This window comes from Pseudoclavibacter sp. RFBI5, assembly GCF_002931395.1.
Taxonomy (GTDB): Bacteria; Actinomycetota; Actinomycetes; order Actinomycetales; family Microbacteriaceae; genus Pseudoclavibacter.
In genome coordinates this window covers 1-99,931 of sequence record NZ_PSYA01000012.1, presented here as the reverse complement: position 1 = coordinate 99,931, position 99,931 = coordinate 1, and the positions used below count along the sequence as shown (strand labels likewise).

Annotated in this window: 89 protein-coding genes, 1 tRNA gene and 1 pseudogene; 49 read left to right on the top strand and 42 right to left on the bottom strand. The window is 68.5% G+C overall.

What is annotated here, in order from left to right:
* The first annotated feature begins 816 nt into the window (after nucleotides 1-816).
* The 8 genes from C5E06_RS15515 to rbsK all read left to right on the top strand — a co-directional run bounded on the left by C5E06_RS15515 (nucleotide 817) and on the right by rbsK (nucleotide 9,502).
* Nucleotides 817-2,535 (top strand): AMP-binding protein, encoded by a 1,719-nt coding sequence (locus tag C5E06_RS15515; protein WP_104307504.1) that lies wholly within the window; start codon nucleotides 817-819, stop codon nucleotides 2,533-2,535.
* A 256-nt stretch (nucleotides 2,536-2,791) separates the two neighbouring features.
* Nucleotides 2,792-3,079 (top strand): HU family DNA-binding protein, encoded by a 288-nt coding sequence (locus C5E06_RS15510; protein ID WP_068483913.1) that lies wholly within the window; start codon nucleotides 2,792-2,794, stop codon nucleotides 3,077-3,079.
* A 125-nt stretch (nucleotides 3,080-3,204) separates the two neighbouring features.
* Nucleotides 3,205-5,358 carry a cytochrome c oxidase assembly protein gene (locus C5E06_RS15505; protein WP_228496663.1) on the top strand — a complete coding sequence of 718 codons (2,154 nt, stop codon included), beginning with the start codon at nucleotides 3,205-3,207 and terminating at the stop codon, nucleotides 5,356-5,358.
* Nucleotides 5,355-6,644: an ATP-dependent RecD-like DNA helicase gene (locus C5E06_RS15500; RefSeq protein WP_104243800.1), complete on the top strand. Its 1,290-nt coding sequence runs from the start codon at nucleotides 5,355-5,357 to the stop codon at nucleotides 6,642-6,644. Before C5E06_RS15505 ends, C5E06_RS15500 begins: the two co-directional genes overlap by 4 nt.
* 166 nt (nucleotides 6,645-6,810) lie before the next feature.
* Nucleotides 6,811-7,368: a YceI family protein gene (locus C5E06_RS15495; RefSeq protein WP_104243798.1), complete on the top strand. Its 558-nt coding sequence runs from the start codon at nucleotides 6,811-6,813 to the stop codon at nucleotides 7,366-7,368.
* Between the two features lie 189 nt (nucleotides 7,369-7,557).
* Complete coding sequence (locus C5E06_RS15490) at nucleotides 7,558-8,118, top strand: AAA family ATPase (protein WP_104307500.1); 561 nt, start codon at nucleotides 7,558-7,560, stop codon at nucleotides 8,116-8,118.
* A 47-nt stretch (nucleotides 8,119-8,165) separates the two neighbouring features.
* Nucleotides 8,166-8,576, top strand: coding sequence for a DUF6157 family protein (locus C5E06_RS15485; protein ID WP_104243794.1), 411 nt, complete (start codon nucleotides 8,166-8,168; stop codon nucleotides 8,574-8,576).
* Nucleotides 8,573-9,502, top strand: coding sequence for a ribokinase (rbsK, locus tag C5E06_RS15480; RefSeq protein WP_104307499.1), 930 nt, complete (start codon nucleotides 8,573-8,575; stop codon nucleotides 9,500-9,502). Before C5E06_RS15485 ends, rbsK begins: the two co-directional genes overlap by 4 nt.
* A gap of 245 nt (nucleotides 9,503-9,747) precedes the next feature.
* Here rbsK and C5E06_RS15475 read toward each other — a convergent pair whose 3' ends face one another.
* From C5E06_RS15475 to C5E06_RS15465, 3 genes are all read right to left on the bottom strand, one after another.
* The gene (locus C5E06_RS15475; protein ID WP_104243791.1) at nucleotides 9,748-10,986 is read right to left on the bottom strand and encodes a saccharopine dehydrogenase family protein; all 1,239 of its coding nucleotides are present in this window, start codon (nucleotides 10,984-10,986) and stop codon (nucleotides 9,748-9,750) included.
* Nucleotides 10,987-11,112: 126 nt separating this feature from the next.
* A complete protein-coding gene (locus C5E06_RS15470; protein ID WP_104243789.1) occupies nucleotides 11,113-12,636 on the bottom strand; it encodes an APC family permease in 1,524 nt (507 codons plus the stop codon).
* Between the two features lie 181 nt (nucleotides 12,637-12,817).
* Nucleotides 12,818-13,360: a TetR/AcrR family transcriptional regulator gene (locus C5E06_RS15465; protein WP_104243787.1), complete on the bottom strand. Its 543-nt coding sequence runs from the start codon at nucleotides 13,358-13,360 to the stop codon at nucleotides 12,818-12,820.
* A gap of 53 nt (nucleotides 13,361-13,413) precedes the next feature.
* Here C5E06_RS15465 and C5E06_RS15460 point away from each other — a divergent pair, with 53 nt between their 5' ends.
* The gene (locus tag C5E06_RS15460; RefSeq protein WP_104307498.1) at nucleotides 13,414-14,589 is read left to right on the top strand and encodes an FAD-dependent oxidoreductase; all 1,176 of its coding nucleotides are present in this window, start codon (nucleotides 13,414-13,416) and stop codon (nucleotides 14,587-14,589) included.
* A 198-nt stretch (nucleotides 14,590-14,787) separates the two neighbouring features.
* Here the strand turns inward: C5E06_RS15460 and C5E06_RS15455 are convergent, their stop codons facing one another.
* A complete protein-coding gene (locus C5E06_RS15455; protein ID WP_104243783.1) occupies nucleotides 14,788-15,645 on the bottom strand; it encodes an SDR family oxidoreductase in 858 nt (285 codons plus the stop codon).
* Nucleotides 15,646-15,903: 258 nt separating this feature from the next.
* Here C5E06_RS15455 and fdhA point away from each other — a divergent pair, with 258 nt between their 5' ends.
* Nucleotides 15,904-17,118, top strand: coding sequence for a formaldehyde dehydrogenase, glutathione-independent (fdhA, locus tag C5E06_RS15450; protein WP_104243781.1), 1,215 nt, complete (start codon nucleotides 15,904-15,906; stop codon nucleotides 17,116-17,118).
* A 119-nt stretch (nucleotides 17,119-17,237) separates the two neighbouring features.
* Here fdhA and C5E06_RS15445 read toward each other — a convergent pair whose 3' ends face one another.
* The 5 genes from C5E06_RS15445 to C5E06_RS15425 all read right to left on the bottom strand — a co-directional run bounded on the left by C5E06_RS15445 (nucleotide 17,238) and on the right by C5E06_RS15425 (nucleotide 21,584).
* Nucleotides 17,238-18,005 carry an SDR family oxidoreductase gene (locus tag C5E06_RS15445; protein ID WP_104243779.1) on the bottom strand — a complete coding sequence of 256 codons (768 nt, stop codon included), beginning with the start codon at nucleotides 18,003-18,005 and terminating at the stop codon, nucleotides 17,238-17,240.
* Nucleotides 18,002-18,736, bottom strand: coding sequence for a triose-phosphate isomerase (locus C5E06_RS15440; protein ID WP_104307497.1), 735 nt, complete (start codon nucleotides 18,734-18,736; stop codon nucleotides 18,002-18,004). Before C5E06_RS15440 ends, C5E06_RS15445 begins: the two co-directional genes overlap by 4 nt.
* Nucleotides 18,733-19,539: a sugar phosphate isomerase/epimerase gene (locus C5E06_RS15435; RefSeq protein ID WP_104307496.1), complete on the bottom strand. Its 807-nt coding sequence runs from the start codon at nucleotides 19,537-19,539 to the stop codon at nucleotides 18,733-18,735. The genes C5E06_RS15440 and C5E06_RS15435 overlap by 4 nt, the downstream gene beginning before the upstream one ends.
* A gap of 69 nt (nucleotides 19,540-19,608) precedes the next feature.
* Entirely contained in the window at nucleotides 19,609-21,090 is a 1,482-nt protein-coding gene (locus tag C5E06_RS15430; protein ID WP_104307495.1) for an L-fuculokinase, read from the bottom strand.
* Nucleotides 21,087-21,584, bottom strand: coding sequence for a YjbQ family protein (locus C5E06_RS15425; RefSeq protein WP_104307494.1), 498 nt, complete (start codon nucleotides 21,582-21,584; stop codon nucleotides 21,087-21,089). Before C5E06_RS15425 ends, C5E06_RS15430 begins: the two co-directional genes overlap by 4 nt.
* A gap of 121 nt (nucleotides 21,585-21,705) precedes the next feature.
* On the opposite strand from C5E06_RS15425, the gene C5E06_RS15420 reads away from it, so the two are divergent.
* From C5E06_RS15420 to C5E06_RS15395, 6 genes are all read left to right on the top strand, one after another.
* A complete protein-coding gene (locus tag C5E06_RS15420; RefSeq protein ID WP_104300139.1) occupies nucleotides 21,706-22,614 on the top strand; it encodes a LysR family transcriptional regulator in 909 nt (302 codons plus the stop codon).
* A gap of 118 nt (nucleotides 22,615-22,732) precedes the next feature.
* Nucleotides 22,733-24,265, top strand: a complete 1,533-nt coding sequence (locus C5E06_RS15415) for an APC family permease (RefSeq protein ID WP_219819530.1) — start codon at nucleotides 22,733-22,735, stop codon at nucleotides 24,263-24,265.
* Between the two features lie 109 nt (nucleotides 24,266-24,374).
* Nucleotides 24,375-25,196 (top strand): alpha/beta fold hydrolase, encoded by an 822-nt coding sequence (locus C5E06_RS15410; protein WP_104307493.1) that lies wholly within the window; start codon nucleotides 24,375-24,377, stop codon nucleotides 25,194-25,196.
* Entirely contained in the window at nucleotides 25,193-25,453 is a 261-nt protein-coding gene (locus C5E06_RS15405) for a DUF3253 domain-containing protein (RefSeq protein ID WP_104243765.1), read from the top strand. Before C5E06_RS15410 ends, C5E06_RS15405 begins: the two co-directional genes overlap by 4 nt.
* A 396-nt stretch (nucleotides 25,454-25,849) precedes the next feature.
* Nucleotides 25,850-26,245, top strand: coding sequence for a hypothetical protein (locus C5E06_RS15400; RefSeq protein WP_104307492.1), 396 nt, complete (start codon nucleotides 25,850-25,852; stop codon nucleotides 26,243-26,245).
* A gap of 281 nt (nucleotides 26,246-26,526) precedes the next feature.
* Complete coding sequence (locus C5E06_RS15395; protein ID WP_146081402.1) at nucleotides 26,527-27,498, top strand: helix-turn-helix domain-containing protein; 972 nt, start codon at nucleotides 26,527-26,529, stop codon at nucleotides 27,496-27,498.
* Between the two features lie 12 nt (nucleotides 27,499-27,510).
* Here the strand turns inward: C5E06_RS15395 and C5E06_RS15390 are convergent, their stop codons facing one another.
* A complete protein-coding gene (locus C5E06_RS15390; RefSeq protein WP_104307503.1) occupies nucleotides 27,511-29,793 on the bottom strand; it encodes an FdhF/YdeP family oxidoreductase in 2,283 nt (760 codons plus the stop codon).
* A gap of 187 nt (nucleotides 29,794-29,980) precedes the next feature.
* Between C5E06_RS15390 and C5E06_RS15385 the strand changes: the two genes are divergently transcribed.
* From C5E06_RS15385 to C5E06_RS15355, 7 genes are all read left to right on the top strand, one after another.
* The gene (locus C5E06_RS15385) at nucleotides 29,981-30,427 is read left to right on the top strand and encodes a MarR family winged helix-turn-helix transcriptional regulator (RefSeq protein ID WP_104307490.1); all 447 of its coding nucleotides are present in this window, start codon (nucleotides 29,981-29,983) and stop codon (nucleotides 30,425-30,427) included.
* Between the two features lie 88 nt (nucleotides 30,428-30,515).
* Nucleotides 30,516-31,988, top strand: a complete 1,473-nt coding sequence (locus C5E06_RS15380) for an MATE family efflux transporter (RefSeq protein WP_104307489.1) — start codon at nucleotides 30,516-30,518, stop codon at nucleotides 31,986-31,988.
* A 116-nt stretch (nucleotides 31,989-32,104) separates the two neighbouring features.
* Nucleotides 32,105-32,974 carry a MerR family transcriptional regulator gene (locus C5E06_RS15375; protein WP_104307488.1) on the top strand — a complete coding sequence of 290 codons (870 nt, stop codon included), beginning with the start codon at nucleotides 32,105-32,107 and terminating at the stop codon, nucleotides 32,972-32,974.
* A 58-nt stretch (nucleotides 32,975-33,032) separates the two neighbouring features.
* Complete coding sequence (locus C5E06_RS15370; RefSeq protein ID WP_104307487.1) at nucleotides 33,033-33,740, top strand: FadR/GntR family transcriptional regulator; 708 nt, start codon at nucleotides 33,033-33,035, stop codon at nucleotides 33,738-33,740.
* 100 nt (nucleotides 33,741-33,840) lie between these two features.
* Nucleotides 33,841-35,319 (top strand): four-carbon acid sugar kinase family protein, encoded by a 1,479-nt coding sequence (locus C5E06_RS15365; RefSeq protein ID WP_104307502.1) that lies wholly within the window; start codon nucleotides 33,841-33,843, stop codon nucleotides 35,317-35,319.
* 47 nt (nucleotides 35,320-35,366) lie between these two features.
* On the top strand, nucleotides 35,367-36,269 hold the full coding sequence (locus C5E06_RS15360; RefSeq protein ID WP_104243750.1) for an NAD(P)-dependent oxidoreductase: 903 nt from the start codon (nucleotides 35,367-35,369) through the stop codon (nucleotides 36,267-36,269).
* A gap of 87 nt (nucleotides 36,270-36,356) precedes the next feature.
* Complete coding sequence (locus C5E06_RS15355; RefSeq protein ID WP_104307486.1) at nucleotides 36,357-37,838, top strand: GntP family transporter; 1,482 nt, start codon at nucleotides 36,357-36,359, stop codon at nucleotides 37,836-37,838.
* Between the two features lie 114 nt (nucleotides 37,839-37,952).
* Here C5E06_RS15355 and C5E06_RS15350 read toward each other — a convergent pair whose 3' ends face one another.
* From C5E06_RS15350 to C5E06_RS15340, 3 genes are all read right to left on the bottom strand, one after another.
* Nucleotides 37,953-38,159: a hypothetical protein gene (locus C5E06_RS15350; protein ID WP_104307485.1), complete on the bottom strand. Its 207-nt coding sequence runs from the start codon at nucleotides 38,157-38,159 to the stop codon at nucleotides 37,953-37,955.
* A gap of 263 nt (nucleotides 38,160-38,422) precedes the next feature.
* The gene (locus tag C5E06_RS15345; RefSeq protein WP_104307484.1) at nucleotides 38,423-39,619 is read right to left on the bottom strand and encodes an MFS transporter; all 1,197 of its coding nucleotides are present in this window, start codon (nucleotides 39,617-39,619) and stop codon (nucleotides 38,423-38,425) included.
* Between the two features lie 200 nt (nucleotides 39,620-39,819).
* Entirely contained in the window at nucleotides 39,820-40,539 is a 720-nt protein-coding gene (locus C5E06_RS15340) for a DedA family protein (protein WP_104243742.1), read from the bottom strand.
* Between the two features lie 369 nt (nucleotides 40,540-40,908).
* Between C5E06_RS15340 and C5E06_RS15335 the strand changes: the two genes are divergently transcribed.
* Both C5E06_RS15335 and C5E06_RS15330 read left to right on the top strand, forming a co-directional pair.
* Entirely contained in the window at nucleotides 40,909-42,450 is a 1,542-nt protein-coding gene (locus tag C5E06_RS15335; protein ID WP_181063003.1) for an HNH endonuclease signature motif containing protein, read from the top strand.
* Nucleotides 42,447-43,121 (top strand): hypothetical protein, encoded by a 675-nt coding sequence (locus C5E06_RS15330; protein ID WP_104243739.1) that lies wholly within the window; start codon nucleotides 42,447-42,449, stop codon nucleotides 43,119-43,121. Before C5E06_RS15335 ends, C5E06_RS15330 begins: the two co-directional genes overlap by 4 nt.
* Here C5E06_RS15330 and C5E06_RS15325 read toward each other — a convergent pair.
* Together C5E06_RS15325 and C5E06_RS15320 are read right to left on the bottom strand one after the other, a co-directional pair.
* On the bottom strand, nucleotides 43,118-44,809 hold the full coding sequence (locus tag C5E06_RS15325) for an MDR family MFS transporter (RefSeq protein ID WP_104307482.1): 1,692 nt from the start codon (nucleotides 44,807-44,809) through the stop codon (nucleotides 43,118-43,120). The two genes, C5E06_RS15330 and C5E06_RS15325, sit on opposite strands and share 4 nt — an antisense overlap.
* Before the next feature lie 121 nt (nucleotides 44,810-44,930).
* Nucleotides 44,931-45,518, bottom strand: a complete 588-nt coding sequence (locus tag C5E06_RS15320) for a TetR/AcrR family transcriptional regulator (RefSeq protein WP_104300111.1) — start codon at nucleotides 45,516-45,518, stop codon at nucleotides 44,931-44,933.
* 150 nt (nucleotides 45,519-45,668) lie between these two features.
* Here C5E06_RS15320 and cls point away from each other — a divergent pair, with 150 nt between their 5' ends.
* From cls to C5E06_RS15305, 3 genes are all read left to right on the top strand, one after another.
* Nucleotides 45,669-47,147: a cardiolipin synthase gene (cls, locus tag C5E06_RS15315; RefSeq protein WP_104243733.1), complete on the top strand. Its 1,479-nt coding sequence runs from the start codon at nucleotides 45,669-45,671 to the stop codon at nucleotides 47,145-47,147.
* A 125-nt stretch (nucleotides 47,148-47,272) separates the two neighbouring features.
* A complete protein-coding gene (locus tag C5E06_RS15310) occupies nucleotides 47,273-48,190 on the top strand; it encodes a VOC family protein (RefSeq protein ID WP_104244151.1) in 918 nt (305 codons plus the stop codon).
* Nucleotides 48,191-48,288: 98 nt separating this feature from the next.
* Complete coding sequence (locus tag C5E06_RS15305) at nucleotides 48,289-48,525, top strand: DUF3072 domain-containing protein (RefSeq protein ID WP_104243732.1); 237 nt, start codon at nucleotides 48,289-48,291, stop codon at nucleotides 48,523-48,525.
* A gap of 59 nt (nucleotides 48,526-48,584) precedes the next feature.
* On the opposite strand, the gene C5E06_RS15300 is transcribed toward C5E06_RS15305, so the two are convergent.
* Nucleotides 48,585-48,658 (bottom strand) — tRNA-Gly (locus C5E06_RS15300).
* Nucleotides 48,659-48,871: 213 nt separating this feature from the next.
* Here C5E06_RS15300 and C5E06_RS15295 point away from each other — a divergent pair.
* Complete coding sequence (locus C5E06_RS15295) at nucleotides 48,872-49,585, top strand: hypothetical protein (RefSeq protein WP_146081401.1); 714 nt, start codon at nucleotides 48,872-48,874, stop codon at nucleotides 49,583-49,585.
* 68 nt (nucleotides 49,586-49,653) lie between these two features.
* On the opposite strand, the gene C5E06_RS19400 is transcribed toward C5E06_RS15295, so the two are convergent.
* Nucleotides 49,654-49,827 (bottom strand): hypothetical protein, encoded by a 174-nt coding sequence (locus C5E06_RS19400; protein WP_181058052.1) that lies wholly within the window; start codon nucleotides 49,825-49,827, stop codon nucleotides 49,654-49,656.
* A gap of 47 nt (nucleotides 49,828-49,874) precedes the next feature.
* Between C5E06_RS19400 and dcd the strand changes: the two genes are divergently transcribed.
* The 3 genes from dcd to C5E06_RS15280 all read left to right on the top strand — a co-directional run bounded on the left by dcd (nucleotide 49,875) and on the right by C5E06_RS15280 (nucleotide 52,321).
* Nucleotides 49,875-50,480 carry a dCTP deaminase gene (dcd, locus tag C5E06_RS15290; RefSeq protein ID WP_104300105.1) on the top strand — a complete coding sequence of 202 codons (606 nt, stop codon included), beginning with the start codon at nucleotides 49,875-49,877 and terminating at the stop codon, nucleotides 50,478-50,480.
* A gap of 156 nt (nucleotides 50,481-50,636) precedes the next feature.
* Nucleotides 50,637-51,767, top strand: a complete 1,131-nt coding sequence (locus C5E06_RS15285) for a VIT1/CCC1 transporter family protein (RefSeq protein ID WP_104243708.1) — start codon at nucleotides 50,637-50,639, stop codon at nucleotides 51,765-51,767.
* Between the two features lie 5 nt (nucleotides 51,768-51,772).
* Nucleotides 51,773-52,321 (top strand): NUDIX domain-containing protein, encoded by a 549-nt coding sequence (locus C5E06_RS15280; protein ID WP_104307481.1) that lies wholly within the window; start codon nucleotides 51,773-51,775, stop codon nucleotides 52,319-52,321.
* 84 nt (nucleotides 52,322-52,405) lie between these two features.
* Here C5E06_RS15280 and C5E06_RS15275 read toward each other — a convergent pair whose 3' ends face one another.
* The 3 genes from C5E06_RS15275 to C5E06_RS15265 are packed head-to-tail and all read right to left on the bottom strand — an operon-like array spanning nucleotide 52,406 to nucleotide 55,422.
* Entirely contained in the window at nucleotides 52,406-53,386 is a 981-nt protein-coding gene (locus tag C5E06_RS15275; RefSeq protein WP_104307480.1) for a DUF4333 domain-containing protein, read from the bottom strand.
* Nucleotides 53,387-53,434: 48 nt separating this feature from the next.
* Nucleotides 53,435-54,340 (bottom strand): hypothetical protein, encoded by a 906-nt coding sequence (locus C5E06_RS15270; RefSeq protein ID WP_104300098.1) that lies wholly within the window; start codon nucleotides 54,338-54,340, stop codon nucleotides 53,435-53,437.
* Nucleotides 54,340-55,422 (bottom strand): serine protease, encoded by a 1,083-nt coding sequence (locus C5E06_RS15265; RefSeq protein ID WP_104243700.1) that lies wholly within the window; start codon nucleotides 55,420-55,422, stop codon nucleotides 54,340-54,342. Before C5E06_RS15265 ends, C5E06_RS15270 begins: the two co-directional genes overlap by 1 nt.
* 166 nt (nucleotides 55,423-55,588) lie before the next feature.
* Here C5E06_RS15265 and C5E06_RS15260 point away from each other — a divergent pair, with 166 nt between their 5' ends.
* Together C5E06_RS15260 and C5E06_RS15255 are read left to right on the top strand one after the other, a co-directional pair.
* Nucleotides 55,589-56,653: an LLM class flavin-dependent oxidoreductase gene (locus C5E06_RS15260; protein ID WP_104307501.1), complete on the top strand. Its 1,065-nt coding sequence runs from the start codon at nucleotides 55,589-55,591 to the stop codon at nucleotides 56,651-56,653.
* A gap of 3 nt (nucleotides 56,654-56,656) precedes the next feature.
* Nucleotides 56,657-58,336: a methyltransferase gene (locus tag C5E06_RS15255; protein ID WP_104307479.1), complete on the top strand. Its 1,680-nt coding sequence runs from the start codon at nucleotides 56,657-56,659 to the stop codon at nucleotides 58,334-58,336.
* 45 nt (nucleotides 58,337-58,381) lie between these two features.
* Here C5E06_RS15255 and C5E06_RS15250 read toward each other — a convergent pair whose 3' ends face one another.
* Nucleotides 58,382-59,323: a 2-hydroxyacid dehydrogenase gene (locus C5E06_RS15250; protein WP_104307478.1), complete on the bottom strand. Its 942-nt coding sequence runs from the start codon at nucleotides 59,321-59,323 to the stop codon at nucleotides 58,382-58,384.
* Between the two features lie 130 nt (nucleotides 59,324-59,453).
* Between C5E06_RS15250 and C5E06_RS15245 the strand changes: the two genes are divergently transcribed.
* From C5E06_RS15245 to C5E06_RS15235, 3 genes are read left to right on the top strand one after another with little or no spacing between them, the layout of a single operon-like run.
* Nucleotides 59,454-60,902, top strand: a complete 1,449-nt coding sequence (locus C5E06_RS15245) for a GntP family permease (RefSeq protein ID WP_104300092.1) — start codon at nucleotides 59,454-59,456, stop codon at nucleotides 60,900-60,902.
* 39 nt (nucleotides 60,903-60,941) lie between these two features.
* Nucleotides 60,942-62,192, top strand: coding sequence for a CaiB/BaiF CoA-transferase family protein (locus C5E06_RS15240; protein WP_104307477.1), 1,251 nt, complete (start codon nucleotides 60,942-60,944; stop codon nucleotides 62,190-62,192).
* A complete protein-coding gene (locus tag C5E06_RS15235) occupies nucleotides 62,189-63,121 on the top strand; it encodes a hydroxymethylglutaryl-CoA lyase (protein WP_104307476.1) in 933 nt (310 codons plus the stop codon). The genes C5E06_RS15240 and C5E06_RS15235 overlap by 4 nt, the downstream gene beginning before the upstream one ends.
* A 9-nt stretch (nucleotides 63,122-63,130) precedes the next feature.
* Here the strand turns inward: C5E06_RS15235 and C5E06_RS15230 are convergent, their stop codons facing one another.
* From C5E06_RS15230 to C5E06_RS15175, 12 genes are all read right to left on the bottom strand, one after another.
* Complete coding sequence (locus C5E06_RS15230; RefSeq protein ID WP_104307475.1) at nucleotides 63,131-63,934, bottom strand: IclR family transcriptional regulator; 804 nt, start codon at nucleotides 63,932-63,934, stop codon at nucleotides 63,131-63,133.
* 49 nt (nucleotides 63,935-63,983) lie between these two features.
* A complete protein-coding gene (locus tag C5E06_RS15225) occupies nucleotides 63,984-64,511 on the bottom strand; it encodes a hypothetical protein (protein WP_258067689.1) in 528 nt (175 codons plus the stop codon).
* A gap of 21 nt (nucleotides 64,512-64,532) precedes the next feature.
* Entirely contained in the window at nucleotides 64,533-65,519 is a 987-nt protein-coding gene (locus tag C5E06_RS15220; protein ID WP_104307473.1) for a CPBP family intramembrane glutamic endopeptidase, read from the bottom strand.
* A 152-nt stretch (nucleotides 65,520-65,671) separates the two neighbouring features.
* Entirely contained in the window at nucleotides 65,672-66,715 is a 1,044-nt protein-coding gene (locus C5E06_RS15215; protein ID WP_104243684.1) for a hemolysin family protein, read from the bottom strand.
* Entirely contained in the window at nucleotides 66,708-68,087 is a 1,380-nt protein-coding gene (locus tag C5E06_RS15210; protein ID WP_104307472.1) for a hemolysin family protein, read from the bottom strand. Before C5E06_RS15210 ends, C5E06_RS15215 begins: the two co-directional genes overlap by 8 nt.
* A gap of 144 nt (nucleotides 68,088-68,231) precedes the next feature.
* Complete coding sequence (locus C5E06_RS15205) at nucleotides 68,232-69,284, bottom strand: aldo/keto reductase (protein WP_104307471.1); 1,053 nt, start codon at nucleotides 69,282-69,284, stop codon at nucleotides 68,232-68,234.
* Between the two features lie 77 nt (nucleotides 69,285-69,361).
* Complete coding sequence (locus C5E06_RS15200) at nucleotides 69,362-69,922, bottom strand: histidine phosphatase family protein (protein ID WP_104243678.1); 561 nt, start codon at nucleotides 69,920-69,922, stop codon at nucleotides 69,362-69,364.
* Nucleotides 69,919-71,022 (bottom strand): ABC transporter ATP-binding protein, encoded by a 1,104-nt coding sequence (locus tag C5E06_RS15195; RefSeq protein WP_104307470.1) that lies wholly within the window; start codon nucleotides 71,020-71,022, stop codon nucleotides 69,919-69,921. The genes C5E06_RS15200 and C5E06_RS15195 overlap by 4 nt, the downstream gene beginning before the upstream one ends.
* On the bottom strand, nucleotides 71,019-72,797 hold the full coding sequence (locus tag C5E06_RS15190) for an iron ABC transporter permease (RefSeq protein WP_104307469.1): 1,779 nt from the start codon (nucleotides 72,795-72,797) through the stop codon (nucleotides 71,019-71,021). The genes C5E06_RS15195 and C5E06_RS15190 overlap by 4 nt, the downstream gene beginning before the upstream one ends.
* On the bottom strand, nucleotides 72,794-73,960 hold the full coding sequence (locus tag C5E06_RS15185; protein WP_104307468.1) for an ABC transporter substrate-binding protein: 1,167 nt from the start codon (nucleotides 73,958-73,960) through the stop codon (nucleotides 72,794-72,796). The genes C5E06_RS15190 and C5E06_RS15185 overlap by 4 nt, the downstream gene beginning before the upstream one ends.
* A gap of 94 nt (nucleotides 73,961-74,054) precedes the next feature.
* Nucleotides 74,055-74,885 carry a MurR/RpiR family transcriptional regulator gene (locus C5E06_RS15180; RefSeq protein WP_181063002.1) on the bottom strand — a complete coding sequence of 277 codons (831 nt, stop codon included), beginning with the start codon at nucleotides 74,883-74,885 and terminating at the stop codon, nucleotides 74,055-74,057.
* 124 nt (nucleotides 74,886-75,009) lie between these two features.
* Nucleotides 75,010-76,464: an MFS transporter gene (locus C5E06_RS15175; RefSeq protein WP_104307466.1), complete on the bottom strand. Its 1,455-nt coding sequence runs from the start codon at nucleotides 76,462-76,464 to the stop codon at nucleotides 75,010-75,012.
* A 314-nt stretch (nucleotides 76,465-76,778) separates the two neighbouring features.
* On the opposite strand from C5E06_RS15175, the gene C5E06_RS15170 reads away from it, so the two are divergent.
* The 5 genes from C5E06_RS15170 (at nucleotide 76,779) to C5E06_RS15150 (ending at nucleotide 82,221) form a co-directional block, all read left to right on the top strand.
* Nucleotides 76,779-77,642 (top strand): hypothetical protein, encoded by an 864-nt coding sequence (locus C5E06_RS15170; protein WP_146081400.1) that lies wholly within the window; start codon nucleotides 76,779-76,781, stop codon nucleotides 77,640-77,642.
* Between the two features lie 316 nt (nucleotides 77,643-77,958).
* The gene (gene dnaK / locus C5E06_RS15165) at nucleotides 77,959-79,824 is read left to right on the top strand and encodes a molecular chaperone DnaK (RefSeq protein ID WP_104307464.1); all 1,866 of its coding nucleotides are present in this window, start codon (nucleotides 77,959-77,961) and stop codon (nucleotides 79,822-79,824) included.
* Between the two features lie 2 nt (nucleotides 79,825-79,826).
* Nucleotides 79,827-80,537, top strand: a complete 711-nt coding sequence (locus C5E06_RS15160; RefSeq protein WP_104300062.1) for a nucleotide exchange factor GrpE — start codon at nucleotides 79,827-79,829, stop codon at nucleotides 80,535-80,537.
* A gap of 115 nt (nucleotides 80,538-80,652) precedes the next feature.
* Entirely contained in the window at nucleotides 80,653-81,663 is a 1,011-nt protein-coding gene (locus C5E06_RS15155) for a DnaJ C-terminal domain-containing protein (RefSeq protein WP_104243659.1), read from the top strand.
* A 9-nt stretch (nucleotides 81,664-81,672) separates the two neighbouring features.
* The gene (locus C5E06_RS15150; RefSeq protein ID WP_104307463.1) at nucleotides 81,673-82,221 is read left to right on the top strand and encodes a heat shock protein transcriptional repressor HspR; all 549 of its coding nucleotides are present in this window, start codon (nucleotides 81,673-81,675) and stop codon (nucleotides 82,219-82,221) included.
* 173 nt (nucleotides 82,222-82,394) lie between these two features.
* Here C5E06_RS15150 and C5E06_RS15145 read toward each other — a convergent pair whose 3' ends face one another.
* From C5E06_RS15145 to C5E06_RS15135, 3 genes are all read right to left on the bottom strand, one after another.
* The gene (locus C5E06_RS15145; RefSeq protein ID WP_104300058.1) at nucleotides 82,395-83,165 is read right to left on the bottom strand and encodes an SDR family NAD(P)-dependent oxidoreductase; all 771 of its coding nucleotides are present in this window, start codon (nucleotides 83,163-83,165) and stop codon (nucleotides 82,395-82,397) included.
* 384 nt (nucleotides 83,166-83,549) lie between these two features.
* On the bottom strand, nucleotides 83,550-84,395 hold the full coding sequence (locus C5E06_RS15140; RefSeq protein WP_104307462.1) for a helix-turn-helix transcriptional regulator: 846 nt from the start codon (nucleotides 84,393-84,395) through the stop codon (nucleotides 83,550-83,552).
* 9 nt (nucleotides 84,396-84,404) lie between these two features.
* Nucleotides 84,405-85,340 (bottom strand): SDR family oxidoreductase, encoded by a 936-nt coding sequence (locus tag C5E06_RS15135; RefSeq protein ID WP_104307461.1) that lies wholly within the window; start codon nucleotides 85,338-85,340, stop codon nucleotides 84,405-84,407.
* Between the two features lie 239 nt (nucleotides 85,341-85,579).
* On the opposite strand from C5E06_RS15135, the gene C5E06_RS15130 reads away from it, so the two are divergent.
* Together C5E06_RS15130 and C5E06_RS15125 are read left to right on the top strand one after the other, a co-directional pair.
* Nucleotides 85,580-86,575, top strand: coding sequence for an NADP-dependent oxidoreductase (locus C5E06_RS15130; RefSeq protein ID WP_104307460.1), 996 nt, complete (start codon nucleotides 85,580-85,582; stop codon nucleotides 86,573-86,575).
* A 52-nt stretch (nucleotides 86,576-86,627) separates the two neighbouring features.
* A complete protein-coding gene (locus tag C5E06_RS15125; RefSeq protein WP_104307459.1) occupies nucleotides 86,628-87,488 on the top strand; it encodes an alpha/beta fold hydrolase in 861 nt (286 codons plus the stop codon).
* Nucleotides 87,489-87,910: 422 nt separating this feature from the next.
* On the opposite strand, the gene C5E06_RS15120 is transcribed toward C5E06_RS15125, so the two are convergent.
* Complete coding sequence (locus C5E06_RS15120) at nucleotides 87,911-88,570, bottom strand: hypothetical protein (protein WP_146081399.1); 660 nt, start codon at nucleotides 88,568-88,570, stop codon at nucleotides 87,911-87,913.
* A gap of 534 nt (nucleotides 88,571-89,104) precedes the next feature.
* Here C5E06_RS15120 and C5E06_RS15115 point away from each other — a divergent pair.
* Nucleotides 89,105-89,974 (top strand): helix-turn-helix domain-containing protein, encoded by an 870-nt coding sequence (locus C5E06_RS15115; RefSeq protein ID WP_146081104.1) that lies wholly within the window; start codon nucleotides 89,105-89,107, stop codon nucleotides 89,972-89,974.
* A 146-nt stretch (nucleotides 89,975-90,120) separates the two neighbouring features.
* On the opposite strand, the gene C5E06_RS15110 is transcribed toward C5E06_RS15115, so the two are convergent.
* A complete protein-coding gene (locus C5E06_RS15110; protein ID WP_104307456.1) occupies nucleotides 90,121-90,834 on the bottom strand; it encodes an SDR family oxidoreductase in 714 nt (237 codons plus the stop codon).
* Between the two features lie 156 nt (nucleotides 90,835-90,990).
* Here C5E06_RS15110 and C5E06_RS15105 point away from each other — a divergent pair, with 156 nt between their 5' ends.
* Nucleotides 90,991-91,593 (top strand): TetR/AcrR family transcriptional regulator, encoded by a 603-nt coding sequence (locus tag C5E06_RS15105; RefSeq protein ID WP_104307455.1) that lies wholly within the window; start codon nucleotides 90,991-90,993, stop codon nucleotides 91,591-91,593.
* Between the two features lie 70 nt (nucleotides 91,594-91,663).
* Here C5E06_RS15105 and C5E06_RS15100 read toward each other — a convergent pair whose 3' ends face one another.
* Both C5E06_RS15100 and C5E06_RS15095 read right to left on the bottom strand, forming a co-directional pair.
* A complete protein-coding gene (locus tag C5E06_RS15100; protein ID WP_104307454.1) occupies nucleotides 91,664-93,901 on the bottom strand; it encodes a beta-glucosidase in 2,238 nt (745 codons plus the stop codon).
* 47 nt (nucleotides 93,902-93,948) lie between these two features.
* Nucleotides 93,949-95,388 (bottom strand): helix-turn-helix domain-containing protein, encoded by a 1,440-nt coding sequence (locus C5E06_RS15095; protein WP_104300036.1) that lies wholly within the window; start codon nucleotides 95,386-95,388, stop codon nucleotides 93,949-93,951.
* Between the two features lie 124 nt (nucleotides 95,389-95,512).
* Between C5E06_RS15095 and ppsA the strand changes: the two genes are divergently transcribed.
* From ppsA to C5E06_RS15080, 3 genes are all read left to right on the top strand, one after another.
* The gene (gene ppsA, locus C5E06_RS15090) at nucleotides 95,513-97,930 is read left to right on the top strand and encodes a phosphoenolpyruvate synthase (RefSeq protein ID WP_104307453.1); all 2,418 of its coding nucleotides are present in this window, start codon (nucleotides 95,513-95,515) and stop codon (nucleotides 97,928-97,930) included.
* An 86-nt stretch (nucleotides 97,931-98,016) separates the two neighbouring features.
* Nucleotides 98,017-98,850 carry an alpha/beta fold hydrolase gene (locus tag C5E06_RS15085; protein ID WP_104307452.1) on the top strand — a complete coding sequence of 278 codons (834 nt, stop codon included), beginning with the start codon at nucleotides 98,017-98,019 and terminating at the stop codon, nucleotides 98,848-98,850.
* Nucleotides 98,851-98,980: 130 nt separating this feature from the next.
* Complete coding sequence (locus C5E06_RS15080; RefSeq protein WP_104300030.1) at nucleotides 98,981-99,253, top strand: hypothetical protein; 273 nt, start codon at nucleotides 98,981-98,983, stop codon at nucleotides 99,251-99,253.
* A gap of 67 nt (nucleotides 99,254-99,320) precedes the next feature.
* On the opposite strand, the gene C5E06_RS15075 is transcribed toward C5E06_RS15080, so the two are convergent.
* The gene (locus C5E06_RS15075; RefSeq protein ID WP_104243312.1) at nucleotides 99,321-99,494 is read right to left on the bottom strand and encodes a CsbD family protein; all 174 of its coding nucleotides are present in this window, start codon (nucleotides 99,492-99,494) and stop codon (nucleotides 99,321-99,323) included.
* A 64-nt stretch (nucleotides 99,495-99,558) separates the two neighbouring features.
* A pseudogene (locus C5E06_RS19395) lies at nucleotides 99,559-99,931 on the bottom strand (hypothetical protein); the annotation flags it as partial.

Below are 99,931 nucleotides of genomic sequence, written 5' to 3'. Positions count from 1 at the left end.
ATCACGGACCGGGCGGGGTAGGACGGGCCGGAATAGGGCAGCTTCACCCCATCCCCGCGCCCGAAACGGGAGGAAACTGCCCTACCTGCGGACCGCCGGTCCGCCGGTCCGCAGGTAGGGCAGTTTCCTCTCGTTTCGGGCGCGGGGATGGGGTGAAGCTGCCCTATTCCGGCCCGTCCTACCCCGCCCGGTCCGTGATTGGGGCAGTTTCCTCCAGTCGCGGTGTCATGGATGGGGGGGAGCTGCCCTATCCCGCGCCGCGCCGCGCCGCGCCGCGCCTCCCGCCGTCCGGCCCCGCGCCGGTCCGCGGGTCGTCGGGTCCGCGAATGGGGCAGTTTCCTCCCGTTTCGGGCGCGGGGATGGGATGAAGCTGCCCTATTCCGGCCCGTCCTACCCCGCCCGGTCCGTGATTAGGGCAGTTTCCTCCAGCCGCGGTGTCATGGATGGGGGGTGGAGCTGCCCGGCCCCGCGCCGCGCCGCGCCTCCCGCCGTCCGGCCCCGCGCCGCGCCGGTCCGCGGGTCGTCGGGTCCGCGAATGGGGCAGTTTCCTCCCGTTTCGGGCGCGGGGATGGGGCGAAGTTGCCCTATCCCGCCCCGTCCTGCCCCGCCCGGTCCGTGAGTAGGGCGGTTTCCTCCCGTCCTGGGGGCGTGGGTGGGAGGAAGCTGCCCTATCCGCGCCCCGCCCCGCCCCGCCGCGCCCCGCCCCGCCCGGTCCGCGAATGGGGCAGTTTCCTCCCGTTTCGGCCGCGGGGATGGGAGAAAACTGCCCTATCGCGGCGAAGGTCTTTGTCGGCGGGGTGCGTGAGAATGGCACGCATGTCAGAAGTTCGAGGCGCAGACGCCTTCCGCAGCGCACGTGACCAGCTGCTCGCCCTCCGCACAGACGCTGGGCGCGCGAGCCGGGAGTTCGAATGGCCCGAAGTCGGAGACAGCTTCAACTGGGCGCTCGACTGGTTCGACCAGATCGCCGAGGGCAACGACCGCACCGCGCTCTGGATCGTGGAGGACGACGGCAGCGAGGCGAAGTACAGCTTCGACGACCTGCGCCGGCGATCCAACCGGGTCGCGAACTGGCTCGAGGCGCAGGGCATCCGCCGCGGTGACGTCGTCATGCTCATGCTCGGCAATCGCCGCGAGCTCTGGGAGGCGATGCTCGGCGCGCTCAAACTCGGCGCCGTCATTCTCCCCACGTCCGTGGTGCTCGGCCCGCACGACCTGGACGATCGCGTCGAACGTGCCAGGGTGCGTCTCGTCATCGCCGAGGAGGCCGACGCGGTGAAGTTCGACAACGTCCTCGGCAGCTACCGCATCGCGCAGGTGGGTGCTGGCCTCGAGGGGGCCGCGCGGGAGGCGTGGCTCGACTTCAACGACATCTACGACACGTCGGATGCGCCGATCGAGAAGCGGACGGCAAGCGACGACGCCGCCCTCATCTACTTCACCTCCGGTACGACGAGCCACCCGAAGATCGTGGTCCATTCGCACCGCTCCTACCCCGTCGGGCACCTCTCGACGATGTACTGGATCGGCGTCGAGCCGGGCGGCGTGCACCTCGCGATCAGCGCGGCGGGCTGGGGCAAGCACGCATGGAGCAGCTTCTTCGCGCCCTGGAACGCCGAGGCGACGGTCTTCGTCGTCAACTACCAGCGCTTCGACGCGGCCCTCCTGCTCGACCAGCTCGACAAGGCGGGCGCGACCTCGTTCTGTGCCCCGCCGACGGTGTGGCGCATCCTGGTGCAGCACGGCAGGTCAGCGAAGCCCCGGGCGATGCGGGAGCTGCTCTCAGCCGGTGAGCCACTGAACCCCGAGGTCATCGCGCGCATCCACGCCTGGTGGGGGCTCGAGATCCGCGACGGCTACGGCCAGACCGAGACGACCGCCCTCATCGCGAATGCGCCGGGCGATGTCATCAAGCCGGGTGCCATGGGGCATCCGCTGCCTGGCATGAACGTGGTGCTCCTCGACCCGGTGACAGGCCTCGAAGGCGACGAGGGGGAGATCTGCCTCGACATGCGTGGTGAGCGCCCCGTGAACCTCATGACCGAGTACCTCGGCTCACCCGCGGCGACCGACAACGCGGTGCGCGACGGCTTCTTCCACACCGGTGATGTCGCGGTGCGCGATGAGAACGGATGCATCACCTTCGTCGGGCGCACCGACGACGTGTTCAAGTCGTCCGACTTCAAGGTGTCGCCGTTCGAGGTCGAGAGCCTCCTCCTGGAGCACGATGCCGTCGCGGAGGCGGGTGTCGTCGGGGCGCCGGACGCGACGAAGCTCAACATCACGAAGGCCTACGTGACGCTCGCGGCTGGCTGGGAGTCGAACCGGCAGACCGCGCTCGAGGTGCTCCGGCACGCCCGCGCGGTCATGCCGCCGTACATGCGGGTTCGGCGTCTCGAGTTCTTCGAGCTGCCGAAGACGGCGTCCGGCAAGATCCGTCGCGTCGAACTCCGCAATCGCGAGATCGAGGCCGATGGCACCCGCCTCGCCGACGAGTGGCGCGACGACGACTTCCCGGAGATCAAGCGGCGCTGAGTGGTCTCCGTCGCTGCTGGGGCAACGCCACCGCTTGGGCCCATCAAGCGCCGATACGGGCATCGATCCGGTCCAGAACGGCCACGAACCGGTGAATTCCGTGGCAAGACGCGGCGTGTCAGGCGAATCTGCAAGCGAGAGGCCCTGGTTTTGGTAGGTTGACGAAGGTCCTGCCGCGGAATCCCGCGGAACTGCAGGACTTCTGAACCCAACATGCTGCACTCGCAAGGGCGGGGCTGCGTCCTAAGGAGGACATATGGCAGACAAGACTGTGAACAAGACCGAACTCGTTGCCGCGATCGCGACCGAGACCGGCCAGAGCCAGGCTGTTGTTGGAAGCGTCCTCGACGCACTCTTCAGCGAACTCGCCTCGAACGTTGCCAAGGGCACGAAGGTCACGATCCCGGGCTGGCTCTCCGTTGAGCAGACCGCTCGTGCCGCGCGCACCGGCCGCAACCCTCAGACGGGTGAAGCCATCCAGATCGCCGCCTCGAAGGGCGTCAAGATCTCGGCTGGCTCGAAGCTCAAGGCCGCAGCTAAGTAGTCTTCGCGCCTGAATGCACGCGGGGTCGCTTCCACTCGGAAGCGGCCCCGCGTTCTTGTCCCAGCCGGTCGCTTCCCCTGTGGATGACAAGCCCGAGCGCCAGCGACGATCTACACTTGATGATCATGCCTACGCCCCTCGATTCCGGTTCCACGATCGAGGCGGCGGCAACTGCGGATAGGGGCGGCAGCAAGGCCGAGCGCAATCGCGCGAGCGCCGACTCCTGGTCGCTGCACACGAAGCGCATGATCGTGCTCGGGCCGGCGATCTTCCTCCTCGCGGCCCTCGTGGCGGTCATCTGGGGGCTCGCCTACGGTGGCGGAGCGACCCCGCTCATCGTCTCCGACCCTGGACCCATCGTCATGTGGGGTGTGCCGGTCGCGCGTCTCGCGCTGAACCTGTCGGCCTCGGTCACAATCGGCGCCCTGGTGCTGGCGGCGTGGGCGGCGAGTCGCAAGCAGCCCGAGTTCGAGCGGGCCATGACGATCGCCTCGTCCGGTGCCGCGGCCTGGGTGGTGTCCACGGCGGCTGCGGCCTTCCTCACCTACCTGCAGATCTCCAACGCCGCGTTCTCGCTCGACGCCGCCTTCGGGCAGGGACTCCTCTTCTTCTTCACCTCGCTCGAGCTCGGCCAGGCGTGGGTGCTGGCGCTCGGCATGGTGCTGCTGCTGTCGGTTGTGGTGTTCGCGAGCCGCAGCCCGTGGATGGTCGGGCTCTCGGCCGCGTTCTCGCTCTTCTGCCTGTGGCCGCTCGGGGCGCAGGGCCACGCCGCGGGCGCCGCGAACCACGAGACCGTCGTGGGTGGCATCACCCTGCACTACATGGGCGCCGCGCTCTGGCTCGGTGGCCTCCTCGTCGTCGCGATCCTCGCGCCGCGCATGCCGGACGTCCGCCGCCTCGCAGTGATCGAGCGCTACTCGTCGCTCGCCCTCGTCGCGTTCATCGTGGTCGCCGCATCCGGTGTCGTCGCGAGCGTCGCCAACATCGGCTCGTTCGCCGAGCTCGCCTCGCCATACGGGGTCATCGTCATCGTGAAGGCGGTTGTGCTCGTGGTGCTCGGCTTCATCGGCTGGGCGCAGCGGCGGGGACTCATCAACCGGATGCGCGCTGCCGTCGAGCAGGGAGCATCCACTCGCAAGCCCATGGTGTGGCTCATCTCGCTCGAACTCGCCTTCATGGGCATCGCGTCCGGTGCCGCCGCGGCGCTCGGTCGCACCCCGTCGCCCGTCACGGAGGTCACGGCCGACCAGCTCGCGGCCCCGACGCCGGCGCAGCTGCTCACGGGCGAGCTGCTGCCTCCTGAGTTCGAGCCGTTCCGTCTGCTCACCGAGTGGCGTCTCGACCCGATGTGGACAACGCTGTGCCTCTTCGGCCTGTTCTTCTACATCGCCGGGGTCCTGCGCCTGCGTCGCCGCGGCGACGAGTGGCCGCTTGGTCGCACGATCTCGTTTGTCCTCGGCATCGTGATTCTGCTCTACCTCGTCAACGGCTCGCTCATCGTCTACGGAAAGTTCGTCTTCAGCTTCCACATGACGCAGCACATGTTCCTCACCATGCTGGTTCCGATCATGTTCGTGCTGTCGGCCCCCATGACGCTCCTCCTGCGCAGCGTGCACGCGCGCCACGACGGCAGCCTCGGCACGCGCGAGTGGGCGCTCAAGTTCGTGCACTCGAGGTGGGCGAAGTTCTTCTCGCACCCCATCGTGTCCGCCGTCGTCTTCGCGGGCTCGCTGCTCGTCTTCTACTACACGCCGCTGTTCCGCTGGGCGGTGACCGACCACGTCGGGCACATGTGGATGATCGCCGACTTCCTCATCGTCGGCTACCTCTTCGCCAACGCGCTCATCGGCATCGACCCGATCGGCACGCGCGCCCCCTACCCGATGCGCCTCATCGCCCTCGTGCTGGTCATGACGTTCCACGCCTTCTTCGGCCTCAGCATCATGAGTGGCACGGGCCTGCTGCTCGCCGACTGGTATGGCGCGATGGGCAGGCCGTGGGGAGCGGATGCCATCACCGACCAGCAGATCGGCGGTGCCATAGCCTGGGGTGTCGGCGAGGTGCCGACGGTGCTCCTCGCGATGCTCGTCGCCTACTCGTGGTCCCGGTCCGACGACCGGGAGGCGAAGCGGCGCGACCGGAAGGCCGACCGTGACGGCGACGCGGAGCTCGAGGCGTACAACGCGCAGCTCAAGGTGATGGCCGACCGCACGGAGGCGCTGGAGAAGCGCAAGCAGGAGCGGCTCCAGCGCGAGCAGCAGCAGGAGTCCACCAAGTGACGATCGTCCTCACCCCGGAGCAGCAGGGTGTGTTCGACGCCATCGAGCACACGCGCGAGCACCTGTTCGTGACGGGGCGCGCCGGCACGGGCAAGTCGACGCTCCTCAACCACCTCGCGTGGCACACGTCGAAGCAGCTCGTCATCGCGGCACCTACGGGAGTCGCGGCCCTCAACGTGGGCGGGCAGACCATCCACTCGCTCTTCAAGCTGCCGATCGGCGTCATCGGGGATGCGCCCATCGAGCAGAACGGGGATGTGCGGAAGCTGCTCAACAAGATCGACACGCTCGTCATCGACGAGGTGTCGATGGTGAGCGCCGACCTCATGGACGCCATCGACCGCTCGCTGCGGCAGGCGCGCCAGCGGAAGAACGAGGCGTTCGGCGGCGTGCAGCTCGTCATGTTCGGCGACCCATTCCAGCTGGCGCCGGTGCCGCCGTCGGACCCCGATGAGCGCGCGTACTTCCGCGACCACTACCGTTCGCTGTGGTTCTTCGACGCGAGGGTGTGGCAGGAGGCGGAGCTGCGCATCCACGCCCTGCGCGAGATCCACCGGCAGCACGAGGACGAGTTCAAGAACATCCTCACGGCCGTCAGGTACGGGCAGGTCACGGCCGACATGGCGAACCGCCTCAATACGGTGGGCGCGAGGCCCGCCCCGGCCGACGGCACGATCACGCTCGCGTCGCGCAACGCGCAGGTGTCTCGCATCAACGCGCAGAACCTCGAGCGCCTGCCCGGGGCGTCGATGACCGCGAACGCCGACATCTCGGGGGAGTTCGGCGGCCGCAACTTCCCCGCGGATGAGCGCCTCGATCTGAAGGTCGGCGCGCAGGTCATGTTCCTGCGCAACGACTCTGACGGGCGCTGGGTGAACGGCTCGATCGGCGAGGTCACGCGCATCGACAAGACCGTCTACGTCGAGATCGATGGCGACGAGCACGAGGTGGAGCCCCTCGTGTGGGAGAAGCTGAAGTACTCGTACTCGCCGGATACGCGGGAGCTGTCGCGCGACGTGGTGGGGGAGTTCACGCAGTTCCCGCTGCGGCTCGCGTGGGCGGTGACCATCCACAAGTCGCAGGGGAAGACCTACGATCGCGCCGTCGTCGACCTCGGGGCGAGGGCCTTCTCGCCCGGGCAGACCTACGTGGCCCTGTCGCGCATCCGGGCGCTCGATGGGCTGCATCTGTCGCGGCCGCTGCAGCCGAACGACATCTTCGTGGATGACAATGTGCTGCGGTTCATGAAGTCGGTCAGCGACGCCGCGAAGCAGCAGCAGGGCTAGCTCGGACGGCTGGCCGCCGAGGCTATCGTCTCGTTTCCCAAAGATTTCCCTGGGCGTCGGAATACCGTCACAGTTCTATGCGTTTGAATAACTTGTATCCGCAACAATGTGTTACGTTGTCCAGGACTTGACCGAGACAGCACCCAACGACCCTTCAGGAGAAGACATGAGCATCAGCGCAGCAGACATCAACGGCTGGACCGCCGGCACCTGGAACATCGACCCCACGCACACCGAGGTCGGCTTCGTCGTTCGCCACCTCGCGATCAGCAAGGTCCGTGGCGGCTTCGAGACCTTCTCGGGCACCATCACGACGGGTGAGACGATCGAGGAGTCCACGGTCAACGCCGAGGTCGAGGTCGCATCGGTCAACACGAAGCAGCCTGCTCGTGACCAGCACCTCGCGACCTCCGACTTCTTCCTTGCCGAGGAGTTCCCGACCTTCACGTTCGCCTCCTCCGCCACGCGCGTCGAGGGCGACTCGGTCAAGGTCGACGGCGAGCTCACGCTCCGCGGCGTCACCAAGCCCGTCACGTTCGATGTCGAGTTCGGTGGCATCACGACCGACGGCTACGGCCAGAAGAAGCTCGGCTTCGAGGCTGTCACGAAGATCAACCGCAAGGACTTCGGCGTCAACTGGAACGCACCGACCGAGGCCGGCGGCCTCACGCTCGGTGACACCGTCACGATCAACCTCGACGTGCAGGCGACGCTCGCCGTCTAATGACGAACCAGGTCGCTTCGGCGGCCGAGGCGCGATCCCCCGATCGTGCTGCGCGTCTCCCCTGAGCGCGCACAAGATGGCCGGACACCCTGTGTCCGGCCATCTTCGTGTCTCCGCCGCCGACCGCCCCGGGCGAGCTCGAGCGGCACCCGGCCAGCGAGTGCCGGAAGGCGACCGTAGGGTTGCAGAGTGTCAGCTCCTGCAGGATCCCCGGAATCCGCCCCTCGGCGTGTGCTGATCGCGGGTGCCGCCGGCGTCGGGAAGACGGCGGTTGCGCGCCGGGTGGAGCGCACGGCGAACCTCCCGCACACGGAGATCGACGCCCTGTTCCATGGCCCGGGATGGACGGTGCAGCGCGGGTTCCTCGAGTCCGTCGACGCGTTCACCAGCGAGGAGCGCTGGGTCACGGAGTGGCAGTACGCGACTCAGCTCGGTGACCTGCTCACGAGCCGGGCTGACACGCTCGTATTCCTCGACTACTCGGTCTGGACGCACATGTCGCGGCTCGTGCGGCGCACGCTCCGCAGAAGGCTGCGGCGCGTCGAACTGTGGAACGGCAACGTCGAGCCTCCCCTGCACACGATCCTCGTCGATCCGGAGCACATCGTCCGGTGGGGGTGGAAGGGGCGCGCCAAGATTCGCCGGAGAGTGGACTCGGCCGAGCGGGCCCGGCCGAACCTCCGCGTGGTCCGTCTCCGGTCGCAGGCCGAGGCCGACGACTGGCTTCGGAGCCTGCGCCCGCATCGCTGACGTGACGAGCCCCGCGTGTTGCGATGCACGCCCCGTAGGCTCTGCCCATGGGAACGACGAACTACGCGAGCACGTTCATCCAGATCGCCGACGACTGCCCCGTCGACGAGGCTGAGGCGCCGCCCGAGTCGGCGAAGGGGCCGACCATCGCGAGCCTCCAGCACGCCCTCATCGCCGCGCACCCGTATGAGTACACGTCCGACGATGTGCTCTTCGAGACCTACGCCGTGCGCAACGCGGTACCGGCTGAGGAGCGGGACGCGGCCAGGGCCGCCTTCTTCGCCAAGGACCAGGCGTGCCTTCGCGCGTCTCCCCTCGGGAAGCGCTGGGGGTGGGGCATCCACTCCGACGATGAGGCGCGAGTCGCGCTCGTGCCGCTCGGCTCGGACGAGTACGAGGAGAAGGCGGGCGACGCGTCGCTCACGCAGCTCAAGGCGATGCGCTCGAAGCGCGCATGAGCGGCACGAACCGAAGCGGCGTGCTTGTCGTCGGGAGCGTCTCCGCCGACCTCACCGCCTTCTCCGCCCGGCCGCCGGAACCCGGCGAGACGCTGCGGGGCGACAGCTTCAGCCTGGCCCTCGGGGGGAAAGGGGCGAACCAGGCCGTCGCGGCCGCCCGCGCTGGCGCATCCACCTCGTTCATCGCGTGCGTCGGCGACGACACGTTCGGCACGATGGTCACGCGCGAGCTCGTCGACGCCGGCGTGGGTGTCGACAGGCTGCGGACGGTGTCAGGGGAGACGGGTATCGCGCACATCCGCGTGGATGCGAGCGGCGAGAACTCCATCGTCATCGTGCCGGGAGCGAACGACGCGCTCGATGAGGCGACCGTCGTGCAGGGCATCCGCGACTCCGCGGCCACGAGCTCGGTGCTGCTCACCCAGCTCGAGACGCCCGCGCGGCTGACCGCGAGCATCCTGCGCACGGCACGGGATGCCGGGATCACGACGATCCTCGACCCGGCGCCCGCCGCACCTCTCGACGAGGAGGTGTGGGGCCTCGTCGACCTCGTCACCCCCAACGAAACGGAGGCGCGGATGCTCACGGGCATCGTCGTCGACTCGGAGGCGAGCGCCGTCGAGGCCGGACGGTGGTTCCTCGACCGCGGCGTCGGGGCGGTGCTCGTCACGCGCGGCGGTGACGGGACGACGCTCGTGACGCCCGAACGCGCGGAGACGTTCCCCGTGATCGAGGTCGAGGCCGTCGATACGACGGCGGCCGGCGACGCCTTCGCCGGTGCGCTCGGGGCTGCGCTCGCTGGCGGGCGATCGCTGGAAGCGTCGATCCGGTTCGGGGCGGCCGCTGGTGCTCTCGCCGTCTCGAAGCGCGGGGCCTCGCCGAGCATCCCGACGGCCGCCGAGATCGAGGAGTTGCTCGCCAGCTGATGCGGCCAACTTGCGTGATGGATCGGCGCTCGCCGCGTTGAGAGTAGCGTCTTGGCCTCGTTGATCACGGAATTTGGCCGCCGGGCGGCGGGCGCGGCAGGGTGTGGAGCGGAGCCCACCGGCTGCCGTCGAGCGCCCCGGCTGCGCAGTCGCTGTCCAACTTCAGTGCAATATCGGGCCGAGCGGCGTCAAAACAGCGCTTTCGGCCCGAAATCGCACTGAAGTTGGTCAGCGGACCCCTGCGCTTACGCGGACAGCGCCGCGCTGCGGTCCTGCACGTGCCACGGCGAACCGTAGCCGGCGGGCTCCGCCGAGCCGAGCAGCTCCAGGAACGGCTTCGCGTCGAACGCCTCGGGCGCGAGCACGCCGGCACCAGACCAGACGCCCGTCGCGAGCAGCTCGAGGGCGATGACCGGGTTGATAGCGGTCTGCCAGACGACGGCCTGCGAATTGTCCTTCGCCATCGTCTGCTCGTTGTCGGCCACGTGGTACAGGTACACCTGCTTCGGCTCGCCGTCCTTGCCCTTGCCGGTCACGAGGAGGCCCGCGCAGGTCTTGCCGCGCATCCGGTCGCCCAGCTTCGCGGGGTCCGGCAGCACCGCGGCGACGACATCGCGAGGCGACACCTGCTGGCCCTTGACGCTGACCGGGTCGGTGCTGTCGAGGCCGAGCATGTGCAGCGTCTTGAGCACGTCGATGAACTCCTGGCCGAGTCCGTACTTGAACGTGACGCGCTTCGCGTCGGTCCACCGCGGCATGAGGAGCACCTCCTCGTGCTCGACGTTGACGCACTCGACGGGGCCGATGCCCTCGGGGAAGTCGAACACCTCAGCTTCGCTGAAGGGCGGCGTCGTGTACCAGCCGCGCTCGCGCTCGAAGATGACGGGCGGGTTGAGGCATTCCTCGATGGTCGTCCAGATCGAGAAGGACGGGGCGAAGTCGTAGCCCTCGACGGTGAGGTTGGCGCCGTCGCGCACGCCGAGCTCGTCGATCTCCGAGAACAGCTCATCTTCCGCATAGCGGGCGAACACGTCCGAGAGGCCTGGCTCGACGCCGATGCCGCACAGCGCCAGGACGCCGCGCTCCTTCAGTGCCGCATCGTGCTCGAACTGCTCGTCGCCGAGCTTCACGCCGGTCTGCTCGTGCGGATGCTCGGGGTGCGGCTTCGAGAGGCTCATCGCCATGTCGAGGTAGGTCGCGCCGGCACCGGTGACGCCGGTGAAGATGGGCATCACGAAGCGGGGGTCGACGGCGTTGAGGACGTGGGTGATGCCGTTGTCGCGCACGAGCGCCTCGACGGCACCGGGGTCGGACGCATCCACCTGGGCCGCGCGGAATCGGTCGTCGCCGAGTTCGGCGACGAGATCCTGCGGGCGGGAGGGGTCGTAGTCGGCGATGAGGCAGGAGTCGAAGAAGCTGCGTCGCTTCGCGATGCGGGCAGCGGCTGCGCCGACGCCTCCGGCACCGATGATGAGGATATGCACGAAAGGCCTTTCTCTGATCACGTGCGGTGGATGTGCTGCCCGGTCCACGGTGTGAACCTTGCGGTTGGTAGGTCATGCGGTGCGGCTCGAGTGCCCAGCCGAGAGGCGGGACGCCCTGGCCGCGGGTCAGTCTTCCGGGGCGAGGATCGCCGAGTGGCGGTTGATGGTGCGCTTCTCGAAGTAGTCCTTCGAGCCGGGCATTGCGGCCCAGACGAACATGAGGATGAAGCCGATGACAAACGAGCCGATGCCGATGACGAACGCGCTGCCGAGGCCGAAGAAGGTCGTGTATCCGTATTCGGGGTTGGCCATGTCGATCGCCGACTGGAAGAACGCCCACACCATGAACACGCCGCCGAGCAGCGGGAACAGGAACCGGTAGAGGAAGTTGCGGGTCGACGTGAAGAGGCTCGTGCGGAAGTACCAGATGCAGGCGAAGCTCGCGATGCCGTAGAAGAACGCGATGGCGAGGCCGATCGAGAGGATCGAGTCCTGCAGCACGCTGTTCGACACGAAGCTCATGCCGACGTAGTAGACGATCGCGACGATGCCCATGAGGAGCGTCGAGAACGTCGGGGTCTTCGACTTCTCGCTCACCACGGCGAAGCGCTTCGGGAGCGCCTTGTACACGCCCATCGCGAAGGTGCCGCGGGCGGTGGGCAGGATCGTGGTCTGCGATGACGACAGCGAAGAGACGGCGACGGCGAGCACGAGGAACCAGCCCCACGGGCCCATCGCGAGGTCGGTGAGCACCGAGAAGACGTCGTCCGCGTTCTCCTCGTTGGCGAGGCCCGTGCCGGTCTCGCCGAGGCCGGCGTACATCATGACGACGATCGTGATGCCGACGTACGTGATGAGCAGCAGCACGGTCGAGAGCACGGCTGCGCGGCCCGGGGTCTTCTTCGGGTCCTTCGTCTCCTCGGTCAGGGCGAGGCAGGTGTCCCAGCCCCAGTAGATGAAGAGAGCGAGGATGATCGCCTGCACCATGCCGGTGCCGTCCGCGAGGAACGGGTTGAACCAGTCGATGCTGACGGGCGTCGGGTCGGGCGCCGTGCCGTTGAAGTAGCCGACGAGGCAGCCGACGACAAACGCCGCCATGGCCGCGTACTGGATGACGAGCAGGACGACCTGCATCTTCTCGCCCAGCTCGATGCCGCGCATGGAGATCCACGTCATGACGGCGATGATGACGGCGCCGAAGAGCGTCACGACGACCCGGTTCTCGGCGAGCGATCCGTCTCCGACGAGCAGCAGGATGTAGACGGAGGCGATCTCCGCGAGGTTCGCCATGACCAGGATCCCGGCGACCGCGAGGGCCCAGCCCGACATCCAGCCGGTGCGAGGGCCGAAGGCCTTGGCCGCCCAGGTGAAGACGGTGCCGCAGTCGTTGAGCTCGTTGTTGAGCTCGCGGTACGCGAAGGCCGTGAACATCATCGGGATGAACGCGAGGATGAACGCGATGGGAGCCTGCTCGCCGACGGCGATCACGACGAAGCCGAGGGTCGCGGCGAGGGAGAAGAGGGGCGCCGTCGAGGCGAGGCCGATGACAGTCGACCCCCAGATGCCGAGTCGTGCTGGGGCGAGCCCCTTGCCGATGGGCGTCTGGGTGGCGAGGGCCTCGGTAATGGGGCCAGGCTGTGCGTTGGTCATCGTTGTCTCCCGCATCAAAGGGCCTGCCGCGTTCGCGGAGTGAGCACGAACTTACCATTTGGTCGGTGATGCGCCGAGAGTTTTCCCGCATCCCGTCGTAACGGTTGTGTTTCCGCGCAGGCGCTGCAGTCGGCGTGAGCGAGGGACCCGACCCGCCCCGCAGGCTGCGCTGCTGCTGGCCCTAGGCGCGCAGCTGCGCGATCGCGTCCATGATCTCGGCTGTCGACTCCGCGTTGATGAACTTCTCGTTCTCCGAGCCCACGCTGAGCAGCGCGTTGTGGTTCATGCCGTCACCGACGAACAGCACGAGCCGAGCGACCGAGGCGTCGCCGATAGCCCGAACCAGGGCGTCGAACCAGCCCGCGCGGCACTGGCGGAGCACGTCGAGCGCGTCCTTGTCACCGGTCTGCGCGAGGCGGTACACCGCTTCCACGAGCCGTTCGAGGAGGCTGTCCCGATCCTGCGACGAGACGATGTAGTACGAGACGGCGTTGTCGAGGTCGGCGAGCATGTTGTCGGCGTCGACGCGTGCCTGCCCCCGCAGCTCTTCGAGGAGCGCATCCCCGAGCGCCTGCTTCGACGAGAAATGGTGCAGCACCCCGGCCTTGGAGAGCTTGCAGGTGGTGCCAACGGCCTCGAGAGTCGTCCCGCGCACGCCGGAGTCGACGAGCAGGTTCATATACGCGGTGAGGATCTTCTCCCGCTGACCGGAGACGGTGAGCATTCCGCCATGGTACCGAGGAAAGCGCCCGAGTTGAGTGCGGGTAGCGTGGGGTCATGACTGACGTTGACGTGCTCATCATCGGCGGCGGCGCGATGGGCCTGTCGACCGCGTGGCAGCTGGCGAGGCGCGGCAGGCGCGTGCGCCTACTCGAGCAGTTCCAGCCCGGTCACCACATGGGCGCATCCCACGGGGCGACCCGCAACTTCAACACGTCGTACACGCAGCCGGATCTCGTCGCGATGCTGCACGAGTCTCGGGCGCTGTGGGGCGAGCTCGGGCTCGACTCGGGCCGCCAGATCCTCGACCTCGTTGGTCTCGTGAACCACGGACCGGGGGCGGCGAGCCCCGAGGTGCACGGCGCGATCTCCGCGAGCGGCGAACCGGCCGAGCTGCTCTCGACGCAGGATGCGGGCGAACGGTGGCCTGGCATCCGCTTCGACACCGAGGTGCTGCACCTCCCGAGGGCGGGACGCGTGCGGGCAGCGGATGCGCTCACGAGCATGGCCGAGCTGGCCGCTGCGAGCGGCGCGGAGCTGAGCTGGGGCATGCGAGCAGTGAACGTCGTCGAGCAGGCCGAACACGTGGTCGTCGAGGCGCACTCCTGGGGTGAGGAGGCAGAGCATCGCGGTCACGCGCGCGAGACGATCACGGCGAAGGTCGTCGTCTCTGCGGTGAACGCGTGGACCCGCACGCTGCTCGGCGGGGCCGTCGAGCTGCCGCGCCTGCGCGTCACGCAGGAGGCGCCCGTGCACTTCCGCGAGTTCAACGGGTACGTCGACTGGCCGAGCTTCAACCACCTGCCGGCGCTCGGGAGGCCCGGCTACGAGGGGTGGCTCTCGCCCGTGTACGGGATGCTCACCCCCGGCGAGGGGATCAAGGCGGGATGGCACGGGGTCGGGCCCGTCGTCGATCCGGACTCGCGGGACTTCCTGCCGGTGTCCGCGCAGCTCGACGGCATCAGGCAGTACGCGCGGGACTGGCTGCCCGGCGTCGACGCGGACAGCGCCGACCCGATCAGCTGCACCTACACGACGACCGACGACGCCAGGTTCGTGATCGACCGGGTCGGCCGCATCGTGGTGCTCGCTGGCTTCGCGGGGGAGGGGTTCAAGTTCGTTCCCTCGATCGGCCGCCTCGGGGCCGACCTCGCCGAGAACGGTGCCGGTGCAGCTCCCGAGCTGTTCTCGATCAGCCGACCGCGCTCGCTCGCCCCGCAGCCGCTCCGGTAGCAACCGCGCGCATCCGTCGCGGGGCCGTCGGACCCGCAACCCATGACCGTCTCCGGGTGGGTTTCGGGCCTGCGGATGCTCTGCAAGCCATCCGCAGGCGCGAAACCCATCCCGAAAGCGAGGGTCGTCGTGGCGTGAGCCGGACCGTCGGTCAGACCGTCGGCCATGCCGCGGGTGAAGCTGCTCAGGTGGCGCCGCCTACGCGGTGAGGGTGCGGAGCGTCTCGGCGAGCGTCGTCGTGGGGCGTCCGGAAACTCGGGAGAGGTCGCCGGTGGTCAGGGCCAGCCCTCCGTCGCGGATGTTCGCGTCGAGGCCCGTGATGAAGCCGATGGTGCCTTCGTCGAGCCCGTTCGAGGTGAGGGCGGCCTTGTGCTCCTCCGTGGTGAGGGCGCGGTACTCGACGTCGCGGCCGATCGCGTCGGCGAGGGTCTTCGCGAACTCCTCGAAGTCCCAGGCCTTGTCGCCGGAGAACTCGTAGACCTTGCCTTCGTGGCCGTCTTCGAGGGCGATCGCGGCGATGCCGGCGGCGTAGTCGGCGCGGGAGGCGCTGGCGACGCGGCCCTTGCCTGCGCTGTTGACGATGACCCCCGTCGTCTCGCCCTGGGCGATGTCGGCGACGTAGTTCTCCGTGTACCAGCCGTTGCGCGCGATGGTGGAGGGAAGGCCGGATTCGCGGATGAGCGACTCGGTCGCGACGTGCTCCGGCGCGAGGATGAGGGCATCCGGGTCGCCGCCGAGGACGCTCGTGTAGACGATGCGGGCCGCGCCCTTGGCCTTCGCCGCGTCGATGACCGCTTCGTGCTGCGCGACGCGGGTGCCCACTTCACTGCTGGAGATGAGCACGACGGTGTCGCCTTCGTTGATGGCGGCGGTCGCGGTGTCGGGCTGCGAGTAGTCGATGGTGGCGGTGCGAACGCCCTTCGCTGCGAGCTGCGCGAGTCGCTCGGCGTTGCGGCCGCCGGCGACGATCTCGGTGGGGGTCGCGCCGCGCTCGAGGAGGCTGTCGATGACGAGGGTTCCGAGCTGTCCGGTCGCGCCGGTGATGACGATTGCCATGCTTGCTGTTCCTTCCGAGAAGTGGATGCTTGCAGCTACAACAACCGATGGGGTATCCGGCGTATTCCGAACGCGCTGGGAAGTCGACGGAGCAGATCACCCGGGCCTGAGTCTGTGCATCCGCTGGTCATCTGCCCCGAATCCTGGCGTGCCCTGAGGGCGGCCAATAGCCTCGAAACACTGCGTAACAGAGACGTTCGCAGGGTTGCACCGTCGTGTGCACCGCATGCAGAACCCGCTCAACTCAAAGGAGAGATCATGGCGAGTAACAGAGCCGTCGCGTACAAGGGGCCGAACGAGGTCGAGGTCATCGACATCCCGTATCCCGAGTTCGAGCTGAAGGATGGACCGGGCGTGAACCCGGCGAACGTGGGTCGCCAGGTGCGGCACGGGGCCATCCTGCGCACCGTGACGACGAACATCTGCGGGTCCGACCAGCACATGGTGCGCGGTCGCACGACCGCTCCGGTCGACCTCGTGCTCGGTCACGAGATCACGGGTGAGGTTATCGAGGTCGGCCCGGACGTCGAGTTCATCAAGGTCGGCGACATCGTGTCGGTTCCGTTCAACATCGCGTGCGGGCGGTGTCGCAACTGCAAGTCGGGCAAGACGGGCATCTGCCTCAACGTGAACCCGGACCGCCCCGGCAGCGCGTACGGCTACGTCGACATGGGCGGCTGGGTCGGCGGGCAGGCGGAGTACGTGCTGGTGCCGTACGCCGACTGGAACCTCCTGAAGTTCCCGGACCGTGACCAGGCACTCGAGAAGATCCTCGATCTGACGATGCTCTCCGACATCTTCCCGACGGGCTTCCACGGTGCCTACACCGCAGGGGTCGGCCCAGGGTCGACGGTCTACATCGCCGGCGCCGGTCCGGTGGGACTCGCTGCGGCAGTCAGCGCGCAGCTGCTCGGCGCCGCGTGCGTCATCGTCGGCGACCTCAACGAAGAGCGCCTCGCGCAGGCGCGGTCGTTCGGCTGCGAGACGGTGGATGTCTCGAAGGGCGACCCCGGTGAGCAGATCGAGCAGATCCTCGGCGTGCCGGAGGTCGAATGCGGTGTGGACGCTGTGGGCTTCGAGGCTCGCGGGCACGGTTCCGATGCGGGGCACGAGGCGCCGGCGACGGTGCTGAACTCGCTCATGACGGTGACGGAGGCTGGTGGTGCCCTCGGTATTCCCGGCCTGTATGTGACGGGTGACCCGGGCGGAGTGGACGAGGCGGCGAAGGTCGGCTCGCTGTCGATCCGGCTCGGCCTCGGCTGGGCCAAGTCGCTGTCGTTCACGACCGGACAGTGCCCGGTCATGAAGTACAACCGGCAGCTCATGCAGGCGATCCTCTTCGACAAGGTGAAGATCGCCGACGCCGTGCAGGCGACGCCGATCACGCTCGACGAGGCTCCGAAGGGCTACGCCGACTTCGATGCGGGCGCGCCGAAGAAGTACGTGCTCAACCCCAACGGCTACGTGAAGTAGCCCGGCGCGGGGGTACATCAGACCGCGACAGAGCGTGGAGGGCGGCGGGCCCCATGCTGCAGGGAGGACTGCAGCGTGGGGCCCGCCGTGTGCGTGGGGTTGCCAGCACACGAGATCGGTCAGATCGCCGTGTACCCGCCGTCGATGACGATCTGCTGCGCGGTGAGGTAGCTCGAAGCGTCCGAGGCAAGGAAGCGAACGAGGCCGGTGAGGTCTGCGGGGGTGGCCATGCGGCCGAGCGGGATGCGGGAGACCCAGTCCTCGAGGAGTTCCGGCTCGCGGTCGATGATCTGCTGGGTGAGGTCGGTGAGGACGTAGCCGGGCGCGATCGAGTTGACGCGGATGCCTGCACTGGCCCATTCGACAGCCAGGGATTTTCCGAGATGGGCGACTGCTGCCTTCGACGAGTTGTAGGAGGCGGCCCACTGCGGCACGTTGACGATGGAGCCCGACATGGATGCGATGAGGACGGCGCTCCCCGGAAGCCCTGACTTCAGGAGACCCGCGCCGAAGGCCTGCGCGGAGAAGAACGTCCCCGTCAGGTTCACATCGATGACCTTCCGCCACTGGGCTGCGGTGACGTCGATCGAGTCGCCGTTGATCTCGATGCCGGCCGCTGTGAGGAGGATCTGCGGGGTGCCCAGCAGTTCCGTGATCTCCGCGAAGACGGCCGCTGTCGCGTCCTGATCGACGACATCGAGTCTCCGCCCGACGGCCTTGACACCGAACTCGTCTGCGAGCTGTGCTGCGGTGTCCTCGACGCTGTCGAGAAGATCGAGGAGCGCGACGTCGGCGCCGTTCTCGGCAAGTGAACGGGCGACGGTGAGCCCGATCCCTCGGCCGCCACCCGTGACGACTGCGGTCCTGCCTGCAAGTTCTCTGCTCATGTTCTGTCTCCTTCGTTGTGGTGGACGTGCTGGGGAGAGGCGAGTGCCTCGTCGAACCCCTGTCTGGTGGATGCGATGAACGTGCGAGCTGCGTCCGACCGGTCGTGCGCACCGAGCACGCCACTCGTCGATCCCGTGCCGTCCGCGCCGGCGGCCATGATGTGCCTGGCGATGGTGGGGGAGGCGACGCCTCCCGCGTGCATCATGAGAACTGCCCCGCCGGTGTCGCGGACCGCCGTATTCGCTTCGGGGATCCAGGAGCGGCTGACAGCACCCGAGGTCCCGATGAGTGCGGGCGGTTCGAAGAGGATCGCCGTCGGGTTCAGGAGCGACAAGCGAACGGCATCGCCGATCGTGCCAGCGCAGACGATGGTGAGCAGCCCAACCTCGTGAGCGCGGGACACGGTTTCGGCGAGTGTTCCTGGGTCGAGTTGGCGGCTCTCGTGATTGAGCATGACGCCGTCGGCGCCCGCGTCGACGAGCGCCTCCGCGGTCGTGGAACCGAAGGTGGCGCCGATCGTGTCCGCGTCCATGGCCTGCGCGAAGACGAGCACGCCTGAATCGAGCTCTGCGGTTCGCGTGACGAGTGCGTTCGGGACGGTCAGGACGACGTCGACTTCGTGTTCGGCCCCCGCTGCTCCCGCTGCGACGGCCAGCGCCTCGATCTCGGTCTGACGCAGCAGGTTCTTCGGTCCGATCTCGAAGAACGGCGGAGTGAGGAGCCTGTTCATGCGTCGATCAGTGCCCGCAGGAAGCGGGCTGTCTCCGGCAGGCTCCGCTCAGGATCGCCGTGAGTGGAGCATTCGAGATTCAGCGAGCCCGTGTAGCCGATGTCTCGGAGGGCTCCGATGATCGAGGGCCAGTCGAGCGAGCCATGACCTGGAAGGAGTCGGTTGTTCTCCCCGAGGTGCACCTGCTTGACGTGGCCACCGCACTGACGCAGCGTCGCGGCGATGTCCGCTTCCTCGATCGACATGTGGAACGTGTCCGGGAGGAGGCCGGCGCTCGGATGGTCGATCATCTCGAGGAGGTGGACGTTGTCAGAGGCGCGGTTGAGGTACCGGCTCTCGTACCGGTTGAGCGGTTCGAGGAGCACGCGCCCGGCGGTCCCGTCAACGACGTCGAGCATCTGGGCGTAGAAGTTCAGGAAGCCCTCCTGCTGGCGGGAGTCGAGCTGCAGGAACGGGTCGAAGAGGGGCAAGGGATTCTGGGCGCCGTACTCGAACTCGATCTCGGTGACGAGGCCAAGCTCAGCGCAAACCGATGCCGCTTCCAGGTACATCCCTCGGCATCGGTCCCGGAGATCCGCGTCGGGGGACATGGCGTTGCCGTAGACGTCGTCGGTCAGTACGAACTCGACTGGACGCACCCCGGTCTGCGACTCGAGCTCGCCGAGCTCCGATCGGATGTCGTCGTTCCAATCGGCGAACGGCTGGAAGATCGCGATCGTGTCGTACCCCCAGGCCGAGAGGCGTTCCGCCTTCTCCGTGAGAGTCGCGCCGGGAACCATCGGCGACGAGCAGCACAGTTTCATCTTCACTCCATTTTTCTCGACCTCGTGTGAGGTGGTTTTCAGGTCGTCGTCTGCACGCTGGTGCAGGTGTCAGGTCGCGTAGAGGCGCTGCAGGGAGTCTTCGAACAGCGCGTAGCGCTCGGCACGGTTGACGAGTTCGGTCCTGGACCGCCCGTGAGACGGCTGGTAGCGCGCGGTCAGCGGTGGGTTGAGTTTCGCCGCGTCGTGGATGCTCGCGAGCTCTCCTGCCGCGACGAGGGCGAGAACCGCGGCGCCTCTGCAGGTCGCCTCCCGCTCGTTGGGGACGACGACGTCCACCTCGCAGACGTCCGCCTTGAGCTGGTTCCTGAAGGTCGATGCAGTGCCACCGCCGGTGGACACGATCTGCTGCGCACGCGCTCCAGTGAAAGAGTCGATGTTGCGTTTCAACAGGTGGGCGAGGCCTTCTTCGACCGCGTAGGCGAGGTCGAAGCGGTCATGGCTGAGAGAGATGCCCACGAAAGCTCCGCGAGCATCCGGAAGGTAATCGGGCGGATTCAGGCCTGTCAGGTAGGGCAGGAAGACGGGCACGCCCAACGCCGATCGGGAGGTGAGCTCGCGTTCGAGCTCTGCATGGGAGAGGTTCTGGAGACCTTCCCTTCTGAACCACTCGAGAACAACCCCTCCGCTGTCTGCGCCGTTGAAGAGGACGATGTCGTCGGGGTGGAGTCCGGTGTGGAACGAGATCCTGCGGCTGGGATCGAAGCGCCAGTCGCTCGCGAGCATCGAGAGCGAGAGCACCGTTCCGGCGGATTCGCTGATGATGCCAGCCCGGTAGGAGCCGGTTCCTGCCATCGCACAGAAGTGGTCGAGCGCCCCCACGTTCACCCGATACGCGACAGCTTCCGGCAGCTGAGCGACGACATCCGGCATGACTGGGCCGACATCGGAGCCGGCAGCGGCGACCTCAGGCAGCTGGTCCGAGGTGATGCCGCAGAACTCGAGCATCTCTGCCCAGTACTCGGATCGTCGGACATCCCACAGGTACGTGAAACCACGTGTCGAGACCTCGCCAACGCTGCGACCAGTGAAGCAGCGGATGAGATAGTCCTTCACCATCAGCACCTCGTGGGTTCCCGCCATCGTCTCCGGCTCGTGCGCTCGCAGCCAGCGCAGTTTGGCGGCGGGCCAGGCAGCTGACGCGAATGGCTGCCCGCTGGTCTCGAACGCGGCGTCAGCTGAGAACGACGCAGCCATGAGCTCGGCCTCGACACCGGCTCTGTTATCCAGCCAGGAGAGGGCTGGACGTACGGGACGACCGGAGGCATCCACGAGAACCAGCGACTCCGCCTGTCCCGTGAACGCGAGTACTGCGTCGTGCTCTCGAGTTGTCACCGCCGCGCGCCGCGCGCAATCGGCCACGAGCGCCAGGATGGTCTGGAACAGCGCTTCGGCATCGAACTCGACGCGGTCGCCTGACCTTTCGTAGCTCACGGGCCCGGATGCGCTCGCAAGAACCGCGAGCCGCTCGTCATAGAGCACGACCTTGAGGTTGGTGGTGCCGACGTCGATGGCGTAGACGAGCATCATCATTCACCCATGAACTGGAAGTGCACGACGCGTGTGCGCGGGCGCACACCGTCGAGATCGCCGAAGTAGATGCGTCCGAACTCACCGAGTACGGCCGCGCCATCGACGACGGGAATGACCTCGGAACGGCCGAGGATCGACGAGATGATGTGACCGTCGGTGTTGAGGCCCCATTCGGGCAGCTCATCGCGCAGCGCGGCGGCGTTCTCGATGTGGATCGGCCCCGGATGCAGGTACTGGCCCTCATGGCGAGTAGGGGGAGCGATCTTCGCGAGGACGTTGAGTGTGTCCTGCAGAATCAGCTGCGTGCCGTAATACGTCACGTCTTCGGATTCCTCCTGGAGGAAGACCGTGCAGCTCGTATGCGCCGTGTAGGCGGTGAGGAGTCCATTTCTGGCACCGAGCTCGGCGAGGAACGTCTGCGCCTCGTCGGTGATGTCGAAGAACTCCTGCCGCGCGGGTGTGTCGATCGAATGCGACCCGCTGTGAACGCCCATGTTCTGCTCCTCAAATGAAGTCGTGTGAGTGACTTCATCCTGATCTCGAATCTCTCCGAGCGGAAAGACGAAGCTACGATGAGTTCATAAGCTGCATCTATCACTGACTCTTGGAGGAGCGATGACCGGAGACGTGACCCTGCGGCAGCTTCGCTACGTCAACGCGGTCGCAGCGGACCTGAACTATCGGCGAGCTGCCGAGAAGCTCTTCATCACCCAGCCCGCCCTCTCCTCCGCCATCCGTCAACTGGAGGAGCAGCTGGGTGCGAAGGTCTTCGACCGCGACACCCGGTCCGTCACGCTGACCGCATTCGGACGCGAGTGGCTCCCCCATGTGCGTGCGGCGCTGCGCGCTGTGGACGAGACCCTCGACATCGCCTCGACGCTCATCGATCACGCCGAAGTGCGCATCGGGTATCTCATCGGGACGGGAGCGGATCTCCTCTTCACCCTGCTCGAGGACGTGGAGCGGGACCTGCCGGGCATCACGATCGAGATGACGGAATACGACTTCGCCGACCCGACGGCCGGGCTCGCGAGTGGGAAGTCCGACATCGCGCTCATCCGCCCTCCTGTCGGGGCGTTCGGGCTGGAGATCGCAGTGGTGGAGGAGGAGACCTGGGTGGCCTGTCTGCCGAGGGCGCACCGGCTCGCGGGCAAGAGCGAGCTGCGGATCGAGGAGCTCCTCGACGAGCCGCTGATCGTCGCCCCCGAATCGGCAGGAGCCTGGCGAGACTACTGGATGGCTGCCGACGCGCGACACGGCAAGCCAGCGTTGATCGCCGGTGAGGCTGCGACCTACGAGACTGAGACGACGATGGTCTCGCGCGGCATCGGCGTGAGCTTCACGACCTCGTCGATGACCAGGCTCTACGACCGGCCGGGCATCACGTTCGTCCCCATCGTGGACAGGCCCGTCAGCTACTCCGCGCTCGCTTGGCACCCCGACCGGGTGTCACCCTCCGCGCGAAGACTCGTCCAGCGCATGCTCGACCGGGCGCAGGTGCGGCAATCGGACTCGGACCGATAGACCAGAGTTATCAATCCATAAGAGGACCGGACTTCCAGAGTGCTGGGCCACTGGGTTCACTGTCTCCAAGGACACGGCCGGATCATGGTCGTTCCACGCAAAGAGGCGAGGAGATGCAGTGATAAATCCACTGAAAAGGTCCAGGCGTGATCCTCTGCCTGAACCATCGAGTTCAGGTACGGACGAGGATGCCCGGCTCGCGGAATTCGGGTATGACCAGAAACTCGATAGATCCGTCGGGAAGATCGCGTCTTTCGCCATCGGATTCTCGACGATCAGCGCGACCACGGCGGTCTTCTCCGGATTCGCGGCCGGCTATTCGAATGCGGGAGCTCCATTCATCTGGACCCTGTTCATCGCGATCCCGGTATTCCTGCTCTGGACGCTCATCGCGGCTGACATCTCGGCCAAGATCCCCCTCGCCGGGTACGCCTACCAGTGGACAAGCCGACTGAACGGGCCGGTCTTCGGCTGGTTCACCGGCTTCGCGGCGCTCATCGGCTGGACCAGCGGCATGACCAGCCTCGGATACGTGTTTGCCGGCTACCTCGGCAGCGTCTTCGGCTGGGAGCTCTCGCAGCCCAACCAGATCTTCCTCGCCATCGCGGTCGTCGTCGTCTGCGTGCTCATCAACGCCTACCGAGTCCGGCTCGCGACGCTCATCAACAACATCGGGGTGGGCCTGGAGTTCGTCGTCACCATCGGCGTCACACTCGTGATCGCGTTCGTGGCCTTCGTCATCCCTGGCAACGCGCAGCCGTTCTCGTCGCTGTTCGAGGGCAACAGTCCTGATGACGCGACTCCGTACCTGCTGGCATGGCTCGCCGCATCCCTCGGGCCGTTCTTCGGACTCGTCGGGGTGGAAGCGGTCGCCGACGTGGCGGAGGAGACGAAGGACGCGCGCCGTGTCATCCCCCGCACCATGTTCTACGCGTTCGCGGCGTCCTGCATCATCGAGTTCGCCATGTACCTCGTGTACACGCTTGCGATCAAGGACCCTGCGGGAGTGCTCGCCTCCTCGGCGCCCATCGACGAGATCATCTCGCAGCAGCTCGGCCCCGTCGTCTCGAAGATCGTCATCGCCATCGCGCTCACCAACATCCTCGTGTGCCTGCTCGCCAACGTCTTGGTCGGCACCCGGCTGCTCTACTCGATGTCGCGAGACAACATGATGCCCTTCTCGAAAGCGCTCCGCCACGTCAGCCCCACCCGCAAGACCCCATCCACAGCAGTGCTCACGCTCGGGGTGGTCTCGGTGCTCCTGCTCCTGTCTGCGCTCGTCAGTCCCGCCGCCTTCAACTACTTCCTCGGCATCGCGACGCTTGCGTTCTTCAGCACCTACGTCCTGCAGACGATCGGTCTGCTGATCGCGTCGTACAAGGGCCGTATCCCGGCGCCAGAACCGGGCACCTTCGATCTCGGGCGCGCCAGGCGACCGCTGCTCATCATCAGTCTCGTGGTGTTCCTGATCGTCGAGATCGCACTGCTGTTCCTCCCCGCGTTCGCTGGCAACGGCTTCGTGTTCGCAGGAGCTCTCGGGCTGGCATTCCTCTGGTGGCTGCTGGTGCTCAGGAAGCGGTTGAGCACGGGCCACGCTGGTTCCAACTACGCGCGTGAGCACCCAGACGAGGAACTGGCTGCCGCTCGGTAACGAGGCGAGGAGGAAACGCCTCAGACGGGCCGCGAGGGTGCAGACTTGCCTCGCGGCCCGCATTCGCTGGAGGGCCGACGGCAGCGCTCAAGGGTGAGGGAGCAGGAACATGGTCGCAGCAGAAGAGCCGGGCACGGGCGGGGTTCGCGTCGATCGCGAGACGGTCCTGTCGGCGGATGGAACGCGCATCGCCTACGAGATCCGCGGCTCGGGGCCCGTGGTGCTCATCGTGAACGGTGCGTTCTCGACGGCGCGAGACGTGACGGAGTTCGCGCTGGCACTCGTCAGGGCCGGTTTCGCGGCCGTCGCCTATGATCGCCGCGCCCGCGGCGACAGCGGTGATACGAAGCCGTCGGCGCCAGAGCGTGAAGCAGAAGACCTGGCGGCCGTCATCGGCGCGGTCGGCGGCCAGGTGAGCGTCGTCGGGCATTCCTCCGGGGCCGTGCTCGCGCTCTTCGCCGCCTCCCTCGGCGTTCCCGTGCAGCAGCTGTTCCTGTCGGAGCCTCCGTTCCGGTTCGGGCAGCACGAGCCGGCGCCCGACCTCGCCGAGCGCCTACAGCAGCTCGTCGATGAGGGTGAGGCGGCTACCGCGGTCTCGACGTTCCAGCTCGAGGGGGTTGGGCTCGACCCTGCCCTCGTCGAGCAGATTCGGCAGAGCCCGATCTTCCCCGGCCTCATGCCGCTCGCGCAGTCGACGGTCTACGACGCGCAGCTCGTGCGGCAGGTGTCGACGCCGACGGCGGCGATGGTCGACGTGCAGGTGCCCGTGACGATCGTCGTGGGCGGCGACACGTTCCCGTTCCTCGCGAGCGCCGCGAGGCGGCTGGCTGAGACGCTGCCGGGGTCGGAGCTCGTCGAGGTCGCCGAGTCGGTCGGGCACCGCGTGCATCCCGAGGCGACGGCGAAGGTCCTCGCGGAGCGGCTGCTATGACCCCGGCCTCGCAGCGCGATCAGCAGCTCGAGCGTGTGATCCTCGAGCTGCTCGCCAAGCGGGCCGAAGGGGCCACCATCTGTCCGTCCGAGGCGGCGCGAGCCGTCGGGGGAGACGAGTGGCGCGGCGAGATGGACGCGGCGAGGGCAGCCGCGCTGCGCCTCGTGGCGGCCGGCGACGTCGACATCACCCAGGGCGGCGAAGTCGTCGACGGCGCCTCGGCGAAGGGGCCGATCCGCATCCGTCGCCGAGCCTGAGGCCCTCACCGCCCAGGGTGGAAGTGGCCACGATGCGGTGGCATTCCCTCGTGCTGTTGGTACCCGTTCGGGGATAATCGGCACAATTTCGGCCAGGTGTCGCGCAATCTCAGCCAGGACGACATGAGCGACTGACCGGAACAGCATGATGTGAAGGTGAAATCTCTCCCTAAGAACACGTCCGATAAGCATGGCCAGTCGATTTCCCGCGGCGGTGCGGGCGAAAGCGACCGTGTCTCCCGGCGGAGGATCGTGCAAGGTGCCGCCTGGACGGTGCCGGTGCTCGCACTCGCGGTACAGGCTCCCAGTGCGAGCGCGTCGGTGAACTGCAGCCAAGTGCGCGGTGGAAGCACGGGAATCCGCCTGCAGCAGACAAGCAATCCTCGAAGGTACACGGTGAGTGCCACCAACACCCAGACCGGAGGAGTAAGTGGAGGTGGCGTCACGCCCGGCGACGTCAAGAGCTTCTCGATCATCTACTGGTGGACCGTGCCGGGTCTGACCTTCACGAACACCGGCAGTTCCAGCTGGACCAACCTCCAGCCGACGGGCGAGACTCGGGTCATCGGGGGGCAGCTCTACTACGCCTTCAAAACCACCTTCACCGGGACTTTTGTGTCGTCCGGCGGTCGGATCTACCCGAGTCAGGGGCATGAGTTCCAGGTGAACAACTACCAGCAGTACAACGGCGTCCAGATCTGCTGGGCAGGTGAGAACGACTTCGTCGCCGGTCAGTGCGCACAGCGAAGCGGTGTCTTCGCCACCTCGTGCACCACCATGACAACGAACTAGCGCTGGGGGCGAGCCTCGAGGGTCGTTCGCAGACGCAGACGCGGACGCGGACTCGGACTCGGACTCGGACTCGGAAAGGCTATGAAGGGCGTGGGTTGGTCCTGGCGTGCCCACGGCAGGCTCGATGAGGTTGTTCCTCTGGGTCGTCTGAGCAGTCCTGCAGCCGAGTGGCGGCAACCCTGTTCGCTCTCTGTCGAGCGGTCAGTTCACCGCCGACTCTGGTCGGAGCGAGATGGTGGGTCGAGGGTTTCCACGGCTCTCTTCATGTGAGTAAAGATTCGGTGACCGTGAACGTCAATTCCTCTCGACGAGACGCACGCCAGGACGTGGAACATCCGTCAGGGTACAAGAGGAGCGTCCTTCGGTTCAGGGGTTCGCCGCAGACGTGGGGCCTCGAGTCGATCGGTGTGGAAATCGTTCGGTACTCGGCCCCTCTGATCTCTGACGTGCAGCTTCTGACCATGGAGAACTTCTTCGCTGCAGAGGTCACCACGACTGCATTCGCTGTCTCCTGGACAAGGGCGCGGGCGTCTGCTCGGAGGCGAGTGCTGATGATCTTCCCTCGATCGGGCGTGCTGAACGTGGAATCGGGCCCCTCGAACACGCTGAAGATACAAGATCGAGTCTGGCTCGTGCTCCCGGGCAGCACTCCAGTGCTCATGAGCAGCGACAACCACTTCGAGGGAATCTTCTTCGCCTTCGATGCTCGCGAGGTGCTGCCCTCTCTGGCGGCCTCCATCCGGCCGGGGAAGAGGGAGCTTGGGTCGCCGATCCTCGACATGATGCGGCCGATGCTCGAGTCCTTCGTTCGGTACCCGCGCGTGGACGATGTCCTGACGATCCACAACATGCGGAGTCTCCTCCGATCGATGGCGCGGTCGCTCGTGTTGGAGCTCCTCGAGACTGGCAACCACGTCTCCAGGGACCTGGCTGGCGAGATTCGTGCGATCGTGCGTCTCCGGCATCAGGATCCCGCGCTCACTCCACACTCGATAGCCCTGGGGTTGAGCATTTCGCGGAGAACGGCTGACCGGGTGATGTCGGACTCCGGCGATGTGAGCCTTGCGCAGCTGATCCGTTCGGAGCGTGCGCACACGGCGAAGACTCTCCTGCAGACGCAACGCCAGCTGTCGATCGAAGAGGTCTGGGTGACCAGTGGCTTCCCGTCGAAGGAGACGATGAGACGCGCCCTCCGCGACATCTTCAACCGCTCGCCTCGGGAAATCCGCACTGCGCCCAGGGTCAAGCGCTGAGAGCCAGTTTCCTCAGCGCGTTTCGACCGCAGCTCGCTCCAGTCGAACGACGATCGACTTCGAGGTCGGCGTGTTGCTGACATCGGCGGTCGAGTCGAGCGGCACGAGCACGTTCGTCTCCGGGTAGTACGCGGCGACGCAGCCGCGCGGGGTGGAGTAGACGACGATGCGGTGGCGTTCGCTGCGGCGCTCTTCGAGCGAGCCGTCGCGGCCGGGCCACTCCGACACGATGTCGACGTGGTCGCCGTCGGCGAGGCCGCGGTCCCGTGCATCCGCCTCGTTGACGAAGACGACCCTCCTGGCGCTCTTCACGCCCCGGTACCGGTCGTCTTTGCCGTAGATGGTGGTGTTGAACTGGTCGTGCGAGCGCAGCGTCTGCAGCAGCAGGCGCCCCTCGGGGACCTTCGGGTACTCGAGCTCGTTGGCTGTGAACTTCGCAGTGCCGCCGATGCTCGAGAAGTCGCGGCCGTCGCGCGGCCCGTTCGGCAGGACGAACCCGCCGGGCTCGTCGATCTTTGCCTCGAAGTCCTCGAACCCGGGAATGACCCGGGAGATGGATGCGCGCACGTTCGCGTAGTCGGCGCGCAGCTCGGCCCAGTTCACCTGCGGCACGTTCGGGCGCGAACGGGTGAGGACCCGCTCGGCGAGCATCGTGACGATGGCGACCTCGCTGAGCAGTTCATCGCTTGCCGGCTCGAGCCGCCCGTGGGAGGCATGCACGGCGCTCATGGAGTCCTCGACGGTCACGCGCTGCGTGCCGCCCGCCTGCCGGTCGCGTTCCGTGCGGCCGAGGGTGGGGAGGATGAGCGCTCGGCGCCCCGTTGCGACGTGCGAGCGGTTCAGTTTCGTCGATACCTGCACCGTGAGGGCAAGCGACTCCATGGCTGCCTCCGTCACTGCCGTGTCGGGTGTCGCCCTGGAGAAGTTGCCGCCCATGGCCATGAAGACGCGGGCCTTGCCGTCGCGCATGGCGCGGATCGCCTCGACCGTGTCGTAGCCGTGCTCGCGGGGAGACGCGAACGAGAACTCGGCGTCGAGCTTGTCGTGGAACGACTCCGGCATCCGCTCGAAGATGCCCATCGTGCGGTCGCCCTGCACGTTCGAGTGCCCGCGCACGGGGCAGACGCCCGCGCCGGGCTTGCCGATGTTGCCCTGCAGGAGCAGCAGGTTGACGCAGTCGCGCAGTGTCGGCACGGAGTGCTTGTGCTGGGTGAGGCCCATCGCCCAGCAGACGATCGTCGATTTCGAAGCGAGCAGCAGCTCACCGGCCTCGCGGATCTCCGCCTCGCTCAGGCCGGTCGCGGTCTCGACCTCGGCCCAGTCGAGCGTGCGGAGGGACTCGAGGTACGCATCCACGCCCGACGTCTTCGCGGCGATGAAGTCGTGGTCGAAGACGGTGCCGGGGTTCGCCTCCTCGGCGTCGAGCAGGATGCGGCCGAGCGCCTGAAACAGAGCCTGGTCGCCGCCCAGCTTGATCTGCAGGAACAGGTCGTTGAGGGCGGTGCCGCCGAGCACCATGCCGCGCACGGTCTGCGGGTTCTCGTACCGCATGAGCGCCGCCTCGGGCAGCGGGTTCACGGCGATGATCTTGCCGCCGTTGAGCTTCGCCTTCTCGAGGGCGGTGAGCATGCGCGGGTGGTTGGTGCCGGGGTTCTGGCCGGCGATGATGATGAGGTCGGCCTCGTGGAGGTCCTCGAGGCTCACCGAGCCCTTGCCGATGCCGAGCGTCTCGCCGAGTGCGGAGCCGCTCGACTCGTGGCACATGTTGGAGCAGTCGGGGAGGTTGTTCGTGCCGAGGCCGCGCACGAACAGCTGGTACACGAACGCCGCCTCGTTCGAGGTGCGGCCTGAGGTGTAGAAGATCGCCTCGTCTGGGCTCGACATCTGCGCGAACTCGTGGGCGATGATGTCGAACGCGTCGTCCCAGCTCACGGCCCGGTAGTGCGTGCCGCCCTCCTCGAGGAGCATCGGGTGTGTGAGGCGGCCCTGCTGGCCGAGCGAGTAGTCGTCCCAGGTGCGCAGCTCCTCGATGGAGTGCTCGGCGAAGAAGCTCGGGGGAACGCGCCGTTTCGTGGCCTCCTCGGCGACGGCCTTCGCGCCGTTCTCGCAGAACTCGGCCGGGCTGCGGTGCTTGCCCTCCGGCCACGCGCATCCGGGGCAGTCGAAGCCGTCCTTCTGGTTGATACGCAGCAGGGTGCGGGCCGTGCGGGCTGGGCCCATCTGCGCGGTTGTCACCTTGAGCGAGTTGAGGACGGCGGGGATGCCGACGGCAGTGATCTTCGGCTCGGAGAACATCGCGGCGGTCTCGTCGATGTTCTCGACGATGCGCGTCACGCCGGCTTCGGGCTTCGCGCGCTTCTCTGGATGCTTCGGTTCGGGCATCGTTGCTCCTCCCGGGGAATCCGCCCAGTCTACGCATGCAGCCGGGGGCCAGGGCCGGGCGACCTTGACAGTTAGAACTCTAACTGTCATAGTTCTAACTATGTCGAATACAGCGCCAGCCCCACGCACGCCCCTCGAGTTCGTCCGATGGATCAGCTGGGCGCAGATGAAGGCCGGAGAGGACTGGACACGTGAGCGCGAGCTCACCCGGCCGCAGAGCTTCGTGCTCGGCTACCTCGTGCAGAATCCCGGGGCGAGCCAATCGGAGCTCGCTCGAATGAGCCGCACGACCCCCGCAAGCGTCTCGAGTCTGCTCCGCGGCCTCGAGGGGCGAGGGCTCATCGAACGCCGAACCGAGGGCGGCGACGAGCGCACCAAGCGCGTCTACGCCACTCCTGCGGGAGCTGAGCTCATCGCGGGCTTCGAGGAGGCCATGATCGCCGCAGACGAGACGATCCTCGCGCCGCTCGATGCCGATGAACGAGTCGCGTTCCAGGCGCTCCTCGCCAAGATCACGGCTCAGCTCCCGCAGCCAGTGCGCGACTAGCCCTCCGAGGCGCGCGACCGAGTCGCGCATCCCCTCACGTGCCGACGAGTGTCGGCGCGCGCTCCGTCCTGCCCAGAAGGAAGCAACCATGAGCACACCACCAGAAACACAAGCCACGGCCGATCTGTCGACAGCCCGTGAGGCCGCCCCGGATGCGGTGCACACGAACCGCTGGTACCTCTCGTCGGCACCGATCGTCAGTGCACTCCTGCACCTCTGCGTGCCCATGGCGGCCGCGATGATCGTCGGAGCGATCTACAACCTCACCAATGCGGGGTTCATCGGCTCGCTCGGGGACACGGCCCTGCTGGCCGCCATCACCCTGGGCTCGCCGGTCCTCATCCTCGTCATGGGGGTCGGGAACGTCTTCGGGGTCGGGGGAGGGGCGCTCGTGTCGCGCCTCCTCGGCGGGGCCGAACGCGACCCCTCGAAGGCGGCGACCATCAAGCGGGTCGCGTCCTACTCGCTCTGGGGCTCGGTGGTCGTGGGGGCCGTGGTCGCCGCCATCGGGCTCGTGTTCCTCTCGCCGCTCGTCTCGCTGCTCGGCGCCGACGCATCCGTCGCGGCGCCTACGGCTGCCTTCGTCGGGGTACTGCTCGGCTTCGTGCCCGTCCTCGCCGCGGCGGTCTGCCTCGAGCAGCTCGTCCGGGCGGAAGGCGCGGCGAAGCAGGTCATGGTCGCGCTCGTGCTCTCCGCCGTCGTGAACCTGGCTCTCGACGCCCTGTTCATCCTGGTGCTCAACTGGGGCGTGGCGGGGGCGGCCGTGGCGACGGGGCTCGCGAACCTCGTCGTCGTCGCGTACTTCGTTCTCTGGCTCACGCGCAACAGCGAGCACGTGAGTCTCTCTCCTCGCTGGTTCACCCTCGCGGGCTCCGTGCAGAAGCCGGTCCTCGGCGTCGGCATCGGCACGCTGCTGCAGTCGGCGTTCCTCATCGTCACGGCGCTGGTGCTCAACAACCTCGCCGCAGCCTACGGTGAGGGGCCGCTCGCGGCGATGGGCGTCGCCGTGCGTATCGCCCAGGTGCCCGAGTTCCTCATCATGGGTGTCACCCTCGGCGTGCTGCCGCTCCTGGCCTACTCGTACGGCAAGGGCGACGGCGCACGCTTCGGGTCGGCGCTGCGCGCATCCGCCATCACGGTCGGCGGGGTCGCCGCGCTCGCGGCCATCCTCCTGCTGTGCTTCCGAGAGCAGGTGTTCGCGCTCTTCGTGGCCGACGCATCCGTGCTCGCGATCGGCGTCGTGGTGCTCGCGGCGCAGCTCATCGCGATGATCGCGAACGGCTTCACCGGCCTCATCACGTCGCTGTTCCAGGCAACCGGCCGTGCCCTTCCCGCGACCATCATGTCGGCCGCCCAAGGGGTGCTGTTCATCCCCGTGGTGATCGCGGGGAGCATCTGGTTCGGCCTGCCCGGCATCATCTGGGCGCTCACCGTGACCGAGGTCGCGGTGCTCGCTGTCGGGGTGGTCCTGTGTGTCGCGTTGGCTCCGGCCCTCAAGCGCGGCCTCGCGGAGGGCAGCGCGGAGCGTGCGGAGGAGGCGCTCGAGATGGCGGCGGCCTGATCGGGCCTCGCGCCTCGAGGCGCATGCCGGCGAGCTCGAGGCGTCTGGTCCAGCCGGGCAGGTCTGCGGAGTGCCCCGCTTGACTCTCCTCCTACGGGAGGCGGCAGGCTTGAGGCATGCTCACCATCGGGGAATTCGCGAACACGACCGGCATCAGCGTGAAGGCGCTGCGTCACTACGACGAGACGAAGGCGCTCGTCCCGTACGAGGTGGATGCGGTGACCGGGTACCGCAGGTACGCCGAGTCGCAGGTGCGCGACGGCGCCCTCCTGCAGGCGCTGCGGGCGGCCGGCGTGCCGCTGCCCTCCGCCGCGAGGGCGCTCCGAGACGGAGACGCAGCCGACGTGCTGCGTCATCATCGTGCCGAAGTGGTGCGGAAACGTGACGTCGAGGATGCAGCCATGACGGCTGCGGACGCCGTGCTCACCGCATTCGCGCGCCCGGTTCTCGTCGAGGAGCGGCGACTCGGGGCCACGCCGTTCGTCGCGCGCGTCATCCCGCTGCCCGCTGACCTCGATGCGGCCGGTGGGGGCGTCGCCCGCGGGGACGGTGCCGGTGCGGCGCCGAGCGATGAGGACGCGAACCGGGAATTCGCCGAACTGCATCGGCGCGGCGTCGAGGCTGGGCTCGAGCCGGGGCCCGGGTTCTGGACGTCCTTCCGGGAGGCCCCCGGCAGCACGGCACGAGCATCCGAGCTGCAGATGCTCTTCTGCTGGCCGGTCGCGCGCCTCCCGGAAGCCGACGACGAGTCGTGGCACGACGGGCGCATCCTCGCGGATGAGCTGCCGCCGCGAACCGACCTCGTGGCCGTGTGGCGCTCGCACGGTGCCGATCTGCCGGAGGGGTCCGTGCATCCGGCCGTCGTGGCCCTCTTCGACGCGCTCGCGGAGCGCGGGGTGGCGCTCACATCGCCCGAGGTGCGCCAGCGTGTCATCGGAGAGGATGCGAACGACGTCGTTGTGGAGGTCGCCGTCACGCTGCGGTGACGCTCGCGTGAGCCGGTGTCCGGACGCGCCCACTAGCATTGCGAGTTCGGAGGTCACCATGGCGAGAGCGTCGCTTGTTCAGTCGGTCAGCGACCGGCTCCTCGATGACATCATCTCGGGGGCGCTGCCCCAGGGGGCGCCGCTGCCGCGTGAGATCGACCTCGCCGAGCGGCTCGGCGTGAACCGCCTCACGCTGCGCGAGGCCCTCAAGACGCTGCAGGCGCAGGGAGTCGTTCAGCCGGTTCCCGGGACTCGCGGTCGCGTGCTTCCCATGGAGGACTGGACCGGCATCGAGCCGCTCCTGCGCGCCGCGACGTCGACCGGCGGCAAGGCGCAGGCCTCGGTGCAGCTCGTCCAGCTTCGACGAATGATCGAGACGGGTGCCTGCGAGCTCGCTGCCCCGCTGCGCACCGCCGACGACCTCGAGAAGCTCGAGGGGTACCTCGAGGAGATGCGCGCGGCGAGCGCCGCGAACGACGTGCACACCTTCGTCACCGCCGACATCGCGTTCCACGATGTCGTGCTGCGGGCGAGCGGCAACCCGTTCCTGCGCGTGCTGCTCGAGCCGCTCGGGAAGTTCATGTACGAGCGCCGCTACGAGACCTCCGCGGTGCCGCAGGTGCAGGTGAATGCCATCCGCGAGCATGCGGGGATCCTCGAGGCGCTGCGCTCCGGCGATGGCCCAGCCGCGCGCGCGGCGATGGAGTCGCACATGCAGCAGACGGCGGACGACCTGCAGGAGTACGTGCTCACGCCTCGAGTCTGATCGCTCGGCCCCGGTTCCCTCCCTCGGGATATCAGATATCTCCTTGACAACATTCTTTGGCGGGCGCAAGATATCTGATATCCGATTACAAGGGAGTTCTCTGATGGATGAAAGCCGACTGCTCGAGCAGTACCCCGCCCCGGTGCGCGTCGACGCTGCGGAGGTCGCCGACCGGGTCCGCGAATCCGGAGTGACCCTCATCGTGCTCGACGACGATCCCACCGGGACGCAGTCCGTCGCCGATCTTCCCGTCCTCACCCGCTGGGAGCAGGACGACCTCGTCTGGGCCCTCGAACAGGGCCGCGACGCCGTGTACGTCCTCACGAACACGCGCAGCCTCGACGCCGAATCCGCCGCCGCACGCAACCGCGAGATCGTGACGGCAGCCCTCGCCGCGGCGGAGCGCCTCGAGCGCCGAATCGCCTTCGTGAGCCGCGGCGACAGCACGCTGCGCGGCCACTTCCCCCTCGAGACCGACGTCATCGCGGCAACGCTCGCCGAGCTCGGCGGCCCGGTGCCGGACGGCGTCCTCATCGTTCCCGCATTTCCCGACGCTGGCAGGGTCACGATCGGGGGCATCCACTACTACCGGCAGAACGGCGAGCTCGTGCCGGTCGCCGAGACGGAGTTCGCGAAGGATGCGACGTTCGGCTTCCGCAGCTCCGCGCTCCCCGAATGGGTCGAGGAGAAGACGAAGGGTCGCTGGGCCGCCGCAGATGTGACGGTGCTCTCGCTCGGCATCATCCGTCGCGGCCCAGAAGCGGTCGCGAGCGTGCTGCAGGATGCGCGCGACGGTCAGCCGATCGTCGTCGACGTGGTCATCGAGGACGACATCCGCATCGTCGCCCTCGGGCTCGAGCTCGCGGAGGCCGACGGCAAGCAGTTCCTCTACCGCGTCGGGCCGCCGTTCGTGCGAGCCCGCATCGGGCAGGAGATCGCCTCCCCACTCGCCCCGGCGCAGCTGGCGCGCGACGGGGTGGCCCAGTCCGCTGCCGGCGGCCTGATCGTCGTCGGCTCGCACGTCGACCTCACGACACGGCAGCTCGCAGCCCTCCGGACCGAGCATCCCCACCTGCCGACCGTCGAGCTCTCCGTCTCGGCGATCATCGACGCGGACGCCCGAGACGCGCACATCGGCGAGGCGAAGGCTCGCGTCGTCGAAGCGCTCGCGAGCGGCGACGTTATCCTCCACACGAGCCGCGAGCTCGTGAAGACCGACGACGCGGACGCTTCCCTCGCGATCTCCAGAGACGTCTCTGCCGCCGTCTGCGAGGTCGTCGCGCACGCGCTCCGCGTGACGCCGCCGAGCTTCGTCATCGCCAAGGGCGGGATCACCTCGAGCGACGTCGCCACGAACGGCCTCGAGATCCGTCACGCCGTCGTCCGCGGCCCCATGCTGCCCGGCATCGTCTCCCTCTGGCAGGCGGTCGGGGGACCGGCCGACGGCATCCCCTACGTCGTGTTCGCCGGCAACGTCGGCGACGAGGACTCGCTCGCGCGGGTCGTCGAGAAGTTCCACGCGAGCGCCGCTGTCGGTGTCGACGCACCTGCATCCGCACCCATTCCCGCATCCAACTGATCAGCAACAGCGCTGAGATCTCCACACGCACCGAGAAACGAGCAACCATGACCTCCTCCACCTACTCCGTCGCCGTCCTCGGGCTCGGCGCGATGGGCCTGCCGATGGCGACCCGCCTCAGCAGCCAGCTCACGGTCAACGGCTTCGACATCGCGCAGCCGCGCCTCGACCTCGCGGCCGCCGCGGGCATCGTGCCGCACGCCTCCGCGGCCAGCGCGGTCGCCGGCGTCGACGCGGTCCTCCTCGCCGTCCGCAACGGCGAGCAGCTGCATGAAGTGCTGTTCGGAGAGAACGGCATCGCCGACAAGCTCGACGAGGGCGCAGTCGTGATCCTCACGAGCACCGTCGGAACCGACGGCATCGCCGACGTCGTCGCTCGCCTCGAGCAGCACTCGGTCGAGCTCGTGGATGCGCCCCTCTCCGGCGGCCCCGTCCGCGCGGGCGAGGGCGACCTGCTCATCGTCGTCGGTGCGACGCCGGCAGCGCGAGAGAAGGCGCAGCCCGTGCTCGGCCTCCTCGCATCCACCCTCACCGTGGTCGGCGACCGCCCCGGCGACGGTCAGGCGCTGAAGACCGTCAACCAGCTGCTCTGCGGCGTGCACATCGCGGCCGCAGCGGAAGCGCTTGCACTCGCCGAGCGTCTCGGGCTCGACCCGGCCAAGACCCTCGAGACGCTCGGCGCCGGAGCAGCGGGCTCATTCATGCTCGCGAACCGCGGCCCCCGCATCCTCGAGGCCTACGACGAGGACGGCGCCGAAGTGCTCAGCCGCCTCGATATCTTCGTGAAGGACATGGGCATCGTCGGCAAGGCGAGCCGCGCCGTCGGGCTCCCGACGCCGGTCGCCGCCGCCGCCGAGCAGCTGTACCTCCTTGGCCAGGCACAGGGACTCGGTGCGTCCGACGACTCAGCCGTCATCCTCGCCCTCGCCCCGAAGACCACCGACTCGTAAGCAAGAGCCCCCGCTCTCACCCAAACAACGCGCTCGTCAGCGTCCTCGTCAGCGCTCTCGTCGGCGCCCTCGTCAAAGGAGACGGACTTGTCCACATTCCTACTGCTCGCGATCGCAGCCGGAGGTATCGGCCTCCTCCTGCTGCTGATCATCAAACTCAAGGTGCACGCCTTCCTCGCGCTGCTCATCGTGAGCGTCCTCGTCGGCCTCGCGACGGGATTGCCGCTCGTGACCGTTCCCGAGACGGAACTCGAACCGGCACGCGTCGGCATCATCGAGTCGATCATCGCCGGAATGGGCGGTGTGCTCGGGTCGGTCGCGATCCTCGTCGCGCTCGGCGCGATGCTCGGGAAGATCATCGAGATCTCCGGCGGTGCCTCCAGCCTCGCCGGGCGCTTCACGAAGCTGCTCGGGCCGAAGCGCGTCGCCGGTGCCCTCACAGCCGCCGCCCTCGTGCTCGCGATCCCCGTGTTCTTCGACGTCGGGTTCATCATCCTCGTGCCAATCATCTACGGCTTCTGCAAGGCGGCAGGCGTCGACCCCGTGAAGTTCGGGCTGCCCGTCGGCGGCATCATGCTCGCCGTGCACGTCGCGATGCCCCCGCACCCCGGAATCGTAGGAGGCGCCGGAATCCTCGGCGCCGACCTCGGCTGGGTGACCATGATCGGCCTCCCCGTCTGCCTCGTCCTCGCCGTCGTCTCGCACTTCTTCTCGAAGTGGCTCAACCGCAAGAACTTCACGATGCTCTCGACCACGGCGAAGTCGTTCGCCGAGTTCGGCACGGAGAAGGCGGATGCGATCGTCGCCGACGCCGACGCCGACGCCGAAGGCGCGTCCGGCTCGGAGGGCGGCGCGTCCGGCACCGCCACCAAGGCGCGCACGGTCGCGCCGCCGAGCGCAGGCATGGTCATGACGCTCATCGTCACGCCGCTCATCATGATCGCCCTCGGCACGGTCGGCGCCACGCTGCTGCCGGCCGGCGACCCCATCCGCAACGTGCTCGCGTTCATCGGCGCCCCGCTGTTCGCGCTCCTCGTGACGGTCCTCCTCGCGAGCTTCTTCCTCGGCATCCGCCGCGGCTGGAGCGCATCGCAGCTCGGCGACGTCGTCGAAGCGGCGCTCCCACCGGTCGCGGTCGTCATCCTCGTCACGGGCGGAGGCGGCGCGTTCGCCCGCGTCCTCACCGAGAGCGGAATCGGCGCGGCACTCAGCGAGACGCTGCTCGCCACCGGCATGCCGCTCATGATCATGGCGTACCTCATCTCGCTCGCCCTCCGCGCGGCGCAGGGGTCGGCCACGGTCGCGATCCTCACGACGGCTGGCCTCCTCAGCGCGTCGATCCTCGGCGGCGGGTACTCGACGATCCAGGTCGCGCTGCTCGCCCTCGCCATCGCGTTTGGCGCACTCGGCCTGTCACACGTCAACGACTCCGGCTTCTGGGTCGTCACCCGGTACCTCGGCCTCGGCGTCGCGGACGGCCTCCGCACGTGGACCGTCCTCACGACGGTGCTTGGCCTCGTCGGCTTCCTGCTCTGCTTCGTCGTCTGGCTGCTCGTGGGCGTCGCCTAGCGACGGCTTCCGCAGCCCCACCGCGATCGCTGCCAGCCGATGTGCCCTTTCACCGAGTTCGGGAAGGGGCACATCGGCTGGCAGCGTTTGGCGTCCGCGCTGAGGTCTCTCGCGTCAGTAGCTCGAGTTGTTGCCGTGATCGAAGCGGATGCTCGTCGGCGCCGGACCCGGGTTCTCGGCTCGTCGGCGCCGTTCGTCTGGGGAGAGCTCGGAGTCGCGCGGTGGGCGAGGGGCCGCGCGCAGCATCCACACCAGGAGGAACGTGACCGCCGCGAAGCCCAGCGCGATGACGGCAACCACCAGGGCGGGGTTCTCGGTCATGGGATGCTCCGCTCGCTCAGGCGCCGCACGCGCGTCTTCCGGGGAGTCTCCCACGCCGGCCGGGGAAGCGCTCGCTGCTCGCTCCTCGCTCATCCTCGCTGGCCCGTGGCGGCCAAGCGGTCGTCAGGGCCTGAGTGCCAACGCTGCCAGCCAAGTGCCCCTTCCACCGGGCGTGTTGCTGGCCACTTGGCTGGCAGCGTTTGCCTGCGCGGACGTGGCATCGGACTCGCCTCAGGTGGCGGCGGTTGGCCTGCTGGCCCGCGCTACGGCGCCTGCGGGCCCTTCTGCACGGGGATGATGCCCGTGCGCGCCGGCGGGTTCGGGAAGAACCAGAGGATGGAGCCGGAGAGGATCCAGATGATGGCCATCCCGGTGATCAGCCAGCCTGCGTCGAAGCCCGCGATGAGCCCGGCGATGGCCGCGCCGACGGCGGCCGCCGTGACCCGCAGGCCGGCGCCGATCGTGAAGACCTGCGAGCGCACGTTCGGCTTGCTCTCCTTGTCGCGGAGCAGCATCATGGCGGCGTTTGCCGGTGCCGCGAAGAGACCCGAGATGAGGACAGCGGCGAACGCGAACCCGATCGGGAGAGCCGGCACCGCGATGAGCAGGAAGACGCCCGTCGCGACGAAGCCCATCCCCATGACCCAGACCGGGCCTCGGGTGGTCCAGGTCCTGACCGCCATGAAGAGGGCGCCGGCGAGGCCGCCGATCGCGTAGGCGGTGACGAGCCAGGCGGCGGACGCCTCGGAGCCGGTCCGCTCCAGGGAGATGGCGATGGCGGCGATGCCGAGCGCGCCACCGGCGACCTGGCTGACGGTGCCGGCGATCGTGACGATCGCGATCGGCTTGTGCTTGACGAGGTACGTCATGCCGCGAGCGATCGTCCGCCCGAGGCCTTCCACCGGGCCGTTCTTCGCGTGCATCCGGATGCCGAACCCGGCCACCGCCCCGATGAGGGCGAGGCTCGCGAGGAGCACCATCGCGAGTCGTGCTGAGCCCGCCAGTGGGATCGCGAGCGCCGCCAGCGCCGGACCACCCACCGAGGCGATCGTGTAGGAGAGCGCGTCCTGCGCGTAGGCCTTCCTGGCCGGCTCGATGTTGTCGGTCGCGAAACTCGAGAGGCCGCCCATGTAGGCGGGAGTCACGAACCCGGCGACCGCGAGGATGACGGCGATGACGCCGATCGGCAGTGTGCCCAGCTGTGAGGCGAAGAGGTAGGCGGCCGCCGTGATCGTCCCCCCGATGATGAGGAGCAGCTTCGGGCGGCGCATCCGGTCGAGGAGGGCGCCAACGAGCGGTGCCGCGATGACGCTCGGGAAGAGGGCGACGGCGACGAGGAAACCGCCGACGGCGACGTCCCCGAGCTGCTCGACGGCAAGCAGGGGAAGGGCGACAACTGCTCCGGCGTTCGCCAGTCGGAGGGGGATCGAGGTCGACTGGTACCGCCAGATGCCGCTCATCCGTGAACCGAACTCCTCACTGCAACGCCGTCGAGAGACGCGGCAGAGCATGCCGCGCAGGCAAGCCTACGTCGCGTTCGAGGCGCCCGTCAGCGCCCGGAATCGAGTCTCGCGGGAGGGTGGCATGCCTTGTTACCGGCGGTTCGCGGGGCGGCGGAGTCCACACTGCGCCGGGGCAGCTGGCGCCGCGATCCCGACGCTCAGTCGCCGAGCTTCTGGTCGAAGTCCTTCGGTGCAAGCGAGAGGTTCTTCGCTTCATCGCGGCTGCGCTGCTCCGCCTCGCGGCGGGACTTCCGCGAGTTCAGGAGGTAGTGGATGCTCGTGGGCACCACGGTCGCGAGCACCGCGACGATCAGGATCACGTCGATGTACTCGCGGATGAAGTCGCCGAGTACCGGCACATAGCCGAGGAGGTAGCCGGCGAAGGTGAGGCCGGCGCCCCAGATGAGCGCGCCGATGAGGTTGTAGATCGTGTACTTGCGGTAGTCCATCTTGCCGACGCCCGCGGCCACCGGAGCGAAGGTGCGCACGACAGGAACGAAGCGGGCGATGATGACCGCGAGGCCGCCGAAGCGCTCGAAGAACGCGTTGGTCCGTTCGACGTTCTTCACGCTGAAGAGGCCGCTCTCCTTGCGCTCGAAGATCCTCGGCCCCGCTTTTCGCCCTATCAGGTAGCCGACCTCGCCGCCGAGGAACGCGGCGAATCCGATGGCGAGGCACACCCACCAGATGTCGAAGCCGATGCCCGGGTAGAAGGCGAGCAGGCCCGTGATGAGCAACAGTGTGTCGCCGGGCAGCAGGAAGCCGACGAGGAGGCCGGTCTCCGAGAACACGATGAGGCACACGACGAGAAGCGCCCAGGGGCCCGCACCGTGAATGATCGTTTCAGGGTCGAGCCAGGGGAAGAGTGTGGGAGCCACGGAAGGATGCGTCCAGTCGCTGAGATGCAGGGGCGGTAAGTGAAGCAGAGGTGATCGAAAGAGTATCCCGCGCGCGCCCTGGGAGGAACACAGCTTGGACGGGGTACCCGCGGGGTGCTCTCGCCCGCCGAATGTCGGCGGCCAGAAGTAGCGTCGAAGGTGTGCTGGGAGGCGCGCGGGCTCGCCTGCGTGGCTGGTGATTCCAGCGTCCGGTTACTGTTCTGTGACGTGGGATTTCTCCACAGAGCACGAATATACGTTCGATGCACGATAGGCTGGGACTGGCTTCGGGGGAAGCCAGCTCGGCACGTGAATCCGCAGGCAGAAATGCCTTGGGTGGAGGGTGCCGGGACAATGAGGGGGGATTCGATGGGCGACGACGAACACGCATTGGGTGGAGTAGCTGGTGCTGGTGCTGGTGCTGGAGTCCTCGCGGGTCTACCGGCGAGCGTTGCTGCTGTCGAGCGAGAGTCCGGCATCGCAGCCACGGCCGTCGTCACGGCGCTGGTCGACGGGCGACAGCCCGTCTCGTCGGTGCTCGACGCCGAGTTCTTCGCCGCGTTCGAAGAGCTGGCCGCTCGCAAGCGGATGCTCGACGCGACGATCTTGGAGATGACGGCCGAGCTGCTCGGGCGAGACGAGATCACGCCGGTGGCCTTCTCTGGTTCTCTGGTGCGTCGGGGTGGGTACCGGTCCGTGCACGAGGCCGTGCGGCAGACCTTCGGCCTTCGCCGAGCCGAGGCGGCCAAGCTTCGCGAGGTCGCCGAGGCGACGCGCGAGCGCATCAGCATGACGGGCGAGGCGCTTCGGCCCACACGGAGCCAGGTCGCGGTCGCGGTCGCGGAAGGGCGGGTGACGCTCTCGCAGGCGTCGGCGATCGTCGCAGGGCTGCGCGAAGCGGGCGGCAGCGTCGATATCGGCGACCTCGATCGCGCAGAGTACGAGCTCGTCCAGGCCGCGTGCGGGCTCACCCAGGAGGACGACGAGCCGGCGTCGCCGGAGCGTCTGGCCAAGCAGGCCGCCGTGTGGGTGGCCTTCCTCGACCCAGACGGCGCGGAGCCCAACGCGGAACGTCAAGCCGCGAAGCGAGGACTCTCCTTCACCCGTCACGCTGACGGCATGGTGCAGGGCAGGCTCCTCGCGACCCCGGAGCAGGGCGAGACCATCATGCGCGTCCTCGACGCGTATCTCTCGCCGCGGCGCGACCACGCGTGCGAAGCAGGCGACGAGCCCAGCGGCACCCTCGCTCCTCAGGAGGAGCCGCAGATCCGGGACGATCGCAGCTTCTCTCAGCGACGCATCGACGCGCTCGTCTCGGTCTTCGCTCAGCATGCCGAGTCCCCACGCGCGCCCCGGACCGGCGGCGAAGCGCCCACCCTGGTCATGACCGTCACGCGGGCCGGTCTCGCGGGAGCCGCCGAGACGCTGGCGGACATCTCGCGGCTCGAGCACAGCGGCGAGGCTGTCCCGGTCGAGGCGGCCCTGCGCATCCTCTGCGATGGCATCATCCGGGTTGCGCTCGTCGACGACGACGGCGAAGTCCTCAAGCTCGGCCGCAAGCGAAGACTCTTCAGCCCGGCTCAACGGAGAGCGGTCTTCGCCCGGGACGGTGGGTGCAGAGCGCCCGCGTGCGAGCTCCCTTTCGACACCGTCGAGATCCACCATGTCATCCCGTGGTCGAGAGGCGGACGCACCGACACGAGCAACGGCATCGCGCTCTGCACCTTCCATCACCACGAAGTGCACCTGGGTCGGCTCACCATCTCGCCCGCGCAGAGCCGGACGTGGAAGGTCGAACCCGCAACCGGACCCAGGGTGGCTCGCATGCGCATCCGCGAGACACCGCGCGCGGTCCAGTTCCAAGCAACACCCAGCAGTGCCGAGGAGGTGCTTGGAAAGATGAGCGCATGACAGCATTCCGAACTCGGCAGTTCCCCACCATCGAGGTAATCAGGGGGCGTTGGGCGCTCGCTGCGGCCATCGAGACCGCGATCCTCGGCGAGGGTGGCGACAACTCCCGCGCCGACGAGCACGGCTGGTTCTACTCCGACGGGGGTGGCAGCTGGGCTCGGCTCACCCCGCTCCCCGACGGCCGGGCCGTCCTTGCTGGCATCGACCGGGACCACTCCGAGACGTACAGGCGGGGCTTCGACCTCATCACCGGCATGCCCGAGTGGGGAGTGGCGCACGCCGAAGCCGCCGTCACCTCAGAATCGGGACGCCGCTGGGTGGCAGGCGGGGAGCAGCCCTGGCTCGGATTCGTCTACTGGCGCGAGAACGCGGGGGACGCCTGGCGCGCCGTTGACCACGGCGTCGCCGACGGACTCGACCGGCATCTGCTCCCCGTGCTCAGTGAGGAGCAGATGCTCGCCGCCGCCGCCGACTGGTTCGAGGGTGCCGTCATGGACCTCGACGACCCGGAATCAGCCCCCGAGCAGGTCGACGCGGAAGCCGTCCGGCGAGGCGCCGAGCTGGGCCCGGACCTCACCGCAGAGGCGCTCACTGCGGTCCTCCCCTTCGAGGGGATGCACGTCGAGGCGGCCCTCCGCGCGGCGCGCGCGTTCTCGACGGCACCCCGCTAGTCGCGGCTCCTCGGCCCGTTTGAGTTGAGCCGGGTCGAATCCACGCTCGGGGTGGCACCATCGCCCGCCTCGTGGCTCTCCCGACTCTCCCGAGCCGCCGCGTCGAGCTGTTCCGCCTCTTCCCCGCCGACCGCCTCGCCACGAGCCACAAGCCCGGCAACATCAGAGAGGGGGATCTGCTTCAGGAAGAGCGAGAGCAGGAACGCGAGTGCGATGAACGGCACCAGGTACCAGAAGACGGGAGCCAGAGCGTCGGCGTAGGCCGTGACGATCCCGTCCCGTACCTCGTCCGGCAGCTGCGAGAGCGTCTGCGGGTCGATCGTCGAGGTCGCCGTCGCCGCGTCAGCCGGGCTGGCGCCGCTCGCCGTGAAGACCGAGGTGAGGTTCTCCGTCAGTCGCGTCGTGAAGATCGCGCCGAACACCGCCGTGCCGAGTGCTGCCCCAACCTCACGGAAGTAGTTGTTCGTACTCGTCGCCGTGCCGATCTCGGCCGCTGGTACCGCGTTCTGAACGACCAAGACGACAACCTGCATGATGAGCCCGAGCCCAGCCCCGAAGAAGAACAGGAACACGCAGATGAGCCAGATGGGCGTATCCGCCGTCAACGTGGTCATCGCAACCATCGCGAGACCGGTCAGCACCGTGCCCACGATCGGGTAGATGCGGTACCGCCCCGTCTTCGAGATGAGGATTCCCGAAGCGATGGACGTGCCCATGAGGCCCGCCATCATCGGCAGCATGAGCAGTCCAGAGGCTGCGGCCGACGTGCCAGACGACATCTGCAAGAACGTCGGGACGAAGCCGATCGCCGCGAACATGCCGATGCCGAGCGTCAGGCCGATGGCCGTCGCGTTCACGAAGATCGGGTTCTTGAAGAGACCCAGCGGGATGATCGGATCCTCCGCGCGCGACTCGACGAAGACGAACATCGCCGCCGCCACGAGGAGGCCGAGGCCCCACGCCCACGTGACCATCGACGCCCACCCGTGCTGCGCATCCGCACCGAAGTCGGTGAAGAAGATGAGACAGGTCGTCGCAGCAGACAAGAAGAGCACGCCGAGGTAGTCGATGCGCTTCGTCGCCTTCTTGCTCGGCAGCTTCAGCGCCACCACGGCGATGACAAACGCCGCGATGCCGACCGGGATGTTGATGTAGAAGGCCCACTGCCACGTCAGGTGGTCGACGAAGTAGCCACCCAGCAGTGGGCCACCGACGGCCGAGAGCCCGAAGACCGCGCCGAGCGGGCCCAGGTACTTGCCGCGTTCGCTGGCCGGCACGATGTCGGCGATGATCGCCTGCGACAGGATGATGAGCCCGCCGCCGCCGAGGCCTTGGATGGCGCGGAACACCACGAACGCCCAGAAGCTGTCCGCGAAGGCGCAGCCCACCGACGCGAGCGTGAAGATCGCGATCGCGATGAGGAAGAGGTTCCGTCGCCCGAGCACGTCACCGAACTTGCCGTAGATCGGCATGACGATGGTCGTTGCGAGGAGGTAGGCAGTCGTTATCCACACCTGGTGGTCGACCCCGCCGAGCTCGCCCACGATCGTCGGCATCGCCGTCGAGACGATCGTCTGGTCGAGGCTCGAGAGGAGCATGCCGGCGATGAGGGCGCCGAAGATGGTCCAGATCCTGCGCTTCGTGAGCAGGAACTGCGGCGCAGCTGGCGCCGGTGCACTGGTGGTCATGCGTGGGTCCGTTCGAGGAGTGCGGTGCGGGAAGAAGAGGGGAGGGAGAGAAGGGTGGGGGAGAGAGGAAGGCTGGGGAGCGGGAGGAGGCGTGGCCGAGACGAGGGGGCAGGCGCCGCCCTCAGCGCTGCACTACGGCGCGCATGGCGGCGACGCGTCTGGAGACGACCGTCTCCATGTCGTCGGTGTTGTCCGTCGTGAAGAACTCGAAGGCACTCGCCCGCATGATGGACATGAGGAGCTGCACGGCTGCGGAGGCGCGAAGGTCCCCGGTCGGGAGCCCCTCTCGACGCTCGACGAGGGCGACGTCTCGCTTCTCGTCGCTCGACATGTGCTCGAGCACCCGCTTGAAGAGCTTCGGCTCCTGGTCGATGACGGCCATGACTTCGCGGATGTCGCCCGAGTTCGGCTCCGGGTCGGACTCGCGCCACCGCTCGAGTGCCAGGTGTGTCAGCGCTTCGAGGAGGTCAGGGCTCAGCTGCTCGCTCCCGGGGTCGCCGCCGGCCACGAAGCGCTCGTCGAGGTGGGTCGTGTCTCGTCGGGCCGAGATGCCGAGAACGGCGTCTTCCTTCGAGGCGAAGTAGTTGAAGAACGTCCTTCGGGAGATGCCGACCTGCTCGCAGAGCTCCTCGATCGTGAAGCCGGGAAGGCCGACATCGAGGGCGCGGCGTCGGGCCATCGACGAGATGTCGCGGCTCGTCCGCGCCATTTTGCGAGCCCGTAGATTCATTGCACTATCAGTCACTAGTGCAGTATTGCACTAATCGCGGAAAGTGCAACAAGTTCTGGGCGTGGATGCACGTCCCGCTCACGCGCATCCCTTGGCCTACGCTGTCCCCTAGTACCCCGAGGAGACCCGATGGCCGAGATCCCGCACATCACGATCAGCGCTGGCTTCATCTTCGCGATCATCGACCTGATCATCCGAGTCATCGCGATCATCGTCGTGCCACGCAATCGGAAGCCGAGCGTCGGCATCGCCTGGCTCATGGCGATCTTCCTCATCCCGTACGTCGGCGTCATCGCGTTCCTGCTCCTCGGCAGCTTCCGTCTCCCCACGAAGCGCATGGAGCGCCAGCAGGAGGTCACGACCTTCATCAACATGGCCGTCGGGAGCGTCGAGGTCGAGCCGACCAAGCACAGCGACCCGGCCTGGTTCGACTCCGTCGTCGCCCTCAACCGCACGTACACGGCCATCCCCCTCATCAGCGACAACGAGGTCGTCCTGCAGGGCGACTACGAGGAGACCATCGTCGCGATGGCCGCCGAGATCGATACGGCAGAGAAGTGGGTGCATGTCGAGTTCTACATCCTCGCCTGCGACCACACCACGCTGCCGATCTTCGATGCTCTCGACCGAGCGGTCGCCCGAGGCGTGAGCGTTCGCATCCTGCTCGACCACATCGCCTCCATCCGCGTGCCCGGCTACCGCAAGCACACGCTGTCGCGGCTCAAGGCCCTCGAGCGGGCCGGCGCCGAGTGGCACTACATGCTCCCCGTCCGCCCCTGGCGCGGCGAGTACCAGCGGCCAGACCTGCGAAACCACCGCAAGCTCCTCATCGTCGACGGCAACTCCGCCTACCTCGGCTCGCAGAATGTCGTCGACTCGACGTACAACAAACGCGGCAACATCCGCCGCGGCCTCCACTGGCACGACCTCATGGTCCGCCTCGAGGGGCCGGCCGTGCACGCCGTCAGCGCCGTCTTCATCACCGACTGGTACTCGGAGTCGGGAACGATCATCCCGGAAGACCTCACCGACGTCGAGACGATGCCGCAGGAAGCGCGGATGGACTGCCAGATCGTGCCGAGCGGCCCCGGGTATCCCAGCGAGAACAACCTCCGCCTCTTCCTCAACCTCCTCTACGTCGCCCAGAAGTCGATCATCATCACGAGCCCCTACTTCGTTCCGGACGAGTCGATGCTGTATGCCATCACGACCGCGACGGCACGAGGGGTGGTCGTCGAGCTGTTCGTCTCGGAGATCGGCGACCAGGCCATGGTCTACCACGCGCAGCGCTCCTACTACGAGGCCCTGCTGCTCGCGGGGGTGCGCATCTGGATGTACAAGTCGCCGACCATCCTGCACGCCAAGCACTTCACGATCGACGACGAGGTTGCCGTCATCGGGTCGTCCAATATGGACATGCGCTCCTTCTCGCTGAACTTCGAGGTGTCGCTCATGGTGCGCAGCTCGGACTTCGTGGAGGACCTCCGAGAGGTGCAGCAGGACTACCGCGAGCAGTCACGAGAGCTGACGATGTTCGAGTGGCGGAAGCAGCCGCTGCGCTCGACCGTCCTCGACAATCTTGCGAGACTCACCGCGGGTCTGCAGTAGCCGAACCCTGGGTGTTCGCTCCCACTCGAGCACGAGGCTCGCCGCCGTTGTCGGGGGTCGGGAGTAATTTTGCGAGTGGGCCCGACCGGGCTCAGATCGACCGACGCGTGCAGGAGCAGCGAGTCATGCAGAAGATCATCCCGAACCTTTGGTTCAACAAGAATGCCGAAGAGGCCGGCGAGTTCTACGCTTCCAGCTTCCCCAAGACGACGACGTCCGTGGAAGCCCGATACCCCGAGACCGACCTCCTCGACTTCCAGAAGGACTTCGCGGGCCTGCCGCTCGTCGTGGGCGTGGAGATCGACGAGTACCGGTTCACGCTCATCAACGCCGGCGACCAGTTCAGGCCGAACCCGTCGGTCTCGTTCATGCTCAACTTCGACCCGCGCGTGCTCGGCGGCGACGCGGCGTCGGTGCGAGCGAGCCTCGACAAGCTCTGGACTGCGCTCAGCGATGGCGGCAAGGTGCTCATGCCGCTGCAGGAGTACCCCTTCAGCCCGCACTACGGCTGGGTCGAGGACCGCTACGGCGTGAGCTGGCAGCTCATGTTCGTCGATCCCGCCGGGCTGAGCACGGCCGACGAGGCCCGGCCGTTCATCGTGCCGAGTCTGCTCTTCGGCGGAGCGGCGCAGAACAGGGCGCGCGAGGCCATCGACTTCTACGTCTCCCTGTTCCCGGATGCGCGCATCGGCACGATCGCCGAGTACCCGGCGCCTTCGGGTCCCGCTCCGGCGGGTGCCGTCATGTACGCCGACTTCCAGCTCGCCGGGCAGTGGTTCGTCGCGATGGACAACGGGGCCGGCCAGGAGTTCGGCTTCGACTGCGGCGTCTCACTCGAGGTCGACTGCGCCGACCAGGCGGAGATCGACCACTACTGGAGCGCGATGAGCGCCGTCCCGGAAGCCGAGCAATGCGGCTGGCTGGTGGACAGGTTCGGAGTGAGCTGGCAGATCGTGCCCACGAACATGGGGGAGCTCATGGCGAAACCGGATGGCTACGAGCACATGATGCAGATGAAGAAGCTGGTCATCGCCGACTTCTGATACCTACCACCGTGTGGCATCGAGGGCGCTCGGGTTCGAACACATCTTCCCAGGATTCGTCGGGTCGCCAGCCAGGCGAGCCGCATACTCTCGCCGGTATGGCAGAGACACACGAAGGTGAAATGCTCGGAGCAACCGAGCCCGATGAGAACGGCACGGAGAAGGACCCCTCGAACTGGGTCACCGGCGACGAGCCGATGACCGGCGCGCAGCGCAGCTACCTCGACACGCTTGCCCGCGAGGCTGGCGAAGAGATCCCTGCGGACATCACAAAAGCCGAGGCGTCGGAGCATATCGACCGCCTCCAGCAGAAGACGGGTCGCGGCGAGAGCTGACCGCGGCAAGAGAAAGGGCCAGGCCAGGTCGCGTCCAGCGACCGGCCTGGCCTTTTTCGTGGAGCGGATGACGGGAATCGAACCCGCGCTATCAGCTTGGGAAGCTGAAGTTCTGCCATTGAACTACATCCGCGTATTCAGCACCCCGGGGCGATGAACTCCACCATCGTACAACGAAGCCACCTGGGGGTGGTGGCGGCGCGGCCGTGAGGGCTCGCCTCGGGTACCTGTCGGACTCGCCGAAATGTTGCGGTCCAATTCCAGATCTGTCATTGTGGACCGCACGCTGCAGTGGGACCGACGTGGGGGAATCTCGGTTCACTGCTTGACACTTCCAGGGGGAAACATGAGCGATATTCTGCGCGCCGAAAAACAGGGGCCGAGTCGACGGGCGGTCGCATCCGCGGCGGCGTGGGCGCTGCCGACGATCGCCATCGCGGTCTCCGCTCCAGCCCAGGCGAGCTCAGAGATACCGGCGCAGCCGCCGGGTCTGAACGGGTGGATCGCCTTCGGCCTACCGGGCTCCGGTATAGAGCAATACACCATCACGGGAAACCCTGGTAGGGATCACGAGTACGGGGCGTACGGGCTCTGGGTGACGCACACAACAAGCAGTTCTGTCATCACGGGCACGCGAATCGTGGTGCACTATCTTCCCGGTCCGAGCTCATGGTCGCCGGGCATCTCCTCATCCTGGAGCAATCTCGACCCGATCGGCACACACGACTTCCCTGAGGGCAGGCACGTGAGCTACCAGATGACCTACCTGCGCACCATCGTGCCGACGGAGGGTGTCACGAACCTCGTCAGCGACATGTACTTCAGCGGCTTCGCTCAGCTCGACGGCCGGGCGCCCTCCCTCTACGTCGACAGATACGTGACGGTGGATGGCGTCGAGCTCGCGTTCCGGCGGAAGATCGGCACGAACGTGTACACGCCGCTCAACGACAACACCCCACCGAACATGCCGAACACTCCCACCAATCCTCGCGAGCGTCGCGCGTTCACCGCGCCTGACGGGGCGGCCGAGGAGCTCGAGGCGAACGTCATCCCAGCCTGAGGCTGCGCTCCCGAGCGCGCGGGTCTGCGCTGACACTCTGAACCCGACCGGCACCGCGCCGGTCGGGTTCAGTCGCGTTTGGCGACGAGCGCGCGGATGACGAAGAACACGATGACGGCAACCACGGCGACGATGCTCAGTCGAGCCACCATCCAGGCCAAGTGGAAGAGCACGTCGACGAGCCACCACGCGATCACGACGGCCACGATGACGCCGATGACGGTCCACACGTTTCTGCTCACGTCATCAGCCTAGCCTCGCGCATCCGCCGACCAACTAGGCTGACGACGTGCTTCTCAGCGATCGCGACATCAAGCAGGGCGTCGAAGCGGGCCGTATCGGCCTCGAGCCGTACGAGCCCGGGCTCGTGCAGCCCTCGAGCATCGACGTGCGCCTCGACAGGTACTTCCGGCTGTTCGACAACCACAGGTACCCGTTCATCGACCCGGCAGAGGAGCAGCCGGAGCTGACGAGGCTGGTCACGTCGAAGCCAGACGAGCCGTTCGTGCTGCACCCAGGCGAGTTCGTGCTCGCCTCCACGTTCGAACGCGTCACCCTCGGCGACGATGTCGCTGCTCGGCTCGAAGGCAAGAGCTCGCTCGGCAGGCTCGGGCTGCTCACGCACTCGACAGCCGGATTCATCGACCCCGGCTTCACGGGGCACGTCACGTTGGAGCTGTCGAACGTCGCGACGCTCCCCATCAAGCTCTGGCCCGGCATGAAGATCGGCCAGCTCTGCTTCTTCCAGCTCTCGAGTGCCGCGGAGCACCCCTACGGCTCCGCGATCTACAGCTCCCGCTACCTCGGGCAGCGCGGCCCGACCGCTTCGAGGTCGTTCATGAACTTCACCCGTGCCGACGTCTCGGTCACCGAGGCGGGCGCGGCCGGCGAGTAGCTCGAGAAAGGCGGCGAGGCGCTCCGCTCCGGTGCGCCGAACTTCTCTGCGAGGTTGCGGAAACCGGGGCGTGCGCACGTAGCGTTGGGGCAACGTTGTCAACGATGCCCGTGCTCCATTCGGGCTCGAGGCGTCCCCACGAAGGATGCATGGCCCATGCCGCAGACACCACCCCCGCAGCCGCAGCGCGGGCCCGGAACCGGGGATCTCTCCCGCGAGCCGAGCGCTGCCGACATTCGCCGCTGGCGCCGCTACCTCGCCGATGAGCGCGCCGAAGGGTCCGTGTACCGAGACCTCGCGGCGAAGCGCGAGGGCGAGGAGCGTGAGATCCTGCTGGGTCTCGCGAGCGCCGAGGTGCGGCACGAGGAGCACTGGCTGAGCCTCCTCGGCCCGGCGGGCGACGGCGGGGTGCGCGCACAACTCGGCACGCGCCTCTTCGGCTGGTTCGCGCGCCGCTTCGGCTCTCTCTTCGTGCTGGCGCTCATCCAGCGAGCAGAGTCACGTTCGCCGTACGAGCGCGAAGCGGACGCGACCCCCGAGATGGCGGCAGACGAGCGCATCCACGAGGAGGTCGTGCGGGGCCTGGCAATGCGCAGCCGCTCCCGCATGTCTGGCGGTTTCCGGGCGGCGGTGTTCGGCGCCAACGACGGGCTCGTCTCGAACCTCGCCCTCGTGCTCGGCATCGGCGCGACCGGTGCGCCCACGGTGATCATCCTCGCGACGGGCCTCTCCGGGCTCCTCGCCGGAGCGTTGTCGATGGCGGCGGGCGAGTACGTGTCCGTCCGCTCGCAGCGTGAGCTCCTTGAGGCGTCGACGCCAAGCCCGGATACTCCCCAGACCATCCAGCGGCTCGACGTGAACGCGAACGAGCTGGAGCTCGTCTACCGTGCCCGCGGCATGGGCGAGGACGAGGCTCGCAGCTACGCGCACCGCGTGTTCGCGCTGCAGGGCGCCGACCCGGAATCCGGCCCGATCTCGCTGCAGTCCGCCGAGGAAGAGCACGAGGAGCTCGGTACCGCATGGACCGCGGCCCTCTCCAGCTTCTGCTTCTTCGCCGGCGGCGCGCTCCTCCCGGTGCTTCCCTACATCTTCGGAATGAGCGGGATCTCCGCCGTGGTGGTGTCCGCGGCGGTCGTCGGAGTCGCGCTTCTCTCGACGGGCGCCATCGTCGGCGTGCTGTCTGGCGGTCCGCCGTGGCGTCGCGCCGGACGCCAGCTGCTCATCGGCTTCGGGGCCGCGGCCGTGACGTACGTGCTCGGCCTCGTCTTCGGAGTTGCGGTTGGATAGGGCCCATGCCCATTCCTGAGTTCGTCGCCGAGCTGCGCGCCAAGATCGGGCCGGAGCATCCGCTCTGGCTTGCTGGTTCGACTGCCGTCATCATCCGCCCCGCGATGGCACCCGCTGGTGTGTCCGCTGCCAGCGGTGAGGAGGTGCTGCTCGTGCGGCGTTCCGACAATGGGGTCTGGAGCCCGGTGACGGGCATCGTCGACCCGGGCGAGCATCCGGCGACGGCTGCCGTGCGGGAGAGCCTCGAGGAGGCGATGGTCGAAGTCCGCGTCGAGCGGCTCGTGCGCCTCAGCGTCTCGCCGAAGATCGTGCACGCGACGGGTGACCGCGCCCAGTACTGCGACCTGGTCTTCCGCTGCTCCTGGGTGTCCGGGGAGGCGGCGGTCGGCGACGACGAGTCGGTGGATGTCGCCTGGTTCCCCGTGGATGCCCTGCCCGAGATGCCCGAGCATCTCGCCTCCCGTGTGGCCGTCGCCGTCGCGGACCGGCCCGAGTGCGAGCTGCTCGTGAATGGGGTGCCGCTGCCGATCGTCGGACCCGGAGGCTCTCGGTAGGCGTTCTGGCGCCGGTCGCCGGTGCTCGTGCTGGCGCGCGCGCCCGTGTGAGTGCGGGGTGCGGGTGGAGTTTCCCCTGCCGGGCTACTCCGGGGCGCCGACGACGACCTGGCCGTCGGCTGACGAGACGGTGACGGTCACGGACTGCTCCTGCTCGGCGTACGTGAACGTGCATTGGAACTCGGCGCCTTGATCGGCCTTGACCTGCTCTGGGCAGACGACGTCGGTCACCTCGACGAGGCCGAAGTCGTCTTGCAGCACGCGCGTGACCTCAGCCTGCAGCGGCTCCGCGGCGAGCACGCTGCCGTTGCTCTGTCCGATGAAGTAGCCACCGAGACCTGCGATGAGCGCCGCCACGGGAATCGCGAGGATCAGGAGCAGACGAGAGTTGCGCTTCGGCTTGCCTGCCGGAGCCAGCCCTGGCCCTGGCCCGAACTGCTGGCCTTGGACGCCGGGCCCTTGGGTGCCTGGTCCTTGGGTGACTGAGCCTGGGTAGCCAACCGGCGGCTGCTGGTAGCCGAAGCCCTGCTGTGTCGAGGATGCGGGAGCTGGCGCCCCGTAGGTGGCGCTCGGAACACCGTAGGCGGCGTTCGGGGTCGCATACCCGGAGCCATACCCGGAGCCGTACCCGGAGTCGGCTCCAGGCCCGAAGCCGGACGCCGATGCCGCGTGAGCGCCGGGACCGTACGCGCTGGGGGTTGACCTCGCGCCTGACGCCGTCCCGAACTGGCCGGTCTGGCTGGTCTGGCCGACCTGACCGGCGTTGCTCGCACCTGGCGTCGCCGATGCGGCCGGGTACCCGGGCTGGGGGTACGGCTGGCCGTACTGGGAAGGCTGCTGATGCTGTGCCGGCTGCTGGCCCTGACCCTGCTGGCCCGGCGCATATTGCTGGTTCTGGCCCTGGCCCTGGTTCTGGTTCTGGTTCTGGTTCTGACCGTAATGCTGTTCCGGCCCCGACCCCTGGCCGGGCCCGTGCGGTCGATGAGCCTGCTGCCCCTGCTGCGGGTCGCGCGGATCGTTGGGGTCGCGCGGCCTCTGCGGGCCGCCCTGCGGTGGGAAGGTCATCGTGGTTCCTCCAGCTTGCTTGCTGCGACGTGCATGAGCGGGCCCGGCCTAGCCGGTTCTCGCGTTCCCGATCGCATCCCAGAACGCGCTCGCCTGATCTGCAGTCACATTGGTCACGTACTGGGGCGCGAGCGACGCGGGGTCATCCGGCAGATCGTCGGCAGTCGGCGTGCCCGTGATCTCGAATCCGAACTGCACCTCGACGTCGAGCGATGCCGCATCCATCGTGCCGTTCACCTCGATCTTCTGCACGATGCCATCCGTGCCGACCCACACGTGCAGGGGGAGCAGCGTGCCGAGCTCGTCGTCGCTGAGCTGCGAGCGGAGGTCGTCGCCCAGCGTGTACAGCCCGGCCTCCTCGAGCGAGTCGAACGTGACCGCCGACGTGAAGTGCTTGCTGCCATCTGCCGAGACCTCGAGCTTCTCGGGAAGCTCCTCGCCGTTGCTCTCCTTCGACAGCTGCCATGCCTTCACCAGATTGCACATGTAGATGACGGTGCCGAGGATGCACGTGCGCTGCGGGTCGTTCGCGCGGTCGAGGTCGCCCATCGGCAGGCGTGCCCACGGGGTCGAGACGACCGTCGTGTACGCGCTGCCGAAGAGGTAGTAGGTGTAGTCGCTGCCAGCGATGTGGACCTCGTCGATGGAGGTTCCCGCCTCGGCGGTCGACTCCTTCGTGACGTAGGACGCGCCGACCACGCTCGTCTCGTGCTGTGTGCTGAGCGTCGCCCCGGTCGAGGCCTTGCCGTGCGTGTAGGCGGTGGCGGAGAAATTCTCGACCTTGGCGAGGCCCTCGACGAGGGAGTCGCCGAGCAGCTCCGCGCCGGTGTCGGCGTGGTACTCGAGCTTCGCCTCGTGGTTCGCGACCGCTGTCGGGGTTGTCGTCGCGCACCCGGAGAGCACGAGCCCGACGAGCAGCGCGGTCGCACCTGCGATGAGGCGTTGGGTGCGCATCAGGACCCCCCGAGCTCGTTGTACAGCGACAGCGCGGTCTGGCCGAGCACCGAGCCCTCCCACCGGAACGGCGGGTTCGCCGACGAGAGGACGGTCGACGAGGTTGCGGCGACGTAGCCGGCCCCGATCGCCGTGTCGTAGTAGACGAGCCAGGCCCCACCCGAGCCTCCCGGCGTCATGCTGCACATGTGGGTGTATCCGCCTGCTGAGCCCTCCCGCCACTGGCTGGAGGCGCACATGTACTCCTCAGAGCCGTCGTAGGGGCTCGCACTCGGATAGCCGACCTGCGTGATCGCCTTGGCCGGGACCCCGAAGGCGATGCCCTGCCCGCCCGTCACGTCCTGGATGCGCTTGCCGTCTTTCTCCTCCATCACGAGGAACGCGAAGTCGTTGTTCCAGCCCTCCCCGTACACGCCCTGGTCGCCGTAGTTGGCGTTGTCGAGGAAGTGCTGCGGGATGCTGTAGTCGGTGGCTGCCCAGCGACCGTACGGCTGCTCGGCCCCGTCGCCGCGGTCGCCGGGGATGAAGACGACGTTGCTCGCGATGGCCTTGTTGCTCTCGAAGTCGACGAGGCAGTGCGCCGCCGTGACGACGATGTTGCGCTCGCCGGAGTTCACGACCGTCGCCGAGCACACCGCGAGACCGCTCGCGAACGACATGTACAGGCGACCGAAGGTGGATGCGCCGAGCCCGGCACGGTCGTAGGGCACCGCCTCCGAGACATCTCCGTAGCCGTTCGCCGACTCGGCAGCGGGCACCGGGGTGGTCGGCGGGACGAACGCGCCGGTCGCCGGGTCGCCGACGCCGACCGTGATGCCGTTGTCTGGTGCCGTGTAGTCGAAGCCCTCGGCGTTCTTGAACATGTCGGGGTCTGACCAGAAGTCGTGCGATTCCTGCGCCGAGGACTCGAACGAGTCGCGCAGGCTGACCGTGCCGCCCTCGATGGGCGCGTCGACGGCGTCGTACCCGTTTGCCGAGGGAGTCGCCGTCGCGCTCACCGAGCACCCCGCGAGCAAGGCGACCGCAGCGAGCGCGCCGATGCTCGCGAGCAGAGCCCGTGGTCGGCGACGGTGTCGGGTCATGGGGTCTCCTTCGGCACGCTGGGTATGCCGTTCGTTGTCATGCTACGCAGAGCCACCGACACTCAGGCCGCGAACCTGCCGAAAACCCCGGTGGTGGGGACTTCTCCCCGTGAGGCTGCCGAGGCCATCCAGGAATAGCGGCCGGATGGTGCGCGTTGCCCCGACCATGCCAGGAACGCCCACGCTCTCCGTGCTCGACCTCATCCCCGTCGCCGAAGGGCAGTCGAGTGCCGACGCCGTGGCCGCATCCGCCCGCCTGGTGCGGCGAGCCGACGAGCTCGGGTACCACCGCTACTGGGTCGCCGAGCACCACAACACCGAACTCGTCGCCTCGACGACACCGCCCGTGCTGCTCGCGGCCCTCGGCGCGGGCACGCAGCGTATCCGCCTCGGCTCGGGCGGCGTCATGCTGCCGAACCACGCACCCTTCGTCATCGCCGAGCAGTTCGCGACCCTCGAGTCGCTCTACCCCGGGCGCATCGACCTCGGACTGGGCCGCGCGCCCGGCACCGACCCGTTCACCGCCGCCGCGATGCGTCGCGATCTCTCCCGTGATCGCGTCGACGAGTTCCCCAACGACGTGCTCGAGCTCATGGGCTATCTGGGCGACGTGAGGGCGGAGCACGACCGTGAGGTGCTCAATCGCCTCCGAGTCAGCCCGGGCGCGGTGACGAACCCCCAGATCTGGCTCCTCGGCTCGAGCCTCTACGGGGCAGAGCTGGCCGCCGCCTTCGGCCTGCCGTACACCTTCGCGCACCACTTCGCGATGCACGCAGACCCCAAGGCCGCCGCCGACCACTACCGCGACCACTTCGTGCCGTCGCCCGTGCTCGCCGAACCGCACTTCATGGTGTCGGTCTCCGCGATCGCCGCGGAGACGGTCGAGGAGGCCACCCGCCTCGCGCTCCCCAGCAGGGCGGCCATGCATCAGATCCGGTTCGGCCGCCCTACGAGGGTCCTCTCGCCAGAGGGCGCCGCCGCGTACGCGGACCGGATGCAGGACCGCTCCCTCTACGACGCGACGACCGGCACGCAGCTTGTCGGGACCCCCGAGATGGTCGCCGACGGCATCGACCGCCTCATCGAGCGCACGGGGGCCGACGAGGTGATCCTCGCCGCCACGACGCACGACGTGGAAGTGCGGATCCGCACGATCGAGGCGATCGCGGAGCTGCGCGACCCGGCAGCCTGGGAGCCGCGCGCGGCTGTCGGTGCACATCCGCATAATTGACGGGTGACTTCCCACGCGCGCCATGCCTCTTCCGCCTCCACTCCTGACGACTTCACGTTCGACGACCCGAGCGACGCCCCCGACAGCACCGACGAGGCGCTGCTCCGCGCGCTCGCGGTGACGTTCGCCGGCGCTGGCTTCACCGTCGACGGGGTCGAGTCGCGTCTGGGGGCCGAAGCGGCGGATGCGCTGCACCGTGACCTGCTCGAGCCTGCGTCGTTCGCCCTCTCGCGTGAGCCGGACGACGCGCTCTCCGCGCTCATCCGCCTGTTCGTGCTCGCGGAGACCGTCGAGGCGGGCGACGTCCCGGCACTCGACGAGTTGCTCGCGGCCCGCCTCGTTGCTCGCGTCCCGCGCCGGAGCCCCACGGAGTCGGCTCAGGAGGCCAGCGCCGAGGAGCTCGCGGACGAGCTCGTGGTCGCACTCGTCGACGTGCGCCCGTACGCGAGCGAGGGCGTCAACGGCAGCGTCGAGATGTGGGTCGCCTCCGACCTCGGCGGTGTGCAGCTCGGCCGCGACCAGCCGCTGCGCCGCGACCACGTCGTCGGCATCGGGCCGGCGACGACGCTGCTCGCCCAGCTCACCCCGCGGGAACCCGTCGCCCGCGCGCTTGACCTCGGGGTCGGCATGGGCGTGCAGACCATGCACCTGCTCGCTCACACCAGGCACGTCGTCGCGACCGACATCTCGGAGCGCGCCCTCGCGTTCGCGAAGTTCAACCTGCTGCTCAACGCCGAGGCGCTCGGCATCGCCGCCGGTGGCCTCGAGGACCGCGTGAGCCTGCGCCTCGGAAACATGCTCGAGCCCGTCGCCGGCGAGCACTTCGACCTGTTCGTGTCGAATCCGCCGTTTGTCATCACGCCCCGACGCGAGGGCGAAGGCGGAAGCGACCAGTACACGTACCGTGACGGTGGCAAGCCGGGTGACAGCATCGTCGAGGGGCTCGTGCGCGACCTCGGCACGGTGCTCGCTCCGGGCGGCGTCGCCTGCATGCTCGGCAACTGGGAGGTGCGGGAGGGCGACGCCAACTGGCACTCGCGCCTCGAGACGTGGCCCGCGAACGATGTCGACCTGTGGGTCGTGCAGCGCGAGGACGCGACACCGGTGGAGTACGCCGACATGTGGTTGAAGGATGCGGCTGAGAACGCCGAGCTCTCGAGCTGGCAGCACGCCTTCCGCCGCTACCTGCAGGACTTCGCGAGCCGCGATGTCGAGCGCATCGGCATGGGCATGTTCTTCCTCCGCCGCACCCACGAGGGCGCCGTCGGCGGTCCGCTGCGCCGCTTCGAGCACCTCACGCACGCGCTCGGCCACCCGCTCGCCGCGCACATCCGCGACGGCTTCGAGGCCATCACCTGGCTGCGCGGGGTCGACGACGACGAGCTCTTCGACGAGCCGCTCGTCGTGGCCGCCGACGTGACCGAGGAGCGCCACTCGCGGCCAGGCGACGAGGACCCGAGCATCATCATGCTCCGCCAGGGCGCGGGGTTCCGCCGCACCATGTCGATGTCGACGGAACTCACCGGCTTCGTGTCGGTGTGCGACGGGGAGCTCGTCGGGTCGCAGATCGTCACCGCCATCGCATCGCTCGTCGATGTCGAGGAAGAGGCCCTGCGCGCGAGCCTCGTGCCCGACGTGCGCGAGCTCGTGGCGCTCGGCTTCCTCGAGCCGCGCTGGCGATAGGAGGTCAGCCGGGCCGGCGACGCCGAGCGTGCTCGCTTCCCGCCGTCATGGGTGCGCCACGACGTTCTCCGGCGCCTCGCCGGCCAGAAGCGCGCGCAGCTGGCGGTCGATGAGTGCGACCATGCGCGCATGCATCGCCGAGGAAGCGCCCCCGACGTGCGGGGTGATGAGTGCGCCGTCGAGATCCCAGAGCCGGTGCCCCGGCGGCAGCGGCTCGGGGTCGGTGACGTCGAGGGCGGCCCGGATGCGGCCGGCCTCGAGCGCGGCGATGAGCGCCTCCGTGTCGATGACTGGTCCGCGCGCGACGTTCACGAGGAGCGACCCCTGTCGCATCGCGGCGAGGAAGCTCGCATCGACGAGGTGTCTGGTCTCGTCGGTCAGCGGCACCGTGAGGATCACCACGTCTACCCCGGGGAGCAGCGCCTCGAGGCTCGAGATGGGGTGCACGCGGTCGGGCCCGCCATCGGCTCCGCGGGCGGAGCGCGCGAACCGGAGCACGTTCGCCTCGAAGCCGCTCAGTCGATGCTCGATGGCCTTGCCGACGCCGCCGTGTCCGACGATGGCCACCGTGCGGTCGGCGAGGCTCTGGCCGGGCTGCTGGTGCCACACGTGCCGCTGCCCCGCCGTCGTGTACTCGGGGATGCGGCGGAGCGACGCGAGCGTGAGCCCGAGTGCGAGCTCGGCCGTCGAGGCCTCGTGCACGGAGCGCGCGTTGGCAACCGTGTGACCAGCGGGCAGGTGGGCGAGCACGTCCTCGTACCCGATCGTCTGGGCCTGGACGAGTCGCGTCGTCGTGCGCCCGAGGCTCGCGGTGAGGCTCGGGTCCTGCTGATAGGGGAGCACGACGAGGTCGATGTGCGGGGCGGGTGACGGCGTCGTCAGATCCCAGGTGATGCACTCGAGGCTGGCGGCGATCTCGAGCTGCGTGATCGAGGCCGCGAGGGCGGGGGTCGGCACCGAGACGAGGAGCTGTTCGCTGCGGGTCACGATACGGGCTCTTGCTTACATAATGAGTTCATGCACATAATGTAAGCCAGACGCGGTCCCAGGCCAAGCAACTCCTGTTCTCCCCCAGCGAGGCCGAGACCGCGCGAGACCCCACCTCGATTGGACGACAATGACGTCAGAGATCATCACGATCATCCACACGGCGATCGCCATCCTCGGCGTCGTCGTGCTCATCACGCGCTTCCGGCTGAACCCCGCCGTCGCCCTCGTGATCGGCTCCCTCTACCTGGGACTAGCCACGGGGCATCCGCCGACCGAGACCATCGGCACGATCACCGGCGGCTTCGGGGAGATCATGGCCGAGGTCGGCCTCCTCATCACCTTCGGCGTGCTGCTCGGCTCGATGCTCAGCGAGATGAACGCCATCCAGCGACTCGTCTCGCATCTGCTGCGCATCTTCGGCCCCAAGGGGCTGCCGTATGCGATGGGGCTCACGATCGGCACCGTGCTCCAGTCGATCTTCCTCGACGTGCTCCTCGTGATCTCCGCGCCGCTCGCTCGCAAGATGGCGCCGCTCATCGGCAAGCACGGCACGCCACGCATCGCGACGGCCCTCGCCATCGGCCTCGAATGCGGGATCGTCTTCATGGTGCCCGGCGTCGCAGCCCTCGCGCTCGCGGGCGTGCTCGGTGTTCCCCTCGGACAGATGCTGCTCTTCGGCCTCATCGTGATCGTGCCGACCATCGTCATCTCGATCTTCATCATGACGCTGCTGTTCCGCATCGGCTTCTGGAAGGAGAAGCTGGACGAGACGCAGCCCGTCGAAGGTGAGGACGGAGCGGACGACAGCATCGACGCCTCCCCAGAGCCCGTCGCGCCCCTCAAGACCGAGAGCATCCCAGTCGGCGACCGACTCAGCAAGGTCGGCGGCGTCCCCCGCGGCGTCGCCGTCGCCGAGCGCACCACGACCTCCGAGCCGAAGCTCATCCTGCTCTTCGCGCCGCTCCTGCTCTGCCTCGGCCTCATCGCGACGGGCGCGATCCTGCAGATCGTCGGCGTCGAGATCGACGCGCTTGTCCTCGTGACCGACCCCGTCTTCGCGCTGCTCCTCGCCGTGCTCGGCACGAGCATCATCGGCAGGCTCACGGTCGGCGGCAAGGCGGTCGAGAAGTCGGTTGTCGCGGGCTTCCGCGAAAGCGGTCAGATCCTCATCCTCACGGGTGTGGGCGGTTCGCTCGCGGCGACCGTCGCGGCGACCGGCCTCGGCGACATCCTCGGGCAGGCGTTCAGCGCCAACAGCTTCGCGCCGCTCCTCATCGTCTGGGCCATCGCGGCCGTGCTGCACATCGCCGTCGGCTCGGTGACGATCTCGGCGATCACCGCCGCAGGCATCCTCGCGCCCATCGCGTCCGTCATCGGCCTCGACCCGATCCTCATCGCCCTCGCGGCGGGAGCCGGCTCGCTCTTCGCGGTGCACGTCACCAGCAACACGTTCTGGCTCCTGCAGTCGTTGCTCGGACAGACGACACGGGGCACGCTCAAGACATGCACCGTCGGTGTGTCCGTCGCCTCGGTGGTCGCGTTGCTCGTGACCCTTGTCCTCAGCATCTTCATCTGACCCGCACGCACCGACCGATCACGTCCGGAAAGGACCGACATGCACACCAACGCCAAGATCGCCCCGCTCGCGGGAGTCCGCGTGCTCGAGCTCGGGAACTTCATCGCAGCCCCGACGGCAGGGCGGATGCTCGCCGACTTCGGCGCCGAGGTCATCAAGGTCGAGCGGCCCGGAACGGGAGACGAGTTGCGCTCGTGGCGCCTGCATCCCGGTGCGACGACGTCCATGCTGTTCCACACCATCAACCGCAACAAGAAGTCGATCACCCTCGATCTCCGGACCGAGGAGGGGCGGGATGCGGTGCGCGCGCTTGCCGCCGACTGCGACGTGGTCCTCGAGAACTTCCGTCCGGGCACCATCGAGCGGTGGGGGATCGGGCCGGACGTGCTCAACGAGATTAACCCGGAAATCGTCATCGGCCGTATCTCCGCTTTCGGGCAGACGGGGCCCCTCTCGAGCCGGCCGGGGTTCGCCGCCGTCGCGGAGGCCATGGGCGGGTTCAGGAACCTCGTCGGCGACCCGGACCGCGCCCCGGTCCGCGTCGGCGTCTCGATCGGCGACTCCATCGCGGGCGTGTACGCCGCCTACGGCGTGATGATGGCGATGTTCCAGCGCGAGCAGCGCCGCGGCGCCGGCCTCGGTCCCGCGCCGCTCGAGGAGCGGGTCATCGACGTCGCCCTCAACGAGGCCATGTTCTCGATGATGGAGTCGCTCATCCCCGACTACCAGGCGCACGGGGTGGTCCGTGAGCGGGTCGGCGGGCGGATGGAGGGCATCGCCCCCACCAACGCGTACGTGTGCGGGGATGCGAAGAGCGTCGTGATCGCGGGCAACGCCGACGCGATCTTCGTGCGCTTCATGGGCATCATCGGGAGAGACGACCTCGCCCGCGACCCGGGCCTCGCGACCAACAATCTCCGCTGGGACCGGCGCGACGAGCTCGACGCCGCGATCGGCGCGTGGACGGCGACGCTCCCCGCCGAGGAGGTGCTCGACATCCTCGACGACGCCGGCGTCCCCTCTGGTCCGATCTACACCGCCGAGGACATCAGCGCGAGCCCGCAGTACGCGGCCCGCGACATGATCCAGAAGTTCGACGTGACCGACGGAGACACCACCGTCGAGGGTGTCGGCTTCCCCGGCATCGTCCCGGTCCTCGGCGGCGCCTCCCTGCCGATTCGCACGCTCGCGCCCGGGCTCGGCCAGGACACCGAGGCGGTGCTCGCGGCCTACGCGGGCCGCAGCGGGCAGACTCAGACCGACGACAACAGCAAGGTGGACGCACGATGAGCCAGAACCCGATCACCTCCGCGCGTCTGCGCGACGTCACCCTGCGCGACGGCCTGCAGCTCACCGGCAAGCTGCTGTCGACCCAGCGCAAGGTCGAGCTCGCGCGCGAGCTCTTCTCGGCCGGGGTGCCAGAGCTCGAGATCGGCTCGATGGCGCGCGGCGACCTCGTCCCGCCCATGGCCAACACGCTCGAGGTCATCGAGGCGCTCACCCCGGAGGAGCTCGAGCACAGCTGGGTGTGGGTCGCGACCCCGCGGCACATCGAGAAGGCCGCGGCCGCCGGGGCGAAGAACTTCCAGTACTGCCTCTCGGTCTCCGACGCCCACAACCAGGCGAACATCGGGCGGACCACCGACACGAGCCTCGCGGCCATGCCGGACGCCGTCGCCCTGACCCATCAGGCCGGCGGGCGCATCCAGCTGTGCCTCGCGACCTCCTTCACGTGCCCCTTCGACGGGCAGGTCGACCCGGACCGGGTCATCCGGATCGCCAACGACCCCAGGGCCGAGGGCGCTGAGGACATCGTCATCTGCGACACCCTGGGCCAAGCGCACCCCGGACAGGTGTCCTCGCTCATCTCCAGGGTCGTCGCCGAGTCGCCGAAGCGGGAGATCGTGTTCCACGGCCACGACACCTGGGGTGCGGGCGTCACGAACTCGATCGCGGCGGTCCTCGCGGGTGCGAGCGTCGTCGACGGCGCGCTCGGAGGGCTCGGCGGATGCCCGTTCGCTCCGGGGGCCAGCGGCAACACGGCCACGGAGGACCTGCTCTTCGCGATGCGCCCCGAGTGGCTCACCCCGGCGGCGTTCGCCCAGATCGTCCGCGAATCGGAGGCGCTGCTCGTCGACCTCGAAGAGCCGAACCGATCGAAGGCCCGCCAGGGCGCTCGCTCCAAGGCCCCCGCGTTCGAATGGGTCGTGCCGGCGTAGGCTGCGCCGCTACTCGGCGGGAGCGCGACCGCCGATGAGGCGCGTCGCGCGTTCGGCCGTCTCGACGAGCATCGGAGCCCAGTCCTCGAGCATCTTCGGCTGGATGCGGGCGGCCGGCCCGCTCACTCCCAGCGCCATCCGCACCCGTCCGCTCGGCTCGAACACCGGGGCTGCCACCCCGACGAGGCCGTCGATGCGCTCGTTGCGGGTGATCGCGAACCCGTCTTCCCTGGTCTGCTCGAGCACGGCTCGCAGCTCGACCGGGTCGGTGATGGTGCTCGCCGCGAGGTCGGGGATCGGCCCGGCGAGGATGCTCTCGCGGAGGTCAGCGTTCCAGGCGAGCAGGACCCGCCCCGCGGAACCGACCGTGAGCGGCGCGACCTTGCCGACGTGGACATCCTGCTTCAGCTCATGCCGCGTCTCGTCGACGGCGATGCAGACGCGGTAATCGTCGTCGGCGCGGAAGAGAGTCGCGCTCTCGCCGGTCGCCTGACGCAGCTCGCGCAGGAGCGGCGCGAGCAGGTCGATCGCCTTGATGCCGCGAACGGCTGGCGCAGACCAGTACGCCATCCGCAGCCCGATCCGGAACCGGTCGTCGTCGCGGTCGAGGAAGCCCTGCGCGACGAGGTTCGTCACGAGGCGCTGCGTCGTGGAGGTGGGGAGACCGGTCTTCGTGCGGATCTCCGCGAGCGACAGTGAGGGCGACTCAAGCGTGAAGCTGTCGAGGATGTCCGTGATCTTGCCGAGCACCAGCAGCGGGGCGACGCCCGAGTTTCCGGTGGCTGGCGGGGCTGCGCTGCCGGAATCAGTCATACATGGAATCTAGAGCATCGGCTCGCTCGATCGCCCACGACGGCGTGGTTCAGCGCTGGCCCTGAGCGTCGCCGCGCCGGAACGGGGCGAGCAGCTCGCGTCGGTCGCGCCACGCGGCGGTCGACCAGAGCGCCAGCGCGATGAGCAGCACCTGGAACGGCAGGCGGATGAGCCGGGCCGCGTCGGTATCCAGGCCGAACGCATCCGTCCCCGTGACGTACTGGGAGATGTTCCCGGGGAAGACCGCCAGGAAGAACGCGGCGACGACGAAGCCGACGGCGACCCGCCAGCGGCCCGCCGCGATGAGCGCCAGCCCCAGCAGCACCTCGACGACGCCGGAGGCGAGCACGACGAAGTCCGCGTCGAGCGGCAGCCACGTCGGCACCTGCGCCTGAAACTCGGCGCGTGCGAACGACAGGTGCGCGGCCCCCGCCAACAGCAGGAATCCGCCGAGCACCACGCGCGCGATCGTCCGCGCCACCGAGGTCCGGGGCGTGCGCCCCGCGTGCGCCGTGCGCGCGTCCTGTGGCGCGCTGGAGCCGGCCGGTCGGTGGTCTGCTGGCGGTGAAGTCTGCATCCGCCAAGTCTGCGCCCTCCGCTACGGGTGCACCTGCGGGTTGCCTTGGTGCAGCTGCGGCGCCACCTGCGTCGGCGCGGGCTTGGACGGCGCGAACTGCTTCGTCGCGAGGAGCACGGCCACGAAGATGAGCGGCACGATCCATCCGGTCCAGCCGAGGATCGTGGCCTGCGTCGTGTCGACCCGCTCGCCGGCCGCGGCGAACAGCAGGTACGAGCCCGCTGCGGCGTTGAAGGCACCGTGTGCGAGCGCGGCCGGCCACACCGATTCCGAGCGGATGCGCAGCCACGCGAACACGGCCCCGACGAGGATGCACATCCCCGTCATCATGGTCAGCCCGAGCCATCCTGGCGCATCCACGTAGTTGTAGCCGAGGAGGATCAGCGGTGCGTGCCAGAGGCCCCAGATGACGCCCGAGATGAGCAGCGCGGGGACGGTGCCGAGCCTCAGGAGCTTCGGGAGCAGCCAGCCGCGCCACCCCAGTTCCTCGCCGAGGGCGGGGATGAGGTTGAGGAACGCGCCGACGGGGATGCTCACGAGCTGCAGCAGCACGAGCACGACAACCGGGAGGGGGAGCTCGAGGTTGCCGACGCCTTCGGCGGCGAGCTGCTCGTCCAGCATCGCCTGGAAGCCGGAGAAGTTCACGAGGTCCATGGAGTAGACGCCGAAGAGGACGCCGATGGGCAGGGCGGCGAAGATGAGGGCGACCGGGACGACGACGGCGAGCGCCAGGTACGCGATGAGTCTGCCCGCCGGCTTCAGCGGCACGAGGCCGAGCGCGCGCCACGGCCGTGCAGGGCGCTCGAAGGCGAACACCGTGACCAGGGCGGCGACTGCCGGGGTCAGCATCATGGCGATCGAGATGACGGGGAACCAGGGGTTGGCGAGCCCATCGCCGAGCCAGAGGGGAAGCGCGACCAGCCAGGAGAGGCCGAACGCCAACGCCAGGAAGACGCAGACGGAGAGCTTGTCACGGGTGGACGGGGTGGTCGGCGTTGTCGTCTGCACCGTTCCAGCCTGGCGTCACCGAACGCGTCCTGTCAAAGAAACGCGAGCAACGCGGCGAGAAGCGGCGGTGGATGCGGCAGCGGATGCGGAAAAGGGATGCTCCCGCCCGTTTCCGAGCGGGAGCATCCCTTCTGCGGGATCGAAGCGGCGGGCTACGCGGCCGCGGAGGTCGCGTTCACCTCGCCGACGAGCACCTCGAGGACGTCCTCGAGGAACAGGAGACCCGTCACCCTGCCGTCGGTGTCGAGCGCCTTGGCGACGTGCGCGCCGCGGTCGCGGAGCACCGCCATGGCGTCCTCGAGTTCCGCGTCGCGCGACACGGAGACGAGGCTCCGCAGTCGCTTCTGGGGGATGGGCGACGTGAAGGCGTCAGCACCCATGAGGTCCATGACGTCCTTCATGTGGATGTAGCTCGTCGGTTCTCCTCGCTCGTCGGTGACGACGTAGCGGGAGAAGCCGTGCTCGGCGACGGCCTTCTGCACGTCGATGGGGCGCGCGCCTGCCGGCAGGAGCACCATCTCGGCGATGGGCACATCCACGTCGCTGACCTTCTTCTCGGTGAACTCGAACGCGCCAGCGAGCGTGCCGGACGTGTCGCTCAGTGTTCCCTCTCGGGTCGACTGCTCGACGATTCCGGCCACCTCCTCGAGCGTGTACGTGCTCGTCGCCTCGTCCTTCGGCTCGACCTTGAAGAGGCGCAGCACGCCGTTCGCGATCGTGTTGAGGCTCCAGATGATCGGGTTGAAGATCTTGGAGACCACGACGAGCGGCGGGGCGAGAAGGAGCGACGCGCGGTCAGGCACCGAGAACGCGAGGTTCTTGGGGATCATCTCGCCGAACACGACGTGCAGGAACGTGACCAGCACGAGCGCGACCGCGAACGCGATCACGCTGATGGCCTCGGCCGACAGCGCGGTGAGCCCGAGCGGGATCTCGAGCAGGTGGTGGATGGCCGGCTCGGAGACGTTCAGGATGAGCAGCGAGCAGACGGTGATGCCCAGCTGGCTCGTCGCCAGCATGAGCGTCGCGTGCTCCATCGCCCACAGGGTGGTCTTCGCGGCGCGGCTGCCACGCTCGGCGAGGGGCTCGATCTGGGATCGCTTCGCCGAGATGACGGCGAACTCGGCGCCGACGAAGAAGGCGTTGCCGATGAGGAGGACGAACAGCCACAGGATTCCTGGCAGGTACTCACTCATTGGTCATCACCTCCTTGACTCGGTCGTGGGCTCTGTCGAACGCGAGCTCCTGGTTCGTCATGAGACTCTGGTCGCCGTCCGGTTCGTTGGGCAGGTACCGCACCCTTACGATGCGGGTGCCGTCGATGCGCTCGACGCGCAGCATGCCCGCCTCGATGGCGACCTCGTCGCCCAGCTCGGGGAGACGCTCGAGGGTGTCGGTGATGAATCCGCCGACGGTGTCGTAGTCGCCGTCCTCCGGCACCTCGATGGCGAGGCGGTCGAGGACTTCGTCCGGGCGCCAGGAGGCGTCGAACGTGACGGAGCGGCCGCGCCGGATGAACCCGGTCTGGTGTCGGTCGTGTTCGTCCTCGAGTTCCCCGACGATCTCCTCGACGAGGTCTTCGAGCGTGACGATGCCTGCGGTGCCGCCGTGCTCATCCACGACGACGGCGACCTGGTGGCGTTCGGCGCGCAGGAGGGTCAGCAGGGCGGATGCGCCCATCGACTCCGGCACGCGGAGCGCCTCGGTCTGGAGCTCGTCGGCGGTGACCTCGGTCTGGCGCTCCACGGCGACCGCGAACGCCTGCTTGGCGTGCACGAACCCCGTGATGTTGTCCGGGGTGCCGTCGACGACCGGGAACCGGGAGTAGCCGGTCTCGATGGCGAGGGCGATGATCGCCTGCGCCGTGTCGTCGACCTCCACGCTCGCCATGCGCACGCGGGGCGTCATGACGTCGGACGCGTCGTGCTCGGCGAACTTGAGGGTGCGCCGCAGCAGGGCCGCGTCGTCTTCCTCGAGCAGGCCGGAGAGCGCGGAGTGGCGGATGAGGTACGACAGCTCGTCGGCGCTTCTGGCACCGGAGAGCTCCTCCTTGGGCTCGATGCCCATGGAGCGGATGATGGCGTTCGCGGTGTTGTTCAGGAGCAGGATCACGGGCTTGAACACCGTCGTGAAGAGCGCCTGGAACGGAATGACGACCTTCGCGGTCGCCCTGGGGAGGGCGAGTGCGAAGTTCTTCGGGACGAGCTCGCCGATGATCATCGAGAACAGCGTCGCGAGGATGATGCCGACGATGGCTCCCGCGACGGGCACGAGGCCCGCGGGAACGCCGACTCCGGTGAGGGGTTCCTCGAGGAGGGAGCTGACGGCCGGCTCGAACGTGTATCCCGTGAGCAGGGTCGTGAGCGTGATCCCGAGCTGCGCGCTGGAGAGGTGCGTCGACGTGATCTTCAGGGCCTTGATGGTGGGCCCGAGTCGCTTCTCTCCGCGGCTTTGCCGTTTTTCGAGTTCGTTTCGGTCGAGGTTGACGAGCGCGAATTCACTCGCGACGAACAACCCGGTTCCTACTGTGAGAACGAGGCCGATGCCGAGCATCACCCATTCGTTCATGCGTGGTGCCTCCAGACTGTGGCGGCCGAGGGTTCGGCCGGAACGTCGAGAGGCTTGGGACTATGACTGGGAGGGTCTTCCATGAGGAGAGATTCTAGTTGCCCTTCGTTTGCCCGCAACTCGGGAAGCTGGGGATCCGCCTGGTCAGGATCGGGCGAGCTGGGCCTCTTCGCGGCCCTGGGAGGTCCAGGCGGGGTCGGCGGAGCGGTGGCCGACGACTCGGTCGGCGAGCGCGTCCAGCTGCTGCAGCTGCTCGACGTTCAGCTCGAGGCCGATGGCACGCAGGTTCTCGTCGATGCGCTGCGGGCTGCGGGTTCCGGGAATAGGGGAGACGCCCACGCCGAATTCCGCCGACTTCGCGTAGACCCAGGCGAGGGCGACCTCGGCGACCGAGACGTGGCGGTCGTGCACTTCGCTGAGCTGCTGGGCGACGGCGGCGACCTCGCCGGCAAGCGCGCGGTTCACAGGCAGGTTCTCGGGGAAGAAGCGGGGGAAGTTGGCGCGCACATTGGGGGAGACGGCGTCGAGCTCCGCCCACGAGTCGGTGAGCAGGCCGCGGCTGACGGGCGAGTAGGGCACGAACCCGGCTCCGACCTCGCGGATGGCGGGGATGACGTGCGCCTCCAGGTCGCGGCTGAAGATGCTGTACTCGCTCTGCACCGCGGCGATCGGGTGGATGGCGGCCGCGCGGATGATCTCGGCGCCCGTCGGCTCGCTCAGCCCGATGTGGCGGACCTTGCCTTCGGCGACGAGCTCGGAGACGAACCCGACCATGTCCTCGATCGGCACGTTCGGGTCGACGCGGTGCTGGTAGTAGAGGTCGATGTGGTCGGTGCCGAGGCGCGTGAGGGAGAGCTCGACCTGCTCGCGGACGTGCTCGCGGTCGCCGCGCACTCCGCGCTTGCCGACGCCGTCGCCCTTCGTGATGCCGAACTTCGTGGCGAGCTGGATGCGCTCCCGCTGCGCCGGGAAGATCTTCGCGATGGTGCGCTCGCTGCGGCCGTCGCCGTAGATGTTGGCGGTGTCGAGGAACGTGATGCCCGCATCCACCGAATGCTGCAGCGTGCGCAGCGCCTGCGCGTCGTCGATGGACCCGTAGGCATCGCTGAGGCTCATCGCGCCGTAGCCCTGCACGGTCGTCACGAGGCCGTCGCCGAGGAGTGTCGTGGGGAGCTGGCCTGCCGAGCTGTTCGTCATGGCGTCAAGTCTTGTGCTGACCACCGACATTTCGCCAGCGAGCCGCGCCCCGGGGGTAACACTCGGGGCGCGGCTCGCTACCTCGCCACGTTGAAGGCGACGAGCCGAGCCGAGCCGTCGTGCTGCACGTCGATCGCCGTGAGGCTCGGTGCGGCGACGGGCTCGATGAGGTCCGCGGTGAGTCCGATGTAGCGCGCGAGGACCGCGCGGATCGTGCCACCGTGGGTGACGACCAGCACGGGTCCTGGGCGCCTGGCGGCGTCGGCGACGGCGCCCTCGATGCGGGCTCGAAGCGCTGGCGCCGACTCTCCGCCGGGCGGCACGAGCCGCCCCGCACGCCACTCGGCGTAGTCCGGCCCGATCTCCGCCGGCACGCGCCCCTCCCATTCGCCGAGCGTCGCCTCCGCCCAGCGCTCGTCGATCGACGGCTCGAGATCGCTGAGCGCCGACGCTGTGGAGCGAGCACGGAGCAGCGGCGAGGCGACCACGCTGGAAGGGGCCCACACCGAGACGGCATCCCGCAGCGCCGCGGCATCCGACCGGCCCTTCGCGGTCAGGTCGATGTCGGTGCGCCCCTGCAGGCGGCGCTCGGCGGTCCACGAGGTCGCGCCGTGGCGAACCAGCAGCAGCGCGGTCATCGGGCCGCCCCCGCGAGCTCGGTCCCCGCCGCGTCCCCGGCGGCCGCGAGCCGCGAGCCGTCCGCCGAGAAGATCGCGTCCGGATGCTCCGGCGGCTGCAGGCGCGTCGCCTCGCCAGGCTGGTGGGCCCGGTCGGTGACGATCGAGAGGCGGTCTGCGCCCGCGAGGCCCGTCGTGATCCATCGTCCCGCGACCGGGGTCGACTCGAGTACCTCGAACTCGAGGAGCCCGCCGGCCCCGACCGAGATCGACTCCGGCGCGTACATGGCGTGCAGCGTCGTCCCGTCCGGGACGTCGGGCACCTCGGCGAGCGGTGCCACGCCTCGGAAGAGGCGCCCCCGCCCGACCTCCCCGCGGAGCATGACCTTCGCGGGGCTCCCTAGGAAGGAGGCGACGAACGCGGTCGCGGGTCGATCGAGCAGCTCCTGCGGCGTGCCGAACTGCTCGATCGCCCCGTCGCGCATCACCGCGATGTGGGTCGCCATGGCAAGCGCCTCCACCTGGTCGTGCGTGACGTACACGCTCGTCGCACCGCTCAGCCGGTGCACCTTCACGAGCTCGGCCCGCGTGTCGAGCCGCAGGCGCGCGTCCAGATTGGAGAGGGGCTCGTCGAAGAGGAGCACGCCGGGCTTCGGCGCGACGGTGCGGGCGATGGCGACGCGCTGCTGCTGGCCGCCGGAGAGCTCGGCGGGGAAGCGATCGGCGAGGCCGTCGAGCTCGAGCATGCCGAGTACCTCGGCGACTCGAGCGTCACGCTCGGCGGACCCCCAACCGGCGACCTTGAGCGGCCAGCCGATGTTGTCGCGCACGCGCATGTGCGGCCACAGCGCGTAGCTCTGGAACACCATGCCGAGCCCGCGCTTGCTCGCCGGCACGGACGCGCCCGTGTTGCCGTCGGCGACGACCCGGTCGCCGAAGCGGATGCGCCCCGCCGTCGGCTCCTCGAGCCCCGCGAGCATGCGCAGCGTCGTGGTCTTCCCGCATCCGGAGGGTCCGAGCAGCACGACGAAGGCGCCGTCCGGGATATCGAGATCGATGTCGCGCACCGCGCTCTGGCGGCCGAACGCCTTCGCGAGGCGGTCGAGGGTGATGGCGGTCACGTGGTGCTCCCGGCGTTTCGGTCGCCCTGCAGTCTGCGGGCGAGGAGGGTGGCGGCCACCGAGATGGCGGCGATGATGAGGGTGATGGCGTTGGCGTGCTGGGTGAACCCCTCGGAGGCGTACCGGAAGGTCATGGTCGAGAGCAGCGGGGTGGCTGGCGTGACGAGCAGCACGACAAGCGACAGGTCGCGCACCATGGTCACGAAGACGAGCACGCCTCCGCCCACCACGCCCCTGGCCGAGAGGGGCAGCAGGATGCGCGCCAGCCGTCGCGGTCCACGGGCCCCGGCGACGGTCGCTGCCTCCTCGAGCTCGCTCGAGACCTGGCCGAGTGCGGCCCGTGAGGTCTGGAACGCGAACGGGACGCTCGCCGCGACGCCGGCGAGGATCAGGATCCAGAAGGTGCCGTAGAGCGAGGGGAGCGGGCCGATCGGCGTTCCGAACTGCGCGATGAACGCGGCCCCGAACGCGACGCCTGGGATGAGGAAGGGCACGTACGACAGGAACGAGATCGTCCCGGACGTGACGCGCGCTCGCGGGAGGCGACGCAGCACGTAGGCGCCGAGCACGCCGAGGATGATCGCCCCGACCGCGACGGAGGCCCCGAGCGCGAGGGTGCCGCCGAGCGCGGTGATGACGGTCGGGTCGGTGAGGATGCCCCGCACACCCTGCGCGATGCCGGGGTCGGACCCGCCGGTCCAGAAGTGCAGCGTGAAGCCGCCGTCGACGCGCCCCGTGCGCCGCAGTACGGTGCTCACGGCGAGCACGATGCCGGGGACGATCGCCGTGACCAGCACCAGCGTGGATGCGGCGACGAGCAGCGGGATGCGCCAGACGCCGGTCCGCACGGCTCGGGCCCGCGTCGCCTTGCCGGTGAGCGTCGCGAACGAGCCGCGCCCCGTGGCCTTCGTGCCGAGGAAGAGCACGGCCGCCGCGATGACGACGAGGAGGATCGAGAGCACGTAGCCACGCTCGACGTCGCCCGTCGAGATGGACCCGTAGAGGCGGGTGCTCAGGGTCTGGAAGCGGACGGGCAGGCCGAGCAGGGCGGGCACGGCGAAGTTGCTGACCCCTTCGGCGAAGGCCAGCAGGAACCCGGAGAGGAGCGCGGGGGCGACCGAGGGCAGCGTCACGCGCAGGGCGATGCGCAGCCTGGAGGCCCCGGTCAGCTCGGCGGCCGCGAGCAGGTCCCCGCCGACGTTCGCGAGGGCTGCGGCGACGACGAGGAAGGACAGCGAGAAGTAGTGCGCGACGAGCGTGAGCGTGATCGGCACGGCTCCCCAGGACAGCGCATCCGGAACCGCGATGCCGAACGACTGGAGCAGGCCGGGGGAGCCGCCGATGCGGTCGTTGCGGAAGACCGTCTCCCAGGCGAGCGCGATGGCGAAGCTCGGCAGGGCGAAGGGCACGGCGGCGAGCGCGCCGATGATCTTCCGGCCGGGCACGTCGCTCATGACGACGACCCAGGCGAGGAACGCGCCGATCACGGTCGAGAGGAGCCCCGTTCCGAGGCCGACGAGCAGCGAGTTCCCGAGCGGCTGCCAGAAGAGGTTGCCCGCGATGCGCCCGACGAACACGTCGCCCCACGCGCCGGCACCCCGTTCGCCGACGGTTGCAGCGACGAGGCCGCCGAGGGGGAGCGCCACGAGGACCACGAGGATGGCGATGACGACCGCCGCGAGCACGCCGATGCGGCCTCGCGATGCGACCGTCCGCCAGCCGCGGCCCCGCGCAGGGGTGGGGCCGCGGCCGACGGACGTGGCGAGGAGCGTCACTGGATGCTGAGGAGGAAGTCGGCGATCTCGTCGCGGCGCTCGGCGGACGACTCCGGCTCGATGCGCCACGCGCCGAGCTCGTCGAGCGAGACGGCGTCGGCTGGCGCCACCACGTCGCTGCGCGTCGGGTAGTCGCCTGCGACGTAGAACGGCTCGAAGCCCTCTCCGCCCGTCTCGGTGTCATCGCCCATCATGTAGTCGATGAGGAGTCGCGCGGCTGCCGGGTTCTGGGCGTTCGCGGTGACGCCGAGCATCGCGGGGAACGCGATGCCGGGCGACGGGGCGACGTTCGCGGCCACCTGCAGCGCCCATCCCTCGTCCTCGTTGTCGCGGCGGTCGGAGTACGAGGTGAAGCCGACGGGAGGGTTCGCCTGGCCGGTGGCGCCGATCGCGGCGTTGACCGTGTCGGTGTCGTCGACGAGCACGACGTCGTTCGCGTAGAGCTCGGAGATGAACTGCAGGCCCGCGTCGTCCACGCCCTCGTCGAGCACGACCGGCGTGCCGAAGTGCTCCTCGTAGGCGGCGGCCATCTCGTCGGCGCGCAGCGACATCTCGGTCACGAGGTCGAGGTAGTCTCCGCGCACGTTCGGGTCGACCATGACGACCTTGCCCGCCCACGCCGGCTCGGTCAGCTCCCACAGGTTGTCGACCGGGGCGCCATCCGGATGCGCCTCCTCGTTGTACATGAGCACCTTCGTCGAGAGGCGGTTCGCGACGAGGGGCGCCTGGAACTCGGCGGGCAGCGACTCGGCGACGCGCGGCGGCACGTAGGGAGTCAGCACGCCGTCGGCGAGCAGCTCGGTGACGACGACCGGGGCGTCGCTCACGTAGGCGACATCCGCGGTCGTGCTGCCCGCGGTGTGCTCGCTCGCGAGTCGCTGGATGAGCTCGGTCGAGGAGAGGTCGCTCGAGACGACGTCGATGCCGGGGTAAGCGGCCTCGAAGCTCTCCTCGATGCTCGCGACGCGACTCGTGAAGGCGTACACGGAGACCGTGCCCTCCTCTTCGGCCATCGCGACGAGCTCGTCGTGGCTGAGGGAGTCCCAGTCGACTGCGGATGCCGCGTCGTCGCCGGTGGTCGGGGTGGTGGAGCATCCGGCGAGGAGCGCGAGGGCGGTGAGCGCCGCGGCGGACGTCACGAGAGGGCGGGCGGGGAAGCGCATGGGTGTTCCTTCGTTGTCTGTGGAGCGCAGAGCGGTGAGGGGTGGATGCGTCGAGGCGCATCCGGGTGCGAGGTGAAGCTGGTCGTGGTGCAGGTCAGGAGTCGAGGCGGTCGAGGAGCGTGCCGAGGCGGTCGAGGGAGCGCAGGGAGGGCTCGGCACGGCGGGCGATGGTGAGGATGAGTGCGTTGCTGATCGCCATCGGCACGGTCAGGGAGAGGTAGTCGTTGCTGCCGCCGCGGGGCGCGGCGATGATGGTCGACGGGCGCGGGGCGGGCCACACGACGGTGTCGGTGATGAGGGCGCTGTGCGCGCCCGCCTCCGCCGCCACGTCGAGCAGCGGCCCGAGCACGGCGGGTGCCCGGCGGAAGGCGAAGGCGAGGAGGAGGTCGCCCGCCGAGAGCCGCGCGATCCGCTCGGCGATGTCGCGGCGCGACCCCGTGAGCTGCACGGTGCGCATCCCGAACCGCTGCAGGCGGCGGCTCATGAGGTCGACGAGCACGGTCGCGTTGCCCTGCGCGAAGAGGTGCACCTCGCCGGCGCGCAGCACCTGCTCGGCGAGCGCATCCAGCTCGCCCTGCTGCACGTGTCGGGGGAGGTCGGAGAGCGCAGCGAGCTCGTCGTCGACGAATCCACCGAGCACGTCGCTCGCCTGATGCCGCTCGAGGCGACCCCTGATGCGCTGCGAGGGGCCGTCGCCGCCGTGGTAGTCGGCGCGCAGCGCATCCCGAAGCTGCGGGTAGCCCTCGAATCCGAGGCGCTGCGCGAGCCGGGTCGCCGCGGACTGGTGCAGCTGCAGCGGGCCGGTCAGCTCGGCCGCGCTCCAGAAGGTGGCCTCGAGCGGCTGCGACTGCAGGGCCGAGACGAGCCGACGGTCGGTCGGCGTGAGCAGGTGACCCTGCTGCTTGGCGAGGCTGATGATGAGCACGCGAGGAACGCTAAGTGCAAAAGAACTTGCAATGGGTGCAAGTCCTGCACGTTCACGTGCCGTTCATCGAGTGTCCGATTCGGCGTTCCCTGAGGCGCCGCCGGAGCGCCGCCGGAGTTCGCTGCTACGCGCTCGCCTGCTTCACCTTGCTCGGCACGGGCAGCATCATGAGGAAGCCGACGGCGAGCACGATGCCGATGCCGATGATGCCCATCTTCGGGTTGCCGGAGAGGAACACGAAGAGGCTGAACAGGGCGGGGGTGATGAAGCTCGCGACGCGGTTCGTGGTCGCGTAGAGGCCGAACAGCTCGCCCTCGCGCCCGGGAGGCGTCGCGCGGGACAGGTAGGAGCGACTCGCCGCCTGCGCGGGACCCACGAAGAGGCACAGGGCGAGGCCGAAGATCCAGAACACGGTCTGCTCGGACGGCAGGAAGAGGAGCACCACGGAGAACGCGGTGAGCGACACGAGCGACGCCATGATGACGAGCTTCGGGCCGAAGCGGTCGTCGAACCAGCCGGCCGCGAGCGTCCCGAGGCCGGCGACGAGGTTCGCGGCGACCGCGAAGTAGATGACCTCGCTCGGCGCGAAGCCGTACACCTGCGCCGCGAGGATCGCCCCGAACGCGAAGATCGCCTGCAGGCCGTCGCGGAAGACGGCGCTCGCGGCGAGGAACAGGAGCAGCTTCGGGTCGCTCTTCGCGAGCTTCCCGATCACGCGGAAGAGAACGCCGTAGGAGGCCAGGAAGCCCACCTTCGGGCGGTTCTCGTCCTTCGCGATCTCCGGCACCTTGAACATGACGGGGAGCGCGAAGACGACGTACCAGACGGCCGCGAGCACGATGGCGAAGCGGATGTCGAGCGCGCCCCCATCCACCCCGCTCGGCACCCCGAGCACCCCGTTCCTGCCCTCCGCGCCGAACGACTGGATGAACAGCACGAGCAGCAGCACGAGCAGCACGATGCTGCCCAGGTAGCCGAGGCCCCAGCCGATGCCAGAGATGCGGCCCACGTTCTTGGGCGTCGAGACCTGCGAGAGCATGGCGTTGTAGTTGACGCCGCTCAGCTCGGCGAAGATCGTGCCGACCGCGAGCAGCAGTGCGCCCCAGAAGAGGTACTCCTCGCCCGGCTGGATGAAGAACATGGCGAGCATGATGAGCACCGTGATGCCCGTGAAGATGCCGAGCCACAGCTTGCGCTTGCCGGAGCCGTCCGAGCGCTGGCCGAGGACCGGCGCGATGAGCGCGACGAGCAGTCCAGCGACGGTGCTCAGGTTCGCGATGACGTTCGTGGATGCGGCCTGAGCCGCCAGGTACTGCGGGTCGAGCGGGTTCGCGTCGCCCAGCGCCGCGACCTGCGGGTCGATGAAGAGGTCGCTCGCGAGGTAGGTCGCGAAGACGAACGTGACGACAACGGCCTGGAAGGCGGAATTGCCGACGTCCCACAGCGCCCAGGCGGTTGCACGCTTCTTGAGCTCCTTCGGCGTCACCGCCGCCCCGCCGTCGACGGTCTCGACCCGCCCGCTCGGGGTCGCATCGCTGGGGGAGGTGGCGCCGTCGTCGGCGCGGCCGGGGAGTGCCATGCGCGGAGTCTATGCGCGGGAGGCGGCGCGCAGGCGAACGCGCGGACGGTGGGGTCCGCGTGGACGTCGGCCCGGGCCGGCCCGGCCCGGCCCGGCCCGGCCCGGCCCGGCCCAGTCCGGTCCGGCCAACTTCCGTGATGGTTCGGGGCTGCCCGCCCGGATGGACGTCAGCCGGGCCGAAGCATCACGGAAGTTGGCCAGTGCAGTGCCTGCGTGCAGGCGCGCCGCCGGCGGAGTTCGCCCGGAGTTCGTCTGCAGTGAACCGGCCCGTGACCTGCGCGTGGCACCGTTGGGAGAAAGGGAGAGGTTGGCGCATGCGGATCACAACGAGAGTGTCGCTGGCCGCCGTCGTGCTCGTCCTGATCAGCATCGCGCTCGGTGCCGCGACGCTGTTCAGCTGGATGGTGAACGAGACCCACTTCGATCGCCCGACCGCGCAGTTCGACGAGTTCGCAGACCGCGTCGAAGCGCTGCCGGGCGTCAGCGACGTCCAGCACGAGCGCTGGGTCGAGGCGCCGCTCTTCGTCGACCCGATCTCGTGGGTCGGGGTGGACGTCGAACAGGAGCACCTGCCCGGCCTCCTGGCCGAGCTCTGCGCATCGGCCCATCCCGAGGCGATCAGCTGGTCGATCGACGTCGCGGCGGCCGCTGGGGGCGAAACGTCACTGCACAGCCAGACCGACTCATCGAGACGATCGCTGTCCGGAGGTGTCTGTCCGAGCTTCGGGTTCGACGCCGTGCCGCTTGTCGACGCGCTCGACGCAGTCGTGCCCGGCCTTGCCGTGCAGCCGTCGATCTGGGAGAACGGCCGCTTCGCCCTGGTGTCGATAGCGGAGGCGCCGAACGGGTACCTCCATCTCCTGCCGCTCGTCGAGAACACCGAGGCGCTGCTCGCCGCGGCGGGCCTGGAGCAAGACCAGGAGCTCGAGATCAACTCCACGACGCTCGGCGCCTCGATCCTTCCCGGTCAGCAGGAGCCCTACCTCGTGCTGCTCACCGAGCTCGCCGAGCGTCACGAGGTCAGCTTCTTCTGGGCAGACGGCGGCGGCACGCCCATCGACGGCGTCGAGCGCGTCAACATCACCGCACCCGCCTCGCAGCACTCGGCGATCGAGTCCGCGATCGGCGCATCCGGTCTGCACATCGCCGACTTCCCGGTGGAGTTCCAGGAGCCGTGAGGTGGCCGGCCGCCGAACCACGGCGGCACCTGCGCCCCACGTTCCGCGGTCGCGCAGACATCGTCCGCTGGCGCCGAGAGGTCTCGAACGCCTTCACGTTCGAACGGCTGGTCATCCGAGTCGCCTGACGGTGCTGGCCTGTGTGCACAGACTTGAGTCGTTCCCACTCAACTCTCAGCCGCCCAGCTTGACGCGTGCACCGTGCTGAGTAAACTTGAGCGCAGACGGCTCAGGTCTTCACGCCTCCGATTCGGAGCGCAGGACCCGGGCCGACGAAGACTCAGAACAGACAAGCACTACAAAAGGAGAACCACACATGTCACGTGCTGTTGGAATCGACCTCGGAACCACGAACTCCTGCGTCGCAGTCCTCGAAGGTGGCGAGCCGAAGGTCATCGCGAACGCCGAGGGCTTCCGCACCACCCCGTCGATCGTCGCATTCACGAAGGATGGCGACGTCCTCGTCGGCGAGACCGCCAAGCGCCAGGCCGTCACGAACGTCGACCGCACCATCGGATCCGTCAAGCGCCACATGGGCACTACCTGGACCCAGGCCATCGACGACAAGAAGTACACCGCGCAGGAGATCTCCGCGCGCATCCTCGGCAAGCTCAAGCGCGACGCTGAGCAGTACCTCGGCGACAAGGTGACCGACGCTGTCATCACCGTCCCCGCGTACTTCAACGACGCCGAGCGCCAGGCCACGAAGGAAGCCGGCGAGATCGCCGGCCTCAACGTGCTCCGCATCATCAACGAGCCCACCGCCGCCGCACTCGCGTACGGCCTCGACAAGGGCAAGGAAGACGAGCTCATCCTCGTCTTCGACCTCGGTGGCGGAACATTCGACGTCTCCCTCCTCGAGGTGGGCAAGGACGACGACTTCTCCACCATCCAGGTGCGCTCCACCGCAGGTGACAACCGCCTCGGCGGCGACGACTGGGACGACCGTCTCGTCAAGTACCTCATCACCGAGTTCAAGTCGCAGACCGGCGTCGACGTCGCGAACGACAAGATCGCGCTCCAGCGCCTCAAGGAAGCCGCTGAGCAGGCGAAGAAGGAGCTCTCCAGCTCCACCAGCGCCAGCATCCAGCTGCCCTACCTCTCCCTCACGGAGAACGGCCCCGCGAACCTCGACACGAGCATCACGCGTGCGAAGTTCGAGGACCTCACGAAGGACCTCCTCGAGCGCACCCGCAAGCCGTTCGAAGACGTCATCCGCGAAGCCGGCATCAAGGTCGACGAGATCGACCACGTCGTCCTCGTCGGTGGCTCCACCCGCATGCCCGCCGTCGCCGAGCTCGTCAAGAAGCTCAGCGGCAAGGAGGCCAACAAGGGTGTCAACCCGGATGAGGTCGTCGCAGTCGGCGCCGCACTCCAGGCTGGTGTGCTGAAGGGCGAGCGCAAGGACGTCCTCCTCATCGACGTCACGCCCCTCTCCCTCGGCATCGAGACCAAGGGCGGCATCATGACCAAGCTCATCGAGCGCAACACGGCCATCCCGACCAAGCGCAGCGAGACCTTCACGACGGCCGACGACAACCAGCCGTCCGTGCAGATCCAGGTCTTCCAGGGCGAGCGCGAGTTCACCCGCGACAACAAGAACCTCGGCACCTTCGAGCTCACCGGCATCGCACCGGCCCCCCGTGGCATGCCGCAGATCGAGGTCACGTTCGACATCGACGCCAACGGCATCGTGCACGTCTCCGCAAAGGACAAGGGCACGGGCAAGGAGCAGTCGATGACGATCACCGGCGGCTCCAGCCTCGGCAAGGAAGACATCGAGCGCATGGTCCGCGAGGCTGAAGAGCACGCGGAAGAAGACAAGAAGCGCCGCGAAGGCGCCGAGCAGCGCAACATCGCCGAGACCACGGTCTACCAGGTCGAGAAGGTGCTCACCGAGAACGACGACAAGCTCCCCGCCGACGTCAAGAACGAGGTCCAGGGCGATGTCGACGCGCTCAAGACGGCCCTCGCAGGCGACGACGACGCGGCCGTGAAGTCGGCGCTCGACAAGCTCAACACCAGCCAGACGAAGCTCGGCGAGGCTATCTACGCCGCAGCCCAGGCTGAGCAGGCAGCAGAGGCCCCCGCGGCCGACGCACCCGCCGGAGACCAGGCAGCCGACGATGACATCGTCGACGCCGAGGTCGTGGACGACGAGGACGACAAGGACAAGAAGTAACCATGGCTGAAGAGCGAAACGAGTCAGAAGCACGCGGCCCCGAGAACTCGGGAGAAGCAAACGAGCCGATCATCAACGACAAGCGTCGGATCGACCCGGAGACTGGCGAAGTTCGCGACCTCGGCACGGCTGCTGGGGCCGAGTCGGCGGAGTCCACACCGGACGACGCCGACCCGGCCGCCGGCCAGGCTGCTGAAGCCGCGGCTGAAGGCCTGAGCGTCGAGGATCTCGAGAAGCTCCTCAGCGGCGAAGGTGCAGAGGACGCGCCAACGGAAGGCACCCCCGGCGAGAGCGATCTCGCAGTGGAGCGCCTCCACGACCTGCAGCGCGTCCAGGCGGAGTACGCCAACTACCGCCGCCGCACCGACCGCGAGAAGGCCGAGGCCTACGACGCCACCAAGGCGGAAGTGCTCCGGTCCCTCCTCCCCGTCCTCGACGACCTCGACCGTGCCCAGAAGCACGGCGACCTCATCGAAGACACCCCGGTCGCCGTCATCGCGAACAAGCTGCGCACCGCAGTCGAGCGCCTCGGCCTCACCGCCTACGGTGAAGCCGGAGAGGCCTTCGACCCCCAGCGGTACGAGGCCATCGCACAGCTGCCGAACCCCGAGGTCACGAGCGACACGATCGCTGACGTCGTCGAACGCGGCTACACCATCGGCGAGCGCGTCGTCCGCGTCGCGAAGGCAGCCGTCTTCGTACCCGCTTCATAAGCACCGCGATCGGCGCATCCGCCCGATCGAACACGGGAGGGGGCACCGCAGCTGCGGGCCCCCTCTTGTCTTCATCCGGAAGACACGTGCTCATCCCTAGGAACAGAAGGACCATATGGCCAGTCAGGATTGGTTTGACAAGGACTTCTACGCGGTGCTCGGCGTATCGAAGGACGTAGACGAAAAAGACCTCAAGAAGCAGTACCGGAAGCTCGCGCGTCAGTATCACCCTGACTCGCACCCGGGGGACACTGCCGCAGAGGCGAAGTTCAAGGAGATCTCCGAGGCCTACTCGGTCATCTCCGACCCAGAGCACCGCGCCGAGTACGACCAGATGCGCGCCATGGGCTCGGGTGCCCGCTTCCAGCAGGGGCCAGGCGGTCCAGGTGGCGCGGGCTTCGAGGACGTCTTCGGCGGCATGTTCAACGGCGGCGGCGGACGCCGCGGCGCGTCGAACGCCGACTTCGAGGACCTCCTCGGCTCCATGTTCGGCGGCGGGGGCGGCGGCTTCGGGGCAGGCAGCTTCGGCGGCGGCGCCGGTGGGCCCGCCGGGTTCCAGACCGGACCGCAGAAGGGTCGCGACCAGAGCGCATCCACGACGCTCAGCTTCATGACCGCGATCCACGGCGACACGGTCGAGCTGCAGGGGCAGGATGGGCGGGTCGTGAAGGTCCGCGTTCCCGCCGGCGTCGAGGACGGGCAGAAGATCCGCCTCCGCGGCAAGGGCGGGCAGAGCCCGAACGGCGGCGAAGCCGGAGACCTCATCCTCACGGTCGCCGTGCGACCCGACCCCGTCTTCACGCGCTCGGGCCTCAACCTCGAGGTGACCGTGCCGGTCTCCTTCGCTGAGGCGGTCCTCGGCGCCACCATCGAGGTGCCGACCGTCGACGGCAAGACCGTGCGCGTCAAGGTCGCGCCGGGCACGCCGAACGGGAAGACGCTCCGCGTGAAGGGCAGGGGTATCGAGTCGAAGAAGGGCAAGGGCGACCTGCTCGTGCACCTCGAGGTGGCCGTGCCGAATCACCTGTCGAGCGCGCAGGAGAAGGCGCTCGCCGACTTCGTCGCCGCATCCGGAGACGAGAGCCCCCGCGAGGACCTGCTGCGTCTCGCGCGCCAAGGCAGGTAGGGGACGCCCATGGCATTCCCCTCCGACCTCGACGAGGACGCCCCGATCTTCGCGATCGCCATGGCGGCGGAGCTCGCGAACATGCACCCGCAGACGCTTCGCCAGTACGACCGGATGGGCCTCGTCACGCCTCGGCGCACGGCCGGGCGCGTGCGGCGGTATTCGCTTCGCGACGTCGCGCAGCTGCGTGAGATCGCGGTGCTGTCGAACGAGGGCGTGAGCCTCGAGGGCATCGCCCGCGTGCTCGAGCTGCAGCGCGAGGTGCTGGGACTGCGCCGCCGCGTCCGGGCGCTCGAGGCGGAACTCGCCGACGAGCGCCTCACGAGGCTCGGTGGTCGCATCTTCGCGGCCGGGGAGCGCGGCGATGTCGTGCCCCTCGCCCACGGTCGCCGCACGGCCCGCCGCACCGAGGTCGTCGTGTGGCGGCCGGCGCGCATCCACGATGCCGAGGACGAAGCCGACGCCGACGCCGACGAGCGGCGCCCGAAGCGAACCCGCGCGAAAGCCTCGGCACCGCGTACGCGCGCTTCCCGCGCCAAGCGCCCGCCTGACGCGTAAGCCCGCGCCGCCTCCCGCCTCCCGCCCCCCGCGCCGCGCCTTCCGCCGAACCACCCGCGTCTCGAGCGCCGAAAAGGTCAGTTTGGCCCCATCCTGAGGCCCAGGAGGGGGCGAAACTGACCTCTTCGCGTCGGGCTGGGTGCGGGTGCGGCGCGCGGGGTGGGAGCGCGGGGTTAGCGGGCTCCGTTGCCGCCGTCGACGCGCCACTGCGCGCCGGTCACGAACGACGCCTCGTCGGAGCCCAGGAACACGACGACTCGAGCGATGTCCAGCGGCTCGGCGTAGCGGCCCATCGGGATAGCGGCCTGGAACCCGGCCTTCGCGGCCTCCGTGTCGCCGCCGCCGAAGCCCTCCTCCAGCCGCCGAACCATCTGCGTGTTCACGCCGGACGGGTGGATGCTGTTGACTCGCACCCCGGTCGGGGCGACCTCGAGCGCGGCGGACTTCGTGAAGCCGACCACGGCGTGCTTCGACGCGACGTAGGCGGAGACGCCGGGCGCCCCGTCGAGGCCCGCCTCCGAGGACGTATTGATGATGCTGCCGCTGCCGCGCTCGGTCATGACCTTGAGGACATGCTTCATGCCGAGGAAGACGCCGCGCACGTTGACGGCGAAGACCTTCTCGTAGTTGTCGACGCTCGCTTCCGTGAGCGGGCCGACGGCGCCTTCGATGCCCGCGTTGTTGAAGAACACGTCGATCGTCCCGAACGCCTCGACGGTCTCGGCGACGTAGCGCTCGACGTCGGCCTCGTCGGTGACATCCGCGGCGATCGCGATGACCTCGCCGTGCGCCGAGAGGCGTTCGCGCGCGGCCTCGAGGGGCTCCGGGAAGAGGTCGACCAGGGCCACGCGTGCGCCCAGCTTGAGGAATTCCTCAGCTGTCGCCGCGCCGATGCCGCCCGCGCCGCCGGTGATGACCACTGAGCGTCCGGTGAAATCTGTCATGTCGCAACTCCTTTGTCGTCTGGTTGTCCGCGTGACGTCGCTCGCCCGCGGCAGTCGTCGGCCGCCGGAGCTGTATCTCCGACGGCGCCGCCAGGCTAGGTGCCGCGCATGCGCATCCACTGTGTACCGACACAGCGAATGCGCCGAAAGCATGCGCCCCGCCCCGCCCCGCCCCGAGCAGGGTCACGGCCACCGCAGAGTTGTGGCGTGACGTCGTGGCGACGTCGCGCAGCAGCAACAAGCCACAACTCCACGGCCTGGGCGCGCGCGTTCGGGTGCAGGGTGCCGGGTGCGGGACGCGGGATGCGGGACGCCGGACGTTCGGGTGCCGGGCGCCGGACGCCGGGCGTTCGGACGCCGGGTGCCGGACGCCGGGCGCCTGAGTCAGGCGTCGGCGGTGAGGCGCTGCGTTCCGATGACCGAGAGCAGCTGCAGCCGGTCGTAGCTCTCCGTGCCAGGCGTGGCCGTCAGCACGAGCAGCGTCTGGTGCTGCGCGGGGTCGATGAGGAACTGGCAGTGCACCTTCATGACCCCGAGCTCGGGATGCTGCACTCGCTTCTCGAGCTCGTGCGTCGCGTTGATCTCGTGGTCGGCCCAGATTGCGGCGAACTCCGGGCTCTCGGCGAGGAGCGCATCCACGACCCGCTGCGCTCGAGAGCCTGGACCCTGCTGGGCGGCGAAGCTGCGAGCATCCGCGGCGAACGCTCGAGACAGCTTCTCGTGGTCGGTCGACGGGTAGACGTCGCGGGCGCTGGGCGCCGTGAACCAGCGGTAGACGACGCTGCGGGCGTTGCCGACGAAGCGGGTCTCGTCGCCGAAGAGGGCACGCGCGGCCGGTGTCTGCACGAGCGTCTCGCCCATGGCCGTCATGACCTGCGCCGGGGTGTCGGCCAGGCGGTCGAGGATGCGCATGAGGCCGGGGGCCACGTGCTCGCCGCTGATGGCGCGCCGCGGTGCCTGGTGGCCGGCGAGGTGGAAGAGGTGGTCGCGTTCCGCGGCCGTCAGCCGCAGGCCACGGGCCATGGCGGCGAGCATCTGCTCCGACGGCTGGGGGCCGCGGCTCTGCTCGAGGCGACTGTAGTAGTCGACCGACATGTCGCTGAGTGCTGCGACCTCCTCGCGCCGCAGCCCCTGCGTGCGTCGGCGGGGTCCCTTCGTCAGGCCGACGTCCTCGGGTTGGAGCGCCTCGCGGCGGCTGCGGAGGAAGTCGGCGAGCTGGGCTCTGTCCATGAGGCGAGGCTAGCGGGCGACGTGCTCGGCGACGAGCTGTTCGGAGAGCTCCCACAGGCGGCGTGCATCCGCTTCGCTCGCGACGCGCGAGTAGAGCGTCTGCTCGGCCGGGCGGCCGCCGATGTGGCCTGGGCCCTTCGGGCCGTAGAGGCGGCCACCCTTCGCGTCGGGGCTCGTGGCAGCGAGGACGGCGGGGAGGGCGGCGCTCTGCGGGGTGCCGGTGATGCCGACCCGCGAGAGGAGGCGGATGATCTTGACCTCGGTGGTGTCGCTGGCTCGCCCCATGCCCGGCTGCGCGGCGAGGAGATTCGTGGGTGAGACGCCAGGGTGCGAGAGGTTGCTCTGGATGCCCCAGTCGTTCGCCTCGCTGAGGCGGTGCAGGTGCATCCCGAGCAGGCCGGTCGCGATCTTCGACGAGCTGTACGAGCCCATGCTGCTGTAGCTGCGCTCCCAGTTCAGGTCGTCCCAGTGCACGGCGCCCTGGTTGGCGGCGATGCTGATCTGCGTCGTGACGTGCGCCTTGCCCTCCTTGAGGAGGGGGAGCAGGCCCGTCGTGAGGGCGAAGTGGCCGAGGTGGTTGGTGCCGAACTGCAGCTCGAAGCCGTCGCTCGTGGTGCGTCGCTCGGGTGGTGTCATCACCCCGGCGTTGTTGATCAGGATGTTGATGGGGCGCCCGTCTTCGACGAGCTCATCGGTGAGGGTCGAGACCGATGCCAGCGATGAGAGGTCCAGCTGGTGCAGCTCGAGCTTCGCGTCCGGGTTCGCGCCTCGGATGCGCGCGGCTGCCTTCTCGCCCTTGGCTTGGTTGCGGACCGGCATGATGACCGTCGCGCCGGCACGGGCGAGCCTGGCGGCGATGTTGATGCCGATGCCGTCGCTCGCACCTGTGACGAGGGCGAGTTGGCCGGTGAGGGAGGGGACTGGGATGTCGCGGTTCTTGGGCACGGGATGCTCCTGAGTGGTGTCGATGTCGAGATCGCTCCGCCGGTGAGGCGAAGGTGCAGTCTGGCTGCTGGAACCACTCTGCTGGGTCGATCTTCTTCGATTCAGGGCTCGCTCATCCAGGGATCGGTGATCCCTGGATGAGGCTGGTTGACACACTTACTGAGTTAACTCAGAATTGAGTACGCTCGGCAAAATGCGGGGCGATTCACCAACGCGATCCCGAATCCGGAGTCCCACCCATGCGAGCGTTCACCTTCTCCACCTACAAGACGCCCCTGCGAGAGGCCGATATCCCGGAGCCGATCATGGGAGAGCACGACGTGCTTGTCCAGGTGCAGGCCGCCGGCGTGAACCAGCTCGACGAAAAGATCCGCATCGGCGAGTTCAAGCAGATCCTGCCGTACAAGCTGCCGCTGACCCTCGGGCACGATGTCGCCGGTACGGTGCTTCGGGTCGGCGCCGCGGTTCGCGGGTTCCGTCCGGGAGACGAGGTCTACGCGAGGCCTCGCGACCACCGCATCGGCACGTTCGCCGAGCGCATCGCGATCGACGAAGCGGATGTGGCGCCCAAACCGTCCTCCATCTCCATGGAAGAGGCGGGCTCGCTCCCGCTCGTCGCCCTCACCGCCTGGCAGGCGCTCGTCGAGATCGGCAACGTGCAGCGTGGGCAGAAGGTCCTCATCCACGCCGGCTCGGGCGGAGTCGGATCCATCGCGATCCAGCTCGCGAAGCACCTCGGAGCTGAGGTCGCCACCACCGTCAGCGCATCCAACGCGGCGTTCGCTCGCGAGCTCGGCGCCGACCACACGATCGACTACCGCAACGAGGACTTCGAGCAGCTCCTCAGCGGCTACGACTTCGTGCTCGACAGCCTCGGCGGCGAGAACCTCGAGAAGTCGCTCCGCATCCTGGGGCCCGGCGGAATCGCCGTCGGCATCTCCGGTCCCCCCACCCCCGACTTCGCCCGGAGTGCCGGCCTGAACCCCGTGCTGCGCCTTGCGATCGCCGGGCTCAGCGGCAAGGTCCGCAAGCAGGCGAAACGCCTCGGCGTCGACTACCGCTTCCTCTTCATGCGCGCGAGCGGCGAGCAGCTGCGTGAGATCTCCGCGCTCGTCGAGCGTGGAGCGATCAAGCCCACAGTGGGACGAGTCTTCCCCTTCGACGAGACCGTGCACGCGCTCGAGTCGCTGAGGGGCGGCGGCATTCGCGGCAAGGCAGTCATCAGCAGCCGCTGACCATCGGCGGCCACACCCCACCAACCCCCTCAAAGTTCCAAGAGAGAACATCATGAGCACTGCATCCAATGAGCCCGTCGTCACCTCCTACACGCTCGCCCCGGCGAAGAGCATCACCGTGGGCGGCATCAGCTACGCCTACCGGGAGCTGGGCCCGAAGGAGGAAATCCCCGTCATCTTCTTCGTGCACCTCGCGGCCACGCTCGACAACTGGGACCCCCGCATCGTCGACCCCATCGCCGAGAAGCGCCACGTCATCACCTTCGACCAGCGCGGCGTCGGCGCCTCGACGGGCGTCGTCCCCGGCACCATCGAGGAAGCCGCCGACCACGCGTACGAGTTCATCACCGCGCTCGGCTACGACAAGGTCGACATCTTCTCGTTCTCCATGGGCGGGATGATCGCGCAGGACCTCGTCGTCAAGCACCCGGACCTCGTGCGCCGGCTCGTGCTCACGGGCACCGGTCCGCGCGGCGGCAAGGACATGGACAAGGTCGTCGGCGTCACCTACCTCGACCTCGTGCGCTCCATCCTCACCCGCTCCGACATCAAGGAGTTCCTCTTCTTCAATCGTGACGACCGTGGCAAGCGGGCCGCGAAGGCGTTCGTCGCCCGGTTGTCCGAGCGCACGGTCGACCGCGACAAGTCAATCAGCACGAAGGCGTTCCAGACGCAGCTGGGGGCCATCCAGCGCTACGGACGCTCCGCGCCCTCCGACCTCTCGACCCTCACGCAGCCGACCCTCATCGCCAACGGCGACAACGACCGCATGGTGCCGTCGGTGCTCTCCAACGACCTGCACAGGCGCATCGCCGGCTCCGAGCTCGTCATGTACTCCGACTCGGGCCACGGAGGCATCTTCCAGTACCACCACCAGTTCGCCCCGGTCGCCGTCGAGTTCCTCACCCGCTGATTGCAGCGGGTGGACAGTCCTAGACCCACAGAACAACAGCACGCGAACCCTCGACCGTCCCGATGCGGGGAACATTGGACGCGAGGCATTTATAGGTAGGTGCCGGATCTTGCGGCCGAGGCCTGCGGCTAGTGGACCTGCTAGTCGTCGAGACGCCTTCGAGTCGTCTGCTTCGTTGCGCGCGGCTCAAGCGAGGGGCGTTCTCGCTCATCGAGAGGGGAGTAAGGATGGCGGTGGCTTCCAACGAGTGCGTTGTCGGAAGCCACCGCGGGACACCTCACCGAGCTGGACGTTGCGCGCACTTTGTCCCCTGACGCGTGTGCCGCATGCGACGGTCCGCACGAGGTTCCCCAACCGGTGCCGCTGAGTGAGGTGGGCCGTGGCCAGCATTCCGCGTTGGTGCGGCGCTGGTTGAAGGGTGGTTAGCCGTTGAAGATGTTGTAGTACCAGAGCGGGGTGCCGGAGCCCTGGGTCGCGGAGGAGCTCTGCGAGCGTCCGTTGACGACGAGGCGGGAGCTGAGTGATGTGCCGCTGCACGAGTTGGGGAGGGTGACTCGTGCGAGCGGGTAGTCCGCGTTGCCGTTGATGGAGTTCGCAGATCGAGCGAAGCTCGTGATCGTGATCGTGGTGTTCGCCGGAATCGGCTGCGTCGTCGTGTAGACCATCGAGGGAGAGGTCGCAGTCTGCGAAGCGGGTGCCGTGAGGCTTCCGGCGGGAGCTCCGCTGATGGATGTCTGGCCGAGGGTGATCTGGCGCGCGCCATCCGCGTAGCTCACGGTGATTCGTGATCCGACCGGGAGTGGCTGCGGGCCGGTGTACGAGAAGGTGGTCGTGATGGCGATGTTGGTGTTGGTGGGAACGCGGTAGTACTCACCTGAGCCGAGGCCGTTGTCGCGAGGGAAGTTGCGAGCACCGGTGCTGGAGATCGTGTAGGCGTACTGGCCAGCATTCGCCGCCGGGATGCAGTTCGACGCGGCGTACGCAGGTGCGGCGACCGCCGTCGCGATCACTGGGAGGGACCAGGCAGCGCCTTGGACGATTGATCGGCGGGTGACGGTGGATTGCTGTTCGGGGGAAGGCATGGAGGACTACTTTCTTCAGTGCGGGGGCAAGGCAGTTGACGTGCGGCGCACATGTTGAAGTGAACTCACAGCCGCGGAGTGAGCATAGGCATAGACCGCTTTCTCGGTGCAGTGTGAGGGTCGGTCCTTCTCATTGAATGGGCCGGTCAATAAATGCCTTTTGATCAGGTTTTTTGATGTTCAACTGTGGCCAGTTGGTGCTCAATGCCATTTCCGTTCTGAGCGTTGACCGAAATCATTCTGTCGGGTGCTTCGATCTGTTGTGATCCGCTATTTCCAGGGCCGAAGCAGGATTTATCCGGGTGTTTCGTGGCATTGGCACTGGCCGATGTCCCATAACGTGACGAATGAGCCCGCACGTTCGTCTCATCTTTGAGCCGAGCAACCGCCACGAACGCTGCTGCCCGATGCGTCGCTTTCAGTTGTGAGCTCTTCCTTTGACGTCCGACGGATGGAGTGTTTGTGTCTCGACAGCCCAACAGCCCCGGATTCGACGCGCACCAGGGTGCAGGGTGCGCAGGGCTCGCGCGGACGATGTCCCTCTCCGTCGATGAGGTTGGTCAGGCTGCGGTGGAGACGGCGCGAGCCTGGGGTTGGCACATTCAATCGCCCGGTGAGGGCTTCGAACTGCATGGTGACGTGGTGAAGAGTGAGACCTTCGCGCTGAGTCGATATCGACACACGGCAGCGTCGTTCCGCTACGTGGTCCCGCGGGTGTTTGCGGGGGGAGCCGCTCGGTTGCTCCTGGCATGTCTCGAGGGTGAGGTCGAGGTCGAGGTTGCGGGGGTCAAGGAGAGACTCACGCCCGGTCGCGTGCTCTTCGCGAACCCCGAAGACCTCGTCGGCAAGAGTGCCGACGTGCCGGTCAGTAATCTGCTCGTGATCTTCCCTCGCCCCCAACCGGTCACGGACAATTATGTGAGCGCTGCCGCTGCATCGGCGACGTACCTGCAGATCTTGATCGATGCCTCCGCTTCCATTCTCAGCAGTCGAGCGAGCGTGCAGGACGCCGCCTTCAAGCGGGTTGGGCTGGCCGTTGAGGCGTTGATTTGGGCGCTCGCTACCCATACCGAACTTCGAACGATGTCGAGCGCGAGCAGTGAACTCGCTCGTGTCTACAACGAGGCCGTGAAGTATGTGGCCCTGTTCGCGGGAGATGCGGCGACCACGGTGTATTCGATGGCGACCGCGCTCGGGGTCTCGCAGCCGCACCTCTATCGCGCTTTCGCGGCAACTGGCGAGACCCCGTCGGTCTATCTTCGACGCGCAAGAGTGCGCCTCGCTGAGCGGTTGATCGCAGATGGCGTCGCCGCTGAGATGGCTGCTAGAGGGTCCGGTTTCGGAACCGTCAGGCGCATGCGAAACGCACTCGCCGGAAAATCACCCCCCGATCCCGAGGTGTGACCGCCGCTCGTGGATCAGGCCTTTTCGGGCGGAGCCTGCGCGAACGACTCCTCCTTCCGGCGCCTGCTACGGCCAGTGCTCCACTGAATCTTGGAGATTGGCATGTCCGCTGGGCTCGAACGTCACACCACTCTGCGGTTCTGCCGCTAGCTGGTCGCGCGGCTGAGCTGCGGGTAGACCGCTTCGAGCGGGGCACTGAGGCCTGCCCTCAGCTGCACCGACGTCTCGTCGGCGAGCACCTCGTACTCGCCTGCCTCGGTCGCGTCGAAGACCTTCGAGACGAGCACGGCCGGGTCGGTCTTCGGGTCATCGGTGTGCGCGGCCATGGCCGTGTCGACCCAGCCGACGTGGACGCCCACGACGTGCACGCCTGCTGGCTGGAGTTCGAGGCGCAGCGAGTTCGTCGCCGACCAGAGTGCGGCCTTCGCGGCGCTGTAGATGCCGTTGACCGCGTACCAGCTGAGTGCCGAGTGCACGTCGATGATGGCTGCGCCCTCACGGTTCGAGAGGAGCGGCGCGTAGGCGCGCGCGAGGAAGACGGGTCCGAGGAAGTTGGTCGCGACGTTCGCCCGGATCTCCTCGTCGCTGTGCGACAGGATGCCCGGGGAGGAGACCGAGGCTCCGGCGTTGTTGATGAGCACGGTCACGTCGGGCGCCGCCTCGACGACGGCGGCGATGGATGCCGAGTCGGTGACGTCGAGGGCGAGGGGCACGACCCGCTCGTCGTCCCAGGTTCGTGGCGTGCGGGCCGTGGCGTAGACCTTGGCGGCGCCGCGGGCGAGGGCCTCGCGGACGAAGTTCGTGCCGATGCCCCCGTTCGCGCCGGTGACGAGGACAGCTGCTCCGTTGAGTGAAGGCATGTGGGGCTCTTTCTAGTCGGTGGGTTGTCGCGGACCTCCGGGCAGCGGATGGGAGCTGCGGCGGCGTGGAAGAATCGGCACGGGTACCGAACCCACACCTTAGCGACTAAACTCATAACTGAGCATGCTCACGAATTATTCCCGGAGGAGATCTGGATGACCACCGACGTCCGTCCGATGGGTCGCCGCGAGCGAAACAAGCTCGACAAGCTCGAGCGCATCACGGCGGCTGCTGGCGAGCTCTTCGCCGAGCGCGGGGTCGATGACGTCACCACGCAGGAGATCGCGGACCGCGCCGACATCGGCACCGGAACGCTGTTCCTCTACGCCAAGACCAAGGGCGAGCTGCTGCTGCTCGTGCAGAACTCCATGTACGAGGCTGCGCTCGAGGAGGGTCGGGCGGCTGTGGCCGAGACGACCGGCGCGCTCGACGGCGTGCTTGCCGTGCTTCGCCCCGTCGTCGCGTGCAACCGCAAGCAGATCGAGAACGGGCGAACCTACCTGCGGGAGATGGTCTTCGGCGACCCGGAAGAGCCTCGGCATGCAGAGGCGCTGGCACTGACGAGCCAGACCCAGGACCTGGTCGCCGACGTCATCGAGCGGGAGACCGCCGCCACGAACGACACCGCGCGCACGCTTGCGCAGGTCGTCTCCGCCATCATGTTCACGACCATGGCCGCGTCGATCAACGCCTCGTTGTCCGACGACGACCTCGTCGAGCAGGTGCGCGCGCAGGTCCGGGCGGTGCTGCCCGCCTGAATCGATGTGCCGGTCCGGGATCCCCGAACCGGCACGTCGCCGGCGCTCCGCTCGCCCTTTGCGCTCTCTGTTACCCCTTCGCGTTCTGCACGAGCCCGCCGAGCGCCGCCTCATCGAGTGGGCTGCCGGGGAACGCAGCTACTCGCCCGAGCGGCATGGAGCCGAGCATCTTGAGCATCTCCGGGTCGGCCAGCATTCCGGCCAGGCCGCTGTCGCCCTCGAGCAGTGCGGTGCGCAGCAGTGGGCCACCCCGCTCGTCGTCGAGCCACTCGGCGATCGTCGAGGTCTCGTCGAGGGGGAGCGCGAGCTCGTCACCCGCGACCGCTACCTGCGTCGAGGCGCGGAGGTCGCGGCTCGAGGCACCAACCTCGACGAGGTACTCGCCGCCCTCGACCGTCCACTGCCCGGCGATCGGGTGGAAGTAGGCGAGCTCGGAGCGCGGCACCTCGATGGTGACGGGGACCGTCGAGCCGGCAGCCACCTCGACGACAGCGAACGCAGCGAGCGAGCGCGTCGCGCGCGGCACGGCGGAGCCGGGGAGGCCCGTGTAGACCTGCACGACCTCGCGGCCGTCCCTGCTCCCCGTGTTGGTGAGATCCACCTGGATGCGCAAACCGCTGTCGTCGACCTCGACGGCGAGGTTCTCGTAGGCGAAGCTCGTGTACGACAGGCCGTGGCCGAACGGGAACGAGACCTCGCTTGCACGCGCGTCGTAGCCGCGGTAGCCGACGAAGATGTCCTCGCCGTAGCGCACGTGGCCGAACGCGCCGGGGAACCCGACGTGCGCCGGGGAATCCTCGAGGCGCACGGGAACCGTCTCGGCGAGGCGTCCGGACGGGTTGACGACGCCGAAGAGCACGTCGGCGATCGCGCCGCCGCCTGCCTGCCCGAGGAGCCAGCCCTCGACGATCGACGGGGCGAGGTGCTGCCACGTCGAGGTGCGGACGACGCCGCCGTTGGAGAGCACGACGACGACGTGCTCGTTCGCCGCGTGCACGGCCTCGAGCAGCTCGAGCTGGTCGGCGGGGAGGTCGATGTGCGCGCGGTCGAAGCCCTCGGACTCCTCGTGCGCGGGCAGGCCGAGGAAGAGGAGCGCGACGGATGCGCTCGCGGCGGCCTCGACCGCATCCGCTCGCAGCGCGTCGGCGTCGCCGGAGTCGTCGAGCGTGAAGCCGGGCGCGAATCGGACCCGGTCGCCGGCAACCCGGCTCAGCTCCGTGAGGGCGTCGTCGAGCCGGGTCGGGTTGATGAGCGAGCTGCCGGCGCCCTGGTAGCGGGGAGTGCGCGCGAACTCGCCGATCACCGCGATGCTCTCGCTCGAAGCGGGCTCGAGTGGCAGCAGCTCGCCCTCGTTCTTCAGCAGCACGATGCTGCGCCCGGCGGCCTCGCGGGCAAGCGCGTGGTGTGCCTCCGCGTCGTAGCTGGCGGATGCGTCTGCGCCCGCGACGATCTTGTCGACGAGCTCCAGCGCGCGGCGGGCGGCGGTGGTCACGTGCTGCTCGTCGAGGTCGCCGGAGCGCACCGCATCCACCAGCTGAGCGTCCGTGCGCCCGCCGCTGGCCGGCATCTCGAGGTCGAGCCCGGCCGCGATGCCGGTGACGCGGTCGTCGACGGCGCCCCAGTCGGAGACGACGAGGCCCTCGTAGCCCCACTCCTCGCGGAGGACGGTGGTGAGCAGCCAGTGATTCTCGGACGCGTAGACGCCGTTGATCTTGTTGTAGGAGCACATGACGGTCCACGGCTGCTGCTCGGTGACGACGCGCTGGAAGGCGCGCAGGTAGATCTCGCGGAGGGGGCGCTCGTCGACGTCGGCGCTGATCCGCAGCCGGTCGGTCTCCTGGTTGTTCGCGGCGAAGTGCTTGAGCGACGACCCGACGCCCTGGCTCTGCAGGCCGCCGACGAGGGCAGAGCCCATGACGCCGCTCACGAGCGGGTCCTCGGAGAAGTACTCGAAGTTGCGCCCGCACAGCGGGGACCGCTTGATGTTGATGCCGGGGCCGAGCAGCACGCCGACACCCTCCGCCTTGGCCTCCTCGCCGAGCGCGACACCCACGCGGCGGACGAGGTCCGCGTCCCAGCTCGAGCCGAGCGCGACGGCGGGCGGGAAGCACGTCGCAGGGACGCTGTCGGCGAGGCCGAGGTGGTCGCCGCCCTCCCGCTGCAGGCGCACCCCGTGCGGCCCATCCGTCAGCGTCACGGCCGGGATGCCGACCCGCTCGACCGCCTTCGTCGACCAGAAGCTCCCGCCGCTCGTCAGGGACGCCTTCTCTTCGAGGGTGAGGTCGTCGAGGTGCTCAGCGTGGGTCATCGTCGTGCTCCGATCTGTCGTGCGGGGGAGTGCTCGCGGCCCGGAGATCAGGGCGCGTGGCGTTCCAGATAAGCGTAGATCTCGCTGTCGTCGACGCCTGGGAACCGGCCAGCGGGGAGGGATGCGAGGATCTGCGCGTGCAGGCGGGCGCTCGGCCAGGCGCGCCCGGACCAGCGTGCCGCGAGGGTCGGGTCGGGCCGCCGGCAGCAGGTCTCGTCGGGGCAGCGCGACACCTGGCGGTTCTCGGTGTCGCGGCCGCGGAAGTACTTCGCGTCGTCGAAGGGCACCCCGAAGGTGATCGAGAAGGCGCCCTCGGCGGACCTGCCCGTCTGGATGGTGCTCCAGAACGTGCCGGCGGGCGTGTCCGTGTACTGCCAGAACTCGGTCGTGCGGTGCTCGATCTCCGTCGCACGCCTCGCCCCCCAGCGGCGGCAGACGATCTGCCCCTCGACGGCGCCGGTCACGTCGAGCGGCAGGGGGAGATCGTCGTTCTCGTAGGCCTTGTAGACCTCCCCGACGGCGCCGACGCGCAGGAAGTGCACGCGCATCCCGAGGTGCTCGGTCATGAGGTTCGTCATGCGCAGGGCGGCCGCCTCGTGGGTGACGCCGAAGGCATCGCGGAAGTCCTCCACGGCGAGGTCGCGGTCCTTCTTGCGGGCGCTCAGGAAGTCGACGGCCTGCGTGCGCGGGATGAGGCAGGCGGCCGCGAAGTAGTTGATCTCGAGCCGCTGGCGCAGGAAGTCGGCGTACGAATCGGGGGGCGTATGGCCAAGGATGCGGTGGGCGACGGCCTGGAGAGCGATGGATCGCAGCCCGTGGCCGCCCGGGATCGACTCCGGCGGCAGGTAGATGCGCCCGTTCTCGAGGTCGGTGATGCTGCGCGTGGAACGGGGGAGGTCGTCGGCGTAGACGATCTCGAGGCCGAGCTGCTCGACCATGAGGTGCACCTCGCGGTGCGTGAGCGCCCCCGCGACGTGCCCGACCTGGCGGAGGCGCTCCTCGGCGACCGCCTCGATCTCCGGCAGGTAGTTGTTGCGCTCCCGCATCCACGCCCGCTGCTGTGTGTTGCGGATGCGCGCCTCCTCGGGCGTCGCAGAGGCGGCCTGTGCGCGTCGCTCGAGTTCCCGGTGCAGGCCGACGAGTGTCTCGAGGGTGTCGTCTGGCATGCCCTTGCCCCCGCGCAGCTTGGGGAGACCGAGCCCCGCGAACAGCGGGGACGACTGGGCGCGCTTCAGCTCGAGCTCGAGCGCGGCGCGGCTGTTCGGCGCCTCGGCGCGCACGAGGTCCTCGACCGTCACCCCGAGGGCCCTCGCGAAGGAGGGCAGCTCCGAGGGCTTCGGCTCGCGGCGTCCGTTCTCGATGAGCGAGATGCGGCTGGGGCTCGTCTCGAGCTGTGCCGCGAGGTCGTCGAGGGTGAGCTTCGCGAGCGAGCGGTAGTGGCGGATGCGGGCTCCGAGCACGGAGGCGGTGTACACGTCGGCGGGCATGGCATGACGCTAGCGCAAGAACAGCACTTCTTTACACGTATTTCCACGAAAGAGTGCTTAGTTCGCGACGAATACTGAGTTCATCCCGTCAACAACCGTCAACGACGACACTCAAGGACTCACCATGACGCTGCTCCACGAACCCCCGACCTCCGCAGACGCATCCGCGAGCAACGAGGCGTACGTCCTCCCCTTCAGCGCGGTGCGCCTCTCGGACATCCCCGAGGTTGGCGGCAAGAACGCCTCGCTCGGCGAGCTCATCGCGAACCTCACGGACGCCGGAGTGCGTGTGCCGGACGGCTTCGCCACGACGGCGAGCGCCTTCAACCGGCACCTGCGTGAGACGGGCATCGACGCGTGGATCCGCGGTGAGATCGTGGGCCTCGACGTCGACGACGTGGCGCGCCTCGCGATCGTCGGCGCCCGCATCCGCGCTCGCATCGAGGCCGCCCCGCTCGCCGCGGAGCTCGAAGCAGCTATGCGCGAAGCCTTCGCCCGTCTGGACGCCGAGACCGACGGCCAGCTGCTCGTCGCGGTGCGCTCGAGCGCCACCGCGGAGGACCTGCCGGACGCGTCGTTCGCGGGGCAGCAGGAGACGTTCCTCAACATCGCGGGCATCGAGAACGTGCTCGCCGCCACCCGCAAGGTCTTCGCGTCGCTGTTCACCGACCGCGCCATCGCCTACCGCGTGCACCAAGGCTTCGCGCACACCGGCATCGCGATCTCCGTCGGCGTGCAGCGCATGGTGCGCTCCGACGAGGGCGCAGCCGGGGTCATGTTCAGCGTCGACACCGAGTCGGGTTACGACGGCGCGGTGTTCGTGACGAGCGCCTACGGGCTGGGCGAGGGGGTCGTGCAGGGCGCGGTCAACCCCGACGAGTTCACGGTGCACAAGCGCACGCTCCGCGAGGGGCGGCCCGCCGTGCTGTCGCGTCGAGTCGGCAGCAAGGCGACCCGCATGGTCTTCACGGAGGACACCCGCGTCGGGCGCACCACCGAGTTCGTCGAGACGGCACCGGATGCGCAGCGCCAGTTCTCCGTCACCGACGCCGAGGTCACCGAGCTCGCCGAGGCGGCGCTCGCGATCGAGGAGCACTACGGGCGGCCCATGGACATCGAGTGGGGCAAGGACGGTATCGACGGACGCATCTACATCCTGCAGGCCCGCCCGGAGACCGTCGTCTCGCGGCGATCTGCCGGCACGCTCGAGCGGCACAGCCTGCTGGAGCGCAGCGCGACGCTCGTCGAAGGCCGGGCGATCGGGCAGCGCATCGGCGCTGGCGTCGTGCGCCTGCTCACCTCCCCCTCGCAGATGAGCGAGTTCCGCCCGGGGGACGTGCTGGTCGCCGACATGACCGACCCCGACTGGGAGCCGATCATGAAGCGCGCATCCGCGATCGTCACGAACCGCGGCGGCCGCACCTGTCACGCCGCGATCATCGCCCGCGAGCTCGGCGTGCCCGCCGTGGTCGGGGCGGGAGATGCGACCGAGCGCCTCGCTGACGGCGACGAGGTCACCGTGACGTGCGCCGAAGGCGAGACGGGCGCCGTGCTCGCCGGCATCCTCCCCATCGAGGTCGAGCGCATCGAACTCGACTCCTTCCCGGAGCTGCCGGGCAAGATCATGCTCAACGTCGGCAACCCGGACGCCGCGTTCACGCTCGCCGCCCTGCCGAACGACGGCGTGGGGCTCGCGCGCATGGAGTTCGTCATCTCGCGCCAGATCGGCGTGCACCCTCGTGCGCTGCTCGAGCTCGACGACCAGGAGGCGAGCATCCGCGCCGCCATCGACGAGCGCATCGCCGCCTACGACTCTCCCGCCGACTTCTTCGTGCGCCGCCTCGCCGAGGGCGTCGCGACGCTCGCCGCCGCGTTCGACGGGAAGCCCGTCATCGTGCGGCTCTCCGACTTCAAGTCGAACGAGTACGCGGGGCTGCTCGGGGGTGCCCGCTACGAGCCCGTCGAGGAGAACCCGATGCTCGGCTTCCGCGGTGCCGCGAGGTACATCTCCGACGACTTCGCCGAGGCGTTCGCGCTCGAGTGCGAGGCGATCAGGGTCGTCCGGGACGACATGGGGCTCACGAACGTGAAGGTCATGATCCCATTCGTGCGCACGGTCGAGGAGGCCCGCGCGGTTGTCGAGCGCCTCGCGGAGAACGGGCTGCGCCGCGGCCAGAACGGCCTCGAGGTGATCATGATGTGCGAGGTGCCCTCCAACGCGCTCCTCGCGGAGCAGTTCCTGGAGCTCGTCGACGGCTTCTCCATCGGCTCGAACGACCTCACGCAGCTGACGCTCGGCATCGACCGCGACTCCGGCCTCATCTCCGACAGCTTCGACGAGCGCAACCCCGCGGTGCTTCGCCTCATCGACCTCGCGATCGACGCCTGCACGAAGCACGGACGCTACGTCGGCATCTGCGGGCAGGCGCCGAGCGACCATCCCGAACTCGCCCAGTACCTGTTCGACCGTGGCATCTCCTCGCTGTCGCTCAACCCGGACAGCGTCGTGGAGACGTGGACGAGGCTCGCCGCGAACCTCTGAGGCGGAGGGCTGGCGTGCCGCCTTCGAGCGGGACGCCAGCTCGCCGTCACAACCGGGGCCGCTCGCGCGGCTGACACAATCGTTGGATGATGAGCGACGAGAGCCTGCCCAACGTGTTCTCCTGGCGCGGGAGGACCGTGCGCTGGGACAGCTTCGGGGAAGGGCCAGCCCTCGTCTTCCTGCACGGCACCCCGTGGTCGTCGGCGCTGTGGCGGCCGATCGCGGAGGCCCTCTCCGCGCAGTTCACCGTCTACCTGTGGGACATGCCCGGCTACGGCTCCTCGTCGAAGGACCCGTCGCATGCCGTCGACCTCGGCGTGCAGGGCGAGCTGTTCGCCGAGCTGCTCGAATCCTGGGGCCTCGACCGGCCGCACGTCGTCGCCCACGACTTCGGCGGCGCGGTGGCACTGCGTGCTCGACTGCTCCACGGGGCCGCGTACGCGTCGCTGGCACTCGTCGACGTCGTCGCCCTCTCGCCGTGGGGTTCGCCGTTCTTCAACCTCGTGAAAGAGCACGCCGCGGTGTTCGAGCAGCTGCCGCCCGCGGTGCATCGCGGCGCCGTGGAGGCGTACATCCGCGGAGCCAGCCACAAGGGCCTGAGCGCGGATGACCTCGCCATGCTCGTGGATCCGTGGGCGGATGCGGAGGGGCAGGCGGCGTTCTACCGGCAGATCGCGCAGGCCGACGAGCGCTTCACGGCGGAGGTCGAACCGCGCTACGGCACCCTCACGGAACCCGTGCACATCGTGTGGGGGCGCGAGGACACCTGGATCCCGAGCGACCGGGCGCAGCGGCTCGGCGCGCTCATCCCGAACGCCTCGGTCACCCTCATCGACGGCGCAGGCCACCTGATCCAGCTGGACGCTCCCGCAGCGCTCGCGGCTGAGCTCACGCGGTGGACAAGTGCTGTACGGCGCTGACCTCGCGCCCTCTGATTGAGGGAACTCTCACGCTGGCGGTGAAGGCTGGGGCAGGTCGTGTGGACCAGCCCGCTTGTCGTGGATCTGGTCCACGGGGTCATCACAGGTCCACCGAGGAGAGGAAGAAGTCATGAGACTGCGCCAGAAGCTCGCGTCCGCCGTGATCGCGTTCGGACTCGTCGGGGGTGCGGGGGTTGCCCTCGCGCCCGCTGCAAGTGCCGCCACGCACCGACAGATGATCTACGGCAGCACGCTGCAGAATTGCCAGATCACCTTGAACAACGCAGCCAACACCTACGCGGCTGCCGGCAAGAAGATCACCGCCGTCGACAGCTGTGTGCGAAACACCCTGACACCAGGCGGGTTCAACAACTACTACGGATCCGTCAGCTGGGACATCTGACTTGACGCGGGGCACGCAGAAGCGGCAGCCGACTCGGTCGGCTGCCGCTTCTGCGTCATGATGAGCTCTACTTCTTGAAGGCGTCCTTGACGTCTTCGCCCGCCTGCTTCACGTTGGCCTTGGCCTGGTCGGCCTGGCCCTCTGCGACGAGCTTGTCGTTATCGGTGGCCTTGCCGAGGGCTTCCTTGGCCTTGCCGCCGAACTCTTCTGCTGCGTTCTTGATCTTGTCTCCTGCGCTCATGGCAGTTCCTTTCTGTTGGGGGTGCGGTTCCTCGGAATCGGGGTGCCGCGGTGGGGAGTCGTGGTTACTGGAGGCGCGTCGACTGCTGCACCTTGGCGCGGAATCCGCCGCTCAGCTGCAGCAGGACCGGCACCTCCTGGCCCAGGAGCGAATCCAGCGCCTCGAGGTTCTGCTCGACGATCGCCGTCGCGTCCCTGGGCGAGACACCACGTCGGCAGGTCGCCGAGACCTTGAGCATGGGGGCCCGCTTCACCGAGTACGCCGAGACGCTGGTCGAGAGGAACTCATCACGTTCGCCGAGTGCGTCAGCGAGGGCATCGCGTGCGACGGACACGTCCACGACGGTGCGTCCCGTGTCCGAGCTGCGGTCGTGGATGAGTGTTCCCGTCCGCCCCTGCCCCTGTCGAAGGCTGAAGGCGAGGAGCAGGATGATGCCC

What these genes read in the sequence shown, in the direction of transcription:
- C5E06_RS15205 (WP_104307471.1), bottom strand. Translation starts at nt 69,284, where the DNA reads ATGACGAACAGCTCGGCAGGCCAGCTCCCCACGACACTCCTCGGCGAC.
- C5E06_RS15125 (WP_104307459.1), top strand. Translation starts at nt 86,628, where the DNA reads ATGAGCACTGCATCCAATGAGCCCGTCGTCACCTCCTACACGCTCGCC.
- C5E06_RS15390 (WP_104307503.1), bottom strand. Translation starts at nt 29,793, where the DNA reads ATGTTCTCCGAGCCGAAGATCACTGCCGTCGGCATCCCCGCCGTCCTC.
- C5E06_RS15435 (WP_104307496.1), bottom strand. Translation starts at nt 19,539, where the DNA reads ATGAAACTGTGCTGCTCGTCGCCGATGGTTCCCGGCGCGACTCTCACG.
- C5E06_RS15465 (WP_104243787.1), bottom strand. Translation starts at nt 13,360, where the DNA reads ATGCTCACCGTCTCCGGTCAGCGGGAGAAGATCCTCACCGCGTATATG.
- C5E06_RS15310 (WP_104244151.1), top strand. Translation starts at nt 47,273, where the DNA reads ATGCAGAAGATCATCCCGAACCTTTGGTTCAACAAGAATGCCGAAGAG.
- C5E06_RS15405 (WP_104243765.1), top strand. Translation starts at nt 25,193, where the DNA reads ATGACCCCGGCCTCGCAGCGCGATCAGCAGCTCGAGCGTGTGATCCTC.
- C5E06_RS15230 (WP_104307475.1), bottom strand. Translation starts at nt 63,934, where the DNA reads ATGACTGATTCCGGCAGCGCAGCCCCGCCAGCCACCGGAAACTCGGGC.
- C5E06_RS15110 (WP_104307456.1), bottom strand. Translation starts at nt 90,834, where the DNA reads ATGCCTTCACTCAACGGAGCAGCTGTCCTCGTCACCGGCGCGAACGGG.
- C5E06_RS15325 (WP_104307482.1), bottom strand. Translation starts at nt 44,809, where the DNA reads ATGACCACCAGTGCACCGGCGCCAGCTGCGCCGCAGTTCCTGCTCACG.
- C5E06_RS15440 (WP_104307497.1), bottom strand. Translation starts at nt 18,736, where the DNA reads ATGAACAGGCTCCTCACTCCGCCGTTCTTCGAGATCGGACCGAAGAAC.
- cls (WP_104243733.1), top strand. Translation starts at nt 45,669, where the DNA reads ATGGCCGAGATCCCGCACATCACGATCAGCGCTGGCTTCATCTTCGCG.
- C5E06_RS15505 (WP_228496663.1), top strand. Translation starts at nt 3,205, where the DNA reads ATGCCTACGCCCCTCGATTCCGGTTCCACGATCGAGGCGGCGGCAACT.
- C5E06_RS15215 (WP_104243684.1), bottom strand. Translation starts at nt 66,715, where the DNA reads ATGAGTGAGTACCTGCCAGGAATCCTGTGGCTGTTCGTCCTCCTCATC.
- C5E06_RS15150 (WP_104307463.1), top strand. Translation starts at nt 81,673, where the DNA reads ATGGCATTCCCCTCCGACCTCGACGAGGACGCCCCGATCTTCGCGATC.
- C5E06_RS15260 (WP_104307501.1), top strand. Translation starts at nt 55,589, where the DNA reads ATGCCAGGAACGCCCACGCTCTCCGTGCTCGACCTCATCCCCGTCGCC.
- C5E06_RS15235 (WP_104307476.1), top strand. Translation starts at nt 62,189, where the DNA reads ATGAGCCAGAACCCGATCACCTCCGCGCGTCTGCGCGACGTCACCCTG.
- C5E06_RS15080 (WP_104300030.1), top strand. Translation starts at nt 98,981, where the DNA reads ATGAGACTGCGCCAGAAGCTCGCGTCCGCCGTGATCGCGTTCGGACTC.
- C5E06_RS15185 (WP_104307468.1), bottom strand. Translation starts at nt 73,960, where the DNA reads ATGCGCTTCCCCGCCCGCCCTCTCGTGACGTCCGCCGCGGCGCTCACC.
- C5E06_RS15330 (WP_104243739.1), top strand. Translation starts at nt 42,447, where the DNA reads ATGACAGCATTCCGAACTCGGCAGTTCCCCACCATCGAGGTAATCAGG.
- C5E06_RS15200 (WP_104243678.1), bottom strand. Translation starts at nt 69,922, where the DNA reads ATGACCGCGCTGCTGCTGGTTCGCCACGGCGCGACCTCGTGGACCGCC.
- C5E06_RS15495 (WP_104243798.1), top strand. Translation starts at nt 6,811, where the DNA reads ATGAGCATCAGCGCAGCAGACATCAACGGCTGGACCGCCGGCACCTGG.
- C5E06_RS15155 (WP_104243659.1), top strand. Translation starts at nt 80,653, where the DNA reads ATGGCCAGTCAGGATTGGTTTGACAAGGACTTCTACGCGGTGCTCGGC.
- C5E06_RS15095 (WP_104300036.1), bottom strand. Translation starts at nt 95,388, where the DNA reads ATGCCCGCCGACGTGTACACCGCCTCCGTGCTCGGAGCCCGCATCCGC.
- C5E06_RS15275 (WP_104307480.1), bottom strand. Translation starts at nt 53,386, where the DNA reads ATGACCTTCCCACCGCAGGGCGGCCCGCAGAGGCCGCGCGACCCCAAC.
- C5E06_RS15240 (WP_104307477.1), top strand. Translation starts at nt 60,942, where the DNA reads ATGCACACCAACGCCAAGATCGCCCCGCTCGCGGGAGTCCGCGTGCTC.
- C5E06_RS15120 (WP_146081399.1), bottom strand. Translation starts at nt 88,570, where the DNA reads ATGCCTTCCCCCGAACAGCAATCCACCGTCACCCGCCGATCAATCGTC.
- C5E06_RS15105 (WP_104307455.1), top strand. Translation starts at nt 90,991, where the DNA reads ATGACCACCGACGTCCGTCCGATGGGTCGCCGCGAGCGAAACAAGCTC.
- C5E06_RS15335 (WP_181063003.1), top strand. Translation starts at nt 40,909, where the DNA reads ATGGGCGACGACGAACACGCATTGGGTGGAGTAGCTGGTGCTGGTGCT.
- C5E06_RS15445 (WP_104243779.1), bottom strand. Translation starts at nt 18,005, where the DNA reads ATGAGCAGAGAACTTGCAGGCAGGACCGCAGTCGTCACGGGTGGCGGC.
- C5E06_RS15100 (WP_104307454.1), bottom strand. Translation starts at nt 93,901, where the DNA reads ATGACCCACGCTGAGCACCTCGACGACCTCACCCTCGAAGAGAAGGCG.
- C5E06_RS15425 (WP_104307494.1), bottom strand. Translation starts at nt 21,584, where the DNA reads ATGGGCGTTCACAGCGGGTCGCATTCGATCGACACACCCGCGCGGCAG.
- ppsA (WP_104307453.1), top strand. Translation starts at nt 95,513, where the DNA reads ATGACGCTGCTCCACGAACCCCCGACCTCCGCAGACGCATCCGCGAGC.
- C5E06_RS15145 (WP_104300058.1), bottom strand. Translation starts at nt 83,165, where the DNA reads ATGACAGATTTCACCGGACGCTCAGTGGTCATCACCGGCGGCGCGGGC.
- C5E06_RS15270 (WP_104300098.1), bottom strand. Translation starts at nt 54,340, where the DNA reads ATGCGCACCCAACGCCTCATCGCAGGTGCGACCGCGCTGCTCGTCGGG.
- C5E06_RS15130 (WP_104307460.1), top strand. Translation starts at nt 85,580, where the DNA reads ATGCGAGCGTTCACCTTCTCCACCTACAAGACGCCCCTGCGAGAGGCC.
- C5E06_RS15455 (WP_104243783.1), bottom strand. Translation starts at nt 15,645, where the DNA reads ATGGCAATCGTCATCACCGGCGCGACCGGACAGCTCGGAACCCTCGTC.
- C5E06_RS15470 (WP_104243789.1), bottom strand. Translation starts at nt 12,636, where the DNA reads ATGACCAACGCACAGCCTGGCCCCATTACCGAGGCCCTCGCCACCCAG.
- C5E06_RS15385 (WP_104307490.1), top strand. Translation starts at nt 29,981, where the DNA reads ATGTCGAATACAGCGCCAGCCCCACGCACGCCCCTCGAGTTCGTCCGA.
- C5E06_RS15160 (WP_104300062.1), top strand. Translation starts at nt 79,827, where the DNA reads ATGGCTGAAGAGCGAAACGAGTCAGAAGCACGCGGCCCCGAGAACTCG.
- C5E06_RS15320 (WP_104300111.1), bottom strand. Translation starts at nt 45,518, where the DNA reads ATGGCGCGGACGAGCCGCGACATCTCGTCGATGGCCCGACGCCGCGCC.
- dnaK (WP_104307464.1), top strand. Translation starts at nt 77,959, where the DNA reads ATGTCACGTGCTGTTGGAATCGACCTCGGAACCACGAACTCCTGCGTC.
- C5E06_RS15515 (WP_104307504.1), top strand. Translation starts at nt 817, where the DNA reads ATGTCAGAAGTTCGAGGCGCAGACGCCTTCCGCAGCGCACGTGACCAG.
- C5E06_RS15285 (WP_104243708.1), top strand. Translation starts at nt 50,637, where the DNA reads ATGCCGCAGACACCACCCCCGCAGCCGCAGCGCGGGCCCGGAACCGGG.
- C5E06_RS15265 (WP_104243700.1), bottom strand. Translation starts at nt 55,422, where the DNA reads ATGACCCGACACCGTCGCCGACCACGGGCTCTGCTCGCGAGCATCGGC.
- C5E06_RS15485 (WP_104243794.1), top strand. Translation starts at nt 8,166, where the DNA reads ATGGGAACGACGAACTACGCGAGCACGTTCATCCAGATCGCCGACGAC.
- C5E06_RS15245 (WP_104300092.1), top strand. Translation starts at nt 59,454, where the DNA reads ATGACGTCAGAGATCATCACGATCATCCACACGGCGATCGCCATCCTC.
- C5E06_RS15360 (WP_104243750.1), top strand. Translation starts at nt 35,367, where the DNA reads ATGACCTCCTCCACCTACTCCGTCGCCGTCCTCGGGCTCGGCGCGATG.
- C5E06_RS15345 (WP_104307484.1), bottom strand. Translation starts at nt 39,619, where the DNA reads ATGAGCGGCATCTGGCGGTACCAGTCGACCTCGATCCCCCTCCGACTG.
- C5E06_RS15350 (WP_104307485.1), bottom strand. Translation starts at nt 38,159, where the DNA reads ATGACCGAGAACCCCGCCCTGGTGGTTGCCGTCATCGCGCTGGGCTTC.
- C5E06_RS15225 (WP_258067689.1), bottom strand. Translation starts at nt 64,511, where the DNA reads ATGCAGACTTCACCGCCAGCAGACCACCGACCGGCCGGCTCCAGCGCG.
- C5E06_RS15380 (WP_104307489.1), top strand. Translation starts at nt 30,516, where the DNA reads ATGAGCACACCACCAGAAACACAAGCCACGGCCGATCTGTCGACAGCC.
- C5E06_RS15430 (WP_104307495.1), bottom strand. Translation starts at nt 21,090, where the DNA reads ATGATGATGCTCGTCTACGCCATCGACGTCGGCACCACCAACCTCAAG.
- C5E06_RS15175 (WP_104307466.1), bottom strand. Translation starts at nt 76,464, where the DNA reads ATGGCACTCCCCGGCCGCGCCGACGACGGCGCCACCTCCCCCAGCGAT.
- C5E06_RS15210 (WP_104307472.1), bottom strand. Translation starts at nt 68,087, where the DNA reads ATGAACGAATGGGTGATGCTCGGCATCGGCCTCGTTCTCACAGTAGGA.
- C5E06_RS15420 (WP_104300139.1), top strand. Translation starts at nt 21,706, where the DNA reads ATGACCGGAGACGTGACCCTGCGGCAGCTTCGCTACGTCAACGCGGTC.
- C5E06_RS15460 (WP_104307498.1), top strand. Translation starts at nt 13,414, where the DNA reads ATGACTGACGTTGACGTGCTCATCATCGGCGGCGGCGCGATGGGCCTG.
- C5E06_RS15305 (WP_104243732.1), top strand. Translation starts at nt 48,289, where the DNA reads ATGGCAGAGACACACGAAGGTGAAATGCTCGGAGCAACCGAGCCCGAT.
- C5E06_RS15295 (WP_146081401.1), top strand. Translation starts at nt 48,872, where the DNA reads ATGAGCGATATTCTGCGCGCCGAAAAACAGGGGCCGAGTCGACGGGCG.
- fdhA (WP_104243781.1), top strand. Translation starts at nt 15,904, where the DNA reads ATGGCGAGTAACAGAGCCGTCGCGTACAAGGGGCCGAACGAGGTCGAG.
- C5E06_RS15140 (WP_104307462.1), bottom strand. Translation starts at nt 84,395, where the DNA reads ATGGACAGAGCCCAGCTCGCCGACTTCCTCCGCAGCCGCCGCGAGGCG.
- C5E06_RS15085 (WP_104307452.1), top strand. Translation starts at nt 98,017, where the DNA reads ATGATGAGCGACGAGAGCCTGCCCAACGTGTTCTCCTGGCGCGGGAGG.
- C5E06_RS15115 (WP_146081104.1), top strand. Translation starts at nt 89,105, where the DNA reads ATGTCCCTCTCCGTCGATGAGGTTGGTCAGGCTGCGGTGGAGACGGCG.
- C5E06_RS15170 (WP_146081400.1), top strand. Translation starts at nt 76,779, where the DNA reads ATGCGGATCACAACGAGAGTGTCGCTGGCCGCCGTCGTGCTCGTCCTG.
- C5E06_RS15375 (WP_104307488.1), top strand. Translation starts at nt 32,105, where the DNA reads ATGCTCACCATCGGGGAATTCGCGAACACGACCGGCATCAGCGTGAAG.
- C5E06_RS15410 (WP_104307493.1), top strand. Translation starts at nt 24,375, where the DNA reads ATGGTCGCAGCAGAAGAGCCGGGCACGGGCGGGGTTCGCGTCGATCGC.
- C5E06_RS15075 (WP_104243312.1), bottom strand. Translation starts at nt 99,494, where the DNA reads ATGAGCGCAGGAGACAAGATCAAGAACGCAGCAGAAGAGTTCGGCGGC.
- rbsK (WP_104307499.1), top strand. Translation starts at nt 8,573, where the DNA reads ATGAGCGGCACGAACCGAAGCGGCGTGCTTGTCGTCGGGAGCGTCTCC.
- C5E06_RS15510 (WP_068483913.1), top strand. Translation starts at nt 2,792, where the DNA reads ATGGCAGACAAGACTGTGAACAAGACCGAACTCGTTGCCGCGATCGCG.
- C5E06_RS15280 (WP_104307481.1), top strand. Translation starts at nt 51,773, where the DNA reads ATGCCCATTCCTGAGTTCGTCGCCGAGCTGCGCGCCAAGATCGGGCCG.
- C5E06_RS15370 (WP_104307487.1), top strand. Translation starts at nt 33,033, where the DNA reads ATGGCGAGAGCGTCGCTTGTTCAGTCGGTCAGCGACCGGCTCCTCGAT.